General features: G+C 72.2%; 98 protein-coding genes, 2 tRNA genes and 2 pseudogenes (1 of these 102 running past the window's edge). 50 read left to right on the plus strand and 52 right to left on the minus strand.

All coding sequences use genetic code 11. From position 1 onward, the window contains the following. The 3 genes from ACFO3Q_RS11875 to ACFO3Q_RS11885 all read right to left on the minus strand — a co-directional run. Positions 1–22 carry the 5' end (the start) of an argininosuccinate synthase gene (locus ACFO3Q_RS11875; RefSeq protein WP_377004937.1) on the minus strand. 1184 nt of this gene lie to the left of the window's left edge, so only the first 22 of its 1206 coding nucleotides appear in the window; its start codon is at positions 20–22; its stop codon lies off the left edge, out of view. A gap of 166 nt (positions 23–188) precedes the next feature. Then, on the minus strand, positions 189–1205 hold the full coding sequence (locus tag ACFO3Q_RS11880) for an N-acetylornithine carbamoyltransferase (RefSeq protein ID WP_377004938.1): 1017 nt from the start codon (positions 1203–1205) through the stop codon (positions 189–191). Between the two features lie 317 nt (positions 1206–1522). Further along, positions 1523–2119 (minus strand): glycine zipper 2TM domain-containing protein, encoded by a 597-nt coding sequence (locus tag ACFO3Q_RS11885; RefSeq protein WP_377004939.1) that lies wholly within the window; start codon positions 2117–2119, stop codon positions 1523–1525. 177 nt (positions 2120–2296) lie between these two features. Here ACFO3Q_RS11885 and cysS point away from each other — a divergent pair, with 177 nt between their 5' ends. Genes cysS through ACFO3Q_RS11900 form a run of 3 tightly spaced genes read left to right on the plus strand, consistent with a single transcriptional unit; the run spans position 2297 to position 5239 of the window. After that, positions 2297–3676 carry a cysteine--tRNA ligase gene (gene cysS, locus ACFO3Q_RS11890; RefSeq protein ID WP_377004940.1) on the plus strand — a complete coding sequence of 460 codons (1380 nt, stop codon included), beginning with the start codon at positions 2297–2299 and terminating at the stop codon, positions 3674–3676. 4 nt (positions 3677–3680) lie between these two features. Further along, positions 3681–4118, plus strand: coding sequence for a SufE family protein (locus tag ACFO3Q_RS11895; protein WP_377004941.1), 438 nt, complete (start codon positions 3681–3683; stop codon positions 4116–4118). A 53-nt stretch (positions 4119–4171) separates the two neighbouring features. Next, positions 4172–5239: a phospholipase A gene (locus ACFO3Q_RS11900; RefSeq protein WP_377004942.1), complete on the plus strand. Its 1068-nt coding sequence runs from the start codon at positions 4172–4174 to the stop codon at positions 5237–5239. Between the two features lie 97 nt (positions 5240–5336). On the opposite strand, the gene dksA is transcribed toward ACFO3Q_RS11900, so the two are convergent. Continuing rightward, positions 5337–6209 carry an RNA polymerase-binding protein DksA gene (gene dksA / locus ACFO3Q_RS11905; protein WP_377004943.1) on the minus strand — a complete coding sequence of 291 codons (873 nt, stop codon included), beginning with the start codon at positions 6207–6209 and terminating at the stop codon, positions 5337–5339. A 157-nt stretch (positions 6210–6366) separates the two neighbouring features. Here dksA and yidD point away from each other — a divergent pair, with 157 nt between their 5' ends. From yidD to ACFO3Q_RS11920, 3 genes are read left to right on the plus strand one after another with little or no spacing between them, the layout of a single operon-like run. Beyond that, a complete protein-coding gene (yidD, locus tag ACFO3Q_RS11910) occupies positions 6367–6669 on the plus strand; it encodes a membrane protein insertion efficiency factor YidD (RefSeq protein WP_377004944.1) in 303 nt (100 codons plus the stop codon). After that, positions 6657–7988, plus strand: a complete 1332-nt coding sequence (locus ACFO3Q_RS11915; RefSeq protein ID WP_377004945.1) for a dihydroorotase — start codon at positions 6657–6659, stop codon at positions 7986–7988. The genes yidD and ACFO3Q_RS11915 overlap by 13 nt, the downstream gene beginning before the upstream one ends. Further along, positions 7985–8833, plus strand: a complete 849-nt coding sequence (locus tag ACFO3Q_RS11920) for a M23 family metallopeptidase (protein WP_377004946.1) — start codon at positions 7985–7987, stop codon at positions 8831–8833. The genes ACFO3Q_RS11915 and ACFO3Q_RS11920 overlap by 4 nt, the downstream gene beginning before the upstream one ends. 13 nt (positions 8834–8846) lie before the next feature. On the opposite strand, the gene ACFO3Q_RS11925 is transcribed toward ACFO3Q_RS11920, so the two are convergent. The 5 genes from ACFO3Q_RS11925 to efp all read right to left on the minus strand — a co-directional run bounded on the left by ACFO3Q_RS11925 (position 8847) and on the right by efp (position 13107). Next, positions 8847–9626, minus strand: coding sequence for an isoprenoid biosynthesis enzyme family protein (locus ACFO3Q_RS11925; protein ID WP_377004947.1), 780 nt, complete (start codon positions 9624–9626; stop codon positions 8847–8849). Beyond that, the gene (gene gph, locus ACFO3Q_RS11930; protein ID WP_377004948.1) at positions 9623–10300 is read right to left on the minus strand and encodes a phosphoglycolate phosphatase; all 678 of its coding nucleotides are present in this window, start codon (positions 10298–10300) and stop codon (positions 9623–9625) included. The genes ACFO3Q_RS11925 and gph overlap by 4 nt, the downstream gene beginning before the upstream one ends. Further along, positions 10297–11040: a bifunctional 2-polyprenyl-6-hydroxyphenol methylase/3-demethylubiquinol 3-O-methyltransferase UbiG gene (gene ubiG, locus ACFO3Q_RS11935; RefSeq protein WP_377005030.1), complete on the minus strand. Its 744-nt coding sequence runs from the start codon at positions 11038–11040 to the stop codon at positions 10297–10299. Before ubiG ends, gph begins: the two co-directional genes overlap by 4 nt. Further along, positions 11040–12404 carry a TRZ/ATZ family hydrolase gene (locus ACFO3Q_RS11940; protein ID WP_377004949.1) on the minus strand — a complete coding sequence of 455 codons (1365 nt, stop codon included), beginning with the start codon at positions 12402–12404 and terminating at the stop codon, positions 11040–11042. Before ACFO3Q_RS11940 ends, ubiG begins: the two co-directional genes overlap by 1 nt. Positions 12405–12540: 136 nt before the next feature. Next, on the minus strand, positions 12541–13107 hold the full coding sequence (efp, locus tag ACFO3Q_RS11945; protein ID WP_377004950.1) for an elongation factor P: 567 nt from the start codon (positions 13105–13107) through the stop codon (positions 12541–12543). An 82-nt stretch (positions 13108–13189) separates the two neighbouring features. Here efp and epmB point away from each other — a divergent pair, with 82 nt between their 5' ends. Continuing rightward, the gene (gene epmB, locus ACFO3Q_RS11950; protein ID WP_377004951.1) at positions 13190–14245 is read left to right on the plus strand and encodes an EF-P beta-lysylation protein EpmB; all 1056 of its coding nucleotides are present in this window, start codon (positions 13190–13192) and stop codon (positions 14243–14245) included. Between the two features lie 108 nt (positions 14246–14353). Next, a complete protein-coding gene (locus ACFO3Q_RS11955) occupies positions 14354–16429 on the plus strand; it encodes an EAL domain-containing response regulator (protein WP_377004952.1) in 2076 nt (691 codons plus the stop codon). Positions 16430–16521: 92 nt separating this feature from the next. Here the strand turns inward: ACFO3Q_RS11955 and htpX are convergent, their stop codons facing one another. Further along, a complete protein-coding gene (htpX, locus tag ACFO3Q_RS11960) occupies positions 16522–17436 on the minus strand; it encodes a protease HtpX (protein ID WP_377004953.1) in 915 nt (304 codons plus the stop codon). A 104-nt stretch (positions 17437–17540) separates the two neighbouring features. On the opposite strand from htpX, the gene gluQRS reads away from it, so the two are divergent. The 3 genes from gluQRS to phaR all read left to right on the plus strand — a co-directional run bounded on the left by gluQRS (position 17541) and on the right by phaR (position 19861). Then, positions 17541–18464, plus strand: a complete 924-nt coding sequence (gene gluQRS / locus ACFO3Q_RS11965) for a tRNA glutamyl-Q(34) synthetase GluQRS (protein WP_377004954.1) — start codon at positions 17541–17543, stop codon at positions 18462–18464. A 75-nt stretch (positions 18465–18539) separates the two neighbouring features. Then, positions 18540–19280: an acetoacetyl-CoA reductase gene (gene phbB, locus ACFO3Q_RS11970; RefSeq protein ID WP_377004955.1), complete on the plus strand. Its 741-nt coding sequence runs from the start codon at positions 18540–18542 to the stop codon at positions 19278–19280. Between the two features lie 86 nt (positions 19281–19366). Then, the gene (gene phaR / locus ACFO3Q_RS11975) at positions 19367–19861 is read left to right on the plus strand and encodes a polyhydroxyalkanoate synthesis repressor PhaR (protein WP_377004956.1); all 495 of its coding nucleotides are present in this window, start codon (positions 19367–19369) and stop codon (positions 19859–19861) included. Positions 19862–19961: 100 nt separating this feature from the next. Here the strand turns inward: phaR and ACFO3Q_RS11980 are convergent, their stop codons facing one another. Next, positions 19962–21812: an SUMF1/EgtB/PvdO family nonheme iron enzyme gene (locus ACFO3Q_RS11980; protein ID WP_377004957.1), complete on the minus strand. Its 1851-nt coding sequence runs from the start codon at positions 21810–21812 to the stop codon at positions 19962–19964. A 247-nt stretch (positions 21813–22059) separates the two neighbouring features. On the opposite strand from ACFO3Q_RS11980, the gene rnd reads away from it, so the two are divergent. Further along, positions 22060–23157, plus strand: coding sequence for a ribonuclease D (gene rnd / locus ACFO3Q_RS11985; protein ID WP_377004958.1), 1098 nt, complete (start codon positions 22060–22062; stop codon positions 23155–23157). A gap of 38 nt (positions 23158–23195) precedes the next feature. Further along, positions 23196–23271, plus strand: a tRNA-Ala gene (locus ACFO3Q_RS11990). Between the two features lie 180 nt (positions 23272–23451). Here ACFO3Q_RS11990 and ACFO3Q_RS11995 read toward each other — a convergent pair. Further along, on the minus strand, positions 23452–24741 hold the full coding sequence (locus ACFO3Q_RS11995; protein WP_377005034.1) for a hypothetical protein: 1290 nt from the start codon (positions 24739–24741) through the stop codon (positions 23452–23454). Between ACFO3Q_RS11995 and ACFO3Q_RS12000 the strand changes: the two are divergent. Continuing rightward, a pseudogene (locus ACFO3Q_RS12000) lies at positions 24623–25291 on the plus strand (autotransporter outer membrane beta-barrel domain-containing protein); the annotation flags it as partial. The gene ACFO3Q_RS11995 and the pseudogene ACFO3Q_RS12000 overlap by 119 nt on opposite strands. Positions 25292–25850: 559 nt before the next feature. After that, positions 25851–27068 carry an autotransporter family protein gene (locus ACFO3Q_RS12005; protein WP_377005031.1) on the plus strand — a complete coding sequence of 406 codons (1218 nt, stop codon included), beginning with the start codon at positions 25851–25853 and terminating at the stop codon, positions 27066–27068. A gap of 226 nt (positions 27069–27294) precedes the next feature. On the opposite strand, the gene wrbA is transcribed toward ACFO3Q_RS12005, so the two are convergent. Continuing rightward, positions 27295–27894: an NAD(P)H:quinone oxidoreductase gene (gene wrbA, locus ACFO3Q_RS12010; RefSeq protein ID WP_377004959.1), complete on the minus strand. Its 600-nt coding sequence runs from the start codon at positions 27892–27894 to the stop codon at positions 27295–27297. A 25-nt stretch (positions 27895–27919) separates the two neighbouring features. Next, on the minus strand, positions 27920–28618 hold the full coding sequence (locus tag ACFO3Q_RS12015; RefSeq protein ID WP_377004960.1) for a pirin family protein: 699 nt from the start codon (positions 28616–28618) through the stop codon (positions 27920–27922). 201 nt (positions 28619–28819) lie between these two features. Here ACFO3Q_RS12015 and ACFO3Q_RS12020 point away from each other — a divergent pair, with 201 nt between their 5' ends. From ACFO3Q_RS12020 to ACFO3Q_RS12035, 4 genes are all read left to right on the plus strand, one after another. After that, complete coding sequence (locus ACFO3Q_RS12020; RefSeq protein WP_377004961.1) at positions 28820–31177, plus strand: Tex family protein; 2358 nt, start codon at positions 28820–28822, stop codon at positions 31175–31177. Between the two features lie 80 nt (positions 31178–31257). After that, complete coding sequence (locus tag ACFO3Q_RS12025) at positions 31258–31746, plus strand: GreA/GreB family elongation factor (protein WP_377004962.1); 489 nt, start codon at positions 31258–31260, stop codon at positions 31744–31746. A 25-nt stretch (positions 31747–31771) separates the two neighbouring features. Next, positions 31772–32950, plus strand: coding sequence for a BaiN/RdsA family NAD(P)/FAD-dependent oxidoreductase (locus ACFO3Q_RS12030; protein WP_377004963.1), 1179 nt, complete (start codon positions 31772–31774; stop codon positions 32948–32950). A gap of 79 nt (positions 32951–33029) precedes the next feature. After that, entirely contained in the window at positions 33030–34376 is a 1347-nt protein-coding gene (locus tag ACFO3Q_RS12035) for an amidohydrolase family protein (RefSeq protein ID WP_377004964.1), read from the plus strand. A gap of 57 nt (positions 34377–34433) precedes the next feature. Here the strand turns inward: ACFO3Q_RS12035 and ACFO3Q_RS12040 are convergent, their stop codons facing one another. Then, the gene (locus ACFO3Q_RS12040) at positions 34434–34670 is read right to left on the minus strand and encodes a hypothetical protein (protein WP_377004965.1); all 237 of its coding nucleotides are present in this window, start codon (positions 34668–34670) and stop codon (positions 34434–34436) included. Between the two features lie 75 nt (positions 34671–34745). Next, a complete protein-coding gene (locus ACFO3Q_RS12045) occupies positions 34746–37712 on the minus strand; it encodes an EAL domain-containing protein (RefSeq protein ID WP_377004966.1) in 2967 nt (988 codons plus the stop codon). Positions 37713–38019: 307 nt separating this feature from the next. Here ACFO3Q_RS12045 and ACFO3Q_RS12050 point away from each other — a divergent pair, with 307 nt between their 5' ends. From ACFO3Q_RS12050 to ACFO3Q_RS12105, 12 genes and pseudogenes are all read left to right on the plus strand, one after another. Next, positions 38020–38568 (plus strand): RNA polymerase sigma factor, encoded by a 549-nt coding sequence (locus ACFO3Q_RS12050; protein ID WP_377004967.1) that lies wholly within the window; start codon positions 38020–38022, stop codon positions 38566–38568. Continuing rightward, positions 38565–39248, plus strand: a complete 684-nt coding sequence (locus tag ACFO3Q_RS12055; protein WP_377004968.1) for a hypothetical protein — start codon at positions 38565–38567, stop codon at positions 39246–39248. The genes ACFO3Q_RS12050 and ACFO3Q_RS12055 overlap by 4 nt, the downstream gene beginning before the upstream one ends. A 25-nt stretch (positions 39249–39273) precedes the next feature. Continuing rightward, the gene (locus ACFO3Q_RS12060) at positions 39274–39882 is read left to right on the plus strand and encodes an IMPACT family protein (RefSeq protein ID WP_377004969.1); all 609 of its coding nucleotides are present in this window, start codon (positions 39274–39276) and stop codon (positions 39880–39882) included. A 65-nt stretch (positions 39883–39947) separates the two neighbouring features. Beyond that, positions 39948–40024, plus strand: a tRNA-Arg gene (locus tag ACFO3Q_RS12065). 64 nt (positions 40025–40088) lie between these two features. After that, on the plus strand, positions 40089–41624 hold the full coding sequence (gene amaB, locus ACFO3Q_RS12070) for an L-piperidine-6-carboxylate dehydrogenase (RefSeq protein WP_377004970.1): 1536 nt from the start codon (positions 40089–40091) through the stop codon (positions 41622–41624). 10 nt (positions 41625–41634) lie between these two features. Continuing rightward, positions 41635–41790 carry a hypothetical protein gene (locus ACFO3Q_RS12075; RefSeq protein ID WP_377004971.1) on the plus strand — a complete coding sequence of 52 codons (156 nt, stop codon included), beginning with the start codon at positions 41635–41637 and terminating at the stop codon, positions 41788–41790. Continuing rightward, positions 41787–42551 (plus strand): annotated as a pseudogene (locus ACFO3Q_RS12080) (class I SAM-dependent methyltransferase); the annotation flags it as partial. The gene ACFO3Q_RS12075 and the pseudogene ACFO3Q_RS12080, both read left to right, overlap by 4 nt. A gap of 63 nt (positions 42552–42614) precedes the next feature. Then, positions 42615–42914: a DUF4190 domain-containing protein gene (locus tag ACFO3Q_RS12085; protein ID WP_377005032.1), complete on the plus strand. Its 300-nt coding sequence runs from the start codon at positions 42615–42617 to the stop codon at positions 42912–42914. After that, the gene (locus ACFO3Q_RS12090; protein ID WP_377004972.1) at positions 42915–43949 is read left to right on the plus strand and encodes a quinone-dependent dihydroorotate dehydrogenase; all 1035 of its coding nucleotides are present in this window, start codon (positions 42915–42917) and stop codon (positions 43947–43949) included. Beyond that, entirely contained in the window at positions 43946–45004 is a 1059-nt protein-coding gene (murB, locus tag ACFO3Q_RS12095; RefSeq protein WP_377004973.1) for a UDP-N-acetylmuramate dehydrogenase, read from the plus strand. The genes ACFO3Q_RS12090 and murB overlap by 4 nt, the downstream gene beginning before the upstream one ends. Positions 45005–45036: 32 nt before the next feature. Continuing rightward, positions 45037–45978, plus strand: coding sequence for a DMT family transporter (locus tag ACFO3Q_RS12100; RefSeq protein ID WP_377005033.1), 942 nt, complete (start codon positions 45037–45039; stop codon positions 45976–45978). A gap of 68 nt (positions 45979–46046) precedes the next feature. Then, positions 46047–46967, plus strand: a complete 921-nt coding sequence (locus ACFO3Q_RS12105) for a GGDEF domain-containing protein (RefSeq protein ID WP_377004974.1) — start codon at positions 46047–46049, stop codon at positions 46965–46967. Positions 46968–47054: 87 nt separating this feature from the next. On the opposite strand, the gene ACFO3Q_RS12110 is transcribed toward ACFO3Q_RS12105, so the two are convergent. The 3 genes from ACFO3Q_RS12110 to ispG form a co-directional block, all read right to left on the minus strand. After that, the gene (locus tag ACFO3Q_RS12110) at positions 47055–47714 is read right to left on the minus strand and encodes a phosphatase PAP2 family protein (protein ID WP_377004975.1); all 660 of its coding nucleotides are present in this window, start codon (positions 47712–47714) and stop codon (positions 47055–47057) included. 61 nt (positions 47715–47775) lie between these two features. Continuing rightward, on the minus strand, positions 47776–50553 hold the full coding sequence (locus tag ACFO3Q_RS12115; protein WP_377004976.1) for a serine/threonine-protein kinase: 2778 nt from the start codon (positions 50551–50553) through the stop codon (positions 47776–47778). 122 nt (positions 50554–50675) lie between these two features. Further along, positions 50676–51911 (minus strand): flavodoxin-dependent (E)-4-hydroxy-3-methylbut-2-enyl-diphosphate synthase, encoded by a 1236-nt coding sequence (gene ispG / locus ACFO3Q_RS12120; protein ID WP_377004977.1) that lies wholly within the window; start codon positions 51909–51911, stop codon positions 50676–50678. A 171-nt stretch (positions 51912–52082) separates the two neighbouring features. Between ispG and ACFO3Q_RS12125 the strand changes: the two genes are divergently transcribed. The 8 genes from ACFO3Q_RS12125 (at position 52083) to ACFO3Q_RS12160 (ending at position 63669) form a co-directional block, all read left to right on the plus strand. Next, positions 52083–52364, plus strand: coding sequence for a DUF2218 domain-containing protein (locus ACFO3Q_RS12125; protein WP_377004978.1), 282 nt, complete (start codon positions 52083–52085; stop codon positions 52362–52364). A 49-nt stretch (positions 52365–52413) separates the two neighbouring features. After that, positions 52414–53691, plus strand: a complete 1278-nt coding sequence (gene xseA, locus ACFO3Q_RS12130; RefSeq protein WP_377004979.1) for an exodeoxyribonuclease VII large subunit — start codon at positions 52414–52416, stop codon at positions 53689–53691. A 69-nt stretch (positions 53692–53760) separates the two neighbouring features. Continuing rightward, positions 53761–55188, plus strand: coding sequence for an aldehyde dehydrogenase family protein (locus ACFO3Q_RS12135; RefSeq protein WP_377004980.1), 1428 nt, complete (start codon positions 53761–53763; stop codon positions 55186–55188). Positions 55189–55325: 137 nt separating this feature from the next. Beyond that, positions 55326–56276, plus strand: coding sequence for an aldo/keto reductase (locus ACFO3Q_RS12140; protein ID WP_377004981.1), 951 nt, complete (start codon positions 55326–55328; stop codon positions 56274–56276). Between the two features lie 730 nt (positions 56277–57006). Then, positions 57007–59199 carry a M3 family metallopeptidase gene (locus ACFO3Q_RS12145; RefSeq protein WP_377004982.1) on the plus strand — a complete coding sequence of 731 codons (2193 nt, stop codon included), beginning with the start codon at positions 57007–57009 and terminating at the stop codon, positions 59197–59199. Between the two features lie 171 nt (positions 59200–59370). Continuing rightward, complete coding sequence (glgP, locus tag ACFO3Q_RS12150; RefSeq protein WP_377004983.1) at positions 59371–61887, plus strand: alpha-glucan family phosphorylase; 2517 nt, start codon at positions 59371–59373, stop codon at positions 61885–61887. A gap of 134 nt (positions 61888–62021) precedes the next feature. Beyond that, positions 62022–63281, plus strand: coding sequence for a DNA/RNA non-specific endonuclease (locus ACFO3Q_RS12155; protein ID WP_377004984.1), 1260 nt, complete (start codon positions 62022–62024; stop codon positions 63279–63281). A 13-nt stretch (positions 63282–63294) separates the two neighbouring features. Next, positions 63295–63669, plus strand: a complete 375-nt coding sequence (locus ACFO3Q_RS12160) for a hypothetical protein (protein ID WP_377004985.1) — start codon at positions 63295–63297, stop codon at positions 63667–63669. Between the two features lie 93 nt (positions 63670–63762). Here the strand turns inward: ACFO3Q_RS12160 and ACFO3Q_RS12165 are convergent, their stop codons facing one another. The 6 genes from ACFO3Q_RS12165 to ACFO3Q_RS12190 all read right to left on the minus strand — a co-directional run bounded on the left by ACFO3Q_RS12165 (position 63763) and on the right by ACFO3Q_RS12190 (position 70853). Next, positions 63763–65892: a M13 family metallopeptidase gene (locus tag ACFO3Q_RS12165; protein ID WP_377004986.1), complete on the minus strand. Its 2130-nt coding sequence runs from the start codon at positions 65890–65892 to the stop codon at positions 63763–63765. Between the two features lie 122 nt (positions 65893–66014). After that, entirely contained in the window at positions 66015–67163 is a 1149-nt protein-coding gene (locus tag ACFO3Q_RS12170) for an NAD-dependent epimerase/dehydratase family protein (protein ID WP_377004987.1), read from the minus strand. A 109-nt stretch (positions 67164–67272) separates the two neighbouring features. Continuing rightward, positions 67273–67440 carry a hypothetical protein gene (locus ACFO3Q_RS12175; protein WP_377004988.1) on the minus strand — a complete coding sequence of 56 codons (168 nt, stop codon included), beginning with the start codon at positions 67438–67440 and terminating at the stop codon, positions 67273–67275. Between the two features lie 32 nt (positions 67441–67472). Further along, the gene (locus ACFO3Q_RS12180; protein ID WP_377004989.1) at positions 67473–68339 is read right to left on the minus strand and encodes a D-hexose-6-phosphate mutarotase; all 867 of its coding nucleotides are present in this window, start codon (positions 68337–68339) and stop codon (positions 67473–67475) included. A gap of 43 nt (positions 68340–68382) precedes the next feature. After that, the gene (thpR, locus tag ACFO3Q_RS12185) at positions 68383–68973 is read right to left on the minus strand and encodes an RNA 2',3'-cyclic phosphodiesterase (protein ID WP_377004990.1); all 591 of its coding nucleotides are present in this window, start codon (positions 68971–68973) and stop codon (positions 68383–68385) included. Continuing rightward, the gene (locus ACFO3Q_RS12190; RefSeq protein ID WP_377004991.1) at positions 68970–70853 is read right to left on the minus strand and encodes an ATP-binding cassette domain-containing protein; all 1884 of its coding nucleotides are present in this window, start codon (positions 70851–70853) and stop codon (positions 68970–68972) included. The genes thpR and ACFO3Q_RS12190 overlap by 4 nt, the downstream gene beginning before the upstream one ends. A gap of 87 nt (positions 70854–70940) precedes the next feature. Between ACFO3Q_RS12190 and dbpA the strand changes: the two genes are divergently transcribed. The 3 genes from dbpA to ACFO3Q_RS12205 all read left to right on the plus strand — a co-directional run bounded on the left by dbpA (position 70941) and on the right by ACFO3Q_RS12205 (position 73853). Continuing rightward, positions 70941–72311 carry an ATP-dependent RNA helicase DbpA gene (gene dbpA / locus ACFO3Q_RS12195; RefSeq protein ID WP_377004992.1) on the plus strand — a complete coding sequence of 457 codons (1371 nt, stop codon included), beginning with the start codon at positions 70941–70943 and terminating at the stop codon, positions 72309–72311. Between the two features lie 194 nt (positions 72312–72505). Beyond that, on the plus strand, positions 72506–73084 hold the full coding sequence (locus ACFO3Q_RS12200; RefSeq protein WP_377004993.1) for a DUF1415 domain-containing protein: 579 nt from the start codon (positions 72506–72508) through the stop codon (positions 73082–73084). A 58-nt stretch (positions 73085–73142) separates the two neighbouring features. Further along, positions 73143–73853 (plus strand): pseudouridine synthase, encoded by a 711-nt coding sequence (locus tag ACFO3Q_RS12205; RefSeq protein ID WP_377004994.1) that lies wholly within the window; start codon positions 73143–73145, stop codon positions 73851–73853. A 15-nt stretch (positions 73854–73868) separates the two neighbouring features. On the opposite strand, the gene ACFO3Q_RS12210 is transcribed toward ACFO3Q_RS12205, so the two are convergent. The 4 genes from ACFO3Q_RS12210 to ACFO3Q_RS12225 form a co-directional block, all read right to left on the minus strand. Further along, on the minus strand, positions 73869–74957 hold the full coding sequence (locus ACFO3Q_RS12210) for an aminopeptidase (RefSeq protein WP_377004995.1): 1089 nt from the start codon (positions 74955–74957) through the stop codon (positions 73869–73871). Between the two features lie 4 nt (positions 74958–74961). Continuing rightward, positions 74962–75954 carry an NAD(P)H-quinone oxidoreductase gene (locus tag ACFO3Q_RS12215; RefSeq protein ID WP_377004996.1) on the minus strand — a complete coding sequence of 331 codons (993 nt, stop codon included), beginning with the start codon at positions 75952–75954 and terminating at the stop codon, positions 74962–74964. Positions 75955–76154: 200 nt separating this feature from the next. Beyond that, positions 76155–77714 (minus strand): protein adenylyltransferase SelO, encoded by a 1560-nt coding sequence (locus ACFO3Q_RS12220; RefSeq protein ID WP_377004997.1) that lies wholly within the window; start codon positions 77712–77714, stop codon positions 76155–76157. 104 nt (positions 77715–77818) lie between these two features. After that, positions 77819–79072 (minus strand): threonine synthase, encoded by a 1254-nt coding sequence (locus ACFO3Q_RS12225; protein ID WP_377004998.1) that lies wholly within the window; start codon positions 79070–79072, stop codon positions 77819–77821. Positions 79073–79203: 131 nt separating this feature from the next. On the opposite strand from ACFO3Q_RS12225, the gene ACFO3Q_RS12230 reads away from it, so the two are divergent. After that, positions 79204–80049: a formate/nitrite transporter family protein gene (locus tag ACFO3Q_RS12230; protein WP_377004999.1), complete on the plus strand. Its 846-nt coding sequence runs from the start codon at positions 79204–79206 to the stop codon at positions 80047–80049. A 132-nt stretch (positions 80050–80181) separates the two neighbouring features. Further along, positions 80182–81234, plus strand: coding sequence for an NAD(P)-dependent alcohol dehydrogenase (locus tag ACFO3Q_RS12235; protein ID WP_377005000.1), 1053 nt, complete (start codon positions 80182–80184; stop codon positions 81232–81234). A 12-nt stretch (positions 81235–81246) separates the two neighbouring features. On the opposite strand, the gene ACFO3Q_RS12240 is transcribed toward ACFO3Q_RS12235, so the two are convergent. Beyond that, entirely contained in the window at positions 81247–82266 is a 1020-nt protein-coding gene (locus tag ACFO3Q_RS12240) for an MBL fold metallo-hydrolase (protein ID WP_377005001.1), read from the minus strand. A gap of 94 nt (positions 82267–82360) precedes the next feature. Next, a complete protein-coding gene (locus tag ACFO3Q_RS12245) occupies positions 82361–83011 on the minus strand; it encodes a YceH family protein (RefSeq protein ID WP_377005002.1) in 651 nt (216 codons plus the stop codon). Between the two features lie 182 nt (positions 83012–83193). Between ACFO3Q_RS12245 and ACFO3Q_RS12250 the strand changes: the two genes are divergently transcribed. Further along, positions 83194–84198 (plus strand): LLM class flavin-dependent oxidoreductase, encoded by a 1005-nt coding sequence (locus ACFO3Q_RS12250; protein ID WP_377005003.1) that lies wholly within the window; start codon positions 83194–83196, stop codon positions 84196–84198. Positions 84199–84207: 9 nt separating this feature from the next. Here the strand turns inward: ACFO3Q_RS12250 and ACFO3Q_RS12255 are convergent, their stop codons facing one another. Next, a complete protein-coding gene (locus ACFO3Q_RS12255; RefSeq protein ID WP_377005004.1) occupies positions 84208–85191 on the minus strand; it encodes an MBL fold metallo-hydrolase in 984 nt (327 codons plus the stop codon). A 9-nt stretch (positions 85192–85200) separates the two neighbouring features. After that, positions 85201–86091: a pseudouridine synthase gene (locus ACFO3Q_RS12260; protein ID WP_377005005.1), complete on the minus strand. Its 891-nt coding sequence runs from the start codon at positions 86089–86091 to the stop codon at positions 85201–85203. A 309-nt stretch (positions 86092–86400) separates the two neighbouring features. Between ACFO3Q_RS12260 and acuI the strand changes: the two genes are divergently transcribed. The 3 genes from acuI (at position 86401) to ACFO3Q_RS12275 (ending at position 90284) form a co-directional block, all read left to right on the plus strand. After that, positions 86401–87393, plus strand: coding sequence for an acrylyl-CoA reductase (NADPH) (gene acuI, locus ACFO3Q_RS12265; RefSeq protein ID WP_377005006.1), 993 nt, complete (start codon positions 86401–86403; stop codon positions 87391–87393). A gap of 431 nt (positions 87394–87824) precedes the next feature. Beyond that, the gene (locus ACFO3Q_RS12270) at positions 87825–88373 is read left to right on the plus strand and encodes a YaeQ family protein (protein ID WP_377005007.1); all 549 of its coding nucleotides are present in this window, start codon (positions 87825–87827) and stop codon (positions 88371–88373) included. An 84-nt stretch (positions 88374–88457) separates the two neighbouring features. Beyond that, positions 88458–90284: a DUF885 domain-containing protein gene (locus ACFO3Q_RS12275; protein ID WP_377005008.1), complete on the plus strand. Its 1827-nt coding sequence runs from the start codon at positions 88458–88460 to the stop codon at positions 90282–90284. 91 nt (positions 90285–90375) lie between these two features. Here ACFO3Q_RS12275 and ACFO3Q_RS12280 read toward each other — a convergent pair whose 3' ends face one another. Further along, the gene (locus ACFO3Q_RS12280) at positions 90376–91110 is read right to left on the minus strand and encodes an SDR family oxidoreductase (protein ID WP_377005009.1); all 735 of its coding nucleotides are present in this window, start codon (positions 91108–91110) and stop codon (positions 90376–90378) included. 204 nt (positions 91111–91314) lie between these two features. Here ACFO3Q_RS12280 and chrA point away from each other — a divergent pair, with 204 nt between their 5' ends. After that, entirely contained in the window at positions 91315–92520 is a 1206-nt protein-coding gene (chrA, locus tag ACFO3Q_RS12285) for a chromate efflux transporter (protein WP_377005010.1), read from the plus strand. Positions 92521–93179: 659 nt separating this feature from the next. Then, complete coding sequence (locus tag ACFO3Q_RS12290; protein WP_377005011.1) at positions 93180–94802, plus strand: serine hydrolase; 1623 nt, start codon at positions 93180–93182, stop codon at positions 94800–94802. A 193-nt stretch (positions 94803–94995) separates the two neighbouring features. Here ACFO3Q_RS12290 and putP read toward each other — a convergent pair whose 3' ends face one another. From putP to ACFO3Q_RS12380, 18 genes are all read right to left on the minus strand, one after another. After that, positions 94996–96489, minus strand: coding sequence for a sodium/proline symporter PutP (gene putP / locus ACFO3Q_RS12295; protein ID WP_377005012.1), 1494 nt, complete (start codon positions 96487–96489; stop codon positions 94996–94998). A 1068-nt stretch (positions 96490–97557) separates the two neighbouring features. Further along, the gene (locus tag ACFO3Q_RS12300) at positions 97558–98052 is read right to left on the minus strand and encodes a TspO/MBR family protein (RefSeq protein WP_377005013.1); all 495 of its coding nucleotides are present in this window, start codon (positions 98050–98052) and stop codon (positions 97558–97560) included. Between the two features lie 115 nt (positions 98053–98167). Then, complete coding sequence (locus ACFO3Q_RS12305; protein ID WP_377005014.1) at positions 98168–98620, minus strand: GFA family protein; 453 nt, start codon at positions 98618–98620, stop codon at positions 98168–98170. Between the two features lie 34 nt (positions 98621–98654). Then, positions 98655–98888, minus strand: a complete 234-nt coding sequence (locus tag ACFO3Q_RS12310; RefSeq protein ID WP_377005015.1) for a DUF4287 domain-containing protein — start codon at positions 98886–98888, stop codon at positions 98655–98657. Continuing rightward, a complete protein-coding gene (locus ACFO3Q_RS12315) occupies positions 98881–99384 on the minus strand; it encodes an SRPBCC family protein (RefSeq protein WP_377005016.1) in 504 nt (167 codons plus the stop codon). The genes ACFO3Q_RS12310 and ACFO3Q_RS12315 overlap by 8 nt, the downstream gene beginning before the upstream one ends. A 27-nt stretch (positions 99385–99411) precedes the next feature. After that, positions 99412–99750 carry a hypothetical protein gene (locus tag ACFO3Q_RS12320; RefSeq protein ID WP_377005017.1) on the minus strand — a complete coding sequence of 113 codons (339 nt, stop codon included), beginning with the start codon at positions 99748–99750 and terminating at the stop codon, positions 99412–99414. 30 nt (positions 99751–99780) lie between these two features. Beyond that, positions 99781–100053, minus strand: coding sequence for a hypothetical protein (locus ACFO3Q_RS12325; protein ID WP_377005018.1), 273 nt, complete (start codon positions 100051–100053; stop codon positions 99781–99783). Positions 100054–100056: 3 nt separating this feature from the next. Then, entirely contained in the window at positions 100057–100482 is a 426-nt protein-coding gene (locus tag ACFO3Q_RS12330) for a PH domain-containing protein (protein ID WP_377005019.1), read from the minus strand. Between the two features lie 112 nt (positions 100483–100594). Further along, a complete protein-coding gene (locus ACFO3Q_RS12335) occupies positions 100595–101305 on the minus strand; it encodes a class I SAM-dependent methyltransferase (RefSeq protein WP_377005020.1) in 711 nt (236 codons plus the stop codon). Between the two features lie 53 nt (positions 101306–101358). Then, on the minus strand, positions 101359–101763 hold the full coding sequence (locus tag ACFO3Q_RS12340) for a DUF7079 family protein (RefSeq protein WP_377005021.1): 405 nt from the start codon (positions 101761–101763) through the stop codon (positions 101359–101361). Positions 101764–101783: 20 nt separating this feature from the next. Continuing rightward, positions 101784–102371, minus strand: a complete 588-nt coding sequence (locus ACFO3Q_RS12345; protein WP_377005022.1) for a hypothetical protein — start codon at positions 102369–102371, stop codon at positions 101784–101786. Positions 102372–102461: 90 nt separating this feature from the next. Next, positions 102462–102872: a hypothetical protein gene (locus tag ACFO3Q_RS12350; protein ID WP_377005023.1), complete on the minus strand. Its 411-nt coding sequence runs from the start codon at positions 102870–102872 to the stop codon at positions 102462–102464. A gap of 58 nt (positions 102873–102930) precedes the next feature. Beyond that, positions 102931–103398 (minus strand): DUF4262 domain-containing protein, encoded by a 468-nt coding sequence (locus ACFO3Q_RS12355; RefSeq protein ID WP_377005024.1) that lies wholly within the window; start codon positions 103396–103398, stop codon positions 102931–102933. A 109-nt stretch (positions 103399–103507) separates the two neighbouring features. Then, a complete protein-coding gene (locus ACFO3Q_RS12360; RefSeq protein ID WP_377005025.1) occupies positions 103508–103891 on the minus strand; it encodes a PH domain-containing protein in 384 nt (127 codons plus the stop codon). Positions 103892–104557: 666 nt separating this feature from the next. Further along, positions 104558–105061 carry a DUF6998 domain-containing protein gene (locus tag ACFO3Q_RS12365; protein WP_377005026.1) on the minus strand — a complete coding sequence of 168 codons (504 nt, stop codon included), beginning with the start codon at positions 105059–105061 and terminating at the stop codon, positions 104558–104560. Positions 105062–105119: 58 nt separating this feature from the next. Beyond that, entirely contained in the window at positions 105120–105482 is a 363-nt protein-coding gene (locus ACFO3Q_RS12370) for a DUF3775 domain-containing protein (RefSeq protein WP_377005027.1), read from the minus strand. 81 nt (positions 105483–105563) lie between these two features. After that, entirely contained in the window at positions 105564–106109 is a 546-nt protein-coding gene (locus ACFO3Q_RS12375) for a RipA family octameric membrane protein (RefSeq protein WP_377005028.1), read from the minus strand. Beyond that, positions 106109–106501, minus strand: coding sequence for a TIR domain-containing protein (locus ACFO3Q_RS12380; RefSeq protein WP_377005029.1), 393 nt, complete (start codon positions 106499–106501; stop codon positions 106109–106111). The genes ACFO3Q_RS12375 and ACFO3Q_RS12380 overlap by 1 nt, the downstream gene beginning before the upstream one ends. Between the last annotated feature and the right edge of the window lie 175 nt (positions 106502–106676).

Below are 106676 nucleotides of genomic sequence, written 5' to 3' on the forward strand. Positions count from 1 at the left end.
TGGAGTCGGTGGGCGTGGTCATGGTCTTGGAGGTGCGGGAGTGGGGTCGGGAATCGGGAATGGGGAATCGGGAACGGATCGGCCGCCGCGGTCGGGTGGCCACATGTTCTTCTGAAGCGCCTGGACAGGGGGAGCGGAACACGGAACGGCGGCCTCGCCCTCCCTCTTCCCGATTCCCCCTTCCCGCTTCACCTCATCAGCGCCGCCATCACCGCCTTCTGCACATGCAGGCGGTTCTCCGCCTCCTCCACGGCGATGCAGTTCGGGGAGTCCATGACGGCGTCGGTGGCCTTGACGTTGCGGCGCAGGGGGAGGCAGTGGCTGAAGACGCCGTCGTTGGTCAGGGCCATCTTCCGCTCGTCGACGATGAAGTGCCGGTACCGGTCGCGGATGGGCTTCTCCTCCTCCCAGCGGCCGAAGTACGGCAGCGCGCCCCAGCTCTTGGCGTAGACCACGTCGGCGCCGGCGTAGGCGGCGTCGGGATCGTGGCTGATCGCCAGGCTGCCGCCGGATTCCGCGACGTTGGCGCGCGCCCAGTCCATGTAGCGCTCGTCGAGGATGTAGTCCGGCGTCGGGCACAGCAGGGTCACGTCCATCCCCATGCGGGTGGCGATGGTCAGGGCCGAGTTCGCGACCGCGGTGTTGAGCGCCTTGGGGTGGTAGGTCCAGGTCAGGACGTACTTCCTGCCGCGCAGGTCGGTGGTGCCGAAGCGTTCCTGCAGGGCCAGCGCGTGAGCCAGCTCCTGGCAGGGATGGGTGATGGTCTCCATGTTGATGACCGGCACCGTGGCGTACTTCGCGAAACTGCGCAGGACGATGTCCTCGCGGTCGCGCGTCCAGTCCACGAACTTCGGGAACGCCCGCACGCCGATCATGTCCACGTAGCGCGACAGCACCCGCGCCACCTCCGCGATGTGCTCCTCGCTCTCCCCGTCCATCACCGTGCCGAGGTCGAACTCGATCGGCCAGGCGTCCTTGCCGGGCTGCAGCACCACCGCGTGGCCGCCGAGCTGGAAGGCGCCCAGCTCGAAGCTGGTCCGGGTCCGCATGGAGGGGTTGAAGAACACCAGCGCGATGGCCTTGCCCTTGAGCGCGTCGCCGAGCTTCTCGCGCTTGAAGCGGGCGGCGTCGGCCAGCACGGCATCGAGCTCGGCACGGGACCAGTCCTGCGTGTTGAGGAAATGGCGGATCGGAGTGGACGTCATCGCGGTTCCGGAAGTTGTGGGAGGTCGGTCGAGCGGAAACCAGAAACGGAAAAACCCAGCGCGAAAGCTGGGTTTTCCTTGTGCAACGGAAATGACGGTGCGCGCCGTCTACCCAGCGGGAGTGCGGGGAAACGGTCGGCGGGCACGCGAGGTCATCCCCGACGCCATGCGGGCGGAGGTGAGGATGTCGGCGTCGGCGCGGGGCGTCGTCATGCGCGGCGGATGATGGCAGTGCGTGCTGCGGCGCGCAAGCGCCCTGTGCGGGAAACGACGACGGCCGGGCGAGCCCGGCCGTCGCGGCGTGGAGGCGGTGCGGCTCAGTACGCCACGCCGTTGTCCTCGGCGGGGGCCACCGTGCTGCGCACGCGCAGGCGCTGGCCGGGGTCGTAGCTCATCCGCGAGCCGTAGACCTCGCCCTTGTAGCTGTACTCCACGTCGTAGGCGGCGATGCGGCGCTCGCTGTGCTCGACGTCCACCGTATAGCAGCCGCTCTCGTAGGTGGTCGTGGTCTGGTTGCGCTCGACCTGCCGGCCGATGGCGCCGCCGGCCACGGCGCCGGCGATGGTGGCGGCGTCGCGCCCGCGGCCGTCGCCCACCTGGCGGCCCGCGACAGCGCCGAGGATGGCGCCGATCGCGGTGCCGGCGTTGCCGCTGCGGTTCTCGATGCGCTGGTAGGGCTCGCTGTCGCAGCGCTGCTCCGGCGTGGTCCAGCGCACGTCCTCGTACACCGGGTTCACGCGCAGCACCTGGGCATAGCCGTAGTTGACGTTCTCCGTCGGCGGGGCCGGCGGGGACAGCGGCTGCGGGTACGCGGCCGGGGGCGGCGGAGGCAGATGGGAGGTCTGGGCGAGCACCGGGGCGGCCGCGAAGCCGGCGAGGACGAGCGTGGAAACAATGGAAGCGCGCAACTGCATCAGTGGTTTCTCCCGCGGAAATCGACTCGAAGCCCGGGCGCCATCATCTCCCCTGGCGCGTCGGTTCGCACGGCCATGATTCCAGCACCGGGCGCCTGAATCACTGCTTTAGATTCCGTTAAACGGCGCCGGTTGCTTGCTAGACTGCGCGGTCAGCCACGCGCCATTCATCCGCCCATGCAGCTACGCCTCCACAACAGCCTCTCGCGCCAGGTCGAGCCGTTCCGGCCCGCCGACCCCGACCGCGTGACGCTCTACGTGTGCGGCCCCACCGTCTACAACTACGTGCACATCGGCAACGCGCGCGGCCCGGTGGTGTTCGGCGTGCTGGTGGAGGCTCTCCGCCGGCGCTACCCGCGGGTGGTGTACGCCCGCAACATCACCGACGTGGACGACAAGATCAACCAGGCCGCGCAGGCCCAGGGCGTCCCGATCGGCGCGATCACCGAGCGCTTCGCCGCCGCCTACCGCGAGGACATGGCGGCGCTGGGCGTGGCGCCGCCCGACCTGGAGCCGACCGCGACCGGCAACATCGACGCCATCGTCGCGATGATCGGGCGCCTGGTCGAGGCCGGCCACGCCTACGCGGCCGAGGGCCACGTGCTGTTCTCGGTGGCGAGCTTCCCCGACTACGGCAGGCTCTCGGGGCGGGATCCCGAGGAGATGCTGGCCGGGGCCCGGGTCGAGGTGGCGCCCTACAAGCGCGACCCCGGCGACTTCGTGCTGTGGAAGCCGTCCGGCGACGGCCTGCCCGGGTGGGATTCGCCCTGGGGACGCGGGCGCCCGGGCTGGCACATCGAGTGCTCGGCCATGGCCGCCGCCCATCTCGGCGAGACCATCGACATCCACGCCGGCGGCGTGGACCTGCAGTTCCCGCACCACGAGAACGAGATCGCGCAGAGCACCTGCGCCCACGGCGGCCGCACCTTCGCCCGGTTCTGGCTGCACAACGGCATGCTGACCTTCGGCGGCGCCAAGATGTCCAAGTCGCTCGGCAACATCGAGCGGGTCCACGACCTGGTGCGCGCCCACCCGCCCGAAGCGCTGCGCTACGCCCTGCTCTCGGCCCACTACCGGCAGCCGCTCGACTGGTCGGACGCACTGATCGAGCAGTCGGTGCGCACGCTGGACCGGCTCTACGGCACGCTCCGCGACCTCGGGCTGGAGCCCGAGGCCGCGGCCGGCACCGCCATTCCCGAGACCATCGAGGCCGCCATCGCCGACGACCTCAACACCCCGAACGCCCTGGCCGAGATCGCGCAGATCGCGGCGGAGACGCGCCGCAGCGCCGACCCCGAGGCCGCCCGCGCACTCGGCGCACGGCTGGTGGCGGCGGGACGCGCCCTGGGCCTGCTGCAGCAGTCGCCCGCGGCCTGGTTCGCCCGCGGCGCCGACGCCGGCGACGAGGCGCGCATCCAGGCCCTGGTCGACGAGCGCGCGGCGGCCAAGAAGGCGCGGGATTTCGCCCGCGCCGACGCCATCCGCCGGCAGCTCGCCGACGAGGGCGTGCTGCTCGAGGACACGCCGCAGGGCGTGCGCTGGAAGCGGGCGGGGTGAGCCGATGACCGACTTCCCTACCGAACCCACCGCCGCCACCGCGCAGGCCGCCATCGCCGAGGAATTCGGCTTCTTCGGCGACTGGTCGGAGCGCTACCAGTACCTGATCGACCTCGGCCGCAAGCTGCCGCCCTTCCCGGAGGAGGCGCGCACCGAGGAGAACCGCCTGCACGGCTGCCAGTCGATGGTGTGGATCGTGGCCGAGGGCGACGCCGCGCGCATCGACTTCCGCGCGGTGAGCGACTCGGCCATCGTCTCCGGCCTGATCTACCTCGCCCTGCGGGTGTACTCGGGGCGCCCCGCGCAGGAGATCCTGGACACGGCGCCGCGCTTCGTCGCCGACATCGGCCTGGCGCGCCACCTGTCGCCGACCCGCAGCAACGGGCTCGGCGCCCTGCTCCAGCACATCCAGGACACGGCGCGCGCGCGCCTCGGACAGTGATCCGCGCCGCCGCCGCGGCTCCGCCCGCCCTTCACCGGAAGACGCTCATGCGCATGCCGCGCCGGCCCCTGCCCGTCGCCCTCCTCGCCCTGGCCCCGCTCGCGCACGCCCAGCAGCTGCCCGACCCGGAAACCCCGGAGGCCTGCACGGCCATCACCGTCGATGCCGACCGCCTCGCCTGCTACGACCAGGCGCTGGGCCGCCCCGACCCGCGCCTCCAGACCTCCCGCCGCAGCGCACCGCCGCTCGACCGCGACACCCTGTTCGCGGTGCGTCCCCGCGCCGAGGTCGCCGCCGCCGCCCGGGGCTCGCGCCTGGACAGCCGCTGGGAGCTCGAACCGGAGTCCAGGCTCGGCATCTTCAACTTCCGCGCCCACCGCCCGGTGTACCTGCTGCCGGTGTTCTGGAGCAGCGCCACCAATGCCGCGCCCGACAGCCCGAACCCGCGCAACCGGGTGATGGAGCCGATGGACCTCGACGCCCTGGAGACCAAGTTCCAGGTCAGCTTCAAGACCAAGGCCTGGCAGGGCGTGTTCGGCGGCGTGGGCGACCTCTGGCTGGCCTACACCCAGAGCTCCCGCTGGCAGGTCTTCAACACCGACGCCTCCCGCCCGTTCCGCGAGACGAACTACGAGCCGGAGGCGATCCTCGCCTTCCGCACCAGCTACAACCTGCTCGGCTGGCACGGGCAGATGCTGGGCCTGGGCATCAACCACCAGTCCAACGGGCGCAGCGACCCGTTCTCGCGCAGCTGGAACCGGGTGATCCTGCACGCCGGCTTCGAGCGCGGCGACTGGACGGTGACCCCGCGGCTGTGGAGCCGCGTCAGCGAGTCGAGCTTCGAGGACGACGACAACCCGGACATCGCCGACTACGTCGGCCGCGGCGAGCTGCAGATCGTCCGCCAGCTCGGCGACCAGGAACTGGCCCTGCTGCTGCGGCACACCCTCAAGGGCGGCGATGCGTCGCGTGGCGCGGTGCAGCTGGAGTGGACCTACCCGATCAGGGGCTCCCTCCACGGCTACCTGCAGGTCTTCCACGGCTACGGGGAAAGCCTGATCGACTACAACCACAAGGCGACCTACGTCGGCCTGGGCGTCTCCCTGCTCGAGTGGTACTGACGGGCGGCGGCGGAATCCGCCTGCGCGGGGGAGGCGCCGACACGAAGAAGCCCCGCAGGGCGGGGCTTCTCCAGGATCGCGCGGGCGGCGGGTTTCCTCAGTCGCCCATCTGGCGCTGGAGGTGTTCCCAGCGCTCCTGCGCGTCGATCGTGCGTTCCGCGGTCAGGCGCGCCTCGAGCCGCTCCAGGCCGATCTCCTCGCCGGTGTCCACGCAGTAGCCGTAGCTGCCGTCGTCGACGCGGCGCAGGGTGCTGTCGATCTTGTTGATCAGCTTGCGGTAGCGGTCGCGGGTGCGCAGCTCGAGCGAGTTCTCGGTCTCGCGCGTGGCCCGCTCGGCCTCGTCGCCGACGTCGCGCACTTCTTCCTTGAGGTTCTCGATGGTCTGCTTGGACTCCTCGACGAGGTCGTCGCGCCACTTGAGCAGACGCTGGCGGAAATACTCCAGCTGCATCGGATTCATGTACTCCTCGTCGGGCGACGGCCTGTAGCCCGGAGGAAGGGTCACGCGCTGGTTGTTCGCGGCCGCGGGACGGAGGGTCACCGGCTCGCGCTGCGAGGCGGGCGCTGCGGCGCGGGCGCGGGCGCCCTTGGCCTCGGCCTTCGCCGGGGCGGTCTTGGCGGGAGCGGCCTTCTTGCCGCTGTCCTTGGTCGTGCTTGCTGCGGTCTTGCTCACTGCGTTCTTCCCTGCGGCGGCCGGAGCCGCCGCCTTCTTGGCGGGCGCCTTCGCCGGCGTGGGAGCCGGTTTGGCGACCGTCTTGCCTGCGGCCTTCCTGGCGGGCGCCGCCTTCTTCGGGGCGGGCTTCTTCGCCGTCGTGGCCGCTGGCTTCGTGGATGTCTTTGCCGGTGCCGCGCTCTTCTTCGGCGTCGTCTTCGCGGCGGCTGGCTTGGCGGTTTTCGTTGCGCTCTTCTTGACGGCCACGTCGGGCGTTCCTCGGCTGTGTGGTGATCGACCCTCCGGCCCGCCCGACACGCATGTCGCGCGGCATGCAGCGGTTGCTGCGGCCGCGACGGTCCTTACTGTCGTACCCCGCGTCGCCTTGAGGCGCAGCGGCGGCGTGTTATAGCCTAGTGACTCCGCAGCGGCAACCGCTTTCCGCCGAGTCTTGCCCGCGCTTCCGCGTGTTCCCGTGAAGTCCCTCCTCGTCGTCTTCCTGCGCGGCTACAAACTGCTGATCAGTCCTCTGCTCGGCACCCGCTGCCGGTTCTATCCCAGCTGCTCCGACTACGCCCGCGAGGCGATCGAGACGCATGGTGCGGTACGCGGCGTCGCGCTCGCGGCAAGACGGCTGGCGCGCTGCCACCCGCTGCACCCGGGCGGCTTCGACCCGGTGCCGGGCACCGAATCCCGCTACCCCGACCTCGACACCCCCGGCGAACGCGACCGCGCCGCCCCCAGAGAAGAAAGAAGGAAGTGCGCATGCAGCGACTGATCGTCAACGCCCGGCTGGTCAACGAGGGGCGCGAGTTCGAGGGCGACCTGCGCATCCGCGACGGGCGCATCGAGGCCATCGGCAGCGGCCTGTCCGCGCGCGAGGGCGAGACCGTGACGGACGCGGCCGGCGCCTGGCTGCTGCCCGGCATGATCGACGACCAGGTGCACTTCCGCGAGCCGGGCCTCACCGCCAAGGGCGACATCGCCAGCGAGTCCGCGGCGGCCGTGGCCGGCGGCCTGACCAGCTTCATGGACATGCCGAACACGCGCCCGCCGACCCTCGACGCGCAGGCGCTGGCGGACAAGTACGCCATGGCGGCCGGCCGCGCCTGGGGCAACTACGGCTTCTACCTCGGCGCGAGCAACGACAACCTCGACGCGGTCCGCACGCTCGACCCGAAGACCGCGCCGGGCATCAAGGTGTTCATGGGCGCATCCACCGGCAACATGCTGGTGGACGACCCGGAGGTGCTCGACGGCATCTTCCGCGAGGCGCCGACCCCGATCATCACCCACTGCGAGGACACGCCGACCATCGACGCCCTGCAGGCGGAGTACGTGGCCCGCTACGGGGAGGACATCCCGCCCGAGTGCCATCCCGACATCCGTTCGCGCGAGGCCTGCCTGAAGTCGACGGAACTGGCCATCGCCCTGGCGCGCCGGCACGGCACCCGCCTGCACGTGCTGCACATCTCCACGGCGGACGAGCTGCGGCTGTTCGAGGCAGGGCCCATCGAGGGCAAGCGCATCACCGCCGAGACCTGCGTGCACTTCCTGCACTTCGCGCGGCCGGACTACGCGCGCCTGGGCCACCAGATCAAGTGCAACCCGGCGATCAAGGACGAGGCCGACCGCGAGGCGCTCATCCGCGCGGTGGCGGAGGACGTGATCGACGTGCTCGCCACCGACCACGCGCCGCACACCTGGGACGAGAAGCAGAACCCCTACACGCGCGCGCCGTCCGGGCTGCCGCTGGTGCAGTACGCCCTGGTCTCGGCGCTGGAGCACGTGCATGCCGGACGCTTCGACGTGGCGCGCGTGGTGCACAAGTTCGCGCATGCGCCGGCGCTCCTGTTCGACGTGGCCGAGCGCGGCTTCCTGCGCGAGGGCTACTGGGCCGACCTCGTGCTGGTGCGCCAGGACGACCCCTTCACCGTGCGCCGCGAGGACGTGCTCTCCAAGTGCGGCTGGTCGCCCTTCGAGGGCACCACCTTCCGCTCGCGCGTCGCCGCGACCTTCGTCAACGGCGAGCTGGCCTGGGACGGCAGCGGCCTGGTGGGGGCGCCGCGCGGGCAGCGGCTGACCTTCGCGCGATGAGCCGGCTGCTGCTGATCTGCGCGCTGGCCCTCGCCGGCACGGCCGCGGCGCCCGTGGCGCCCGCGCGGGCCGAGGCGGCGGCACGGACCGGGGCGGTCACCTTCCCCGCGACGGCCTCGCAGGGCGCGCTGGTGTTCGGCCGCGTGCCCCAGGGCAGCCGCGTCGAGCACGCCGGGCGGAGCCTCCGCGTCAGCCCCTGGGGCACGGTGGTGTTCGGGATCGGTCGCGACGCCAGCGGGCACGTGGAGGTCCGCGTGACGCCGCCCACAGGCACGAGCGAGACCGTGCGCATCGCCATCGCGCCCCGCGACTGGCCCGTGCAGCGGGTGGACGGCGTGCCGCCGGCGACGGTCGAGCCGCCGCCGGCCATCGCCGAGCGGATCCGCCGCGAGCAGGCACGCGTCGCCGCGGCGCGCACGCGCGACGACGACCGCACCGACTTCGCGCGGCCCTTCATCTGGCCGGTGGAAGGCCGGATCAGCGGGCGCTTCGGCAACCAGCGCGTCTACAACGGCAGGCCGGGCTCGCCGCACTCGGGAATGGACATCGCAGCGCCCACCGGCACCCCGGTGAAGGCGCCGGCGGCGGGCATCGTCACCTTCGCCGACCCCGACCTCTACCTCACCGGCGGCACCGTGGTCATCGACCACGGCTTCGGCGTGAGCTCCAACTTCCTGCACCTCTCGCGCATCGACGTCGCCATGGGCGACCGGGTCGAGCAGGGGCAGGTCTTCGGCGCGGTCGGCGCGACCGGGCGGGCCACCGGGCCGCACCTGCACTGGGGCATGAACTGGTTCGACGTGCGCGTCGATCCGCTGCTGGTCCTGGAGCGGACCGGGAACTGAGCCGCCGGCCGCCTCAGCGCGCCCCGGCGCGCGCGGCGCGCCAGCTGCGCAGCAGGGCCGCCAGCGGGTGCGCCGGCGCATCCGCGCGCCCGGCAGCCGCACGGCGCAGGCGGCCGCGATCCGCCGCGGCGCGCAGCCTGCGGTAGAGCGGCGCCTGCGGCAGGCGTGCAGGCAGGGCCTCGATCAGCTCTCCGGCCCAGTCGCGGCGCGCGGGCGCCCCGCCCTCCTCCGCCAGCTGCGCGCCGGTGAGGCCGTGGCGCGCCTGCAGATGCATCGGGATCCGCCCGCGGTCCTCGCTGCCGACGCCCACCAGCAGGCGCTGCGCCAGAAGGTGTGTGGCGACCGCATCGCGTGCGTCCGCGTCCGCGGCAGCGCCGCCGAACAGGACGGCCTCGGCATCCGCCAGCGCCGCGGCGAGCGCCTGCACGTCGGCGAACGCGGCCTCGCGCCCGGCAGGACGCGCATCGACCTGCACGGTCTCGATCAGCGCGCCGGCCAGCGGCGCCCACGGCACCCCGCCCGCCTCGGCCAGGGCCTGGGTGACCGGATGGCGTGGGCGCGCCTGCGCCAGCGCGAGCAGCTCCTCGGCCCACCAGCCGCTCTTGGCCATGGCGACGTTGGGGTCGCTGAGTTCGAAGACCGCCTCACGCAGTTCGTGCTGGAGCGCGCCCCAGGCGCGGAAGACGGTGCGCTGCGGCGGCGGGCAGAACACCTCGCCCACGCGCATCTCGGGCTCGCGCGCGTGCCACTTCGCCACGAAGCCCGCGAAGGCCTGCTCGCCTGCGGCGCTCACGCCGGCACCGCCGCCGCGAGCAGCGCGTCGTCGAGCGCGAACGGGTCCTGCGCGTAGCGGTCGGCCTGCCACAGGACCGGGTCCTCGTCGGCGTCGCGGTAGCCCCACAGCGCGGCCACCGAAGGCATGCCCGCGGCGCGTGCGGCCAGGACGTCGCGCGCGTCGTCGCCGACGTAGACGCAGTCGCCCGGCGCCGCGCCGGCGAGCCGCGCCGCATGCAGGAGCGGCGCAGGATCGGGCTTGCGCACCGGCAGCGTGTCGCCGCCGACCAGGACCGCGCAGCGGGCGCTCCAGCCGATGCGCGCGACGAGGGCGCGCGCCAGTCCCTCGGGCTTGTTGGTCACGATGCCCCAGCGACTGCCGGCCCTGTCGATGCGCGCCAGCGCCGCCTCCATGCCCGGATACGGCCGGGTGCCCGACGCGATGTCGGCGGCGTAGTGGGCCAGGAAGGGGGGAATCAGCGCGTCGCGCGCGGCCTCGTCCAGGTCCGGAAGCGCCGTCGCGAGCAGTGCGCGGCCGCCCTTGGAGACCCGCGGGCGCAGCAGCGACTCGGGCACCGCCGGTCGCCCCAGGTCGGCGAGCACCCGGTTCACCGCCGCGGCCAGGTCGGGCGCGGTGTCGAGCAGGGTGCCGTCGAGATCGAACAGCACCAGCGGTGCGATGCGCGGGCTCATGCCGGCCTGTGCGCGGCCGCCATGTAGTTGACCGCGGTCAGCGAGGACAGCGAGGCACGGCGACGCACCGGGTCGTAGAGCACGCCGGTAACGTCGTCGGCCTGCAGGCCCGCGGCGCGGATCCAGGCCGCCAGCTCGCTCGGGCGGACGAACTGCGCGTAGCGGTGGGTGCCGCGCGGCAGCAGCCGCGCGACGTACTCGGCGCCCACGATGGCGAGGGCGAAGGCCGCGGGCGTGCGGTTGATGGTGGACATCACCAGCGTCCCGCCCGGCCGCAGCAGGCGCGCGCAGGCGGCGACGACCGACCCGGGATCGGGCACGTGCTCGATCATCTCCATGCAGCAGACGACGTCGAAGGTGCCCGGGCGCTCCTCGGCCAGCTGTTCCACCGAGGTCAGCAGGTACTCGACCTGCAGGTCCGGCTGCGTCTGGCGCGCCTCCAGCAGGTGCAGGCGGGCGACGTCGATCAGTTCGGGGGCGAGGTCGAGCGCGGTGACGCGCGCACCGGCACGCGCCAGCGCCTCGGAGAGCAGGCCGCCGCCGCAACCGACGTCGAGCACCGCCCTGCCCTCGACCGGCGCCTGCGCGCGGATGTAGTCCAGCCGCAGCGGATTGAGCACGTGCAGCGGCTGCTGCGGCCCCTCGGGATCCCACCAGCGGCTGGCGAGTTCGGCGAAACGGTCGAGTTCGGCCTGGTCCGCGTTGCGCAGGGCCGGCAGGGGTGCCTGTCGGGTCTCCATCATGCCGTCTCCGTGCCGGCGCCGCGGCGGATGCCGGCGATGCGTGCGCCCCATTCCCACGCCGAGGCCAGCAGCGCCGCCGTGTCCATGTCGGTGAGGCGGCCGTCCTCGAGCCGGCGCCGGCCGTCCACCCACACGTCGCTGACCTGGTGGCGCCCGGTCGCGTAGACCAGCTGCGAGACGACGTTGTAGAGCGGCATGGTCTCGATGGTGTCCATGCGCACCAGGGCGAGGTCGGCGCGCTTGCCCGGCTCGATCGAGCCGATGCGGGCGTCCAGCCCCATCGCGCGCGCGCCGCCCAGGGTCGCCATGCGCAGGGTGGTCGCCGCGTCCAGCGCGGCCGCATCGCCCGCCACGGCCTTCGCCAGCAGGGCGGCGGTGCGCATCTCCCCGAACATGTCGAGGTCGTTGTTGCTCGCAGGGCCGTCGGTGCCGAGCGCCAGGTTCACCCCGGCGCGGCGCAGCGCCTCGACCGGGCAGAAGCCCGAGGCGAGCTTGAGGTTGGATTCCGGGCAGTGCACCACCGACACCCCGCGCTCGGCGGTGAGCGCGATCTCCGCGTCGGTGAGCTGGGTCATGTGCACGGCGATCAGGCGGTCGGTATAGACCCCGAGGCGGTCGAGCCGCGCGATCTCGCGGCTGCCGTGGCGGGCGAGCGCGTCGGCGACCTCGGTCGCGGTCTCGTGCACGTGCAGGTGGATCTGGATGTCGAGCTGGTCGGCCAGCACGCGGATCCGCTCGAAGGCCGAATCGGCGACGCTGTACGGCGCGTGCGGCACGAAGGCGGTATCGACCAGCGCGTCGGCGCGCACGTTGTCGTGCACCTCCAGCGCCTTGGCGAAGTACTCGTCCTGCGATGCGGCCCAGGCCGTGGGGAAGTCGATCACGGGCAGGCCGACGACCGCGCGGAAGCCGTGGCGCGCATAGGTCGCCGCGGCGACGTCGGGGAAGAAGTAGTTCTCGTTGCAGCAGGTGGTGCCGCCGCGCAGCATCTCGGCGATGGCGATCGCGATGCCGTCGCCGACGAACTCCGGCCCGATCACCTGCCCTTCCACCGGCCAGATGTGCTCCTTGAGCCACACCATCAGCGGCAGGTCGTCGGCGACCCCGCGCAGCAGGGTCATCGGATTGTGGACGTGGGCGTTGACCAGGCCAGGGACAAGCGCGGAGCCCGGCCGCGAGACCCGCTCGGCCGGCGCGTAGCGCTGCCTCGCCTCGGCGACGGGCAGCACCGCGAGTATGGCGCCGTCGCGCACGGCCACCGCGTGGTCTTCCAGCACGACGGCGTGCGGTTCGACCGGGACCACCCAGCCCGCCTCGATCAGCAGGTCGCAGGTCTCGGGCGGTGCGGCGGGGTGGCTCATCGTGTGCCTCGTCTGGTGGCTGGCTGCCGGTACGACCGCCGGGCGGCGGGCGCCGGCGCCGGACGGTGCTGCTGCGGCCTGCCGGCCGGCTCGGCCGGACAGGCGGCTCCGCGGACGGGGCCGCGGAGCGCGGGGATCACTTCACGCGGCTGACGTACTCGCCGCTGCGGGTATCGACCCGGATCACCTCGTCCTGGCCGACGAACAGGGGCACGCGCACGACGGCGCCGGTCTCGAGCTTGGCCGGCTTGCCGCCGCCGCCCGAGGTGTCGCCGCGGACGCCGGGGTCGGTCTCGACGATCTTGAGCTCGACGAAGTTCGGCGGCTGCACGGTGATCGGGGTGCCGTTCCAGAGGGTCACCACGCAGTCCTCCTCGCCCTTGAGCCACTTCTTCGCGTCGCCGACGCCGGCCTCGTCGGCCTGCACCTGCTCGAAGCTCTCGGGGTTCATGAAGTGCCAGAACTCGCCGTCCGAGTAGAGGAACTGCATGTCGGTGTCGACCACGTCGGCGGCCTCGAGCGAGTCGGTGGCCTTCATGGTCAGCTCGACCACGCGGCCGGACTTGATGTTGCGGTACTTGACGCGGGTGAAGGCTTGGCCCTTGCCCGGCTTCACGTACTCGGTATCGGTGATGACGCAGGGCTCGTTGTTGACCAGGATCTTCATCCCGTTCTTGACATCGTTCATGCCGTAACTGGCCATGCGTGACTCGCTCCGTAAGGTTGTGACCGCCCGCGGCGGATAGACTGTGCGGCTGCAGGACCAGCCGAAGAAAGAATTGCCCATGATAACCGCGAACCCCAGCGTCTGCCCTCCCGCTTCCGCGTCTGCGGACGGCGGCGGCGCGGTGCCGGCGCTGGCCCGGGGCGGCGGCTGGCAGGCGCTCTGGCGCGATGCGGTGCGCGACCCGCGCGAACTCCTCCGCCAGCTGGGGCTGGCCGCGCTCGCCGACCGGATCTCGGACGCCGCGGCGGCGCAGTTCCCGCTGCGCGTGCCGGCCGGCTTCGTCGCGCGGATGCGCCACGGCGACCCCGACGATCCGCTGCTGCGGCAGGTCCTCCCCGTGATCGACGAAGAACGCGTGGTGCCCGGCTTCGCCTTCGACGCCGTGGGCGATGCCGCCGCGCGCAGCGCCACCGGCGTGCTCCACAAGTACGCGGGACGCGCACTGCTGGTGGCCACCGGCAGCTGCGCCGTGCACTGCCGCTACTGCTTCCGGCGCCACTTCGACTACGCCAGCGACACGGCCGCGGCCGGCGGCTGGCGCGAGGCGATCGACTACATCGCCGCGGACCCGAGCATCGAGGAAGTGCTGCTCTCCGGCGGCGACCCGCTTTCGCTGGCGACGCACAAGCTGGCGGAGCTGACCGGGGCGCTGGCCGGCATCCCTCACCTGCGGCGCCTGCGCCTGCACACGCGCCTGCCGGTCGTGCTGCCGGAGCGCATCGACGAGGCGTTCTGCGCCTGGCTGGGCGCCCTGCCCTGGCCGACGGTCACGGTGCTGCACGCCAACCACGCCAACGAGATCGATGCCGGCGTCGCCGCCGCGGTCGCGCGGCTGCGGGAGGCCGGGAGCGTCGTGCTCAACCAGGCGGTCCTGCTGCGCGGGGTCAACGACGACGTCGACAGCCTCGCCGCGCTCTCCACCCGGGGCTTCGAGGCGGGGATCCTGCCCTACTACCTGCACCAGCTGGACCGCGTCGCCGGCGCCGCGCACTTCGAGGTCGAGGAGGCGCGCGCCCGCGCCCTGCACGGCGCGCTGGCCGCGCGGCTTCCCGGCTACCTGGTGCCGCGGCTGGTCCGCGAGGTCGCCGGCGACCCGGGCAAGCGACCGCTCTGACGCGCCCCGCTGGCCGCGCCCGGAACGATCGTGTAGAACGGCGACCCGCGATTCGAGCTTCCCCTCATCGCCGGCACGCCCGCCGGCAGCAGCCCAAATGGAACCGGCATGCCGCAGACAGACACCGTGATCCGCCTGCTCTTCGTCGAGGACAGGCTGGAGGATGCGGAACAGTTCATCAGCCTCCTGCGCAACGGCGGCATCGCCGTCCGCCCGATGCGTCCGGAGTCGGTCGAGGAGCTGGCGCGGCAACTCAACGAACTCCCCGTCGACCTCGTGCTCGCGTGCCGCGACGCGGTCCAGATCCCGTTCGCGAGCGTGGTCCAGGTGGTCAACGCCAGCGGCAAGGACGTGCCGGTGCTCGCGAGCGTGGACCGGCTGGACGAGACGGTCCTGATCGACGCCCTCGGGGCCGGCGCCCGCAGCGTGGCCCTGCGCGGCAACCCGGAGCAGTTGCTCCAGGTGGTGCGCCAGACCTTCGACGACCTCGTCCTGCGCCGCTCGGTGCGCCGGCTGGAGGCCGCGCTGCGCGAGAGCGAGCGCCGCTGCGATGCGCTGATCGCCTCCTCGCGCGACCCCATCGCCTACGTGCACGAGGGCATGCACATCCGCGCCAACGAGGCCTACCTCGAGATGTTCGGCTACGTCGACTTCGAGGAGATCGAGGGCCTGCCGCTGCTGGACGCGATCGCCCCCTCGCACGCCGAGGAATTCAAGCAGCTGCTCAAGCAGCTCTCGCGCGGCGAGACCCCGCCGCGCAGCGTCGAGCTGGTCGCGCAGCGGGCCGACGGCAGCAGCTTCGACGCGATCATCGAGTTCGCCCAGGCGACCTACGAGGGCGAGTCCTGCCTGCAGATCGTGTTCCGCCAGCAGACGGTGGACCCCGACGTGGCGCGCGAGCTCGATGCGCTGCGCCAGCGCGACCAGGTCACCGACCTGTTCAACCGCAGCCACTTCCTCTCCGTGCTCGAGGACGCCGTCGCGGCCGCGGCCGCGGGGCGCGGCGACCAGGCGCTGCTGCTGGTCGAGCCCGATCACTACGCCACCGCCCTGTCGGACATCGGCCTCGCCCACGCCGACACCCTGCTCGCGGCACTGGCCGAGCGGCTGCGCACGGTGCTGCGCGAGCAGGACGTGGCCGCCCGCTTCACCGACCACGGCTTCGCGGTGCTGTGCACGCGCTGCGACCACAGCGAGAGCGCACGGCTGGCGGAACTGGTCCGCAGCGCGTTCGAAGGCCACATCGTCGAGGCCGGCAACCGCTCGCTGACCCTCACCGTCAGCGTCGGCGGCGTCCAGATCAGCGAACGCATCGCGACCGTGCAGCAGGTGCTCGCCAAGGCCACCCAGTCCGTGCAGGGCGCCATGGCCGCCGGCGGCAACCGCGTCGAGATCTACGACCCGGGCGCGGTCGACCGCGCGGAGGAAGAGCGCGTGCGCGCCTGGGTGGAACGCCTCCGCAAGGCGCTGGTCGAGGAGGGCTTCGTCCTGCACTACCAGCCGATCATCAGCCTGACCGGCGAGCCGGGCGAGAACTACGAGGTGCTGCTGCGCCTGCTCTCGCACGGCAACGAGCTGATCCAGCCCGGCACCTTCCTCGGCATCGCGGAGGAGCACGGCCTGCTGGAGCAGATCGACCGCTGGGTGATCGAGCATGCGATCGCCGCCGCGGCCGAACTCAAGGGCCGCGACCGCAGGCCGACGCTGTTCGTGAAGGTCACGCAGGCGTCGATCCACGACCCGAAGCTGCCCGCCTTCATCGGCGAGACGCTCGCGCGGCACGGCGTGGAAGGCGGCCAGCTCGTCTTCGAGATCCCCGAGGCCAAGGCCTTCACCTCGCTGCGCGCGACCCAGGACTTCCAGGCCGGCCTGAAGGGGCTGGGCTGCGGGCTCGCCCTGGAGCAGTTCGGTGCGGGGCTGAACTCCTTCCACCTCCTCAACCACCTGGACCCGGGCTTCCTCAAGATCGACCGCAGCTTCGTGCAGGACCTGCCGAAGAACGCCGAGAACCAGGCCAAGCTCCGCGAGATCGCGGACCGCGCGCATGAGGCGGGCAAGCTTGCCGTGGCGGAGTTCGTCGAGGACGCGGCCTGCATGGCGGCGCTGTTCTCGACCGGCATCGACTACGTCGAAGGCCACTTCCTCGCACCGGCCGGGCCGGTGATGAACTACGACTTCGGCTGAGCGCGGGGCGACGGCCCGGGCGCAGCGCGGAAAAGAAGAAGGGGCGGCCCCGTGGAGCCGCCCCTTCCGCGTTCCGGCGTATGCCGCCGCCGTCAGCTGATCACGCCCTGGCGCACCGCATCGGTGTCCAGCGGCGCGTTCTTCAGCGCAGCGATGCGCTCCGCCAGCGGCGGGTGGCTCATCAGCAGGCGCTTCATGCCGTGGCTGACCGCGCCCGAGATGCCGAAGGCCTGGATCTGGTTCGGCAGCGTGCTCTGGCCGTGGTTCTGCGCCAGCCGCTCGAGGGCGGCGATCATCTTGTGGCGCCCGGCGAGCTGGGCCGCACCGGCATCGGCGCGGAACTCGCGGTGGCGGCTGAACCACATCGCGATCATCGAGGCGAACAGGCCGAAGATCATGTCCAGCACGAGCACGATGATGAAGTAGAAGAAGCTCGGGCCGCCGTCGCGGTTGCCGCTCAGCGCCGAGTCGATGACGCGGCCGACGATGCGCGCGAGGAAGATGACGAAGGTGTTGAGCACGCCCTGGATCAGCGCCATGGTCACCATGTCGCCGTTGGCGACGTGGCTGACCTCGTGCGCCATCACCGCCTCGGCCTCGTCGCGGCTCATCGAGCGCAGCAGCCCGGTGGAGACCGCGACCAGCGCGTTGTTGCGGTTCATGCCGGTGGCGAAGGCGTTGATCTCCGGTGCGTCGTAGATGGCGACCTCGGGCATGCCGATGCCGGCCATCTCGGCCTGGCGGCGGACCGTCTCCACCAGCCAGCGCTCGACCTCGGTGCGCGGCTCGGTGATGACCTGGGCGCCGGTGGCGCGCTTGGCCGACCACTTCGAGAGCGCCAGCGAGATGAAGGCGCCGCCGAAGCCGAACAGCGCGGCGAAGAGCAGCAGGCCGCTGTTGCCGGCGAAGCTGACACCGAACACGCCCTGCAGAACGGCCATGACGATGCTGAGCAAGGCCAGCACCGCCAGATTGGTCGCAAGGAAGAGAGCGATGCGTTTGAACATGACGATGACAACTCCTGAAGAAGCGTGATGCGGACAATCCTACGATTAGATTGGTGACCGTCCCAGGAATTCAAGATCATGTCGCGCATGATTCGGAGACCGGCATGAGCGCGAGCGCGGCACCCGGGCGGCGCTACCGCGGCCGCTTCGCGCCCTCCCCCACCGGACCGCTGCACTTCGGGTCGCTGGTGGCGGCGCTCGGCAGTTGGCTGCACGCGCGGCACCACGGCGGCACCTGGCTGGTCCGCATCGAGGACCTCGATCCGCCGCGGGAAGTTCCGGGCGCCGCGGCGCTCCAGCTGCGCACGCTCGCCGGCTTCGGCCTGGTTCCGGACGAGCCGGTGGTGCGGCAGAGCGAGCGCCATGCGCTCTACGCCGAGGCGCTCGCGCGGCTGCAGGCCCAGGGCGACGCCTTCGCCTGCGGCTGCAGTCGCAGCGCGGTCGCCGCCACCGGCGGGATCCACCGCGCCTGCGTGGCGGACGCCACGCGCGGGCGACGCGCGATCCGCCTGCGCGCCCCCGACGCGGAGATCGCCTTCGACGACGCCATCCAGGGCCGCGTCGCCCGCAACCTCCTGCGCGAGGACGGCGACGTGGTGCTGCTGCGCGCGGACGGCCACTGGGCCTACCAGCTGGCCGTCGTGGTCGACGACGGCGCCCAGGGCATCACCGACGTGGTGCGCGGCGCGGACCTGCTCGACTCGACGCCGCGCCAGATCCACCTGCAGCAGCGGCTCGGGCTGCCCGCGCCGCGCTACGCGCACCTGCCGCTGGCGGTGGACGCGGCAGGGCGCAAGCTCGGCAAGTCGCTGGCGGCGCTCCCGGTGGACGCCGCCGACCCGCTGCCCGCGCTGCGCGCCGCGTGGACCTTCCTCGGCCAGCCCCCGGCGGCCCTCGCCGGCGCGACGAGCGTCGCGCGCACCCTCGACGCGGCGCGTGCCGCCTTCGATCCGCGGCGCATCCCCGCGACCGCGGCAAGGGCGCCGGAAACGCCGACGCGGTCGCCCGGAGACGCCAAAGGCCGCTAGGATCGCAGGCCGCCGGCGACGCCGGCAGCGCAGAAACCGAGGGCCGGCCCGGACGGCCGCACAGGGAGGAACACCATGGAGTCACGCGTCGCACTCGTCACCGGCGGCACCGGCGGCATCGGCACCGCCATCTGCCGCAAGCTGGCCGGCATGGGCCACCGGGTGGTGAGCAACTACCGCGACCGTGCCCGCGCGGAAGCCTGGCAGGCCGCGCAGCGCGCCGCCGGCATCGAGGTGGAGCTGGTGCCGGGCGACGTGGCCGACCCCGCGTCGGCGGAGGCCATGGTGCGCGAGATCGAGGCGCGCGTCGGCCCGGTCGACATCCTCATCAACAACGCCGGCATCACCCGCGACACCACCTTCCACCGCATGACCGCGACGCAGTGGCGCGAGGTCATCGACACCAACCTCAATTCCTGCTTCAACGTCACCCGCCCCGTGATCGAGGGCATGCGCGCCCGCGGCTGGGGCAGGATCGTGCAGATCAGCTCGATCAACGGGCAGAAGGGCCAGTACGGGCAGGCCAACTACGCCGCGGCCAAGGCCGGCATGCACGGCTTCACCATCTCGCTGGCGCAGGAGAACGCGCGTTTCGGCATCACCGTCAACACGGTCTCCCCCGGCTACATCGCCACCGACATGGTGATGGCGGTACCGGAGGAGGTGCGGGCCAAGATCGTCGCCCAGATCCCGACCGGGCGCCTGGGCAACCCCGAGGAGATCGCCTACGCGGTGGCCTTCTTCGTACCGGACGAGGCCGGCTGGATCACCGGCACCAACCTCTCCGCAAACGGCGGACATTACATGGGTTGGTGAGGCGGCGCCTGCCCCAAGGGGCAGGTTGCGACGGGGGGAATGCTGCGCCATGCTGCGCAGCATCACCGCAACGCTGAGTCTGCCGCATGGCAACAAAGACCCGCATCATCAAGAAGTACCCCAACCGTCGCCTCTACGACACGGAGATCTCCAGCTACATCACGCTCGAGGACGTCCGCCAGCTCATCGTGGACAACGAGGAGTTCGAGGTCCGGGATGCGCGCTCGGGCGAGGACCTGACCCGCCCCGTCCTGCTGCAGATCATCGCCGAGCACGAGCAGGACGGCCAGCCGATGCTGAGCACCCAGGTGCTGAGCCAGATCATCCGCTTCTACGGGGATTCGCTGCAGGGCTTCATGGGCAGCTACCTGGAGCGCAGCATGCAGCTGTTCCTGGACCAGCAGCAGCAGTTCCGCTCGCAGCTCAACACCATGCTCGGGCAGACGCCGTGGAGCATGCTCAACCAGCTCACCGAGCGGAACATGGACATGTGGAAGAACTTCCAGCAGGGCCTGCTCGGGACGATGAACACGCCGCCGGGCACCAAGCCCCGCGACGAGACCAAGCCGCGCGGCCGCTGAGCGCCTGCCGCGGAACCGGAAAGGGGCCCTGCGGGGCCCTTTTTCGTGCCCCGCCGCCTGCCGCTGCCGCAGCGCGCAAGGTGTCGCGCCGCAGCGCGGCTCAGATCTCCCGGACCACCCGGAACCCGAGCCGGGCGTTGGTCGCCTCGGCCGGGGAAGCGATGCGATAGGCCGAGCGCGCCTCGTCCGGCGAGCTCGCCCAGGAGGTGCCGCGGACCACGCGCCGTGCGCAGCCCGGATTCACCCACGCGCTGCCGTCCCGCGGCGCCCGCCGGTAGCTGTCGTGCCAGCAGTCCTCGGTCCATTCCGAGACGTTGCCGACCATGTCGTAGAGCCCGAAGGCGTTGGCCTCGAAGCTGCGTACCGGCGCCAGCCCCCAGAAGCCGTCCGCGTAGTTCGGGAAGGCGTTGCCCCACCCGCGCCGGGTGGGGGATTCGTCGCCGTCGCCGGGCAGGTTGCCCACCACCCGCTCGGGCAGCGCGTCGCCCCAGGGATAACGCGTATCGGAACCCGCGCGGAGCATGTATTCGTACTCCGCCTCGCTGGGCAGCCGGTAGCGCTGGCCGGTCTGCTGCGACAGCCAGTCGGCGTAGGCCGAGGCGTCCAGCCAGGAGACGTGCACCACCGGCAGGTCCGGGTCGGCGCGCGCGCCCGCATGGTCGTGCCGGTAGTCGACGCCGCGCCGCTCGACCAGGCTGCCGCTGCGCTCGTTGTAGACCACCGAGGCGCCACGGGCCTGCGCCGTGCCGATGTAGCCGGTCGCCTCGCTGAAGCGCCGGAACTCGGCCACGGTGATGGGCGCGACCGACACGGCGAAGCCGCGCGCGAACTCGACCGTGTGCTGCGGCGCCTCGTTCGGGTCGTGGCCCGGCTCGTTGCGCGACGAGCCCATGCGGAAGCTGCCCCAGGGCACCACGACCAGCTCGGGCCCGCTGCCGCCGATCTGGAGCGGGTCGCGGACGCCCTGTCCGGCGTCGAAGTGGCCGTAGCGGCGCGCAGTCTCGATCCGCTCGCGCAGCCGGTTGACGCCCGCCGCGCGCGTGCTCGCCGCCGCATAGGCCTCGAGCAGTTCCTGCGCACGCTCCAGCTCCAGGGCCGCGAGCGCCGTCTCGATCTCCTCCGCCAGCACCACGGCGCGCCGCTGGCGCGCCTCGACGATGCGAACGCTCGCATCCTGCACGCGCTGCTGCCCGGGCAGCACGGCATCGGCCTCGCTGAGCCGGCGCTCGGCCAGGGCGTAGTCGCCTTCGGCCGCGGCAGCATCCGCCTCGGCGATCAGCGCATCCTGGATGCGGGCGACGCCGGCCAGGGCGCCGACATGCGCAGGCGCCTGCGCGAGCACGGCGCGGAAGACCGCCGCGGCGTTCTCGTCGGCCGGTTCGAGCACCCTGCCCTCCCGCCGCAATGCCTCGCCCCGGGCGACCTCGCCCGCCAGCACGTTGGCCTCGTCGAGCGCGTCGGCGTAGGCCTCGCGCTCGGCATCGGCGATGCCCGCCGGCAGCCCGCGCAGCAGGGCGGCGACATAGGCCGCGTCGGCCAGCCGTCCCGCGGCGATCGCTTCCCGTCCGCGCTCGACGATCCTGCCGGCCAGCGCCTCGACCGCCTCGCGCGCGGCGGCGTTCTCCGGATCCGCGCGGAGCACGGCCAGATAGAGATCCAGCGCGGGAAGCGCGGGTGCCTCCTCGGCCTCGGCCGGGGCGGCCCCGGCCTCCGCGGCGTCCGCCGCGGCCTCGACATCCGCATCCGCCGCATCCGCCGCATCCATGCCGGCATCCGCATCGGCAGGCGGCGCATCGCCTTCGACGAGCACCCCCGCCTCCTCGGCGGCACGGGCTCGCGCCAGCGTGGCTTCGATCTCCTCGGCGTCCAGCGCCAGCGCGCGGGGTTCCCAGGTGCGCTCCGGGGCGGGCGCCGAGGCGCGCTGCGCCGCCGCCACGGGGTCCGTGGGCACGGGGTCGTCGCGTTCCGCGGGCGTCGCCTGCCGCCCCGTCGCGGCCGTGGCGGGTTCCGTGGGCGCACGCGGTGCCTCCTCGCGCCCGCAGGCGGCGAGGAGCAGCACGAACGGCAGCCAGAGACGTTGGAAGCGAGCGTTGATAGGCGTCGGGGTCGTTGGGGGCGCGGCGTCGCGGGGCGTCCCGGTCCCGCGGCGGTGCGACGTTAGGCTAAGGTGCGCAGCCCCGCAACCGCACGAAGACCGCGTGAACCACTGGATCGACACCCCCCGCATGCTCGCCGACCGCCTCGCCGCCTGGCGCGGCGCCGGCCCGGTCGCCCTGGATACCGAGTTCGTCCGCGAGCGCACCTGGTATGCGCAACTGGCCCTGGTGCAGTTGGCCGTGCCGGGCGAGGTGCTGCTCGTCGATCCCCTGGTCGAGGGCATGACCGCCGTCCTGGGGCCGTGGCTGGCCGACCCGGGCGTGCTCAAGCTGATGCACAGCCCGAGCGAGGACCTGCACGTGCTCACCCACGTCTGCGGCGCGCCGCCCTCGCCGCTGTTCGACACCCAGACCGCCGCCGCCCTTGCCGGCCTCGGCGCAGGGCTCAGCTACCAGCGCCTGGTCGAGGCCGTGACCGGGACCGTCCTGGCCAAGGGCGAGACGCGCTCCGACTGGCTGCGCCGCCCGCTCAGCCCCGCCCAGCTCGACTACGCCGCGGACGATGTCCTCCACCTGCATGCCGTGCACGCCGCGCTGCGCGACCGCCTGGAGGCCCTGGGCCGCCTCGACTGGCTGGAGGCCGACTGCGCGCGCATGGTCGCCCAGGCGGTGCGCGACGAGCCGGAGCGCTGGCCGCACCTCGCCGTGCGCAGCGCGCAGATGCTGGACCCGGACGGCCAGCGCCGTCTCTACCGCCTGCTGCGATGGCGGGAGGCGCGCGCGCGCAGCCAGGACCGACCGAAGAACTGGATCCTCGACGGCGAGCTGGCGCTGACCCTGGCCCGGCGTCCGCCCGCCGACCTGCGCGCCTTCAACGCGGTGCTCGATGCGCATCCGAAGGCGCCGCGGCGCGACCGTGGGGCGCTGTTCGACCTCCTCCACCGCCCGGTGGATGCGGCGGAGGCGGACATCCCGTTGGCGCAGGCGCCCGCCGAGACCGACAAGGCGCGCCTGCGGGCACTGCAGGAGGCGGTGGCGACGCAGGCCCGGGCGCTGGACATCCCCGAGGGCCTGCTGGCCTCGCGGCGTCACCTCCAGGCCCTCATGGACGGGCACGGCTGGGGCGCCCTGGAGGGCTGGCGACGCGGGATCCTGGAGGCATCCCTCGCCCCTCTACTCGAAACGCCGCCCTCGGGCTAGGCGAGCGGAAATCCGTTGCGTATACTTCCGCGCCTCGTGGGGCGGTAGCTCAGCTGGGAGAGCGTCGCGTTCGCAATGCGAAGGTCGGGAGTTCGATCCTCCTCCGCTCCACCACTCATTCCAGACGTAAAGCGAAGGGCCGGGCGGCGAACGTCCGGCCCTTCGTCGTTCCTGGCCGACGAGTCCGCCGACCCGCAGCCGGTCGCGATCCCGCGCCGGCGCCTCCGGCACCCGCGGGGTTCTCGCTCCGATCACGCATCGCCTGCTCGACTTCGTCGCGGCGCGGTATCTGAATCATCGTCGGGGCGACGCGACCATCGGGCATGCGGCAGGAGGACGGCATCGCGCACGTCCTGCCGGCGCTCCCGGACCGGCGGACGACCGCCGGGACGGCCCGACCTGGCCACTCCTCCGACCAAGGCGGACACGGAGGCTGCTGGCCATGCGACACCCCGAGCACGATGGCGAGACTCCGGACGGGGCACCCGGATCCGGCGGGAAGCCGGCGCTCGGGCCGTACCTGCGCCAGACCCTGGCCGCATCGACCATACTCTGGCTGTTCCTGCCCGCCGAGCGCGCGCTCGCCGAGTGCGTGAGCACCGACCCCGGCACGGTGACCTGCACGGGCACCGACCAGGACGGGCTGCAGATCGTTCCCCCGCCTCCGCCCGGGCCGGACCTGCTGCTCACGGTGGAGCCCGGTGCGATGGTCAACGGCCCGATGACCATCGACGCACTGTCCTCTCTCACGTTCCACAACCACGGGCAGATCAACGGCAACATCACCGTCACCAACAACGGCGACTTCTCGTTCGACCAGAACGGCACGTTCGGCGGGACGACGCTCTCGGTCTCGGGATCGGGCGGGAACGACCTCCTCGTCCGGAGCGGGCGCTCGATCAACACCACGATCCTGTCGGGCGCACGGAACCGGGTCGACAACTTCGGCGTCCTCAACAACGCGGTGACGCTGACCGCCACCGAGTCGAACACCGTCGTCAACCGCACCGGGGCGGCGATCAACCAGCTCACCCTCGCCGGGACGTCGAACACCGTCGACAACGACGGGCTGTTCAACCAGGGCCTGTCCTTCGCCAACGGCCACGCCGCAAGCGGGCTCGACAATGTCGTCCACAACCGCGCCAACGGCGTCATCAACGGCATCAGCAGCACCGGCGGCTCGCACGACGAGATCGACAACAGCGGCATCATCAACGGCCCGGTCAATCTCGGCGCGGGCAACGACAACTTCGTCAACCGCGCCCAGACCAACGGCAGCGTCGACCTGGGCCCGGGCAACGACCTGTTCGCCATGGTCGGCGGGACCATGTGCTGCACCGTGAACCTGGGCGACGGCAACGACCTGGCCTTCATCTTCGGCGGCACGATCAGCTCCGACGTGCAGGCGGGCGCCGGCAACGACTTCCTCGCCTGGCAGGGCGGCCGGATCGTCAGCGGCGTCCGCATGGGCGAGGGCGACGACAACACGCTGCTGTCCGGGCTCGACGCGACCCAGCTCGCCCCGGGCCTGACCGTCGACGGCGGCACGGGCATCGACCGCCTGATCTGGAACAACAGCCGCAACGGGGCCACCGGCCTCGACGTGGCCCAGCTCACCTACTGGGAGAGCGTCGAGATCAACGCCCGCTCCGAGCTCACCTTCAAGAACTACAGCAGCCTGACGCTGGGCGACCCGGACACCGGGACCGGCACCCTCTCGGTGGACAGTTCCAGCACCGTGCTCGCCGGCGGCGGCACGCACGCCGTGCGGCCGTGGAACCCGGGCGCGCTCGCGAACGTCGCCAATGCGGGCACCATCGACCTCACCAACGGCCCGGCCGCAGCGACCGACCGTTTCGTGATCTACGGAAACTATGTCGGCCGGAACGGGCACCTCAACCTGCAGACGGTGCTCGGCGCCGACGATTCGCCTTCCGACCAGCTCGTGATCCAGCGGGCCTCCGCTGCGACCGACGTTCCGGTCGCGTCCGGACTGACGACGCTCAACGTGACCAACCTGAACGGCGCCGGCGCCATGACCACCGGCAACGGCATCCGCGTCGTGGATGCGATAGGCGCACTCACGACGGCCGAAGCGTTCGTGCTCGGCGAGCGGCTCGCCGCGGGGGTCTACGAGTACGCGCTGTTCCGCGGCGGCGTCGCACCCGACGAGGCCAACGACAACGACTGGTTCCTCCGGTCGAGCGTGCCCGATCCGACGCAGCCGCCGACGACGCTGCCGGCGCCCGTCCCGCCCCTGCCGCCCGTTCCTCCGGCCACCCTGCCCGCGCCGGCGCCCCCCATCGCGCCCGCGCCTCCCGAGCCCGCGCCCGCTCCGCCATCGCCGCCCTCCACCCTGCCGGCGCCCCTTCCTCCCCCGCCGGAGGTCGAGCCACCGCCCGCGCCCGAACCGCCGCCGCCGGAGCCGCCGCCGATCGATCCGCCCCCGCCGGTGCCGGAGCCGCCCGAACCGCCGCCGGGCGAGCCGGAGCCGCCCGAGCCACCTCCGCCGGGCGAGCCGGAGCCGCCCGAGCCGCCTCCGCCCGGCGAGCCGGAACCGCCCGAACCGCCTCCGCCGGGCGAGCCGGAACCGCCTGAGCCACCGCCGCCGGGCGAGCCGGAGCCGCCTGAGCCGCCCCCGCCCGGCGAGCCGGAGCCACCCGAGCCGCCTCCGCCCGGAGAGCCGGAACCGCCTGAGCCGCCTCCGCCCGGAGAGCCGGAACCGCCCGAGCCGCCTCCGCCCGGAGAGCCGGAACCGCCCGAGCCGCCTCCGCCGGGCGAGCCGGAACCGCCCGAGCCGCCTCCGCCCGGAGAGCCGGAACCGCCNACCGCCGCCGGGCGAGCCGGAGCCACCCGAGCCGCCTCCGCCCGGCGAGCCGGAGCCGCCTGGCCCACCGCCCCCCGGAGGCATCCCCCCAGGAGGCGCGCCGCCCGGCGAGATCCCGCTGATCCGTCCGGAGATCCCGGGCCACGTCCTGGGCCCCGTCGTGGCGCAGCAGATGGGGCTGGCCGCCGTCGGCACGTTCCACGAGCGCCGCGGCGACCAGTCGCTTCTGCATCAACCGACCGGGGGCGCCTGGGCGCGCGTGCTGGGCGACAGGTACGACCAGCGCTGGAGTTCGCGCGTTCCGGGCACCGGCCACGACCTCGGGCCCCGGCTGCGCAGCCACCTGTTCGGCATCCAGGCGGGCGCCGACGTGTACGCCCGCGACGAGGGCGACGGGCGACAGGACCGCGTCGGCGCGTTCTACGCCTACACCGAGACGCGCGGGACGGTCTACGGCAACACGCTGGCGGTCCGCGACAACCGCTCCGGCGACCTCGACCTGAAGGGAGACAGCGCCGGCCTCTACTGGACCCACGTCGCGCCCAGCCGCTGGTACGTGGACGCCGTCGCGATGTACACGCGGTTCAAGGGCGAGGCGATGTCGAGCATGGGCGTGCGCACCGAGACCCGCGGCCATGCCACGGCGGCCTCCGTCGAGACCGGCGTGCCCTTCCCCCTCAACGCGCGCTGGACGCTCGAGCCGCAGGGCCAGCTGATCTGGCAGCACATCGACTTCCGCGACGGCCGGGACCCCTACGCGTCCATCGAACACCGCCATTTCGACACCGTCACCGGGCGGCTCGGCGTGCGGCTGGAGCACGACGCGCTGGTGCGCGGGCAGCCCTGGCAGTCCTTCGTCGGCGCCGACGTGTGGCACACCTTCTCGAAGACGTCGGAGACGACCTTCGACCGGACGCGGATCGGCACGGCGCTCGGCGGCACCGCACTGGAGCTGCGCGGCGGCGTGACCATGAACTGGACGCCGGGCATCGCCGGCTACGTTGCCGTCGGCTACACCACCGATCTCGACGGAGAGAGACAGCACGGCTTCAACGGGACGATCGGCATCCGCGCCCGCTGGTGACGGGAGCGGCCGGTCCGCGGACGCCCGGTGGCGATGCCATCGGGCGCCGGCGGCCGGCGCCGAGGGCGTCACGATCTATCCACATGCCTGTGGACAACCGCTTGGACAACCTTGTGAGCACCTCGCACAAGGTGCTGACGCTCAAGCCTTTTCGTCATCCTGGTCGCGTTTTGACCATGTGGATGACGCACGGGAACGGGGCGCCGGAGCGCCCCGTTGTCAAGCCTCAACCGAACAGTTTCGCGGCGACCTCGGCCACGTGGCGGCCCTGGAAGCGCGCGCCTGCGAGCTCGTTCTCGCTGGGCTGGCGGCTGCCGTCCCCGGCCGCGATCGTGGTCGCGCCGTACGGGCTGCCGCCGGAGACCTCGTCGACGCCGAGCTGGCCCTGGAAGCTGTAGGGCAGGCCCACGGTCACCATGCCGAAGTGCAGCAGGTTGGTGATGATCGAGAACAGCGTCGTCTCCTGCCCGCCGTGCTGGCTCGCGGTCGAGGTGAAGGCCGCGCCGACCTTGCCGTTGAGCGCACCGCGCGCCCACAGGCCGCCGGTCTGGTCGAGGAAGTTCGCCATCTGCGAGGCCATGCGTCCATAGCGCGTGCCGGTGCCGATGATGATGGCGTCGTACTCCGGCAGCTCTTCGACCCGCGCGACCGGCGCCGCCTGGTCGAGCTTGTAGTGCGAGGCCCGCGCGACCTCCTCCGGCACGAGTTCGGGCACGCGCTTGACGTCGACGGTGGCGCCCGCCTCGCGCGCGCCTTCCGCGACGGCCTGCGCCATCGCCTCGATGTGCCCGTAGGCGGAGTAGTAGAGAACCAGAACCTTGGCCATTGCGGTGTTCCTTGTGGGTGGAGGGTCAGACGGAATCGACGAGGACGAGCTCGGCGTCCTCGATCGCGCGGATGCGCAGTTCGCCCTCGTCGCGGATCGCCGCGCCGTCGCGCTCGCCGATGCGGACGCCGTTGATCTCGACGCTGCCGCGCGCCGGCACGAGGTAGCCGTAACGGCCCGCGCCGAGGGTGTAGGTCGTGCTCTCGCCGGCGCCCAGCGTGGCGCCGAGGACGCGCGCATCGGTGCGGATGCGCAGGGCGTCGCCGTCGCCGTCGTGCCCGCTCGCCAGCGGCACGAAGCCGCCCGCGCGGTCGCTCTTCGGGAACGGACGGCTGCCCCAGGCCGGCGCGCCGCCGCGCTCGCTCGGGACGATCCAGATCTGGAAGATCCGGGTGGTCTCGCGCTCGAGGTTGTACTCGGCATGCCGGATGCCGCTGCCGGCGCTCATCACCTGCACGTCGCCGGCCTCGGTGCGGCCCTTGTTGCCGAGGTTGTCCTGGTGGGTGATGGCTCCCTCGCGGACGTAGGTGATGATCTCCATGTCCGCGTGCGGATGCGGCGGGAAACCGGTCTGCGGCGCGATCGTGTCGTCGTTCCACACCCGCAGCGCGCCCCAGTGCATGCGCGCCGGATCGTGGTACTCGGCGAAGGAGAAGTGGTGCTTGGCGTCGAGCCAGCCGTGGTTGGCGCCGCCGAGGCTCGAGAAGGGTCGTACGTCGATCATGGCCTGCTCCCGCAGCGTTGCATTTTCAGGTGCGCAAATGATGCGCGCTGATGTTTGATTTCAGTAGTGAAACGATGGGAACGATTCGTTGCGCGCCTGGACGCGTCGGCCGAGGGGCCGACCGGGATGCGCCGGTGCCGTGACATCCCCCGGCGACCTGTCGATACTGCGCGCCCCTCCGCCAACCCGCCGTGTTCGCGCATGACCCAGATCGAGACCCGCATCGCCCAGCAGATCGCAGAGGAGATCGCCGCCACGCCAGCCCAGGTGAAGGCCGCGGTCGCGCTGCTCGACGAGGGCGCGACGGTTCCCTTCATCGCGCGCTACCGAAAGGAGGTCACCGGCGGACTGGACGACACCCAGCTGCGCCTGCTCGAGGAGCGCCTGTCCTACCGCCGCGAACTGGAAGACCGCCGGGCGGCGATCCTTGCCAGCATCGAGGAGCAGGGAAAGCTCACCGACGCGCTGCGCGCCGACATCGCGGACGCGGACACCAAGGCGAGGCTGGAAGACCTCTACCTGCCCTACAAGCCCAAGCGCCGCACCAAGGCGCAGATCGCCCGCGAGGCGGGGCTCGAACCCCTCGCGCTCGGCCTGCGCGACGACCCGACCCAGGATCCGGAGCAGCTCGCCGCGGGCTTCGTCGACACCGAGAAGGGCGTGGCCGACGTCAAGGCCGCGCTCGACGGCGCGCGCGCCATCCTGATCGAGGCCATCGCCGAGAACGCGAGCCTCGTGGGCGAACTGCGCGACTGGCTGTGGAGCCGCGGCGAGGTGCAGGCGCGGGTGTTCGACGACAAGCGCGCCGAGGGCGCCAAGTACGCTGACTACTTCGACCACCACGAGCCCATCGCCGGGATTCCCTCGCACCGCCTGCTGGCCCTGTTCCGCGCGCGCAACGAGGGCATCGTGGCGCTCGAGCTGCTGCCGGTGGCCAGGATGCAGGGCACCGGCGAGGAGGCGCGCGCGGAGGCCGTGCGGGCGGGCCACCTCGAAGCCGAGCAGCGCGTGGCGCTGGCCTCGGGCATCGCCGACCGGGGGCGTCCGGCCGATGCCTGGCTGCGCGAGACGGTGCGCCAGGCCTGGCACTACAAGCTCCACCTCGGCCTCAGCCTCGACCTGTTCCTCAAGGCCCGCGAGGCCGCCGAGGAAGAGGCCATCCGCGTCTTCGGCGACAACCTCAAGGACCTGCTGCTGGCTGCGCCCGCCGGCGCGAAGGCGGTGATGGGCCTCGACCCGGGTCTGCGCACCGGCGTCAAGGTCGCCGTGGTCGATCCCACCGGCAAGCTGGTCGATACGGCCACCATCTATCCGCACGCGCCGCGCAACGACTGGGAGGGCGCGATCGCCGCGCTCGCGAGGCTGGCGCAGAAGCACGCGGTGCAGTTGATCGCGATCGGCAACGGCACGGCCTCGCGCGAGACCGACCGGCTCGCGGCAGACCTGATCAAGCGCCACCCGGCGCTCAAGCTCACCAAGATCGTGGTCAGCGAGGCCGGCGCCTCCGTCTATTCCGCATCCGAGCTCGCGGCCAGGGAATTCCCGACCCTCGACGTCAGCCTGCGCGGCGCCGTCTCCATCGCCCGCCGGCTGCAGGACCCGCTCGCCGAGCTGGTCAAGATCGAGCCCAAGGCCATCGGCGTCGGCCAGTACCAGCACGACGTCAACCAGTCGCGCCTGGCGCGCGCGCTGGATGCGCGGGTCGAGGACTGCGTGAACGCGGTCGGCGTCGAGGTCAACACCGCCTCCGCCGCCCTGCTCGCCCGCGTGGCGGGCCTGTCGTCCACGGTGGCGGAGAACATCGTGCGCCTGCGCGACGAGCGCGGCGCCTTCCGCAGCCGCAGGGCCCTGCTCGAGGTGCCGCGCCTGGGCGAGAAGACCTTCGAGCAGTGCGCGGGCTTCCTGCGCATCAACGAGGGCGAGAACCCGCTCGACGCCTCGGCCGTGCATCCCGAGGCCTACCCCGTGGTCGAGCGCATCCTCGCCCGCTGCGGCCGGCAGGTGCGCGAGGTGATCGGCGACAGCGCCTTCCTGCGCAGCCTGGATCCCGCGGAGTTCACCGACGAGCGCTTCGGCCTGCCGACGGTGCGCGACATCCTGAAGGAGCTCGAGAAGCCCGGCCGCGACCCGCGCCCGGAGTTCAAGGCGGCGCGGTTCGCCGAGGGCGTGGAGGACATCAGGGACCTCAAGCCGGGCATGGTGCTCGAGGGCGTGGTCTCCAACGTGGCCGCGTTCGGCGCCTTCGTCGACCTGGGCGTCCACCAGGACGGCCTGGTCCACGTCTCGGCGCTGTCGACGAAGTTCGTCAAGGACCCGCGCGAGGTCGTGAAGGCCGGCGACATCGTCAAGGTCAAGGTGCTGGAGGTGGACATCCCGCGCAAGCGCATCGCGCTGACCATGCGCCTGGACGACCCGATCGGCGCCGACGCGCCGCGCGCCCGCGACGGCGGCCGCCGCGAGGAGGGCCGTCGCGGCGCCGACCCGCGGCGCGGCGCACCGTCCGCACCGCCGGTGAACAACGCGTTCGCGCAGGCCTTCGCGAACGCGAAGCGGCGCTGACGTGGCCGTGGCGCCCACGACGGCATCCTGCGGGCCATGGCCGCGCACCCGCGCGGCCCGCCGAGCCGGGAGGAGCCACCATGAGCCGCGCCTTCGTCAAGGAGAACGACACCGGGCCTGCCGCCGACCTGCCGGAGCTGCCGCTGAGCCCGCATCCCAACTACGTGACCGCACGCGGCCTGGCGCAGCTCCGCGCCCGGCTGGCGGCGGCGGAGGCGCGTGCGCGCGGGGAACTCGACCCCGCCGAGCGCGCCCATGTCGAGCGCGAGATGCGCTGGCTGGCCGCGCGCGTCGAGTCCGCGATGGTGCTGACGCCCGGCGGCGGACCGCTGGACGAGGTCGGCTTCGGCATGTGGGTGGAACTGGCGGACGCCGACGACCGGCGCCATCGCTACCGCATCGTGGGGGAGGACGAAGCCGATCCCGAGCGCGGGCTCATCAGCCACGTCTCGCCGCTGGCGCGGGCGCTGCGCGGCGCCCGCGTGGGCGAGACGCGGGTGTGGCCGCGGCCTGCGGGCGATCTCGAAGTCGAGGTGCTGGCCATCGGCGCGGACGCGCCGCCCGGCTGAACGCACGGCCCGGGAGCGGGCGCGCATGAGCGCGGTCGACGTGCTGGTGCTGGGCGGCGGGGCGGCCGGGCTGATGTGCGCCCTCGTGGCCGGCCGCCGCGGCCGCCGCGTCGTGGTGGTCGAGCACGCCGAGCGGGTCGGCAAGAAGATCCTCATGTCCGGCGGCGGGCGCTGCAACTTCACCAACCTGCACACCGCGCCGGCCAACTTCCTCTCCGCGAACCCGCACTTCTGCAAGTCCGCCCTCGCCCGCTACACGCCGGCCGACTTCGTCGCCATGGTCGAGGCGCACGGCATCGCCTACCACGAGAAGGAGCTCGGCCAGCTCTTCTGCGACGTCTCGTCCAAGCTCATCGTGCGCATGCTGGTCGACGAATGCCGTGCCGCCGGCGTGGAGATCCGCACCGGCACCGCGATCCGCGCCGTGCATGCGGACGCGCCCGGATTCCGCGTCGAGACCGACGCCGGCACCCTCGCGGCCGGGAGCCTCGTCGTCGCCACCGGCGGCCTGTCGATCCCGCGCATGGGCGCCACCGGGTTCGGTTTCGACCTGGCGCGCCGCTTCGGCCACCGCGTCCTGCCGCTGCGCGCCGGCCTGGTGCCCCTGACCCTGAGCGGCGCGCCGCTGGAGCGCAACGCGGAGCTCGCCGGCGTCGCCACGCCGGTGGAGATCGCCCACGGCGGCGCGCGCTTCCGCAACGCGATGCTGTTCACCCACCGCGGCCTGTCCGGCCCCGCGATCCTGCAGATCTCCTCGTACTGGCAGCCCGGCGAGACGCTGCACGTGGACCTGCTCCCGGAGCGCGACGCCGCGGAGTGGCTGGCCGCCGCCCGTCGCGCGCATCCGGACGCCGAGCTGCGCACGCAGCTGGCGGAGGTGCTGCCGAAGCGGCTCGCTCAGCGCCTCTGCGACCACGACCTCGGCCATCGCCGCATGCGCCAGCTGCAGCCGCCCGACCTCGCGCGCATCGCCGGCCTGCTGCACGCCTGGCCGGTGCTGCCGAGCGGGACCGAGGGGTACCGCACCGCCGAGGTCACCCTGGGCGGCGTGGACACCGACACGCTGGACTCGCGCACGATGATGTCGCGCACGGTGCCGGGGCTGCACTTCGTGGGCGAGGTCGTGGACGTCACCGGCCACCTGGGCGGCTTCAACTTCCAGTGGGCCTGGGCCAGCGGCAACGCGGCGGGCCTCGTCGCCTGAGCGGCGCCCGGCGGCGGGTTCACCCTGCCGTGAAGGCGGCTTGCTACGCTTGGGCGCCGGCCACGACGCGAGTCGCAGCATGCACGCACGTCCTCTTTCCCGCCTCCTTGCCCTCCTCGCCGCGCTCGCCCTGCCCGCCGGCGCGGCCACCGTGATCGAGGGCGCCCGCGTCTTCGACGGCGAGCGCGACCTCGGCGAAGCGACCATCCTCGTCGAGGACGGGCGCATCGCCGCGATCGGCGCGCCCGGCACGGTGCAGGTGCCGGACGGCGCCGAACGCATCGACTACAGCGGCCGCCACATCGTTCCCGGCCTCGTCGCCAACCACGCGCACGTCGGCAACGTGTCCGGCACGGAGCACGGCTCGCGCTTCTACACCCGCGAGAACATCCTCGCCCAGCTCGCGCAGTACCAGGCCTTCGGGGTGACCACGGTGGTGGCGCTGGGGCTGAATCCGCCGCCCTTCGCGGAGATCCGCGACGCCGTGAACGCCGACCCGCGGCTCGGCGCCAGCCTGTTCGGCGCGGGGCGCGGCGTGGGCGCGCCCGACGGCGCGCCGCCGGCGGACCGCATGAACCTCGCGCCCGGTGCCGCCGCGCGGGCGCAGACCGCGGAGGACGCGCGCGAGGCCGTGCGCCAGGCGAAGGCCGAGGGCGCCGACATCGTCAAGCTGTGGGTCGACGACCTCGGCGGCAGCGCGCCGATGATGCAGGACGAGGTCTACCGCGCCGCCATCGCGGAGGCGCATGCGCAGGGCCTGAAGGTCGCCGCGCACATCCACGACCTCGAACCCGCGCGCGCGCTGGCCGAAGCTGGCGTGGACATCATCGCCCACGGCGTGCGCGACCAACCGGTCGATCCCGCCTTCGTCGCCCTGCTGCGCGAGCGCGGCATCGGCTACATCCCGACGGTCAACATCGACGAGGCCAACTACCTGTACGCGGAGCGCCCGGAGATGCTGGAGGACCCCTTCTTCCTGGCCGCGCTCTCGCCCGCGCTGCGCGCCCGGTTCGAGGACCCGGAGTGGCGCCGGACGACGCTCGAAGGCGCCGGCGTCGCCGACGCCCGTGCCGCGGTGCGGACCAACCTGCGCAACCTCGCCACCCTGCACGCCGGCGGCGTGACGCTCGGCTTCGGCACCGACTCCGGCGCCACCGCGGTGCGCATCCCCGGCTTCGCCGAGCACCGGGAACTGGAACTCATGACCCAGGCCGGGCTCACCCCCACGGAGGCGCTCCAGGTGGCGACCCGCAACGCCGCCGCGCTGATGGGCTTCGAGGACCGCGGCCTGCTCGCTCCGGGGCGGCGCGCGGACTTCGTCGTGCTGGGCGCGGACCCGGCCGCCGACATCCTCAACACCCGCCGCATCGAGGCGGTGTGGCAGCAGGGGCGACGGGTGGCCGGCCGGGTGGGCGACGAGGAGTGAGAAACGGCGAGGGGAGGCGCGTGACGCCTCCCCTCGCTTCTCGCTTCTCCTGGTTCCTCACTTCCCGCCAGTCGGGTCCTTCGGCGGCTTGGCGGGAATGAACGGCGCGACCGGGTCGCTGCCCGGGAAGGTCTCCTTCAGCGCCTCGTCGAGGTTCTCGCTCTCCTCCCGGCGCCGCTCCTCGGGGCTGCCGTTCTCCTTGCCGCGGACGTCCTCGTTGCCGCCCGGACGCGCCTTGTCCTCGTCCTGCCGGGAACCGCCGGTACCGGAATGCTTGGCGTCGTGTTCGCCCATGGTGTGTCCTCTTCAACGGGTGAATCGGGCGACCATTGCAGCGCCACGGGGATGAAACGCCCGTGAGACCGGCGCTCAGCCGGCCACGGCGGCGAGCGGGGCCGGCGCGGCGAACAGGAAGCCCTGCCCGCGCTCGCAGCCCAGCGCCGCGAGCCGGCGGCGCTGCTCGGGCGTCTCGATGCCCTCCCCGATGGTCTCCAGCCCGAGCGACTGCGCCAGGGCGAGAATGGCGCGCACCACCGCATGCCCGCCCTGCGAGCCGTTGCCGTCGAGCTCGGCGACGAAGCTGCGGTCGATCTTGATCGCCGCGATGGGATAGCGGTGCAGGTAGGACAGGGCGGAATAGCCGGTGCCGAAGTCGTCGAGCTGGGTACGCACGCCGGCGACGCGGAGGTCGTAGAGCGCCGCGCTGACGTTGTGCGCCTCGTCCAGCAGCGCGCCTTCGGTCAGCTCGATCCGGAGGCGCGAGGGATCGGCGCCGCAGGTCCGCAGCAGCCCGAGCAGGCGCTCGGCCATGCCCGGCACGTGGAAGTGCCGCGCCGACACGTTGATGCAGACGTACTCCCCGTCCGCGAGCAGGCGCCCCATGTCGCGGAACACGCGTTCGTAGATCAGCCAGTCGATCTGCTCGATGAGCCCACCCTCCTCCGCCACCGCGAGGAAGCTCTCCGGCGCGAGCACGCCGCGGCTGTCGTGGTTCCAGCGCAGCAGCGCCTCGTAGCCGACGCGGGCGCCGTCCTCCAGCGAGACGATGGGCTGGTAGTACGGCTCGAAGCGGCCCTCGATCAGCGCCCGCCGCAGGTCGTTCTCGAGGTCGAGCGTGCGCAGCGCCTCGTCGTGCAGCGCGCGGTCGAAGACCTCGCTGCGGTTCCGGCCCTTGGCCTTGGCGCGGTACATGGCGGTGTCCGCGTCGCGCAGGATCTCCTCGGCGCCGCGGTAGCGCGGACTGGCGAGGGCGATGCCCACGCTGGCCGAAGTGAACAGTTCCTTGTCGCCCACGGGCATGGGCGCGACCAGCGCGGCGATGATGCGCTCGGCCACGTCGCGCGCGTCGCGCTCGCCTTCGATGTCGGCGACCAGCACCGCGAACTCGTCGCCGCCCAGGCGCGCCACCACGTCCTGCTGCCGTACCGCCGAGGCGATGCGCCGCGCGGCGTGCTTGAGCACCTCGTCGCCCACGAGGTGCCCCACGCTGTCGTTGATCACCTTGAAGCGGTCGAGGTCCAGGAACAGCACCGCGAACAGCCGCTCCGGGTCGCGCCCGTAGACGCCCATCGCGGCCTGCATGCGGTCGAACAGGAAGGCGCGGTTGGGCAGCCCGGTCAGCGCGTCGTGCGAGGCCTGGTGGGTCAGCAGTTCCTCGGCGCGCAGGCGCTCCCCGATCTGGGCGCGCAGCTTGGCGTTGGCCTCGGCCAGCTCGCGCGTGCGCTCCTCCACGCGGCGCTCCAGCTCCGAATGCGCCGCGAGCAGGCGCTCCTGGGCGCGGCGGCGCTGCATGCCGTTGGCGATGTGCAGCGAGACGAAGGTCAGCAGTTCCTGGTCCCGCTGCGAGAACAGGATGTCCGGCGAATAGCTCTGCACCACCAGCACGCCGATGGTGCGCTGTCCGTCGCGCAGCGGCACGCCCAGCCAGTGCACCGCGGGCGTGCCGAAGGTGCGGGCCTCCCCGGCGGCGGCCAGCTCCGCCACCTTGCGCCGGTCCGCCAGCAGCGGCTGGCCGGTGCGCAGCACGTATTCGGTCAGGCCGCGCCCGAGCGCGCGACGGGGACGCGCGGTGTCGCGCTCGTCCACCGAGTACGGGAACTCCAGCCCGCTGCCGTCTTCTAGCAGGCGCGCGATGAAGAAGTTGCGCGCGTACAGCAGCTCGCCGACGACGCCGTGCACCGCCGCGTAGAACGCCTCCAGCGATTCCGAGGCGGTGGACAGCTGCGCGATGCGGAACAGCGCCGCCTGCAGGCGCTCGCCGTTCTGGCGCTCGACGATCTCGGACTTCAGTTCCTCGTTCGCCAGGGCGAGTTCCCAGGTACGCACCACCACGTGGCGCTCCAGCTCGGCCTGGTGCTGCTTGCGCTCCAGGGCGGTGAGGATGTGCCGCGCCACATAGGACAGCAGGGCGCGGTCCTCGTCGGTATAGACGAAACGCGGGTCGTAGCTCTGCACCACGATCGCGCCGCAGACCTCCTCGCCGTTGACCAGCGGAACGCCCAGCCAGTAGGCGGCGTCCGGGCCCTGGCTGGAGTCGGGCGGCATGCCGAGCGCGCGGCGCACCTCCACCGACGGCCCGCGCAGCGCCTGGCCGTGGCGGATCAGGCGCATGGTCAGGCTGTTGACGAGGTCGGCCTCGTCGAGCTCCTGCTCCGGATCGGGGACGAAGGCGTCCTGGGTGTCGGCGAAATAGGGAAAGCGCAGGGTCCGTCGCGCCGGGTCGTACAGCGCGATGAAGAAGTTCTCGGCGTACATCAGGCCGCCGACGATGCGGTGCAGCCCGCGCAGCATCTCCGGCATGTCCAGCCGCGCGCTGGCCATGTCGGCGATGGCGTACAGCGCGCGGTGCAGGCGCTCCGCGTTCTCCAGCCTCGCGACGCTGCGCCGCAGCTCGCGGCGCTCGACCAGCCCGCGGGCGAAGGCGCGGGTCCAGCGCAGCACGTCGAGCCAGTCGGACACCGGCGTCGCGGCCTGCACCGCGAGCGCGAGCCACAGGCCCCGGTGGACCTCGCGCCACACCGCCACGAAGCCGCCGTCGCCCGCGCGCGGAGCGCCGTCGGGACCCGGCGCCGCGAGTTCCGCCGCCAGCAGGGCCCGCAGGCCGGGCGCGGCGAGCGCGCCGCTGCTCTCCTGGACGGTCTCGCCGCAGCCGACCGCCACGCACACCCCACCGAAGCCGGGGCGCGCACGCAGCAGCCGCTCGAGCGCCGCGGCGAAGGCCGGCAGGTCGTCGGCTTCCGCCAGCGCCGTCCACGCCGACGCGTCCGCGCCCGGCGCGGCGACCATCGCGACTGCCTCCGGGCCGTCCGCCCGTGCCTGTGCTGTGTCCTTGGCCACGACTCCCCCCAGGCGGCCGAGTCTTTGGCCACGACTCCCCCCAGGCGGCCGAGTCTAGAGCGTGTTGTGCCCTTTGAGGTGAGTGCGAAGCGGTCCGGGTGCGCCGAGACACGGCGCGCGCCGCAGCGCAGGCCGGGCGCCCGGGCAAGGCGCGCAACGCCGTATCGGCGTGCCCCAGGCCGCTTCCCTCCGGGACGGATCTCATCTCGAAGTGCACGACACGCGCCAGGGCCCGCCCGCCGACGCACGCCACGGCGACGAACGGAAACGCTGTCGCGCCCGCCACGATGGCTTAGGCTGCGCGGCCATGACGAACGCACCGGACGACGAGACGCTGATGCTGGCCTATGCCCAGGGCCGGGTCGCCGCCTTCGACGCGCTCTACCAGCGCCATCGCGGTGGGCTGTACCGCTTCCTCCAGCGCAACCTGCGGAACCCCGCCCTGGCCGACGAGGTCTTCCAGGACGTCTGGCAGCGCGTGATCGCGGCCAGGACCCGTTATCGTCCCGATGCGCGTTTCACCACCTGGCTGTACCAGATCGCGCACAACCGCCTCCGCGACCACTGGCGCGCCGCGGAGCACCGGCCGGATCCGCCCGCCGACGCCGATGCGCGCCTGGCGGCGGTGGTCGACCCGGGCACGCCAGACGGCGCCGTGTCGCGCTTCGAGGAGCGACGGCGCCTGCAGCGCGCGCTCGACGCGCTGCCGGACGAACAACGCGAGGCGCTGCTGCTGCGTCTCGAACAGGAACTGTCCCTGGAGGAGATCGCCGCGATCACCGGCGTCGGGCGCGAGACGGTCAAGTCGCGCCTGCGCTACGCCACCGACAAGCTGCGCACGAGCCTGCTGCCATGACCGCGAGCCGCGACCACCACGATCCGCACGCCCCGCTCGACGCCGAGGAGCGGGCGCTGGCCGAGCGCCTGTCCGGCCTGCCGCGCACGGAGCCGCCCGCCGCGCTGGACGCCGCCATCCGCGCGCACGCCGCACGCGCCGTCGGGCGGCGGCCGGCGCCGGCGCTGTGGGGGCTCGGTACCGCCGCGGCGGCCGTGCTGGCGCTGGCGGTGTTCTGGGAGGTCGCCCCGGACACCGGCACCCGCGACGAGACCGCGCTCGCGCCGCCGCTGCAGGAGACCCGGCGGGCCGCACCCACCGGCCAGCCGGAGATCGCGGCGATGCGGGCCGAGGTCGCGCCCGCGGAGGAGGCGCCCGCCGCCACCCTGCAGGCGCAGCGGGCCGCCGACGTCGCGGCCCTGCGCCTGCCCTCGGAGGACGCGCCGAGCGTCGATCCCGCCGAGGTCGCCGCCACGCCGGTCGCCCCGCCCGCCGAGGCTCCGGTCCCCGAGCCCGCGCCGGTCGAGGCCCTGCCGCCGGTACGCCTGGACGTCGCACTGGGGCCGGGCGCGTGGATCGAGCGCATCCGCGCACGCGAAGCCGCCGGCGACCGCAGCGGCGCCGTGGAGAGCCTGCGCCTGTTCCGCGCGCGGCATCCCGAGATCGCGGTTCCCGACGATCTCGAGCCCCTGCTGCGGTGAGCGCCCGCACGCGGACGTGCCGCCGATGAGCCGGGAGACGCTCGCGGCGCCGGCGGAGCACGCGGTGGAGATCAGGAAGAGCCGCTTCCTCGCCCGCGCCGCACCGGTCGCCTCCCCCGGCGAGGCGGCCGCGTTCGTCGAGGCCGTCGCCGACCCCGGCGCCACCCACAACTGCTGGGCGTGGCGGATCGGCGGGCAGTACCGGTCGAGCGACGACGGCGAGCCCGCGGGCACCGCCGGGCGCCCCATCCTCGCGGCGATCGACGGGCAGGACTGCGACCGCGTGGCGGTCGTGGTGACGCGCTGGTACGGCGGCGTGAAGCTCGGCGCCGGCGGCCTCGTCCGCGCCTATGGCGGCTGCGCGGCGGAATGCCTGCGCCGCGCGGACCGGCTTCCGCTCCTCGACACCGTCGCGCTGCGCCTCGACTGCGCCTACCCGGAACTCGCCACCCTGCGCGCGCGGCTGGGCGAGCAGGCCGCCGCCGTGGAGGACGAAGCCTTCGGCGCCGAGCGCGTCGTGCTGCACGTCCGCGCCCTCGCGGAGCGCGTCGAGACGCTGCGTGCCCTGCACCGCGACCTGACGCGCGGCAGCGGCGCCTTCGTCCTGCTGGACCCCGCGTCGGACCGCGCCTGAGCGTACGATCGGCCGCGGCGCATGCAGGGCGACCTCGCTTCGTGCGAAAATCCGCCGCCTTCCGCGTCCCCGTAGCTCAGCTGGATAGAGCGGCCCCCTCCTAAGGGGCAGGTCGTACGTTCGAATCGTATCGGGGACGCCATCTTCCTCCGCCCGCCCGGCCCGCTCCGCGCGCCGGGCGGGCCGGCACATCGAAAGGAGCCTCCATGACCCACCCGGTCCTCAGCGCGCTCGGCATCGAGTCCACCGTCTCCGGCACCTACCTCGGTCAGGGCGAGTGGTCCGCCACCACGGACGCGGGCAGCATCGCGCGTCCGGCACCGGCGACCGGCGAGGTCCTGGCGACCGTGTACGGCGCCGGCAAGGCCGACTACGAGACCATCGTGGCGCGCGCCCAGGCGGCCTTCGAGGTCTGGCGCACGACGCCGGCGCCGCGCCGCGGCGAGGCCGTCCGCCTGTGCGCCGAGGCGCTGCGCCGGAACAAGGACGCGCTGGGCAGCCTGGTCTCGCTGGAGATGGGCAAGATCAAGGCCGAGGGCGACGGCGAGGTGCAGGAGATGATCGACATCGCCGACTTCGCGGTCGGCCTGTCGCGCCAGCTCTACGGCCTGACGATGCACTCCGAGCGTCCGGGCCACCGCATGTACGAGCAGTGGCACCCGCTCGGCCTGGTCGGCATCGTCAGCGCCTTCAACTTCCCGGTCGCGGTGTGGAGCTGGAACGCCTTCGTCGCGGCCGTCTGCGGCGACATCTGCATCTGGAAGCCGAGCCCGAAGACGCCGCTGACCGCGATCGCGACGATGCGGATCTGCAACGAGGCGCTCAAGGACGCGGGCTTCCCCGACCTGTTCTTCCTGTTCAACGACGCCGGCCAGGGCCTCGACAGGACGCTGGTGGCCGACACCCGCATCCCGCTCATCAGCTTCACCGGCTCCACCGCGGTCGGCCGCATCGTCGGCGCCGAGGTGGCCAAGCGCATGGGCCGCTCGCTGCTCGAACTCGGCGGCAACAACGCGATGATCGTCGACGAGACGGCGGACCTGAAGCTCGCCATCCCCGCCATCGTCTTCGGCGCCGTCGGCACCGCCGGCCAGCGCTGCACCTCCACGCGCCGTCTGTTCGTGCACGAGAGCATCCACGACCGCGTGCTGGAGACCCTCGTGTCGGCCTACCGGCAGGTCGAGGGCAAGATCGGGGACCCGACCGACCCGGCCACCCTCATGGGCCCGCTGATCGACCAGGACGCGGTACGTGGCTACCTCGACGCCATCGCCAGGGCCCAGGCCGCCGGCGGCACCGTGGCGACCGGCGGCCGGGCGCTGGACGACCGCCCCGGCAACTTCGTGCTGCCCACCATCGTCACCGGGCTCTCGCCCGACGCGGAGATCGTGCAGGCCGAGACCTTCGCCCCCATCCTCTACGTGATGCCGTTCAGGACGCTGGACGAGGCCATCGCCATGCAGAACGGCGTGCCGCAGGGCCTGTCGTCGGCGATCTTCACCCAGAACCTGAAGGCCGCCGAGCGCTTCCTCTCCGCGAGCGGCTCCGACTGCGGCATCGCCAACGTCAACATCGGCACTTCCGGCGCCGAGATCGGCGGCGCCTTCGGCGGCGAGAAGGACACCGGCGGCGGCCGCGAGTCCGGCTCGGACGCCTGGAAGGTCTACATGCGCCGGCAGACCAACACCATCAACTACTCCGACGCGCTGCCGCTGGCCCAGGGCATCAAGTTCGAGTTCTGAGCGGACGCCGATGGACGCCCGGGCCCGCCCGACCAGCACGCTCGCAGCGATCGCCCTGGCGACCGGCGGGCCGATCCCGCGCGGGATCGCGGCCGCGATCGGCCTGCCGGTCGTGGCCCTCGTCCTGACGGGTGCCGGCGTCGGGTTTCCGGGCCGCAGCGCATGAACCTGCCGGGCGACACCGTCAGCCGCTTCGACGACCGCGTCGAGGACTACGTCCGCCACCGCCCCGACTATCCGAGCGCGCTCGCCGACTGGCTGCGCGACCAGGGCGCGCTGCGCCCGGGCCTGCGCGTGGCCGACGTGGGCGCTGGAACGGGCATCTCCACCGCCATGCTGCTGGACGCCCAGCCGGGCATCGAGGCGATCGCGGTCGAGCCGAACGCGCGCATGCGCGAAGCCTGCGCGCACCACCTCGCGGGGCGCGACGGCTGGCGCATCGTCGGCGGGCGCGCCGACGCCCTCGGGCTCGATGCGCGGTCGGTGGACCTGGTCGTCGCGGCGCAGGCCTTCCACTGGTTCGACCGCGCGGCCTTCCGCGCCGAGTGCGCCCGCGTGCTGCGCCCGGGCGGCCACGTCGCGGTGTTCTGGAACACGCGCCGGACCGGCGGCACGCCCTTCCTCGACGGCTACGAGGCGCTGCTGCGCGAGCACACCGACTACGCGCAGGTGGCCGAGCGCTACGACGGCGACGACGACATGCGCGCCTGGCTCGGCGACGCCTTCGTGGCGAGCGCGCGCTTCCCGCACGCGCAGCGCCTGGACCGCGAGGGCCTGCGCGGACGCTTCCTGTCCTCGTCGTACGCGCCCAGGGCCGGTCATCCGCGTCACGAGGCGGCGATGCGGGCGCTCGACGCCCTGTTCGACGCCACCGCCGTGGACGGCGCCGTCTCCCTCGACTACGACACGCGCGTCTTCCTCGGCCGCGCACCCGTCGCGTCCACGGCCACGGCGGCCTCGGAGGGCGCGACGCCTGGCTTGCCGCCTGCCTTGCCGCCTGTCCCCGCGACGCCGGCCCCGACGCACTCCGGTGCCGTCGTCTCGCTCGTCTTCGGCGTGCTGAGCTGGCTGCTGATTCCCTTCATCGGCGCCCTGGTCGCGGTCGTGGCCGGGCATCTGGCACGGCGCGACATCCGAGCCGCGGGGGGCCGCCTGCAGGGCGACGGCCTCGCGCTGGGCGGTCTCGTGCTCGGCTGGGTGCAGCTCGTCTCGCTCTTCCTCGGCGCGCTGCTGATCGGCGGGCTGCTCCTGCTGGGCGGCACCGCGCTCCTGCTCGGATTCCTCCTCTAGATGTACGGCCTCGCTCGCCCCCTGCTCTTCGCCTTCGATGCGGAGACCGCCCACGGTCTTGCCCTCAGGGCCATCGAGACCGCCTACCGCACCGGCACCCGGGGCGCGCTGTCGCGGCGCCCCGCGCCCCTGCCGACGCAGGCCTTCGGGCTGGGGTTCGACAACCCGGTCGGGCTGGCCGCGGGCATGGACAAGAACGGCGCGTACGTGGATGCGCTGTTCGCGCTGGGCTTCGGCTTCGTCGAGGTCGGCACGGTCACGCCGCGCCCGCAGCCCGGCAATCCCAGGCCGCGCATGTTCCGCCTGCCGGGCCGGCAGGCCGTCATCAACCGGCTGGGCTTCAACAACCAGGGCGTCGAGGCGCTGCTGCGCAACCTGGACCGCGCGAAGCGACCGGGCATCGTCGGGATCAACATCGGCAAGAACAAGGACACGCCCAACGAGGCCGCGGGCGACGACTACCGCCACTGCCTGGAGCGCGTGCACGCGGTCGCCGACTACGTGACCGTCAACATCTCCTCGCCCAACACCGCCGGCCTGCGCGACCTGCAGCAGGAGGACACCCTGCGGCGCCTGCTCGGCGACCTGCGCGAGACCCGCGACCGCCTGGGCGCGGGTTCCGCCCGGCGCGTGCCGCTGCTGGTCAAGATCGCGCCCGACCTCGACGAGGCGGGCCTCGACGGCATCGCCGGCGCGGTGGCCGCTGCCGGCATCGACGGCGTCATCGCGACCAACACCACGCTCGACCGCAGCGGCGTCGCCGGCGAGGCCCACGCCGACGAGGCGGGCGGCCTGTCCGGGCGGCCGCTGATGGCGCGCGCGACCGAGGTGCTGCGCGCCCTCGCCGCGCGCCTGCCCGGCCACATCGGGCTGGTCGGCGTGGGCGGCATCCTCGACGGTGGCGACGCGGTCGCCAAGCGCGAGGCCGGCGCGACGCTGGTGCAGTGCTACAGCGGCCTGGTCTATCGCGGCCCCGCCCTGGTCGGCGAGTGCGTCGATGCCCTGCGCGTCCACGCTCAGCGGGCGACGGCGTGAACGAAGCGACCACCGGGGCCGGCTACCGGCTGCACCACGACGCCCCGCTGAAGGACCTCAACACGCTCGGCGTCCGCAGCCGCGCACGCGTGCTGGTCGACCTCGACACGCTCGATGCCCTGCCCGCGGCGCTGGCCGACCCCGCGCTGCACGGGCAGGTGCCGGTCGTGCTCGGCGCCGGCAGCAACGTCCTCATCGCCGGCGACGTCGATGCGGTGCTGCGCATCCGCGCGGACGCGGTGCGCACCGTCGCCCGCGAGGCCGCGGGCATCCGCGTGCGCGCCGAGGCGGGACTGGCCTGGGACGCCCTGGTGCGCTGGACGCTGGCGCAGGGCCTGCCGGGTCTGGAGAACATGGCCCTGATCCCGGGCACCGTCGGCGCCGCACCGATCCAGAACATCGGCGCCTACGGCGCGGAGATGGGCGATTTCGCCGACGTCGTCGAGGCCTACGACCTCCACGAACGGCGCGTGCTGCGCCTCGGCCGGGCCGAATGCGCCTTCGGCTACCGCGACAGCCTGTTCAAGCGCCAGCCCGGGCGCTGGATCGTGCTCGCGGTCGAGTTCCTGCTGCCCCACGACCCGCCGCTGCGCCTGGACTACGCCGGCCTGCGCGAGGAGCTCGCCGCCATGGGCGTGGGCGCGCCGACCGCGGGCGACGTGGCCGAGGCCGTCACCCGCGTGCGCACGCGCAAGCTGCCGGACTGGCGCGTCCTGCCCAACGCGGGCAGCTTCTTCAAGAACCCCATGGTGCCCGTGGCGCAGGCGCAGGCCCTGGCCGAGACGCATCCGGGCATGCCGAGCTGGCCGGGCGAGGACGCAGGGACCCGCAAGCTCTCCGCCGCCTGGCTGATCGAGGCCTGTGGCTGGAAGGGCGAGCGCCGCGGCGATGCGGGCATCTACGCGGGCCATGCGCTGGTGCTGGTCAACCACGGGCAGGCGAGCGGCGCGGACCTGCTTGCGCTGGCGCGGGCGGTCACCGACGCGGTGGCCGCGCGCTTCGGCGTCCGCCTCGAACCCGAACCCCGCATTCTCGGCGAGCCGCCCGCACCGTGAACGCCGCCGCCGACCATCCCGACCGGGTGATCCTGCGTGCGGTCGCCTTCATGGTCGGCAGCGCCACGATGTTCGCCTGCATGGCCGCGGTGATCCGGCTGGCCTCGGAACAGCTCCACCCGTTCGAGATCGCGTTCTTCCGCAACCTGTTCGGCATGGCGTTCGCCCTGCCCCTGCTGTTCCGCCACGGCTGGGGCCTGCTGCGCACCGACAAGCTGCACCTCTACGCCACCCGCTGCGTGATCGGCATGCTGGGCATGCTGTGCGGCTTCTCGGCCATCGTCTACCTGCCGCTGGCGCAGGCGGTCACGCTCTCCTACTCGACCCCGCTGTTCGTCACCATCGGCGCGGTGCTGGTGCTCGGCGAGGTGGTGCGCGCGCGGCGCTGGACGGCGGTGGCGGTCGGCTTCCTCGGCGTGCTGCTGATCGTGCGCCCCGGCACCGAGGGCTTCAGCGCCATGAGCCTGGTCGCCGTGGTCGCGGCGGTGCTGTCGGCGGCCGTGGCGATCAGCATCAAGATGCTCTCGCGGACCGAGAAGCCCGACGCCATCGTCCTCTACACCACGCTGTTCTGGGTGCCGATGTCCCTGGTGCCGGCGCTCTTCGTCTGGGTGTGGCCGACCGGCTGGACCTGGCTGTGGATCGTCGGCGCCGGCTTCTTCGGCACCATGGGCCACATGTTCTGGACGCGCGCGCTCAAGATGGGCGAGGCCTCGCTGCTGACCCCGATCAGCTTCGTGCAGGTGCCCATCGTGGCCTTCATCGGCTGGGCCCTGTTCGACGAGACGGTGGGCCTGTGGACGGGACTCGGCGCGGCGGTCATCTTTGCCTCGAACGCCTACATCGCCCACCGCGAGGCCCAGCTCGCCCGCCGCACCACCACCGACCCGGACATGCCGCCAGCCGCCGGCGGCGCCACCGCGGAACAGCCGGCCCTGCCGGAATCGCCGCCGCGGCCGCCCGCGCGCAGCTGAACCGGCGAGACGGACGGTCGGGTGGCGCCGGGCGCGGGGGTGCAGACTCGCGCCCGGACGGGGGAGCGATGGCCGAGCACAGCGAACACGGGGACACCACGCGGTTGACCGTACCCGGCGTGGCGCCGCGCCCTCCGGCGCCCAGCCGAGCCTGCCTGGTGGTCATCGCCGGGGAAGCCATCGGCACCCGGGTGGACGTGGGCGAGCATCCGCTGCGGGTGGGCCGCGGGCACGACTGCGACCTGGTCCTGGCGCATCCCAGCGTGTCGCGCCGGCACTGCGAGGTCTGGTGCGCCCCCGACGGCTGCCACGTGCGCGACCTCGGCGCGACCAACCCGGTGCGCATCAACGACCGCCTGCTCGCGCACGGACCGTCGGCCCCGCTCGTGGATGGCGACCTCGTCGTCGTCGGCAACTGCATCCTCAAGTTCATCGGCGCCGGCAGCGTCGAGGCGCGCTATCACGAGGAGGCCTACGAGGTGGCGACCCGCGACACGCTGACGGGCCTGCACAACCGCCGCCACTTCCTCGACGTGCTGGACCGCGCCATCGTCGCCGCGCGCCGCGGCCGCAGGCCGCTGTCCCTCGCCATCCTCGACGTCGATCACTTCAAGCGCATCAACGACAGCCTCGGCCACCTGGCCGGCGATGCGGTCCTGCGCAGGCTCGCCGCCCTGCTGCGTGCGCAGGTGCGCGGCGACGAGGCCATCGGCCGCATCGGCGGCGAGGAGTTCGCGGTGCTGCTGCCCGGCGCCGACCTCGCTGCCGGCGCCGAGGCCGGCGAGCGCCTGCGCGCGGCGGTGGCGGCGGCGGAGGTCCGCGCGGCCGAGGGCGCCGGCGCCACGACCATCAGCGTGGGCGTCGCCACCCTCGGGACCTGCACCGAGCGGAGCGGCCTGCTGCGCGCGGCCGACGTCGCGCTCTACGCCGCCAAGGACGCGGGACGCGACTGCGTGCGGACGAGCGGCCCGTCTCCGGCCGGGCCCTAGCCTCCGCGGCGCCGTCGCCCTCGCCCGCGCGCCCCGCGACGTCACCGCCGGCCACCGCTTTCCCGCACGTCCGCGGGAGAGCGGCCGTCACCGCGCCCTGCGCGGCGCCACCACGTGCATCAGCAGGTGCACCCCGATCACCCACGCCACGGCGACGATCCAGCCGGCCAGCACGTCCGACGGGAAGTGCACGCCGAGGTAGACGCGGGACACGCCGACGAGCAGCACGAAGAGCCCCAGCCCGAGCAGCATCGGCCAGCGCCAGCGGGTCCGCCAGCTCAGCACCACGAGGCAGGCCGACATCGCCATCGAGCCCATCGCATGTCCGCTGGGGAAGCTGAAGGTGGCCTCCGGCGCGATGGACTCCCACAGCGTCGGGCGCTCCCGCTGGAAGAAGGCCTTGGCGCTCATGTTGAGCAGCGCCGAACCGCCGACCCCGAGCACGAAGAACACCGCGTCGCGCAGCCGTCGCAGCCACAGCAGGACCAGCGGGATGGCGATGTCGAGCGGGATCACGCCCCAGGCGTAGCCCAGCGCCGAGACGACCACGAAGAAGCGGTCCAGCGCGGGACCGTGCCAGGTCTGGGCCCAGGCCAGCAGCGGCTCGTCGAAGTCGAAGCCCTCCCCCTCGCGCACCTCCTCGGCGAGTTCCGCGAAGCCCAGCAGCAGGGCGAGCAGCGCCAGGAACAGCACGCCGACGCGGAGACCCACGCGACGGACGAGCCAGTTCGGGAAGTCGGGACGCATCGTCGCTCCGGTCGGCATGTCCGCACATGGCAGCCGCGGCGGCGTGACGGCGGGATGCAGGTCAGCCGCGGGCGGCGCTCGCCGGCGCCTCCGCCGTCGCCCTGTCCTCCAGCAGCAGGGCGCGCATGTTCTTCTGCGCCTCGCTCAGTCCGGCCTCCGGAAGCTCGAGGAAAGGCGCGACGTAGCGCGCTTCCAGCTGCCCCGCCTCGTCGTCGCGGCCCGCCGTGCGCAGCGCGTCGCGGAGCGCACGTACCGATTCCAGGGTGAAGACTGCGGAAGGCCCCTGGTCGCGCAGGCGCAGGCCGAGCAGTTCGCGATAGCTGCCGATCGCCAATGCGGAGTCGTTCCTGTCCAGCGCCACGAGGCCCTGGACGAAGAGCCCCATCTGGTACTGCGGATGCCCGTCGCCGAGCACCCGGCGGGCGACCGGGAGCGCCTCGTCGAACAGGCGCTGGGCGTCGCCCAGACGTGCCGCGCGATAGGTCGTCGCCGCATGGTTGATCAGGACGGACAACGTGTCCGGGTGCTCGGGACCGAGGATCCGGCGACGACTCTCGAGCACCTCCGCCTCGAGCTGCAGTGCGCGCGCGACGTCCTCGTTGCGCGCGTAGTACGTGGCGAGGTTGAGCTTGGCGCGGAGCGTGAGCGGAGCCTCCGCACCCAGCACCCGTACACGCGCCTCGTGGACCTCGAGCAGCGCGCCGTGCGCTTCCTCGTTGCGGTCCAGCTCGAGCAGGAAGTTGGCCAGGTTGCCCTGTGCCACCAGCGACAACGGATGCTCCGCACCGAGGCGGCGCCGCTGGACCTCCACCAGCCTGGTCTGCAGCGCAAGCGCCTGGTCGAAGTCCTTGCCCATCGCGTGGAGGAGTGCGAGGGAGCTCAAGGCGTCGAGCGTGCGCGGATCTTCGGGACCGTCGCGCCGCGTGTGGCGCTCGAGCAGGTCGCCGATGATGCCGCGCGCCGCGAGCAGGTCGCCGGTGCGCATCAGCATCGCGCCGTGCGTGCTCAGGGCCGCCAGCACGGTCTCGTCGTCGCCGTCGAGGTGGGCCTCGGCATCCCGTCGCGCCCCCTCGGCCATCTCCACGGCCTGCACCGGCTCCCCCGTGTGCAGCAGCGCGGTCGCGAGCTGGAGGCGCGCGAGGATGTGCTGCCTGTGCGTCCGGGGCAGCGCCGATGCGGCCAGCGCCGCCTCCAGCACCTCGCGCGCGACACCCGGGTTCGGCCCGCCGCTCTGGTTCCATGCCGTCGCTTCGCCGGTTCGCGCCCTGAGGATGGCCTCGTCCCCGGCACCGAGCGTCTCGCGCTGCCGGGCGATGCGCGCATAGCGGGTGGCCGCCTCGGGATACAGCCCCAGCGCGAGCTGCACCTGGGCCAGCGCTTCCTCCAGGTCGGCGGCGAGCTGCGGACTGTCGCCGAAACCGCCGGCGATCGCGCCGTCGGCACGGGCGAGGATCTGCCTGTCGATCAGCCGGCGGGCGATGTCGACCGGCTCCAGCCGCGCCAGCGGATCGCCCTGCCCCGCCTCGGTACCCTGGACCGGCAGTTGGGCGCGCACCTCGGCCAGCAGGTCGGCGCCCATTCCCTCGAGGTCGATGTCTTCGAGCATGGCGCGCTGGAAGGCGGTCACCCGCTCCAGCTCGGCCTGGCGCAGCTCGAGCGCCGCCTGGTGGCGGCGCGACTCGCCCAGCGCATGCAGCGAGACCAGCAGGCCGACGACGACCGCGGTGCCGGTCACGCCCGCGGCGACGATCTGCCAGCGATTGCGCCGCGCGTGCAGCCCCCAGCGGTACAGCGCCCCGCCCCCGCGGGCCGCGACCGGGCGCAGGTCGAGGTGGCGCTGGACGTCGTCGCGCAGGGCGTCGACGGTCGCGTAGCGGGCGGCCGGGTCCAGTGCGCAGGCGCGACGGCAGATGGCGTCGATGTCGCCGCGCAGGACGCGGGCGCGCGCCGGGTCGGCGGCGTGCGCGCTGGGCGCCGGGGGCGGCGTCGTGCGGCTGGCGAGGCTGCGCTGCAACGGCAGCCCGACCGCCAGCTCGATCAGGAGGATGCCGAGGCTGAAGACGTCGCTGGCCAGCCCGGGGCGCGCGCCCGCCAGTTGCTCGGGACTCGCGTAGCCCGGGGTGCCGTAGCCGCTGGCGGGATCGGCGTCGCCCTGGAGGCGGGCGATGCCGAAGTCGAGCAGGACCGGCTCGCCGTCCTCGCGGACCAGGATGTTGCTCGGCTTGAGGTCGCAGTGGACCACCAGGCGCGCATGCGCGGCCTGCACCGCCTGGCAGATGCGCACGAACAGCCGCAGGCGCTCGCGCAGGTCGGGCGCGTTGCGGGCGCACCAGCGGTCGAGCGGCAGCCCCTGCACGTACTCCATGACCAGGTAGGGATGCCCCGCCGGCGTGGTGCCGCCGTCGAACAGGCGCGCGATGTTCGGGTGCTGGAGGTCGGCGAGGATCTGGCGCTCGGCCGCCAGGCGCTCGCGCGCCTCCGGCCCGGGGACGCCCCGCAACAGCTTGATCGCCACCCGCTGCCGGTACAGGTGGTCGTCGCGCTCGGCGACGAACACCGTGCCCATGCCGCCCGTGCCGAGCTGCTCGCTCAGGCGCCACACGCCGAGGCGGTCGCCGACGCGCAGCTCGGCGGCCGGCAGCGAGGCGATGAGCTGGCCCAGCGGCGCGACGGCACGTTCGAGGGCGACGGTCTGCGCGTCGAGCAGGGCGAGCACGTTCTCGACCGTCTCCGCATCGCCGCACAGGGCGGCCAGGCGCGGGCGCCAGCTGGTCGGCGGCAGGTCGCAGACCGCATCGAACAGTTCGCGCACGGTCGGCGCGGTGACGTCGCCGTTCATCGCATCCCCCGTGACGGCTGCCGCCGTCCGCCCGTCAAGCCCCGCATGCGCCGCCTCCCCCAAGGCCGTGGAGGCCGGAGTCTAGCGCAGCGGCGTCCCGCCGCCGGCGAGGCGCGCCGTCCTCAGCGGGCGACGCCGTAGCGGGTCGCGACGTAGTCGTCGATCAGGGCGACGAACTCCTGCGCGATGCGCTCGCCGCGCAGGGTGACGGCCTTCTCGCCGTCGATGAACACCGGCGCCGCCGGCGCCTCGCCGGTCCCGGGCAGCGAGATGCCGATGTTCGCGTGGCGCGACTCGCCCGGCCCGTTGACCACGCAGCCCATGACCGCGAGGGTCAGGTTCTCCGCGCCGGGGTTGGTGATCTTCCACTCGGGCATCTTCGCGCGCACGTGGTCCTGCACGGTCTGCGCGAGTTCCTGGAAGAAGGTGCTGGTGGTCCGGCCGCAGCCCGGGCAGGCCGTCACCATCGGCGTGAACGCGCGCAGGCCCATGGTCTGCAGCAGCTCCTGGGCCACCACGACCTCGGCCGTGCGCGACTGCCCCGGCTCCGGGGTCAGGGAGATGCGGATGGTGTCGCCGATGCCTTCCTGCAGCAGCACCGCCAGCGCCGCGGACGAGGCGACGATGCCCTTGGAGCCCATGCCGGCCTCGGTCAGCCCCAGGTGCAGCGCGTAGTCGCCGCGCGAAGCCATGTCGCGGTAGACGGCGATGAGCTCCTGCACACCGCTGACCTTGGCGCTGAGCACGATGCGGTCCGCGCCGAGGCCCAGCTCGACCGCGCGGGCGGCGGAATCGAGGGCGGAGCGGATCATCGCCTCCCGCAGCACGCGCTGCGCCTCCCAGGGCTCGGCGCGACGGGCGTTCTCGTCCATCAGGGCCGCGGCCAGCGACTGGTCGAGCGAGCCCCAGTTCACGCCGATGCGCACCGGCCTGTCGTACTCGATGGCGAAGCCGATCAGCTCGGCGAACTGGGTGTCGCGCTTCTTGCCGAAGCCGACGTTGCCGGGGTTGATGCGGTACTTGGCCAGCGCGCGCGCCGCCGCCGGCTCCTTCGCCAGGAGCTGGTGGCCGTTGTAGTGGAAGTCGCCGATCAGCGGCACGTCCACGCCCATGAGGTCGAGCTTCTCTCGGATGCGCGGCACCGCGGCCGCGGCCTCGTGCGTGTTGACGGTGATGCGCACCAGCTCGGAGCCGGCGCGGGCCAGCTCGGCCACCTGCTTCACCGTGGACGCGACGTCCGCGGTGTCGGTGTTGGTCATCGACTGCACCACGACCGGCGCGTCGCCGCCCACGGTGACGTGGCCGATGCGCACGGCACGGGTCGTGCGGCGCGGTTGCGGTGCTGCGGTGGCGGTCATCGTGGCGGGCTGGCTGGAGGAAACCCCGCGATTTTAGCCCAGTGCGGCAGGCGCGACCGCGCCGCAGGCACGGCGATTCAGCCCACGCCGGACGCTGCGTTCCGCCTCCCGGCATCTTGTGCCGGCCACCGCCGTGCCCCATGCCTCCCGCGGATCCCCGAGGAGCACACCATGCCGCACGCCACTGCCCGCATCGCCACCGTCGAGGGCGCCCGCCTGATCAAGCGCCTCTGCACCCACTGGGCCCACAAGCTGGAGGTCGCGCATGAGCCCGGCCACGGCCGGGTCGTCTTCGGCCCGGGGGCCACGCTGACCCTGGACGCGACCGAGACCGAACTGCACGCGGTGCTCGACACGCCGGACGCCGACGCGGACGCACGCCTGCGCGAGGTGGTGGCCGAACACCTCCAGCGCATGGCGCGCGAGGGCGAACTGGTCGTCGACTGGCGCTGACGCGGCGGCGGCGACCTGCGACACTGGCCCGCCGTCCGCACGCCCCGCCTTGCCCCCCCATCCGCCAGACCTGCTGACCCCCGCCCAGCTCAACGCGCTCGCGCGCGACATCCTCGAAGGCAGCTTTCCCGCCGTCACCGTCGAGGGCGAGATCTGCAACTTCTCGCGCCCGGCCTCGGGTCACGTCTACTTCTCGCTCAAGGACGCGCGCGCCCAGGTGCGCTGTGCGCTGTTCCGTCCCAAGAGCCAGTGGCTGCGCTTCGCGCCCGCGAACGGCATGCAGGTGGTCGTGCGCGGCCGCCTGACCCTCTACGAGGCGCGCGGCGACTACCAGTTGATCCTCGACTCGGTCGAGGAGGCCGGGGAAGGCGCCCTGCGCCGCGCCTACGAGGAACTGAAGGCGCGGCTCGCCGCGGAAGGCCTCTTCGATACCGGCCGCAAACGGCCGGTGCCATCGTGGATCCGCCGACTGGCGGTGGTCACCTCGCCCACCGGCGCGGCGGTGCGCGACGTGATGAGCGTGCTCGCCCGGCGCTGTCCCCTGCTGGAGGTCGAGGTGCTCCCGGTGCTCGTGCAGGGCGCCACCGCCCCGGCGGACATCGTGGCCATGCTGGAGCGCGCCTACGCCAGCGGCCGCTACGACGCCCTGCTGCTGACCCGCGGCGGCGGCTCGCTGGAGGACCTGATGGCCTTCAACGACGAGCGCGTGGTGCGCACCCTGGCGGCCGCGCCGATGCCGACGGTCTGCGCGGTGGGCCACGAGATCGACGTCAGCCTCGCCGACTTCGCCGCCGACCTCCGCGCGGCCACGCCCTCGGCCGCGGCCGAGCTGCTGGTGCCCGACCGCCAGGCGCTGCGCGCCGGCCTGGACCGCGGCGCACAGCGGATGCGCGCCGCCCTGCGGCGCCGCCTGGTCGCCCTCGCCCAGCAGGCCGACCACGCCTGGCTGCGCCTGCGCGCGCAGCGGCCGCATGCGCGCCTGGCCCGGGGCCGCGAGCGCCTGGACGCGCTGGCGCGCCGGCTCCACGCACTGCGCGACGCGCCCCTTGCCCGCCGGGGGCAGCGCCTCGCCCAGCTCGATGCCCGCCTCCACGGCGCCATGCAGCGGCAGCTCGAACGCCGCGGCCTGCGCCTGGCCGGTCTCGCGCGTGCGCTGGAGGCGATGAGCCCGCTGGCGGTGCTCGGCCGCGGCTACGCCATCGTCAGCGAAGCCGGCACCGGCGCGGTGGTCGGGCGCGCGGCCGAGGTGCGCGCCGGCCAGGGCCTCGACCTGCGCTTCGCCGACGGCACGGTGCCGGTCACCGTGGATCGCGTGCCGGAGCGCTGACCACGCTCACACGCTGCGTGAATCCTCCGCGGGTACACACTCGCGGGTCGCGCTACCTGGAGAGATCGCATGCTCGCCGACACCTATCCCTACTACCTCGCCAACCGGCCCGTGGCCGCCAACGCGGCGCTGGACGTGCTCGACAAGTACAGCGGCGAGGTCGCGGCCCGCTGCGCCATGGGCGACGCCGCTGCGGTCGAGGCCGCCATCGCCGCCGCCGCGCGGGCGGCGGGGCCGATGCGCGCGTTCCGGCCCTACCAGCGGCAGGCGGTGCTCGACCACTGCGTCGCCCGCTTCCGCCAGCGCGCCGAGGAGCTCGCGCTGGCGCTGTGCGTCGAGGCCGGCAAGCCGATCCGCGACGCCCGCGGCGAGGTCGCCCGCCTGATCGAGACCTTCCGCGTGGCGTCCGAGGAAGCCGTGCGCATCGGCGGCGAGACCATCAACCTGGAGATCTCGGCCCGGACCCGCGGCTACCGCGGCTTCTGGAAGCGCGTGCCGCTGGGGCCGTGCAGCTTCATCACCCCGTTCAACTTCCCGCTCAACCTCGTCGCGCACAAGGTGGCGCCGGCCATCGCCGCGGGCTGTCCCTTCGTGCTCAAGCCGGCGGCCAAGACGCCGCTGGGCGCGCTGATCGTCGGCGAGATCCTGGCGGAAACCGACCTGCCCGAAGGCGCGTTCTCGATCCTGCCGCTGTCGAACGAGGATGCCGCGCCGCTGATCGAGGACGAGCGCATCAGGCTGCTCTCCTTCACCGGGGGCCTGGTCGGCTGGGACTTCAAGGCCCGCGCCGGGAAGAAGAAGGTCACCCTCGAGCTCGGCGGCAACGCGGCCTGCATCGTGGACGGCGACCAGGCCGGGCGCCTCGACGCGGTGGTCGAGCGGCTGGTCTTCGGCGCCTTCTACCAGTCGGGGCAGAGCTGCATCAGCGTGCAGCGCATCCTCGCCCACGCCTCGCTGTACGGGACGCTCCGCGACCGCCTGGTCGAACGGGTCGCCGGTCTCGTCGCCGGCGATCCGCGGAACGAGGAGACCTTCATCGGCCCGATGATCGACGAGGCCGCCGCCGAGCGCCTGGAAGGCTGGATCCGCGCCGCGGTGCAGGGCGGCGCCCGCCTCCTCGCCGGCGGCGAGCGCCGCCGCAACATGCTGACGCCCGCGGTGCTGGAGGACGTTCCCGGCGACGCCGAGCTCGCCCGCCAGGAGGCCTTCGGGCCGGTGGTGGTGCTGGAGCGCTTCGACGACTTCGACGACGCGCTGGCGCGGGTGAACGCCTCCGACTTCGGCCTCCAGGCCGGCGTCTTCACCAACGACCTCGGCCGCAGCATGCGCGCCTGGGACGAACTGGAGGTCGGCGGCGTGGTGATCAACGACGTGCCGAGCTTCCGCGTGGACAACATGCCCTACGGCGGCGTGAAGGACTCCGGCCTCGGCCGCGAGGGCGTCCGCTACGCCATCGAGGACATGAGCGAGACGCGGCTGCTCGTCGTCCGCGACTGACGGCACGTCGCGCGCTCGGGAACGGATGCGCGTGGGAGCGGCTTCAGCCGCGACTGACCCCGACCGCCGCACGTCCCGCCTCACCGCTCGCGGCTGAAGCCGCTCCCACATCCACCACCACCGACGGAGACGATCCCATGCCCGCATTCCGCCCCCTCGGCCGCTCCGGCCTCTCGGTCGCGCCGCTCGCCTTCGGCGGCAACGTGTTCGGCTGGACCGCCGACGCCGCAACCTCCTTCCGCCTGCTCGACGCCTTCGTCGACGCCGGCTACAACCTCGTCGATACCGCCGACGTCTACTCGCACTGGGCGCCGGGCAACAGCGGCGGCGAGTCCGAGACCGTGCTCGGCGAGTGGTTCGCGCGCAGCGGCCGCCGCGACGCGGTGGTGCTCGCGACCAAGCTCGGCAAGCCGATGGGCGAAGGCCGGCGCGGCCTGTCGCGCACCTACATGCGCCAGGCCGTCGAGGCCTCGCTGCGCCGGCTGCGCACCGACCGCATCGACCTGTACCAGGCGCACGAGGACGACGCGGACACGCCACTGGAGGAAACCCTCGACGCCTTCGCCGAGCTGATCCGCGAGGGCAAGGTGCGCGCGATCGGGGCGTCGAACTACAGCGCCCCGCGCCTGCGCGAGGCGCTGGAGACCAGCGCCCGCCTGGGCCTGCCGCGCTACGAGGCGCTGCAGCCCGGCTACAACCTCGTCGAGCGCCGCGACTACGAGGCGGAACTCGAGGGCGTCGCCCGGGAGCACGGCCTCGGCGTCATCCCCTACTTCGCCCTGGCCGCGGGCTTCCTGTCCGGCAAGTACCGCAGCCAGGCCGACCTCGCAGGCCGCGCCCGCGGCGGCATGGTCGAGAAGCACCTGAACCCGCGCGGGCTGCGCATCCTGGATGCGCTCGACGCCATCGCCGCCGCCCACGCCGCCACCCCCGCCCAGGTCGCCCTCGCCTGGCTCCTCGCCCGCCCCGGCATCACCGCCCCCATCGTCAGCGCCACCAGCATCGAGCAGCTCCAGGAACTCCTGAAGGCTCCGGACCTCGTGCTGGCGGCGGAGGAGGTGGAGAGGCTGGAGGGGGTGAGTGGGTGAGATGGGTGAAGCGGGAATGGGGAGTCGGGAATCGGGAACTGGAGAGTGGAGCGGGCTTGGGGGTGTTCTTCGATTGAGGTGGAACGGGAAGAGGAGGCTGCTTCCGCCCTGAGCGTGCCGACGGACTCCCTCTCCCGCGCAACTGGGGAGGGTTGGGGGCGCGCGCGCTTCCCCACGGCGTGCGTCTCGCCGCCGACCGGTGCCCCTGCCGTTCCCCTGCCCCGACCAGCGGCCCCCTCTCCAGCCATCCCGAGACCCCGATTCCCGGTTCCCGCCTCACCCTTCCCCATTCCCGCCCCATCCCACCGCAGCTGGGGAGGGTTGGGGGCGGGCGCGCTTTCCCCACGGCGTGCGTCTCGCCGCCGACCGTGGCCCTGCCGTTCCCCTGCCCCGACCAGTGGCTCCCTCTCCAGCCATCCCGAGACCCCAATTCCCGATTCCCGCCTCACCCTTCCCCATTCCCGCTCCATCCCACCGCAGCTGGGGAGGGTTGGGGGCGGGCGCGCTTTCCCCACGGCGTGCGTCTCGCCGCCGACCGGTGACCCTGCCGTTCCCCTGCCCCGACCAGTGGCTCCCTCTCCAGCCATCCCGAGACCCCGATTCCCGATTCCCGCCTCACCCTTCCCCATTCCCGCTCCATCCCACCCACCATGCCTTTCGTCATGCGTGCCCTCCTGCCGATCCGCGTTACCCTCGGGCGTTGAACCGTCCATCAAGGAACCGCTTCACGATGACCAACCGTCTCGCTCTCGCCCTGGCCGTGGCCTCGGCCCTTTCCATTCCGCTCGCCGGCTGCAGCACCGAGGCGCAGGAGGGCGGTACCACGACGGCATCCGCCCCGGGCGCGACCGCGGGCAGCGGCGACCAGGAGGCGGCGCGCGCCGAGAACCCGTTCTTCGCGCCGAGCCCGCTGCAGTACCAGTACCCGCAGTTCGACCGGATCCGCGACGAGCACTTCGCGCCGGCCTTCGAGCGCGGCATGGCCGACAACCTCGCCGAGGTCCAGGCGATCGCCGGCAACAGCGAGCCGCCGACCTTCGAGAACACCATCGTCGCGCTGGAGCGCGCCGGCGAGATCCTGGGTCGCGTCTCGACCGTGTTCTTCGCCCTGAACGGCACCGACACCAACGACACCCTGCGCGCGCTGCAGACCGAGATCGCGCCCAAGCTCGCGGCCCACCGCGACAGCATCCTGCTCGACCCGGCGCTGTTCGCGCGCATCGAGACGCTCCACGAGCAGCGCGACAGCCTCGGCCTCGACGCCGAGTCCAGGCGCCTGCTGGAGCGCTACTACACCGACTTCGTCCGCGCCGGCGCCAAGCTCTCCGAGGCCGACAAGGAGACCCTGCGCGGCATCAACGGCGAACTCGCCGCGCTGCAGACCCGCTTCACCCAGAACGTGCTGCACGAGGTGAACGCCTCGGGCGTCCTGGTCGACACCCGCGAGGAGCTCGCCGGCCTGTCCGAGGCCGCCATCGGCGCGGCCGCCGACGCCGCCACCGCGCGCGGCGAGGAAGGCAAGTACCTCATCACCCTGCAGAACACCACCGGCCAGCCGCCGCTCGCCTCGCTCGAGAACCGCGCGCTGCGCCAGCGCATCTTCGAGGCGTCGATCAACCGCAACAGCCGCGGCGGCGACTACGACAACCGCGAGACCATCTCGCGCATCGCCAAGCTCCGCGCCGAGCGCGCCGCCCTCCTCGGCTACCCGAACCACGCGGCCTACCAGCTCGAGGAGGCCACCGCCGGCACCGTCGATGCGGTCAACACCCGCATGAACGAGCTGGCGCCGGCCGCCGTGCGCAACGCCCGCGCCGAGGCCGCCGACCTGCAGAAGATGATCGCGGCCGAGGGCGGCGACTTCGAGCTGCAGCCCTGGGACTGGGCCTACTACGCCGAGAAGGTCCGCGCCGAGCGCTACGCCATCGACGACGCGCAGCTGCGCCCGTACTTCGAGCTCACCAACGTGCTCGAGAACGGCGTGTTCTTCGCCGCCGAGAAGCTCTACGGCCTGACCTTCAAGCGCCGCACCGACCTGCCGGTCTACAACCCGGACGTGCTGGTCTACGAGGTGTTCGACGCCAACGGCGAGTCCATGGCGCTGTTCACCGGCGACTTCTACGCGCGTCCGTCCAAGCGCGGCGGTGCCTGGATGAACGCGTGGGTCGGGCAGTCGCACCTGCGCGGCACCCGCCCGGTGATCTCCAACAACCAGAACATCCCGAAGCCGCCGGCCGGCCAGCCGACGCTGATGACCTTCGACGAGGTCACCACGATGTTCCACGAGTTCGGCCATGCACTGCACGGCATGTTCTCCGACGTGACCTACCCGCGCTTCGCCGGCACCGCGGTGCCGCGCGACTTCGTCGAGTACCCGTCGCAGGTCAACGAGATGTGGGCGACCTGGCCCGAGGTGCTGGCCAACTACGCCAAGCACCACGAGACCGGCGAGCCGATCCCGCAGGAGCTGCTGGACAAGGTGATCGCCTCCGAGCAGTTCAACCAGGGCTACGCCACCACCGAGTACCTCGCCTCGGCGATGCTCGACCAGGCCTGGCACCAGAAGACCGCGGCGGAGCTGCCCGACGCCGACGGCGTGCTCGGCTTCGAGGCCGACGCGCTGCGCGCCGCCGGCATCGACTTCGCGCCGGTGCCGCCGCGCTACCGCACGCCCTACTTCTCGCACACCTGGGGCGGCGGCTACTCAGCCGGCTACTACTCCTACATCTGGTCGGAGGTGCTCGACGCCGACGCCGTGGAGTGGTTCAAGGAGAACGGCGGCCTGACCCGCGAGAACGGCGACCACTTCCGCGCCACCCTGCTGTCGCGCGGCGGCAGCAAGGACGCGATGGAGCTGTTCCGCGACTTCCGCGGCCGCGACGCGGAGATCGCTCCGCTGCTGAAGCGCCGCGGTCTCGACTGACCCGCGACGCCACCGGCAACGCACGACGCCGCCTCCGGGCGGCGTCGTCGTTTCCGGCGCTGCGTTCACGCCGCTGAACGGGCAGGCGGCGCTCACGCGGCCTGCGTCGACAGGCACGGCGCGCATCCGTAACGTCGTCGGTCCTGCCGACGACGGGAAGGACACACGCGCATGCCGGTCTTCGACGACTCCGCCACCCCCGACACCAGCGCGCTCGGCGCGCTGCGCGACCTCGCCATGGACCTGTCGATCCGCTGGGACGCGGACAACGATGCCATCTGGCGCGCCATCGACGAGGAGCTGTGGACGCTCACCGGCAATCCCTGCCTCGTGCTCCACGCGGCCAGCCGGCAGCGCCTGGAGGCCACGCTGGCGACCGCGCCGTTCCGCCGCCGGCTGGAGGCGCTGGACGCCGAGCGCCGCGCGCGCTCCGCCGCGCCCACCTGGTTCGGCGAGACGCTGCACGGCGGGCCGCTGCGGCACATCGCCTACTTCTGCATGGAGTACATGCTCAGCGAGACGCTGCCGATCTACTCCGGCGGCCTGGGCAACGTCGCCGGCGACCAGTTGCGCGCGGCCGATGACCTCGGCGTGCCCGTGACGGCCGTGGGGCTGCTCTGGCAGCACGGCTACTTCCGCCAGGAGATCAACGCCGCCGGCGAGCAGCAGGCGCTGTACCCGGTCAACGACACCCACCACATGCCGGTGCGGCCGCTGTACCGCGCCGACGGCAGCCTGGTCCGCCTGCGCATCGTGCTGCCGGGCATCACCCTCTGGATCCGCGCCTGGGAGGCGCGCATCGGCCGCAACCGGCTGCTGCTCCTCGACACCAACGACCCGGCCAATCCGCCGCAGATCCGGCTCATCACCAGCGAACTCTACGGCGGCGGCAGCGAGATGCGCCTGCGCCAGGAGATCGTGCTGGGCATCGGCGGCTGGCGCCTGCTGCGCGAGATCGGCATCGAACCGGACGTGCTCCACCTCAACGAGGGCCACGCCGCCTTCGCCGTGCTGGAGCGCGCGCGCCACTACATGCACGCCCACGCGGTGCCCTTCGAGGTGGCGATGGCGGTCACCCGCGCGGGCAACGTGTTCACCACCCACACCCCGGTGGAGGCCGGCTTCGACCGCTTCCCGCCCGAGCTCGCCGCCAAGTACCTGCGCCGGTACGCGGAACAGGAGCTGCACCTGCCCATGCAGGCCCTGCTCGCGCTCGGCCGAAGGCACGCCGACGACCCGGACGAGCCGCTCAACATGGCCTTCCTGGCCACCCGCTGCAGCGGGGGCGTCAATGCCGTCAGCGCCCTGCACGGCGAGACGAGCCGGCGCATCTTCACCGAGCTGTTCCCGCGCTGGCCGGAACGCGAGGTGCCCATCGGCCACGTCACCAACGGCATCCACGTCCCCACCTGGATCGCGCGCGAGGCCCGCCCGCTGTGGGAGAAGGCCGCGGGCGCCGGGGCCTGGAGCGGCGACTCCAGCGCGGGACACGACGACCTCGCGGCCGTGGACGACGCCGCGCTGTGGGCGCTGCGCCAGGCCACACGCCGCTGCCTTGTGGAATTCACCCGCGAGCACGTGGCGCGCAGCATCGCCATCCGCGGCGCCAGCGTCGAGCAGATGGAGATCGCGCGCAGCCTGTTCGACCCGGCCGCGCTCACCCTGGGCTTCGCGCGGCGCTTCGCCACCTACAAGCGCCCCAACCTGCTGCTGGCCGACCCCGACCGGCTGCTGCGCATCCTCAACGATCCCCAGCGCCCGGTGCAGTTGCTGATCGCGGGCAAGGCGCACCCGGCGGACACCAAGGGCCAGGCCATGGTCCGCGAGTGGGCGGAGTTCTCGCGGCTGCCCGAGGCCCGTGGGCGCATCGCCTTCCTGGCCGACTACGACATGCGCGTCGCGCGCCACCTGGTGCAGGGCGTGGACGTGTGGGTGAACACGCCGCGGCGCCCCTGGGAGGCCAGCGGCACCAGCGGCATGAAGGTCCTCGCCAACGGCGGCCTCAACCTGTCGCAGCTCGACGGCTGGTGGGCGGAAGCGCATACGCCCGAGCTCGGCTGGGGCATCGGCGACGGCGAGGAACACGACGCGCGCTGGGACCGTGCCGACGCCATGCAGCTCTACGACCTGCTGGAGAACGAGGTGGTGCCGGAGTTCTACGAGCGCGACGACGACGGGCTGCCCCGGGCCTGGCTGGCGCGCATCCGAGCGAGCATGGCCCAGCTCACGGCCCGCTTCTCCGCCGACCGCACGGTGCGCGAGTACGTGGAGCGCTACTACCTCCCGGCCGCGCGCCAGTACCGGGAGCGCGCCGGGGCGGACATCCTCGAGCTCACCGAACGCCTGCGCCGGCGCGAGGCGCTGGCCGCGCACTGGCACGACGTGCGCATCCTCGACTGGCGCGCCGAGACCGTCGACGGCCGCCACCGCTTCGCGGTCTCGGTGCATACCGGCGCGGTCGACCCCGCCCTGCTGCGGATCGAGCTCTACGCCGACGCGGTCGGCGACGCGCCCGCCGAAGCGGTTCCGCTGGCGCGGCAGACCGGCCAGCGCGAAGGCCGCCACCTGCGCTTCGTCGGCGAGGTGCCGGCGCGGCGCCCGGCCGCGCACTACACCGCCCGCGTGATCGGCGCCCTGCCCGGGCAGCAGGTGCCTCTGGAGGTCCCGCAGATCGCCTGGGCCTCCTGACGCCGCGGGGCGGTCGCGCCGGAGCGCGCCGCCCCGGCCCGGACCGGATACCTCGGGTCAGCCCGGATATGGCCGCGGGCGCGGCCCGGCTAGGCTGCGCGCGACGATGCCCGCGTCGCCATCCTGCCCCCGACATGACCCTCGACGTTTCCCGCCCCACCCTCCCGATCGGCGATTGGCTCAACGGCGCCCTGCAGCGGCTGGGCTCCCTGTCCTCCCGCGAGACGGGCTTCGACCCCGTCCTCACCGCCGGGGAAGGCCGCGACGTCCGCTTCGAGCACGACCCCGCCACCACCCGCGTCGCGGACGAGTCCAGCTTCCGCCAGCGCACGACCTACAGCGCCAGCACCGAGGTGACGGTGACGACGCCGGGGCACCAGGCGGGCCCCATCCTCGTCGACTACCACGCCAACCTCCCGCGGAACGCGGCGACGCCCGCGGCCATGCAGGCGCTCAACCCGATGGACCCCGACACCTGGCCGCCCGGCACCACGGTGGAACTGCGCGGGGGCGACTTCGCCGGCACGCCCTTCGAGGAGACCTTCCGCACGCTGGCCGAGATCAACGACGTCGGCAGCCTGGAGGACACGCGGCTGGTCATCAACAAGAGCACGGTGACCCAGTCCCGGCCCGTCAGCGAGCTGCGGGTGATGTCCGGCCCGGCGAGCGTCTTCGACGCCCCGTTCGAGCACGGCCCCGGTTCCGCCGTGCTGGACCGGCAGGACTTCTCCATCCACACGCTGGTGCAGCGCGACCCCACGGCTCCCGACCAGCGCGCCGCCCTCAACCACCTCCTGCTCACGGGCACCCAGCCCGACGGCAGCGTGGGCCTGAGCGAGACCGTGTCGGCCGACAGCATCCACGCCCTGGTCACCGAGGTGGGCAGCGGCGAGGTCAACGACGTGGTGTGGACGTTCGACGAAGACGGCCGTCCGCTGCAGGCCGAGGCCACGCTGACCTGGCTGCCGGGCAGCGGCAGCCACCGCGCCGGCGACACCGTCGAGAACACCGCGCAGGCGGACTTCCGCGTGGAGCACGGTCTCGACAGCAGCGAGCACACCGGCCACATCCTGGCCTACCGCTTCGTGCACGGCCACGGGCCGGTCAACATGTTCCCGCAGAACGGCAACTTCAACACCGGCGCCTACGCGCGCCTGGAGAACGAGTGGGCCGACTGGCTGGATGCCGGGATGAACATCGACCTGCGCGTGGCGCTGGACCCGCCCGGCGCGGAGCGCCCCGACCAGGTCGTGGTCGAGTACACCGTGACCGAACCGGAGAGCGGCGCCGTCGTCTACCAGCCGCAGGTGACCGTGTTCGACAACGCCGCGGGCCAGGTGTACGACCGCATCGCGCGCGGCGACATGCCGGGCATGATCGCCGAAGCGAACTGATACCCTCCGCGCCATGGACAAGAACGCCCTCATCATGGAGATCGGCCGCCTCATCGCGACCGATCCCGCCGTCGCGGACCGCCCGTGGGACGGCTACGCGCTGGTCGCGAGCTACGCCGACGGCGCCCGCCGCCTGGCCGGCTTCCGCTACCGCGACGGCGCCGCCGCCGAACCCGCCACGCCGGGCGCGGGCGCGCTCGGCACCCGGCTGGACGCGCTGCGCGCGGCCACCCGCGTGCCCGGCAAGGACGACTGGAACGCCTGCGTGGTCAAGCTGCGCCGCGCCACCGGGAAGGTCACCGTCGACTTCGACTACGAGGCGCCGGAGCGCTGGGACGTCACCCCGCGCACGCTCGCCGACGTGGCGGAACGCGCGCGGCCGCAATAGCCGGTCCGCCGAGGGCCGGTGCGCCGCGGCGCCGGCGGGCGTGCGACGCCCGGATGCGACAGGGGCCGCTCGCGCGGCCCCTGTCGGTCTGCGTCACCAGATGCGGACGCGGTCTTCCGGCGCGATCCACAACGGGTCGTCGGCGGTCACGTTGAACGCCTCGTACCACGCATCGATGTTGCGCAGCGGCGCGAACGCGCGGATCTGGCCCGGCGAGTGCGGACCGTTGACGAGCTGCTGGCGCAGTGCATCGTCGCGCCACAGGATCCGCCACACCTGCGCCCAGCCCATGAAGAAGCGCTGCTCGCCGGTGAAGCCGTCGATCACCGGCGCCTCCTCGCCGCCCAGCGAGCGGCGGTAGGCCTCCAGCGCGATGGTCAGGCCGCCGAGGTCGCCGATGTTCTCGCCCATCGAGACCCGGCCGTTGATGTGCATGCCGGGCAGCTGCGGGAACACGTAGGACTCGTACTGCGCGCCGAGCTTGGCCGCCTGCGCCTCGAACTTGGCTGCGTCCTCGGCCGTCCACCAGTCGCGCAGCAGGCCCTTGCCGTCGGACTTGCGGCCCTGGTCGTCGAAGCCGTGGATGATCTCGTGGCCGATCACGCCACCGATGGCGCCGTAGTTCACGGCCGGATCGGCGTCGGGATCGAAGAACGGCGGCTGCAGGATGGCCGCCGGGAACACGATCTCGTTCTTCACCGGCGAGTAGTAGGCGTTGACGGTCTGCGGCGTCATGCCCCACTCGCCCTTGTCCACCGGCTGGCCGATGCGGTTGCGGCGGTAGTCCCACTCGAAGGCCATGGAGCGCAGCGCGTTGCCGAACAGGTCGCCGTTGACGACCTCCAGGCCGCTGTAGTCGCGCCAGGTGTCCGGGTGGCCGATCTTGAGGCCGAAGTTCTGCAGCTTGGCCATGGCCTCGGTCTTGGTCTCCGGGCTCATCCAGTCGAGCTGCTGCAGGCGCGCGCCCATCGCGGTCTTCACGTTCGCGACCAGCTCGTCCATCTTGGCCTTGGCGTCGGGCGGGAAGTACAGCGCGACGTAGTCGCGGCCGATGGCCTCGCCCATCGCGCCCTCGGCGAAGGACACGCCGCGCTTCCAGCGCTCGCGCTGCTCGGGCTGGCCGTTCAGGAACTTCTGGCGGAACTCGAACTGCGCGTCGACGAAGGCGCTGGACAGCAGCGGCGCCGCGTTGTCGGTGGTGTGGAAGGCCATCCACGCCTTGAGCGTGTCGAGCTCGGTCTCGGCGAAGATCTCCGCCATCTTCGGGAAGGCCGTGTCCTGGCGGACCACGGCCTTGTCGGCGTGCGCGATGCCCGCCGCCTCGAAGTAGCGCGTCCACGGGAAGCCCGGCGCGTCGCGCTCCAGCTCGGCGAGCGTGGTCGGGTTGTAGGTCTTGTCGCGGTCGCGGCTCTCGGCGCGGGTCCAGTGCGCCTGCGCGAGGCGCGTCTCCATGGCGACGATGGCCTCGGCGTGCGCCTGCGGGCGCTCCCAGCCGGCCAGCTCCAGCATCTGCGCGACGTAGGCCTGGTAGCGCTCGCGCTGCGGCGCGAACTTCTCGTCGAGGTACATCTCGCGGTCGCTCAGGCCCAGGCCGGACTGGCTCAGGTAGAGCACGTAGCGGTCCGGGTCGAGCTGGTCGTCGGACACGAAGGCACCGAAGTAGGTCCCGCCCAGACCGCCGCGGCTGCGGCCCATCAGGGTGGCGATGGCGTCCTTGTCGGCCGCTGCGCGGATCGCGTCGAGGTGGGGCGCCAGCGGCTGGGCGCCGAGCGCCTCGATGGTCGCCTCGTCCATGAAGCCCTGGTAGAGCGCCGCGATCTTGGCGGCGTCGCCGTCGGTGGCCGGATTGCCCAGCGGGTAGCTCTCGATGAGCTGGCGCACGCGCGCCTCGGAGAGGTCGCGCAGCATCATGAAGGCGCCGTAGCTGGAACGGTCCGCCGGGATCTCGGTGGTCTCGGCCCAGGTGCCGCTGACGTATGCGAAGAAGTCCTCGCCCGGGTTCACCTCGGGCTTCATGCCGGCGGTATCGATGCCCCAGCTGCCGTAGCGCGTGGCGGCGACGGTGTCCCCGCCTCCGGAGCCTCCGGCGGTGGCGTCGGTGGCGAACAGCGCCTGCAGCGCGCAGGCCTCGTCCAGGCAGGCGTGCCGCTCGTGCGCGCCTGCCGGGAGCGCGAGGGCCAGCGCGAGCGATGTCGCGGCGAACAGCGAGGTCTTCTTCAACATGGTCTCTCCGGGTCACGTACGGAAACGGCGCGCACGACGGCCACGCCAGCCCACCACCATACCGCGTGGGCCGCGCCCGGGCATGGGCCGAACGTCCCTCCCGCGCCGTCCGGCCCGCCGCGTCAGCCCGCGCGGGCGTGCCAGGCCCGCAGCAGCTCCGCCTCGCGCTCGCGCGGCATGCCCGCGCGCAGCTCCGCCTGGCGCTCGGAGGGCAGTCCGCGGTACCAGGCCAGCAGGTCGGCGACGGTGGTGGCGAAGGGGCGGAAGCTCAGTCCGGCGGCCAGGGCGCGCGCGTTGGAGACCTGCCCGTAGCCGCCGAACTCGTGCTCCTGCGGGAACCACACCGGCAGGTCGGCGCCGAAGCGCACGCCCTGCTCCGCCAGGAACGCCGCCGGGACGTGGGTGAAGCGCACCGGTCCGCCGGTGACCGCGTGGATGCCGTGGACCATGGCGTCCGTGCTCAGCCGGTAGTCCGGCCCGACCGCGTTGAAGGTGCCGGTGGTGCCGGCTTCGGCCAGCCGGATCATCCACTCGCCGAGATCGCGCCCGTCGATCATCTGCACCGGGTCGCGGCCGTCTCCCGGCACCAGTACCTCGCCGCCCTCGGCGATCCGCTTCGGCCAGTAGGTGAAGCGGTCGGTCTCGTCGCGCGGGCCGACGATGTAGCCGGGGCGCACGATCGTCACGCGCTCGCCGAACTGGTGCCGCGCCTCGGCCTCGCTGCGCGCCTTGAGCGGGCCGTAGAGGTTGCCGACGTCGGCGCGCAGACTCTCCTGGGTCTCCGCCATGGCGTCGGCGCCGCGGTACTGCGCCAGCGGGGCGTCCTCGTCGATGCCGGGCCGCGAGCCGTCCGCGTAGACCGAGATGGTCGAGATGAAGAGGTAGTGCCCCACCCGTCCCGCCAGCACGCGGCCGGCGTCGCGCACCCAGAACGGCAGCGTGGTCGGGTTGTCGATGCACACGTCCCACTCGCGCCCTTCGAGTGCGGCGAGGTCCCCGGTATTGCGGTCGCCGTGCAGCTGCTCGACCTCCCCCGGCCACTCCGGCGACGGGCGCGAGCCCCGGTTGAACAGCGTCACCCGGTGCCCGCGCGCGAGCGCGTAGGCGACCTGGAACGGCCCGGTGAAGCCGGTCCCGCCCAGGATCAGGATGCGCAGCGGCCGCGCGGCGCGCGGCACCGCGGGCGCCGGGGCAGCGGCGAAGGCAGGCAGGACGGTGGCCGCGGCGGCAAATGCGCCGAGCCTGAAGAGATCGCGACGTGAGGTGGACATGACGCACTGCTCCTCGAAGGCACCGGCCGCACGCTGCGCCCGGATCGCCGCGAGCATGCGGCGCCCCGTGCCCGCGCCACCCGTGGCGAAAGTGGGGGAACCGTCCGGCCTACCCATCCGGCGGCGGCGCGGCCGCCGCCTCCGGTACGCGGCCTAGGAGCTCCTCGATCACGAAGCCCATGACGTAGTAGCCGATGTGGAAGATGGCGTCCGCGGCGAACGCGATGTCGGCCCCGGCGTCCAGGCGGCGGCCGCAGGCCGGGCTCTCCCGCTGCATCCCTGAGCGTGCAGGCCGCAGGCGCGGCCCGGTCAGAGGTGCGCCACCTCCACGCGCTGTTCCAGCGCGTGACTGGCACCGGGGGCGAGTTCGACGCTGTCCGGCGCGGCGTTCGCGGCTTCGAGGCAGACGTACTCCAGCCAGCCCTCGCGCGGGATGTCGGCGAAGCCGCGCACGGCCTCCTCGCCCGGATTCCAGGCGACCAGGCTGCGGCTGCCCGCGGTGGACAGGAGGATCCTGCGCCGCGCGACCGGATCGACCAGCACGTAGCGGCCCGGCGCGTCGAGGTAGATGCGGTCGCTGCGCCCGGGGTCGCGCGCCTCGCGCAGGCTCCAGTCGCCCTGCTGGCGGTGCCGCGCGAAGCCGTCGAACTTGTCGAGGTAGTCGAGTCCGTCCAGGCCCTCGACGTGAACGCGGCGCGCGTCGCCCACGGCGAAGTAGGTATGCATGGCCTGGGTCAGCGTGCGCGCCGCTGTGCCGCGGTTGCGGGTGACCAGGCGCTGCACCAGCGCGCGGCCGATCTCGACCTCCATGCGCACCTCGAGATCGGGGTCGGCGTCGTCGAGCACGAAGTCGAGCCGCACCGCGCCCGCCTCGTCCCGGGCGCCTCCGACCAGCGACCAGGTGCGCGTGCGCGCGATGCCGTGCTGGGGCGCGTCGTCCGGCTGGCCCTGGCGTGCGAAGTACGGCCAGCACACCGGCACCCCGCCGCGGATCGGCTTCGGCGGCAGCATGCTGGTCGGCGACAGCCACAGCACGTCGGCGAAGCCGCGCGGCGTCCACGACAGCAGGTGCGCCCCGAACGGACTGACCGCGGCCGTGGCCTCGGCGGTCTCCACCAGGAGCGCGGGGACGCCCGCATGGCGGCCGGCACGCACGCCGGGAATGTCGATCGTCACCACATGCACCTCCTGGAGAAGGACGCCATCTTGCCGCAGCGGTTCAGGCCAGCGGCCACTCGCCCACGATCCGATACTGCGACCGCGGCCCGAGCACGCTGTGGATCAGCACGAAGCGGTCGACGCGCCAGGCCAGCGGCGCGACCGGGGCGTCCAGCGGCTCGGCCGCATCGCGCGCGACGGTCACGTGCGGCACAAGCCGGGTCGGCGGATGCAGGCGCACGCCGGCGCGGACCAGGGCGGAAGCCAGGGCGTCGTGCAGCGCGACCAGGCCGGGAGGCGTCGCGCTGCAGCCCAGCCACCACGGGATGCTGCGGTTGGCGAAGCTGCCCGCGCGGTCCAGGACCAGGTCGAAGCCGGACGGCGCGAGCGCCGCGGCCGCAGCCGAAGCGCGTTCCAGCACGGGCACGTCCAGCACCGGACGGTCGCCGAGGAAACAGAGAGTGAGGTGGTAGCGGTGCGCGCCGACCCAGCGCGCCCGCGCGGGGTGCCGGGCGCGCAGGTCCGCCGCACGCGCGGCCATGGCCGCGCGGACGTCCTCGTCCGGCCACAGGGCGAAGAACAGCCGGTGGACCTCGCCGCCGGCATCCTGCGCCGGATCGCCGAACAGCCCGCCCTGGACGGGGCCGCTCACTGCGGGTTCTCCAGCGCCTCCCATCGCGCATAGGCCGCGTCGAGGTCGGCCTGCAGCGCCGCGACCTCGGCGGCATGCGCGGTGATCGCGGCCGCCTCGCGCTGGTAGAAGGCCGGCTCGTTCATCTCGGCGGTGAGCGTCGCCATGCGCGCCTCCATCGCCTCGATGCGCGCGGGCAGCTTCTCCAGCTCCTGCGTCTCCTTGTAGCTCAGCCTGCGCACCGCCGGCCTGGGCGCCGCCGGGGCGGGCGTGGCCTTGGGCGCCGCAGGCCGCTCCGCCGCCGCGGGCGCCGGAGCCGGCTGCGGGCGTTGCCGCTGCCAGTCGCTGTAACCGCCGACGTACTCGCCGACGCGGCCGCCGCCCTCCATCACCAGGGTGGAGGTCACCACGTTGTCGAGGAAGTCGCGGTCGTGGCTGACCAGCAGCAGGGTGCCGGCGTACTCGCCCAGCAGTTCCTCGAGCAGCTCCAGGGTCTCGACGTCGAGGTCGTTGGTGGGCTCGTCCATCACCAGCAGGTTGGCCGGCTGGGCGAACAGCTTGGCCAGCAGCAGGCGGTTGCGCTCGCCGCCCGAGAGCCTCGTGATCGGCGCCCGCGCGCGCTCCGGGGTGAACAGGAAGTCCTGCAGGTAGCCCAGCACGTGCTTGCGGCGCCCGCCGACCTCGACGAACTCCTTGCCCTCGGACACGTTGTCCAGCGCGTTCCAGTCCTCGCGCAGGGTGGCGCGGTACTGGTCGAAATAGGCGACCTGCAGGTTGCTGCCCTGCAGGATCTCGCCGGACACCGGCGCAAGCTCGCCCAGCAGGCCCTTGAGCAGGGTGGTCTTGCCGCTGCCGTTGGGGCCGATCAGGCCGATGCGGTCGCCGCGCATGATCCGCGTGGAGAAGTCGCGCACCAGCACGCGGTCGCCGTAGGCCAGGGTCGCGTCCTTCGCCTCGATCACCTTCCTGCCCGACGACTCCGCCTGCGCGAGGTCCATGCGCACGTTGCCGGTCTGCTCGCGGCGCTGGCGGCGCTCCACGCGCATCGCCTCCAGCCGGCGGACGCGTCCCTCGTCGCGGGTGCGGCGCGCCTTGATGCCCTGGCGGATCCACACCTCCTCCTGCGCCAGCAGCTTGTCGAAGCGCGCGTTCTCCTGCGCTTCCGCGTTCAGGCGCTCCTCGCGGCGACGCTCGTAGTTGGCCCAGTCGCCCGGCCAGCTGGTCAGGCTGCCACGGTCGATCTCGACGATGCGCGTGGCCAGCGCGCGCAGGAAGCGGCGGTCGTGGGTGATGAAGACCAGGCTGCCCTGCCAGCTCTTGAGGAAGCCCTCGAGCCAGTCGATGGCCTCGATGTCGAGGTGGTTGGTCGGCTCGTCGAGCAGCAGCACGTCGGGCGCCGAGACCAGCGCGCGCGCCAGCAGCACGCGGCGCTTCATGCCGCCCGACAGCCGCCCGAACACCGCGTCGCCGTCCAGGCCGAGGCGCTCCAGCGTCTCGGCGACGCGCTGGTCGGCGGTCCAGCCCTGTGCGCCCTCGATCTTCGCCTGCACGGCCGACATCGCCTCGGCATCGAACTCCGCGGCATGGCTCAGGCGATGGAACTCGGCCAGCCAGGCGCCCAGCTCGCCGAGCCCGCCGGCGACCACGTCGAACACGCTGCCCTCGGCGCCGGCAGGGACTTCCTGCTCCAGCCGGGCGATGCGCACGCCGCCGGCCACGCGCACCTCGCCGTCGTCGGGCTTCAGCTCGCCGACCATGAGCCGCATGAGGGTGGACTTGCCGGCGCCGTTGCGGCCGATGAGCGCGATCCGCTCGTTGGCCTCCACGGTCATGGAGACGCCGTCGAGCAGGAGGGGGCCGCCGATGCTGTAGTCGACGTCGAGCAGGGAGATCAGGGACATCCGGGCATTCTACGGGGCCCGGCGCCTCGGCACCGCGCCCGCGCTCCCGTCCGGTGGGCGCAGGGCCAAACCTGCGATCATGCGCGCATGGACTCCTTCTCCGACCTGCCCCTCGCGGCGCCGCTGCGACAGGGCATCGAAGCCGCCGGCTTCACGACCCCCACCCCGATCCAGGCGCGCACGCTGCCGGTCATCCTCGACGGCCGCGACCTCGTCGCCCAGGCCCCGACCGGCAGCGGCAAGACCGCCGCCTTCGCGCTGGGCCTGCTGCAGCGGCTCGATCCGGCGACCGTGCGCGTGCAGGCCCTGGTGCTCTGCCCGACGCGCGAGCTCGCCGACCAGGTGGCCAAGGAGGTGCGGCGCCTGGCCAGCGGCATCCCCAACGTCAAGCTGACCCTGCTCACCGGCGGCATCCCGCTGGGCCCGCAGCTCGCCTCGCTCACCCACGACCCGCACATCGTGGTCGGCACCCCGGGGCGCGTGCAGGAACTGATGCGCAAGGGCGCCCTGCACCTCGGCGGCGTGCGCACCCTGGTGCTGGACGAGGCCGACCGCATGCTCGACATGGGCTTCGAGGAGGCGATCCGCGACATCGTCAGGCGCCTGCCGGGCGACCGCCAGAGCCTGCTGTTCTCGGCCACCTGGCCGGACGCGATCCGCGAGATGGCGAAGGTCTCGCTGCGCGAGCCGGTCGAGGTGACGGTCGAGGGCGAGAGCCGGCCGGCCGTCGAGGCCTTCTTCCACGAGGTCGACCTGTCGATGAAGCCGGCCGCCCTCGCCGGCCTGCTGCTCGAACACCGCCCCGAATCCGCCGTGGTGTTCTGCAACACCAAGCGCGACGTGGACGAGGTGGTCGCGGCGCTGCAGCGGCTCGGCTTCGCCGCGGACGCCCTGCACGGCGACCTCGAGCAGCGCGACCGCGACGAGGTGCTGGTGCGCTTCGCCAACCGCAGCCTCACGGTGCTGGTCGCCAGCGACGTCGCCGCGCGCGGGCTCGACGTGAAGGACCTCGCCTGCGTGGTCAACTACGAACTGCCGAGCGACCCCGACGTCTACCTGCACCGCATCGGCCGCACCGCGCGCGCGGGCAGGACCGGGCTCGCGCTCAGCCTGGTGACGCCGCGCGAGATCCAGCGCGCGCACACGCTGGAAGACCGCTACGGCGTGACCCTCCGCTGGGCACGGGCCACGCCCGCCGGCAGCAGCCCGCGCGACGTGCCGCGCGCGCCGATGGCGACCCTGCGCATCGACGCCGGCCGCACCGACAAGCTGCGCCCCGGCGACGTCCTCGGCGCCCTCACCGGCGCGGCCGGGCTGAAGGCGGAGGCCATCGGCAAGATCGACATCTTCCCCACCCGCTCCTACGTCGCCGTCCACCGCGGCAAGGCCGACGCCGCCGCCGCGGCGCTCATGGCCGGGAAGATCAAGGGCCGCAGCTTCCGGGTGCGGCGGATCTGATCCTGGAGCAGGAACGAGTGAGGAGGAGTGGGAAACGAGGGTGGGCAGCCGCGCCTTCTGGCGCTTCTCACTCCTGATGTCTCACTCCTCGCCGTGAACGGGTGAGGCCGCGCAGCGGCCGCTTTCCGCCCACCATCGAACAGCCTCCCCATCGCACGACTCCCCCCGGCAACCCGCCCCACACGACGTCACGCATGACCGCGCTGCCCAACGACGCTCCCGACGACGCCGCCGTCCTCGCCGCCACCCGCGACTGGGTCGAGCGCGCGGTGGTCGGGCTCAACCTCTGTCCGTTCGCGCGGGCGCCGCTGGTCCGGGGTCGCCTGCGCATGCGGGTCAGCCATGCCCGCGACGAGGACGCGCTGCTGGGCGATCTCGATGCCGAGCTCGGCCTGCTGGCCGAGTCCGACCCGCAGGAGATCGAGACCACCCTGCTCGTCCACCCCGGGGTGCTGCAGGCGTTCGACGCCTACAACGCCTTCCTGGACATCGCCGACCTCGCGGTGCGCATGCGCGGGCTGGAGGGCGTGGTGCAGGTCGCGAGCTTCCATCCGCACTACCGTTTCGCCGACGCACCGGCCGACGCGATCGAGAACTTCACCAACCGCAGCCCCTACCCGATCCTGCACCTGCTGCGCGAAAGCAGCATCGATGCGGCCGTGGCCGCGGTCCCGGACACCGACGCGATCTACCAGCGCAACATCGAGACCCTGCGCCGCCTGGGCCGCAGCGGCTGGGACGCGCTCTGGCGGACGCCGGACGCGGACGCCTGAAGCGGCGCGCGGCCCCGCCTGCTCCTACACTGTGCGGCCCTCGCCAGCCTGCCGCCGGATGCGCCTCAACAAACACATCGCCGAAACCGGCTTCTGTTCGCGCCGCGAGGCCGACCGCCTGATCGCCGCGCGCCGGGTCACCGTGAACGGCGTGCCCGGCACCATCGGCACCGAGGTCGCCGACGGGGACGAGGTGCTGCTCGACGGCCGCCCCCTGCCGCTGCGCGCGAAGCGCGCCGGGCGGCGCCACGTCTACATCGCCCTGAACAAGCCGGTGGGCATCACCTGCACCACGGAATCCACGGTCAAGGGCAACATCGTGGACTTCGTCGGCCACGAGCAGCGCATCTTCCCGATCGGCCGCCTCGACAAGGACTCCGAGGGGCTGATCCTGCTGACGAGCAACGGCGACATCGTCAACGAGATCCTGCGCGCCGAGAACCGGCACGAGAAGGAGTACCTGGTGGGGGTCAACAGGCCGGTCACCCCGGAGTTCCTCACGGGCATGGCGCGCGGCGTGCGCATCCACAACCAGACGACCCTGCCCTGCCGCACCGCGCGCATCGCCAAGTTCGGCTTCCGCATCGTGCTGACCCAGGGTCTCAACCGGCAGATCCGGCTGATGTCGGCCGCCTTCGGCTACCGGGTGACCCAGCTGCGCCGGGTGCGCATCGACAACATCCGCCTGGGGGTGCTCAAGCCGGGCCAGTGGCGCAACCTCACCGACGCGGAGCTGCGCGGCCTGCTGCCGGGACGCACCGACTGGTAGCCGCCGTCGCCGGCCTCAGCGCAGGACGGCATCGCGCGGCGGGCCTTCCATCGCGGCCGCCCAGGCATCGAGATAGTCGCTTCGCACCGCCGGCGGCATCCGCGCGACCTGCTCCACGGCGGCGCGGAAGCGCCCCCAGTCCTGTCCAACCGCCTCGAACACGCCCTCGAACGCCGGCACCCAGCGGTCGTACAGCCCGAAAGGCGCGAGCGCGGCATTGTCGATGGGGGCGTTGGCCCAGGCGTCGAAGCGCCGCTCGTCGCGCCATGGCCCGGCCCGCTGCGCCGCGTACCAGGCGCGGAAGTCCGCGATGTGCGCGGCCTTGAGGATGCGCATCGTCGCCGGATCCAGTGGGCGCGCGTAGAGCGCCGCGAGGTCCTCGCGCAGCGCCAGCACGCGCGTCACGAAGGCGCGCTCGCGCTCGGCCCGCGCCGGATCGGGCTCGGGCTCGCCGCGCGAGCGCCGCCACTCGACCAGGCCCTGGCGGCCGACGAAGCTCGCGAGCGACTCGTTGAACACCGTGTCGTCGCGCACGTAGAGCCACTGGTGGGCGAGCTCGTGGAAGACGATCTCGATCAGTTCGTCCTGGCCGCCGCGCAGCATGCTGCTGAACACCGGATCGGCGAACCAGCCGAGCGTCGAGTAGGCCGGCACGCCGCCGATCCAGGTCTCCAGCCCCCGGGCCCGCAGCCGCTGCGCCTCCGCCCGCGCCCGTTCGGGACTGAAGTAGCCGACGTAGGGCACGCAGCCGGCGACGGGGAAGCAGCGCAGCGCCGGCTGGGTCGAGAACTCGCGCGCGGCGTAGACCGCCCAGCTCACCCACGGCCGGTCGAGGGCTACGTAGCGGGTGTAGCTCGCGTTGTCCGGCAGGCCCAGGTGCGAGACGGCGAAGGCGCGCGCCTCCAGCACCTCGGCCAGGCGCGCGCGCAGCACCGGGTCGGCCCGCGCGTCGTCGACCACGGCGGCGATGGGCACGCGCTGGCGCAGCAGGGCCGCCTGGCCACGGGCGAGATGGCCGTAGTAGCCCAGCGATGCGCAGCCCGTCACCGCCAGCAGCAGCACCGGGAGCGCGGTCGCCCGCAGGACGCGCAGGCCGCGGACCATGCGCTCAGGCGTCGCCGCCGCGCACGTCCAGGACGATCTTGCCGATGTGCCCGCTCGACTCCATCAGCCTGTGCGCCTCCGCGGCGCGTTCGAGCGGGAAGCGCGCGTGCACGATCGGCCGGATCGCGCCGGCCTCGATCTCCGGCCACACCCGCTCGCGCAGGCTGCGGGCGATGGCGGCCTTGGCCTCGTGCGACTGCGGTCGCAGGGTGGAGCCGGTGACGTGCAGGCGGCGGGTCATCAGCAGGCCCAGGTCGAGTTCCGCGCTGCGTCCGCGCAGGAAGGCGATCTGCACCAGGCGTCCGCCGACCGCGAGGCAGCGCAGGTTGCGGGGCGTGTAGTCGCCGCCGACCATGTCGAGGATCACGTCCACGCCGCGCCCGTCGGTCAGCCGCTTCACCTCCTCGACGAAGTCCTGCTCGCGGTAGTCGATCGCGGCACGCGCGCCCAGCGCCAGGCAGGCCCGCGCCTTGTCGGCGCCGCCGACGGTGACGATGCTGGCGGCGCCCAGCGCGCGCGCCATCTGGATGGCGGTCGTGCCGATGCCGCTCGATCCGCCGTGCACCAGCAGGGTCTCCCCGGCCTGCAGGCGGCCCCGGTCGAACACGTTGCTCCACACGGTGAAGCAGGTCTCCGGCAGGGCCGCCGCTTCGGCCAGCGACAGGCCGCGCGGCACCGGCAGGCAATGCGCGGCAGGCGTCACGCAGTACTCGGCGTAGCCGCCGCCGGGCGTCAGCGCGCACACCGGATCGCCGACGCGCCAGCCGTCCACGCCCTCCCCCAGCGCCTCGATGTGACCGGCGACCTCCAGCCCGAGCACCGGCGAGGCGTCGGCCGGCGGCGGGTAGACGCCCTTGCGCTGCTGCACGTCGGGGCGGTTGACGCCGGCATGGGCGACGCGGACGAGCACCTGGCCCGTGGCCGGCTGCGGCGCCGGCATCTCGGCCAGCGTCAGGACGCCGGCCTCGCCGCCATCGCCGTGGTCGATGTAACGCATGCGGGAGTCTCCGTTCGGATCGGGTGTCGCATTGTGGCGTGCACGGGGCCCGGGAACGAAGGCCGTGGTCGCAGGCACGCAGCAGCTGTAGGAGCGGCTTCAGCCGCGACCGGATCTTTACCGAACCAAGGTCTTCAGATCGCGGCTGAAGCCGCTCCTACGTCGCTCCTGCGCCGCTCCTGCGGGGACGCGGCGCAGGCTCAGGAGCTGCAGGACAGCTGCGAGCAGCCCGGCCGGTTGCGCGCCCAGTCGGGCCGGCGCGCGGCGATGGCCTCGCGCCCGGGCTGGTCGTCGTAGGGACGCCGCATCACGTCGAGCAGTGCCTCGATGCCGCCGAGGTCGCCCTCGGTGGCGCGGTCGATGGCCTGCTGGGCGAGGTAGTTGCGCAGCACGTAGCGCGGGTTCGCCAAGCGCATGCGCTCGCGGCGCGCCTCCGGAGACAGCGTGTCCTCGCGCAGGCGTGCCGCGTAGCGGGCCAGCCAGTCCTGCAGCGCGCCCTCGTGGTGCGCGCGCTTGGCGCCGTCGTAGAAGGCATCCTCGAGCGGCGCGAGCGTCGGCGCCTGCGGATCCACGTCCATCAGCCCGCGGAACCAGAGGGTCATGTCGACCTCGGCCGCGTGCATCAGGGCCTGCAGGTCCTTCATCAGCACGCCGTCGTCCTCACGGTACCCGGCCAGGCCGAGCTTGCGCGCCACCGTCTCGCGTTCGGCCTGCGAGAAGCGCTCGACGTAGCGGTCGAGACCGGCGTACAGCGGGTCGTGGCTGTCGAACACGGTGGCGAGGGCATTCGCGAGCTGGTGCAGGTTCCAGAACGCGACGTTGGCCTGCTGGCCGAACCTGTAGCGGCGCCGCCCGGCATCGGTGGTGTTGGGTGTCCAGTCCGGGTCGTAGTCGTCGATCCAGCCGTAGGGTCCGTAGTCGATGGTCTGCCCGAGGATGGACATGTTGTCGGTGTTCATCACGCCGTGGACGAAGCCCACGCGCATCCAGCCGTCGATCAGGATCGCGGTGCGCTCGCAGACCTCGACGAACCAGTCGCCCCACACGGCCTCGCCCTCCCCGCCCAGATGCGGGAAGTCGCGACGGATGCAGAAGCCGATCAGGGTCCGCAGCAGGTCCAGCTCCCCGCGCGAGGCGGGCAGCTCGAAGCTGCCGAAGCGGATGAAGGACGGCGCCACGCGGCAGACCACGGCGCCCGGCTCGGCCTGCGGATGGCCGTCGTAGAACATGTCGCGCACCACGCTCTCGCCGGTGGCGACGAGACTCAGCGCGCGCGTGGTCGGGATGCCGAGGTGGTGCATCGCCTCGCTGCAGAGGAACTCGCGGACCGACGAACGCAGCACCGCGCGCCCGTCGGCGGTGCGCGAGTACGGCGTCGGGCCTGCGCCCTTGAGCTGCAGCTCCCAGCGCCCGCCGTCGCGACCCAGCACCTCGCCCAGGGTGATCGCGCGACCGTCGCCGAGCTGGCCCGCCCAGCTTCCGAACTGGTGGCCGCCGTAGTTCGCCGCGAAGGGCCGCATGCCCTCGACCAGCGCATTGCCCCCGAACACGTCGGCGAAGGCCTTGCTGCGGACGGTGGCGACATCGATGCCCAGCGCCTGCGCCATCTCCGGCGACCAGGCCAGCAGCCGTGGCGCCGCGACCGGCGTCGGCGCCACCGGCGACCACATCGCCCCGGGGACCTGCCGACGGCGGTTCTCGGGATTCGTGTCGCCGGGCAGCTCCTCGACGAAGCGGTTGTCGAAGCGGAGATCGAGCATCGCGGTGCGGTTCCTGCGGCAGGACGGGAGAGCATCGCCCCCGGTACGTGAAACCAGGGCAACCGGCGGTGCGGCCCCCCGGCGCGTCGACGCCGGACGTGGGCCTAGCCCAGCAGGTGCCGGACCTTGGGCAGGTACTTCTCCAGCGAACCGGTGTTCACCGCCACCACGCGCTCGCCGTGTCGCAGGAGGCCGCGGTCCAACAGTTGCGGCAGCGCGGCGAGGCAGGCCGCGCCCTCGGGGCCGATCCACGTCCGCAGGGTGCGCCACAGGCGGGCGAGCTCGCGGGCGATGTCGTCCTCGTCGACGGCGACGGCGGCGCCGCCGCTCGCGCGGAGGATCTCCAGCACGCGGAAGTGGCCGACGCCGGCCGGCACGTTGAGGCCGACGGCCAGGGTGTCGCCCGGCTCCGCGGCGGTGGTGTCGTCGGCGCCGGACTCGAAGGCGCGCACCAGCGGCGTGGTGGCGCTGCTCTGCACGGACAGCATGCGCGGGCGACGGGCATCGATCAGGCCGAGCGCCTCGAGCTCGTCCCAGGCCTTCCACATGCCGAGCACACCGGTGCCGCCGCCGGTGGGATAGATCACCGCATCGGGCAGCGACCACGGCGCACCGGGCGCCGCCGGCTCGGCCAGCTCCAGCCCGAGCGACTTCTTGCCCTCGATGCGCCAGCCCGGCTCCTGGAAGGTCGCGACCGAGAACCAGCCCTCGGGCACGTAGCGCGCCTTCAGCAGCGCCCCCGCTTCGCGGATGGTGGGGCCGGCGAGTTCGAGGCGGACGCGCTCCGGATGGCGCTGCGCGGCCGCGGCCACGCCGCCCAGGATGGGCATGGGCGTGTCCTCGGGCATGGCCACCACCACCGACAGCCCTGCCGCCAGCGCGTAGTGCACCAGCGAGTCCCCCGCATTGCCCTGGGTCGGCACCGCCAGCCGCTCCAGGCCCAGCCTGCGCGCCTGCGCGACCACCATCGCCATGCCGCGGTCCTTGAAGCTCTGGGTCGGATTGGCGCCGAAGCCGGGGTGCGCCCGGCCCTCGTCCTTGAGCTGCAGGACCAGGCCCGCGGCGGCGGCGACCGGATGCGCGCTCCAGTCCAGCAGGGGCGTGCAGCCCTCGCCCAGCGGCACGATGTGGCGGGCGTCGGTGGGGTCGCCGACGTCGAGCGCCATCAGCCCGCCGAAGCGCCACATGTCGCGCCGCGTCGGGTCGTACCACGCGGCGGCCGGGCGCTCGGCCGCCAGGCGTTCGAGGTCCAGGACCATCTCGACCGGACGGCCGTCGGCGGGATCGAGGTTCATCGGCCGGTCCGCCGGATACTCGATGCCGGAGGACAGGCCGCGCAGGCAGCGGACGTAGGACATGCGCAGGCTCGATGAGGAAGGGGGCGGCACGGTAGCAGGGCGCGCCTGGCGGTGCAGGCGCCGGGCCGCGTTCACGCGCCGCGACACATGCGCCGGCGAGGCTTGCGCTCCGCATGCGACGGAGGCAGGAGATGTCGAAGCCGGACGCGGTGACGGTGACGGACGCGGGACCCGCCGACACCGCCCGCAACACGCTGGAATACCTCTCGGGCAAGGTGCGGCGCGCCTCGGGCGAGGTCCTGGTCCTGGCCCTGCTCGCGGGCGCCTATATCGCCTTCGGGGCCATCGCCTTCCTCGTCACCGGCGCCGGCGGCGACGGCTTCGCCGGCACGCGGGTGCTGGCGGGCGGCCTGGCCTTCTCGGTCGGCCTGATCCTGGTGGTGGTGGCCGGCGCCGAGCTCTTCACCGGCGACACGCTCCTGGTGGTCAAGCGCCTACGCGGCAGCCTCGACCGCGGGACGATGTGGCGCTTCTGGGCGCTGGTGTACGCCGGCAACCTGGTCGGTGCGCTCGCCGTCGCGCTGCTGTTCGTGGCCGCCGGCGGACACGCCGCGGGCGACGGCGCGGTGGGCCTCTACGCGCTGGAGGTGGGCCAGGACAAGACCACGAAGGGGCCCGGCGCCCTGTTCGCATCCGGCATCCTCGCCAACATGCTGGTGTGCCTGGCGGTCTGGGCGGCGCAGGCCGCCGGCAGCGTGCAGGGCAAGATCCTCGCCATCGTCGGACCGATCGGCGTGTTCGTCGCCGCAGGCCTCGAACATTCGGTCGCCAACATGTCGATCCTGCCGATCGCCCTGCTGGTGAAGGCGCTGGCCCCGCAGGACTTCTGGGCAACGGCCGGCGCCGCGCCCGCCGACTTCGCCGCCCTCACCGTCGGCGGCGCCCTGCTCAACCTCGGCCTCTCGACCCTCGGCAACATCGTCGGCGGCGCGGCCATCGGGCTGGCGTACTGGTATGCCTACCTGCGCGGACGCTGAGGAGGATCGTGCAAGCCGCGGGCGGATCGGACTACCGCCCGCCCCCGCCCGTACCGCATCTTCCGCACCGCCGCGGTGCCCAGTGCCGCCGTTGGCGCTCGCTTTCCCGCTTCCCGTTCGTGAGGTCCTCCCATGCTCGACACCCCCGCCTATGCCGCCCAGTCCGCCGACGCTCCGCTGGCGCCCTTCCGCATCGCCCGCCGGGCGCCGCGCGCGAACGAGGTCCTGATCGACATCCTCTACTGCGGCGTCTGCCACTCCGACCTGCACCAGGTCCGCGACGAGTGGGGCGGCTCGATCTTCCCGATGGTGCCCGGCCACGAGATCGTCGGCCGCGTCGCCGAGGTCGGCAGCGCCGTCACCCGCTACAAGGTGGGCGACAGCGTGGGCGTCGGCTGCTTCGTCGATTCCTGCCGCGCGTGCCCGCAGTGCCGCGCGGGCGAGGAGCAGTACTGCGAACAGGGCATGACCGCCACCTACAACAGCCGCGAGCGCGACAGCGGCGAACCCACCTACGGCGGCTACTCGACCCGCATCACGGTGGACGAGGCCTACGTGCTGCGCGTGCCGGACGGGATCCCGCTGGAACGCGCCGCGCCCCTGCTCTGCGCCGGCATCACCACCTATTCGCCGTTGCGCCACTTCGGGGTGAAGGCGGGCGACCGCGTGGCCGTGGTCGGCCTGGGCGGGCTCGGGCACATGGCGGTCAAGCTGGCCACGGCGATGGGCGCCGAGGTGACCGTGCTCAGCACCTCGGAGTCCAAGCGCCAGGACGCCCTCGCCCTCGGCGCGAAGGACTTCGCCGCCACCCGCGACGGCGAGGTCTTCAGGACCCATCGCGGCCGCTTCGACTTCATCATCGACACCGTCTCGGCGCAGCACGACTACAACGCCTACCTCGGCCTCCTCAAGGTGGACGGCACCATGGTGCTGCTAGGCATCCCCGATCCCACGCCGCTCTCGGCCTTCCCGCTGGTCGGCGGGCGCAGGCGCCTCGCCGGCTCGATGATCGGCGGCATCCGCGAGACCCAGGAGATGCTGGACTTCTGCGCCGAGCACGGCGTCGCCTCGGACATCGAGCTCATCGACATCCGCGACATCAACACCGCCTACGAGCGCATGCTCAAGGGCGACGTGCGCTACCGCTTCGTGATCGACATCGAGAGCCTCAGGCGCGCCGCCTGAGGCCTGTTCCATTCAGTGATCGTGGGCGGCGGCCAGCACGCCGTCCACGTGGTCGTGGTCGTGACCGTGCACGGCGAGCAGGCGGTACTGCGCCTGCTCGGCTCCCGACAGCCGCGCCGCGGCACCGCGCGGGCGCTCCGGGCCGTCGACACGGTCGAGTTCGAGCACCGCACCCACCCCGGCATACAGATAGCGCTCGCCGAACGCCGCCAGCAGCGCGGCGAAGGTCGGCTCGCCGGTGCAGTGCCCGGGGGCGATGAAGGACACCTCCGCCGCGCGCAGCGCGTCCACCATGCCGGCGATGGCGGCATCGTCGGCAGTCACGAAATGGAAGCCGCCGACCACCAGATGGATGTCCGGGTCGATGCGCCGCGCCTCGGCGACGATGCTGCCGATGCCCGGATGCGAACAGCCGACCACCAGCACCAGACCCTGTTCCGTGCGGATCGCCAGCGAGACCTCGCGCAGCTCGCGGGTGCCCGGCGCGTCCGACACGCCGACGATGGCCCATACGCCCGGCGCGATCTCGGTGATCCCGGTCAACGGGCGGAAGTCCGCGCCCTGCCAGGCGCTGCCGAAGCGCAGCGTCTCCGGGGGCTCACCGTCGTAATAGCGCATGCGCGCCGGCAGTTCGGGCGCCTTGCGGTAGAAGTCCGCGGGCAGCGAGGAGCCGTAGATCCCGAAGCCCTCCTGCGGCGCGTAGACCGGGACGGTCGGATTCGCCGCCAGCACCACGCCCAGCCCCGCCATGTGGTCCGCGTGGCGGTGCGACATCACCACGAGGTCCAGGTCCCGCAGATCCACCCCCTTCGCGGCGACGTTGCGCGCGAAGATCCCGGCATCGTTGCCGGTGTCGAAGAGGATGCGGCGGCCGTCGACCTCGATCAGAGCGGCGAAGCCCCAGTCCTTGTGCATCGCCGGATCGTCGCCGAAGGCGTCGTAGAGCACGGTGATGCGCGGTGTGGCGCTCGCGGTGCCGGCACAGGCCAGCAGCAGGGCGAGCAGCCCGTGCAGCAGCGGGATCGTTCGCATCGCAGCCTCTCCCTCGCATTGAAGAGGCCGAGGATGCGCCGCGTCCGGCATCGCCGCAGCCGGCGCGGCGGATCGCTGCATTGCGCCGGTGGCGTCAGCCTTCCAGCCGCGCGAGCAGGCCGGCGAGCGTCTCGCGCAGTTCCGCGACCTCGGCCTCCAGCCCGTCGACCCGCTGCTCCAGCGCCGCGCGGCCGCCGGCTGCCGGCGCCTCGCGCGCGGCCGCCAGCAGCGAGGTGTCCACCGGACCGCCCAGCAGGTGCATCCAGCGGTCCTCGCGCTGCCCGGCGCCACGCCCGAGATTGACCGCGTAGGCCGGCGCGTGCGCCGCGAGCCGCTCCAGCGCGTGGCGGAGTTCCTCGGCATCGGCGAAGCGCGCCAGACGCTCGGTGCGGCTGGTCAGCTCCGACACGGTCTGCGGTCCGCGCAGCGCCAGCACCGCGAGGAGCGCCTGCTGCGCGCGGGTGAGCGAATAGTGCTGGGCGAAGCGGTGCTCCCAGCGCTGCGCACGCGCGCCGTGCACGCTGCGCACCAGGCCGCGGTCCTCGAGCGTCCGCAGCGCGTGGCCGACCTGGCCCGGCGTGAGGTTCATCACCGGGTCGCGGCCCGTCTTCTGGTTGCAGGCCAGCACCAGCGCGTTCTCGGTGAGCGGATAGGCCTCGGGCGTGGTGCCCTCCTTCTCCACCAGGCAGGCCAGCACGCGCAACTGGACGGGGTCGAGCGCGTCGAGGGTCTCGGGGTCGGTCATGGCGATGCTCCTGCGGGCGAGCCGGCCATGATGCCCGAACACAGCGGTGCATCCGTGACAGCCGCCCGCGCTTGCATCGCCCCCCGTCGCCACCACATGACCGGGAACCCCGACGGCGACGCCCGCCGACCCGCGGCACGGGCCGCTGCCGGACGGGCGGCCCTCCACTTCCAGGCTCCAGGATGACCAGCGCGACGCTCCCCTTCTCGGCCCTCGACCTCGCCCCGATCGTGGAGGGCGGCACCGCGGCCGATGCCTTCCGCAACACCCTCGACCTCGCGCAGCACGCCGAGCGCTGGGGCTACCGCCGCTACTGGCTGGCCGAGCACCACAACATCCCGGGCATCGCCAGCGCCGCGACCGCGGTGGTGATCGCCCACGTCGCGGGCGGCACCTCCACCATCCGCGTCGGCGCCGGCGGGATCATGCTTCCCAACCATTCGCCGCTGGTGATCGCCGAGCAGTTCGGCACGCTCGAATCGCTGTTCCCGGGACGCATCGATCTCGGCCTCGGCCGCGCCCCCGGCAGCGACCGCGCCACCGCGCACGCGCTGCGCCGCGATCTCGCCTCCAGCGCCGAGCAGTTCCCGCAGGACGTGGTCGAGCTGCGCCAGTACTTCCGCGCGCCCCGCCCCGGCGGCATCAACGCGGTGCCGGGCGCGGGACTGGACGTGCCGCTGTGGATCCTCGGCTCCAGCCTGTTCGGCGCGCAGCTCGCCGCGGCGCTCGGCCTGCCCTATGCCTTCGCCTCGCACTTCGCGCCCGATGCGCTCGACCAGGCGCTGGCCGTGTACCGTTCGCGCTTCCAGCCCTCCGAGCAGCTGGAACGGCCCTGGGCCATGGCCTGCGTGAACGTGGTCGCCGCCGACAGCGACGCCGAGGCGCGACGCCTGTTCACCTCGATGCAGCAGTCCTTCGTCAACCTGCGCCGCAACGTGCCGGGACCGCTGCCGCCGCCCGTCGAGAGCATGGACGGGCTGTGGTCGCCGATGGAGCAGGCCGGCGTCGAGCATGCCCTGGCCGAATCCTTCGTCGGGACCGTGGACACGGTGACCGACGGCCTGCGCCGCTTCGTCGAGCGCACGCGCGTGGACGAGCTGATGATCAACGGGCAGATCTACGACCACGCGGCGCGGCTGCGCTCGTTCGAGCTCGCGGCGCAGGTGCGGGAGCGCCTCGCCGGCTGAGCCCCGTCGTCAGAGGTCGATGCGGCTGCCGATGCGCACCGCCGCGAAGGCCTCCTCCCCCAGCCCGGCCGCGACGCGCGCGGCCGCCAGCTCGCGCGGCGGCTCGTCGAGGGCGTCGTCGGCCAGCTCGAAGGCGCCCCAGTGGATGCCGATGCTGCGGCGCGCGCCGACCGCCCGGTGCAGGCGCACCGCCTCGGCGGCGTCGATGTGCTGCGCCTGCATGAACCAGCGCGGCGAATAGGCGCCGATGGGGATGGCCGCGAGATCGAAGGGGCCGAGCCGCCCGATCTCGGCCAGCCTGTCCGCCCACCCCGTGTCGCCGGCGAAGTAGACGCGATGCGCCGCGCTGCGCAGGGTCCAGCCGCACCACAGCGAGCGGTTCGCGTCCCACGGCGTGCGCGCGCTCCAGTGCCGCGCCGGCACGCAGTCGAAGCGGACGCCGCCGATCTCCACGGTGTCCCACCAGTCGAGCTCGTCCACCCGCCGCACGCCGCGGCGACGCAGCCAGGAGCCGAGGCCCAGCGGCGCGAGGAAGCGTGCCTCGGGAAAGCGCCGCGCCAGGCGCCAGATGCTGTCGTAGTCGAGGTGGTCGTAGTGGCTGTGCGAGAGCAGCACCACGTCGATCGGCGGCAGTTCCGCGACGGTCGCCGCAGGCGGCGTGCGGCGACGCGGGCCGACCCAGCGCAGTGGCGAAGCGCGGTCCGACAGCATCGGATCGGTGATCGCGGTGATGCCGCCCATGCGCAACAGCAGGCTGGCGTGGCCCAGCCACCACGCCGCGTCGCCGGTGCCGCCGAAGTCCGGCGCCTGCCAGTGCGCCTCGACGAAAGCGACATAGCCCGCCTCCGGCGGGCGCGGCAGGCCCTGCGCGCGGCGCTCCCGGCGCCACCGCTGCAGGTCGCCGGGGCGGCGCGTGTCGGGCTCGGGATTGCGGAAGCCGGTCGGTGTGTGGTGCGGCTTGGACGGGTCGTAGTGCGGATTGCGCCAGGGCATGGGAAATCGTCAGGAGGTGGTGTCGGGCCAGTCGAGCCGGCGTGCGCTCTCGAAGCGGCGCGGCCGGCCGTCGAGCGGGTCGTCGAACGCGAGCGCGCGGGCGAGCAGGCGCATTGGATGCGCGAAGTCCTGCGGATCGCGTGAGTGCGGCTCGGGATACAGCGGATCGCCCAGGATCGGCACGCCCAGCGCCGCCATGTGCACGCGCAGCTGGTGCTTGCGCCCGGTGACCGGCTCCAGCGCGTAGCGCGCGAGCTCGCCGCGGACCTCGACGACCGCGATGCGGCTCTCGCTGTCCGCGGGCCCGTCGGTCTCGCGCATGCGGAAGAAGGGCTCGCCGCGGATCAGCCGCGAACGGCGCACGTGCACCTCGCCCTCGCCGAGCGCCGGCAGCGCGGGTGCAATGGCTTCGTACGTCTTGCGGATGCGCCTGGTGCGGAACAGCGCCGCATAGGCGTCGCGCGTCGCCGGCCGCGCCGAGAACAGCACCAGGCCGGCGGTCTCGCGGTCGATGCGGTGCAGCGGCACCAGGTCGCGGTTGCCGAGGCGCGCCTGCAGCCGGGTGAGCAGGGTTTCGCGGACGTGCCGACCCACCGGCGCCACCGGCAGGAAGTGCGGCTTGTCGGCGACCACCAGGTCCGCGTCGGCATGCAGCACGGCCTCGGCGAAGGGAATCGCGGGCTCGTCCTCGACCTCGCGGAAGTAGCGCACGCACAGCCCCGGCGCATGCGGATGCGACGGCGACAGCGGCGTACCGGCCGCATCCAGCACCCGGCCACGTGCGAACCGATCAACCCACACCGCCCGCGGGATGCGCGGGAAGTGCGCGCACAGGCAGTCCAGCACCGTCGGCCAGTCGCCGGGCGGGAGATGGACTGTGCTGGCGGGTGTTGGAGGCATTGGGTTGGGCTTGGGGCTTGGGGCTTGGGCTTGGGGTTTGGGGCTCGGGTTGGGCTCTGGGCTCTGGGCTCTGGGCTCTGGGCTCGGGCTGGCGCCGCGCCCCGCGCCCCGCGCCCCGTGCCCCGTGCCCCGTGCCCCGGGCCCCGGGCCCCGGGCCCTCTGCCCCAAGCCCCAGGCCACTAGGCCCCAGGCCCAGCCCTCCCAACCAGTGTGCCCCGCCCCCGACCGGCCGGCGATCGTTCGACCATCGTTTGATATGGGCTTGCCGCGGGGCACGGCATGCTGGGCCGCCGTGGCGAGGAGACCTCCATGTCCCGCTTCAAGGCGATCCTCATCGAGCGCGACGCGTCCGGCTGCACGCAGGCGCGCGTCGGGACGCTCGGACGCGACGACCTGCCCGAGGGCGACGTGCACGTGCGCGTGGGCTGGTCCACGGTCAACTACAAGGACGCGCTCGCGCTCACCGGGCGCCTCCCGTCGATGCGCAGCTTCCCGATGGTGCCGGGCATCGACCTTGCCGGCGAGGTGATCGACAGCGCGCATCCCGACTACGCCGCCGGCGACCGCGTCCTCCTGAACGGCTGGGGCGTGGGCGAGCGCCACTTCGGCGGCCTGGCGCAGCAGGCGCGCGTGCGCGGCGACTGGCTGGTGCCCCTGCCGGACGCCTTCGACGCACGCACGGCGATGGCCATCGGCACCGCCGGCTACACCGCCATGCTCTGCGTGCAGGCGCTGGAGCACCAGGGCGTGGACCCGGAGGACGGCGAGATCCTGGTGACCGGCGCCAGCGGGGGCGTCGGCAGCGTCGCCACCGCCCTCCTCGCCCGGCGCGGCTACCGCGTCGTGGCCGTGACCGGCAAGCGCGACGAACACGGCTACCTGAAGGCGCTGGGCGCGACCGAGGTGCTGGAGCGCACGGCGTTCTCCGAGCCCGGCAGGCCGCTCGCGAGCGAGCGCTGGGCCGGCGCCGTCGACAGCGTCGGCAGCCACACGCTCGCCAACGTGCTCGCCGCCACGCGCTACGGCGGCGTGGTCGCCGCCTGCGGCCTGGCGCAGGGCATGGACCTGCCGATGACGGTCGCGCCCTTCATCCTCCGCGGCGTGACCCTGGTCGGCATCGACAGCGTGATGTGCCCGGCCACCCGCCGCCTCGCCGCCTGGGCCGCGCTGGCGGCCGAGTTCGACACCCGCTGGCTGGACGCCATGGCCACCGACATCGGCCTGGGCGACGCCATCGACGTCGCGCCGCAGGTCCTCGCCGGGCGCGTCCGCGGGCGACTGGTGGTGGATGTGAACCGCTGAGCCGGCCGCGGCGTCCCGGCGAGAAGTGAGTGGAGAGACGTGAGCAACGAGGAGAGGCGCCGCGCCTTCTCTCTTTTCTTACTCCTCATGCCCCCACTCCTCGACGTCAAACTCCTTCCCCCGCCCTGGCCGGGATGGGGTGAGCGCGCGCGGCGTGCTGCTTCGAGGAATGCATGGAGCGGAGCGAAGCGAGGCCAGACAGCCACCTCTCCTCTCTTCTCGTGCCTCATGTCTCACTTCCCGCAGCAGAAGCGCCCCCCTCCCCAACCCTCCCCCGCTGTCCGCGGGGGAGGGGGCTGTGGGCTTGAGGCGAGTGGGGAGGAGTGAAGCGAGGCCAGACAGCCACTCTCCTCCTTTCTCGTTCCTCATGTCTCACTCCCGCGCCGCCCCACCCACGTACACTGCGCGGCCCTTGCGAACCAGGACGCGCCATGGCGCTGAAGTCCACCGTGGTGAAGTGCGAGCTGCAGGTCAGCGACATGGACCGGCACCACTACGCCACCTATCCGCTGACGCTGGCCCAGCACCCCTCCGAGACCGATGCGCGGCTGATGGTGCGCATCGCCGCGTTCGCGCTGTACGCCGACGAGCGCCTCCAGTTCGGCAAGGGCCTGTCGAGCGACGACGAGCCCGACCTGTGGGCGCACGACCTGACCGGCGAGGTCGCCCTGTGGATCGACCTCGGCCAGCCGGACGAGGCGCGCATCCGCCGCGCCTGCGGCCGGGCGCGCGAGGTGGTGGTGGTCAACTACGGCGGCCGCGGCGCCGACGTGTGGTGGGAGAAGAACGCCAGCGCGCTCGCGCGGCCGCGCAACCTGCGCGTCATCGACATCGCCCACGAGAGCGTGGAAGCCCTCGCCGCCCTGCATGCCCGCAGCATGCGCCTGCAGTTCATGGTGCAGGACGGCGCCGCGCAGTTGATGGACGACACCGGCAGCGTCGAGCTCGCCCTGCGCCTGCGCCGGGACGTCGCGGCGTAGCCGGCCCGGCATGACCTCCGGCCCTTGCGGGGTGGAAATCCGCGGCGGAGGCTCGCGGGCTCCACCCGTCAGCCACCGGACGCCATGACCCGCACCACGCTCGCCCTCGCGCTTGCCGCCGCCCTCGCCCTCGCCGCCTGCGACCGCGGGCCGGCCAACGGCGCTCCCGCCGCCGCGCCGACCGCGGGCGCGCCGCAGGCGCAGGCCGGCCAGGACGCCGCCGCCGAACTCGACGCGCTCTACGCCGAGTTCTGGGAGGAATCGCTCCGCCTGAACCCGCTGTCGGCGACCTACATCGGCGACAGCCGCTACAACGACCAGCTCCCGGACACCTTCAGCGCCGAGTTCCGCCAGCGGCAGCTCGATTTCGCGCAGCGCTGGCTGGAGCGCGTGCGCGGCTACGACGTGGAGCAGCTCGAAGGCCAGGCCCGGCTGTCGTACGAGATCTTCGTCTCCAGCCTCGAGGAGCAGATCGAGGGCGAGCGCTTCCCCGGCTGGCAGCAGCCGCTGAACCAGTTCTACAGCTTCCCCAGCTCGTTCGCGATGCTGGGTTCCGGCACGGGCGCGCAGCCGTTCAGGACGGTCGCCGACTACGACAACTGGCTCGCCCGCGCGTCCAACATCCCGACCCTGTTCGACAGCGCGATGGCGAACATGCGCGAGGGCATGGCCAACGGCGTGGTCCAGCCGCGCGTGCTGGTCGAGAAGACGCTTCCCCAGCTCGACGGCCTCATCAAGGACGACCCGGAGCAGACCCTGTTCTGGCGGCCCATCGCCGAGATGCCGGAGGACTTTCCCGAGGCCGAGCGCGATCGCCTGACCGAGGCCTACCGCAGCCTGATCGCCGACACGCTGATGCCGGCCTACCGCGCGCTGCGCCGCTTCACCGCCGAGGAGTACCTGCCGGCCGCACGCGACAGCCACGGCCTGGACGCCCTGCCCGACGGCGAGGCGTGGTACGCCTTCAACGTGCGCCGCATCACCACCACCGACCTCACCCCCGCGCAGATCCACGACATCGGCCTCGCCGAGGTCGAGCGCATCCACGGCGAGATGCGGCAGGTCATGCAGGAGGTCGGCTTCGAGGGCGACCTGCAGGCGTTCTTCGAGTACATGACCACCGACCCGGCGTTCACCTACGAGAGTGAGGAGGCCCTGCTGGCGGACTACCGCGCGTTCGAGGCGACGGTCGATGCGCGCGTCGGCGAGCTGTTCTCGCTGACCCCGAAGGCGGCCTTCGAGATCCGCCCGGTCGAGGCGTTCCGCGCGCAGTCGGCGGCAGGCGGCTCGTACATGCGCCCGAGCGAGGACGGCAGCCGCCCCGGCATCTTCTACGTCAACACCTACGACCTGCCCACGCGCAAGACCTGGGACCGCGACGCGCTCTACCTGCACGAGGCGATCCCGGGCCACCACTTCCAGATCGCCCTGCAGCAGGAACTGGAGGGCATCCCGACCTTCCGCCGCTTCGGGGGCCAGACCGCCTACATCGAGGGCTGGGGCCTCTACGCGGAGTCGCTGGGCCGGGAGCTGGGCGTCTATGCCGATCCCTACACCTACTTCGGCCGTCTCCAGGCGGAGCTGTGGCGCGCCATCCGCCTCGTGGTGGACACCGGCCTGCACAGCAAGGGCTGGATCCGCGAGCAGGTCATCCAGTACATGAAGGACAACTCGGCGACCAGCGACACCGAGGCGGTCTCCGAGACCGAGCGCTACATGGCCATTCCCGGCCAGGCGCTGGCCTACAAGGTCGGCGAGCTCAAGATCAAGGAGCTGCGGGCGCGGGCCGAGGCCGCGCTCGGCGAGGCCTTCGACCCGCGCGCCTTCCACGCCGAGGTCCTGGGCGACGGCTCGCTGCCGCTCGACGTGCTCGAAGCCAAGATCGACCGCTGGATCGCCGCGCAGTCCTGAGGCAGGGCACGCCGCTCCCACGGCGAGCGCCGTGGGAGCACTTTTCGACCGCGACAAGGTTCGATGCCGCAGTCCCGCACGCCGCGAGCGGCTAGTACGGGCTGGCGGTCGGCCGCACGATCAGCTCGCTGACATCCACGTCGTCGGGCTGGGCGATGGCGTAGCCGATGGCGCGCGCGATGGCCTCGGGCGGGATGGCGACGCTGCGGAAGTCCTTCATCATCGCCCGCGCCTCGGGATCGCTGATGCTCTCGGCCAGCTCGGAGGTCACCACGCCCGGCGAGACCACCGTGACGCGGATGCGGTCGGTCTCCTGGCGCAGGCCGTCGGAAATCGCCCGCACCGCGAACTTGGTCGCGCAGTAGACCGCGGCCGTCGGCGACACCGCATGCGCGCCGATCGAGGCGACGTTGACCACATGCCCGGAGCGCCGCTCCCGCATCGACGGCAGCACGGCCGCGATGCCGTGCAGCACGCCGCGGATGTTGACGTCGATCATCCGGTTCCACTCCTCGACCTTGAGCGCCTCCAGCCGCGAGAGCGGCATGACGCCCGCGTTGTTGACGATCACGTCGATGCGGCCGTGCGCCTCCAGCGCCGCATCGGCGAAGGCGCGCATGCTCGCGAGGTCGACCACGTCCAGCGTGTGCGCGGTGGCGCGCCCGCCCGCGGCGGCGATCTCCTCCGCCAGTCGCTGCAGGCGGTCGACCCTGCGCGCGCCGAGCAGCACGATCGCGCCCGCGTCGGCCAGGTGGCGCGCGACCGCATGTCCGATGCCGCTGCTCGCGCCGGTCACCAGGACCACCTTGTCTCGGATTCCGCTCATGTCCTCAGTTCTCCGTTCCGGCGGGATGCCGGGTGGCGCCTACTGTCGCCAGCGGCGCGGCCGGGGCCGTAGATCACGCATGGCGGGTTCTTGCACGATCCGCGCAGGCGCGGCCGCAGGCGACCGCGCGCACCTGCCAGAATCCGGCCACCGCAGCGCGAAGCACGCCATGTCCTCCGCCGTCCGCCCCCTCCGTCCGCCGGCATGAGCAGCGCCGCCCCTCCCCGCACCCCGGGCACGGCGGGCGAAGTCTTCCGCGCCTTCCTGCTGCTGGGCCTGAGCGCCTTCGGCGGGCCGGTCGCGCACGTCGGGTACTTCCGCGCCGCCTTCGTGGCGCGCCGCGGCTGGCTGGACGACGCCCAGTTCGCGCAGCTGCTCGCGATCTGCCAGGTGCTTCCCGGCCCGGCGAGCAGCCAGCTCGGCTTCGGCATCGGCCTGCTGCGCGCGGGCTGGGCCGGCGCCGCGGCTGCCTTCGTCGCCTTCACCCTGCCGTCCGCGCTGCTGATGCTCGCCCTCGTGTGGCTGGCGCCGGCAGGCGACGCGCCCGTCGGTGCGGCCGTGGTGCGCGGCCTCAAGCTCGTGGCGGTCGCGGTGGTCGCGCACGGCCTGATCGCGATGGCGCGCCAGCTCGCGCCGGACGCGCGCCGCGCGGCCATCGCGGTGTCCGCCGCCCTGCTGGTGCTCGCGTCGGGGGCGGCGTGGGCGCAGCTCGGCGCCATTGTCGTGGGCGCCGCCCTCGGCATCCTCCTGTGCCGCCACGTCCCGCTGCCGCCGGCGGCGCCCCTGCCGGCACGGGTGTCGGCGGGCGCGGCCACGGCCGCGGCGGTGGCCTTCGCGGCGCTGCTGGCGCTCGCCCTGGCATGGACGCCACAGGCCCCGACACCCGGCGCCCTCGCCGCCGTGTTCTATCGGGCAGGCGCCCTTGTCTTCGGCGGCGGACACGTCGTGCTGCCCCTGCTGGAAGCGGGGGTGGTCGCGCCCGGCTGGCTGGACGCCGAACGTTTCCTCGCCGGCTACGGTGCGGCGCAGGCGATGCCCGGGCCCATGTTCACGCTGGCTGCCTACCTCGGCGGAGCGACGCTGCCGGGGCAGCCGCTGCCTGCCGCCCTCGCGGCACTGGCCGGCATCTTCCTGCCCGGCTTCCTGCTGCTGGTCGCGGCCCTGCCCGCGTGGAGCGCCCTGGCGCGGCGGCCCGGTGCGGTGGCGACGCTGGCGGGGATCAACGCAGCGGTGATCGGCCTGCTCGCAGCGGCGCTCTACGATCCCGTGCTGAGCCAGGGCATCGGCGGTTCTGCCGATGCCGCCATCGCCGCGGTCGGCCTGCTGCTGCTCGTCCTGTTCCGGCTCAACGCGCTGTGGGTGGTGGCGTGGTGCGTGGGCGCGAGCCTGCTCGCCACGGCCGTCGCCTGAGGGGCTCGCGTGCTCGGAGGAGTGAGCGGAGAGGAGTGAGCGGAGAGGAGTGAGAAGCGAGTGCGGGCAGCTGGCCTTTCCTCGTTTTCTCCTCATGCGTCGCTTCCCATTCGAAAGCGCCCCCACCCCAACCCTCCCCCGCTGCGCGGGGGAGGGAGCGGGTTGCGCTTCGTCGGGAGCGGCAGACCCCTTCTGGATGGCCCGCATGACGCGAGAACCTGCACGCCCTCGCGCTCGCGCCCGCTCCTTTCCTCGCCTGCGGGGGAAGGCCGGGATGGGGGTGAGCGCGCGCTTGAGGAGTGAGCGGAGAGGAGCGAGGAGCGCGTACGGGCAGCTGGCCTTCCCTCGTTTCTCCTCATGCCTCGCCTTTCCTCGCAGGCGGCGACGGCGCTGGCTACCTGCGCGCCGATGTGCTCGATCCGCCCGATGCCCGCGTCATGAGGCGCTTCGGTGCTTTGCGGCACCTCCCGCCAAGCCTCACACGCTCCCTCCCCTGCGCAGCGGGGGAGGGTTGGGGAGGGGGCGCTTTCGAACGAGAAGCGAGGTCGAGGGATGAACGCGCAGCGCGCACTGCCGCCGGCCTGCACGCCCTGCCCACTCCTCTTCACCCGCCCCTCACTGCGGTATCGTCGGCCGCTGTCCCGTCCCCAGGTCCGCCGATGCACCTTCGCCCGCTCGCCTTCGCCCTCGCCGCCCTCCTCGCCACGGCAGCGCCCGCCGTCCCCGCGCAGGCGCCCGCGCCGACGGCGGCGGCGACGCGGGACGCCGCCGCGGTCTTCGCCGATCTCGACGCCTACGTCGCCGAGGTGCAGGCGCGCTTCGACGTGCCCGGCGTCGTGGTCGCCATCGTGCAGGACGGCGAGGTGGTGCTGGCGCGCGGCTGGGGCGTGCGCGAACTGGGCCGGCCGGAGCCGGTCGACGCGCACACCCTGTTCGCCATCGCCTCGAACACCAAGGCGTTCACCGCCGCGGCGCTGTCGATCCTCGCCGACGACGGCAGGCTCTCGCTGGACGACCGCGTCATCCAGCACCTGCCGTGGTTCCGCATGTCCGACGCCTACGTCACCGGCGAGATGCGCCTGCGCGACCTGCTGACCCACCGCAGCGGGCTGGGCCTGGGCGCGGGCGACCTGCTGTTCTGGCCTGCGACGACCTACAGCAACCGCGAGGTCGTCGAGCGTCTCGCGCACGTGCCGCTGGCCGGCGGCTTCCGCGAGAAGTACGCCTACGACAACATCCTCTACGGCGTGGCGCAGCAGGTCGTCGAGACGGTGAGCGGGCAGTCTTTCGCCGAGTTCCTGCAGGCCCGCATCTTCGACCGGCTCGACATGCGCGAGACGCGCTTCAACGCCGACCACCTGCGGCCGGACGACGCCGCGGCCACCGGCCACGCCAAGGCCGACTTCACCGAACTCGCGCCCGTCGCGCCGCTGACCTGGGCGAACGTGGCCGGTGCGGGCGGCCTCTACTCCAGCGCGCACGACATGGCCAAGTGGATGCGCGTGCAGCTCGCGGGCGGCGTGATCCGCGGCGAGGGCGAGGACGCCGAACGCCTGTTCAGCGCCGCGCGACACAGGGCGATGTGGTCGCTGGTGACCCCGCAGACCATCCCCGAGCCGCGCGTGCCCGAGCTGCGCCGCGCCACGCCCAACTTCGCCGGCTATGGCGAGGGCTGGAGCCTCTCCGACTACCGCGGCGAGAAGCTGGTGTGGCACACCGGCGGCTGGCCCGGCATGGTCTCGCGCCTCACCCTCGTGCCCGGCCGCAACGCCGGCGTGGTGGTGCTGACCAATGCCGAGGCCGGCGCCGCCTTCCAGGCGATCACCATGCGCGTGCTCGACCGCCTGCTCGACGCGCCGGACCACGACTGGCCCGGCGCCTACGCCGCGGCGCTCGGCCGCCAGCACGACGAGGCCGCGGAGGACTGGGCGAGGCACGAGGCCGCCCGCGACCGCCGCTCGACGCCGTCACTGCCGCTGGCAGGCTATGCCGCCACCTACCGCGATCCCTGGTACGGCGACATCCACGTCGTGCAGGAGGGCCGCGGCCTGGTGATGCGCTTCGCCCGCACACCGCAGCTGGTGGGCGACCTGGAGCACTGGCAGCACGACACCTTCATCGTGCGCTGGCGCGACCGCCAGTTGAACGCCGACGCCTTCCTCGGCTTCGCGCTGACGCCGGACGGCGCGGTCCGCGAGGCACGCATGGAAGCGATCTCGCCGCTCACCGACTTCAGCTTCGACTTCCACGACCTTCGACTGACGCCGGTGGCAGAGGACTGACCGGCGCCACCGCGCCGAGGACCGCCACCGCCCGCGCTCCGGCCGGAGGAGCCTTCCCGCGCTGCCGGCGGCAGGAGGAACGGCGGCATTCATGCCCACGGCAACCGGCACCTTCCCCCGCCTGCCGGGGAAGGCCGGGATGGGAGTGAGCGCGCAGCGCGAGGAGCTGGGAGGCGCGAGACGCGAGTGGCGGTCAGCCCCGCCCGCCGTTCGCGACCTCCGCCTGGACCTCGTCGAAGGTGCGCCGCACGCTCTCCTGGGGCGGGCGGCCGAGCAGGCTCACCGCCACGATCGCCAGCGACGCGCACAGCGCACCGGGGATGATCTCGTACAGCCCGAACCACTTCTGGCTGCCCCACACCAGCGCGACCACGCCGCCGACCAGCATGCCGGCCAATGCGCCGTCGCGGGTCATCCGCTTCCACATGAGCGAGATCAGCACCACCGGCCCGAAGGCGCTGCCGAAGCCGGCCCAGGCGTAGGAGACCAGGTCGAGCACCCTCGCCTCCGGGTCGCGCGCCATCCAGATCGCCAGCAGCGAGACCAGCAGCAGGGTGATGCGGCCGACCCAGAGCAGCTCGCGCTGCCCGGCATCGCGACGCAGGAAGGCGCGATAGAAATCCTCGGTCAGCGCGCTCGAGCACACCAGCAGCTGGCTGTTGAGGGTGGACATGATGGCCGCCAGCATCGCGGCGAGCACGAAGCCGCCCACCCAGGGGTTGAGGATCAGCCCCGTGAGGGTGATGAACACCGTCTCCTCGTTGGCGAGGACCGGGCCGGCAAGCTCCGGGTTGCGCGCGAACCAGCCGATGCCGAAGAAGCCGACGCAGAGCGAACCCAGCAGGCAGAGGATCATCCAGCTCATGCCGATCCGGCGCGCCCTCGGCACCGACGCCAGCGAATCCAGCGCCATGAAGCGCACGAGGATGTGCGGCTGCCCGAAGTAGCCCAGGCCCCAGGCCAGGCCCGACACCACCGCGATCCAGCCGCCCGCGCCGATCCACTGCAGGCGCTGCGGATCGACCTGCTCCACCAGCGCCGCCGACTCCGCGAAGCCGCCGTTGGCGAAGGCCGCGACGGCCGGCAGGATCAGCAGGGCCAGCAGGACCAGGAGACCCTGCAGCGCGTCGGTCCAGCTCACCGCGAGGAAGCCGCCGACCAGGGTGTAGGCGATGGTGACGCCGGCGCCGATCCACACCGCGTAGGCGTAGTCGATGCCGAACACGCCCTGGATCAGGACGCCGCCGGCGACCACGCCCGAGGCGACGTACAGCGAGAAGAACACCAGGATCACCAGTGCCGAGAGGATCCGCAGCAGCCTGCTGCGGTCCTCGAAGCGATGGGTGAAGTAGTCCGGCAGGGTCAGCGCATTGCGCGCGCGCTCGGTGTAGACGCGCAGCCGCCCCGCGACGAGCAGCCAGTTGACCCAGGCGCCCGCGACCAGGCCGACGCCGATCCACGATTCCGACAGGCCGGTCGCGAAGATCGCGCCGGGCAGGCCCATCATCACCCAGCCGCTCATGTCCGACGCACCGGCCGAGAGCGCGGTGACGCCGGGCCCGAGCTTTCGCCCGCCGAGGATGTAGTCGTCGAAGTCGGTGGTGCGGCGCCAGGCGATGAAGCCGATTACGCACAGCGCGAGCATGTAGAGGGCGAAGGAGACGTTGGTCGGAGTCGCGATGTTCATGCCTGTCCAAGTACGGACCGCGGACGGACGGCGTCGGCGGGTCGATGGAGTCTCGATGCACCGCGACACCAGGCCGCGGGCCACGGCGAAGCGGCAAGCCTATCGGAATCGCCACGCCAACCCCGCGGCCGGAGGTCATGCATGTGCTTGAGGAGTGAGTGGGTAGGAGTGAGAAGTGAGTGGGGGCAGTTGGCCTTCCCTCGTTTCTCACGCCTCATGCCTCGTTTCTCGCTCGAAAGCGCCCCCTCCCCAGCCCTCCCCCGCTGTCGCGGGGGAGGGAGCGGACTGCGCTTCGCCGGGAACGCACACCCTTGCTGGACCGGCATGACACGAAAACCTGCATGCCCTCGCGACCTGCTCCCGAGGAGTGAGGCATGAGGAGTGAGAAACACCCGCTACTTCCCCCGCTTGCGAGGGAAGGCTCCTGCTGGACCGGCATTGGCACGAGAACCCACGCGCCCTTCGCGACCCGCTCCTTCCCCCGCCTGCGGGGGAAGGCTGGGATGGGGGTGAGCGCGCAGCGCGCTTCTTGAGGAGCGAGTGGAAGGGGTGAGAAGCGAGTACGGACAGCTGGCCTTCCCTCGTTTCTCACGCCTCATGCCTCGTTTCTGGTTCGAAAGCGCCCCCTCCCCAGCCCTCCCCCGCTGTCCGCGGGGGAGGGAGCGGACTGCGCTTCGTCGGGAGCGGCGCCCCTTCTGGACAGCCGGCATGACACGAGAACCTGCATGCCCTCGCGACCTGCTCCCGAGGAGTGAGGCATGAAGAGTGAGAAACGCCCGCTACTTCCCTCGCTTGCGAGGGAAGGCTCCTGCTGGACCGGCATGGCACGAGAGCCTGTACGCCCTTCGCGACCCACTCCTTCCCCCGCCTGCGGGGGAAGGCTGGGATGGGGGTGAGCGCGCAGCGCGCTCCTCGAGGCGCGAGTGGAAGAGTGTGAGAAGCGAGTACAGGCAGCTGGCCCTCCCTCGTTTCTCACTCCTCATGCCTCGCTTCTTGCCGGGAGGGCGAGTGCGCGGAGGCGACGGCATCCCGCAGACGGGCCAGGCGCGAGGAGCCACCCGCCCCCCCTCAGAGCACGCCGGGATTCGCCCGCCAGACGGTGAAGGTGAGCGCCGTGGCGAAGCCGACCCAAGCCAGGTACGGCACCAGCAGCGCGCCGGCGAGCGGCCGGATGCGCCAGAACAGCAGGCAGGTCGCGAGGACCAGCACCCACAGCACGACGATCTCCGCGAAGGCGGCGGCGCCGACGCGCCAGGCGAAGAACAGCCACGTCCACAGGGCGTTGAGCGCCAGTTGCAGCACGAACAGCGAAAGCGCCGTCCGCGCACCGTCCCAGCCCCGCGCGCGCCAGACCAGCCAGGCGGCGATCGCCATCATCAGGTAGAGCACCGTCCACACCGGCGCGAACAGCCAGGAGGGCGGCGCCCAGCCGGGGCGGTCCAGCGACAGGTAGAAGCCCGTGGATCCCGACGACGCGACGCTGCCGATCGCCGCTGCCAGGAACACCAGCGCCAACCACCCCGCCAGCCCCGACCCCGCCCTTCGCCCGCGCTTCGCCGTCATCGTCGCCGTTCGGTTGCCGTTTCCCGCACGAATACGCAGGCCCGCGTGGGGACGATGCGAGGGCGAGGATCGCAGCGACGTCGGGGCCTCCGCGGTGCGGAACACCCAGGTCCGCCTATCCCATCGGCAGGCGGACGATCCGCACGTCGTGCATCCACAGCGTGCGCCAGCGCGCCTGCCGCTCCGCCGGCGCCAGTTGCCGGGGAGAGACGACCACGGGCTCACCGAAGGCCGCTCCATCGCGCAGGCAGCGCGCATTGGCGGCCGCATGGCGCGTGTCGCCATCCGCGAACACCACCGCGACGAGATCGCCGCAGCGCGCACAGGCCTGGAAGCCCGCGCTCCCTGAGCCCTGCCTCGCCGCGACCAGTGCGCCCGGCTGCGCCTCCTCGATCGTCAGCCGTCCCGCCGGGTCCGACAGCCATGCGGCGCCGTGCCGCGTGCAGAACCCGCAGTCGCAGGCGCGCGGCGCCGGCAGGGCGATCCCGCTGGGCAGCGCGAGGTCCACCCGCAGCGCGCCGCAACGGCAGCCGCCCGCGAAGTGCTGCAGGAAGGAGGTCGTGGTCATGCAGGCGGCATGATGCCCGCTGCGCGGCCGCGCTTCAGCCCTGGACGGACCGGCTGCGGTGCCACGCGACCAGTGCGTTCGCGTAGCCATGGCCGAGGCCGTGCTCCGACTTCAGCCAGGCGACCAGGGCCATGTGCGGACGCGCGCCTTGCCCGTCGAGCAATGCGAGCCAGTGCGCGACGGGGCGGCCGTAGGTCTTCTCGATGGAGGGAAAGTAGGAGGCCGGCCCCTTCGCCTTTCCCTGCGCGGATGCGTCGCGCTCAGGCATCGGGAATCTCCGGCTCGACCAGTCTCGCGAGCTGCGCCAGCGATTCCTGCCAGCCGAGATGGCAGGCCTCCGCGGGAATCGCATCCGGCACGCCCTCCTGCACCAGCGCCATGTCGGTGCCGACGGCGACCGCCTTCAGCAGCACCGTGACCTGCATGGTGCCGGGCAGGCCCGCGTCGTCGAAGCGGTCCGCGTAGCGGATGCGCGCGTTCGGCACCAGCTCCAGGTACTCGCCGCCGAAGGCGTGCCGCGTGCCGGTGCCGAAGTTGGTGAACGCCATCCGGTAGGTCCCGCCGACGCGCACGTCCGCGTGCTCGACATGGTCGGTGAACCCGTATGGCGGCAACCACTTGGTCATGGCCTCGGGTTCCAGGAAGGCGCGGTAGACGCGCTCCGGCGGCGCCCTGAAGACGCGGTGGAGGTGGATGGTGCTGGGCATGGCAGGGCTCCTTCCGGCAGGTTGGGATGCCTGCTGGTCGAACGTCGGGGACCGCATTCGACAGACCGACGGTCGTCCCGGCGGCTACCCGCCATGCGGTGCACAGCCCGCGACGAGCCCGTCGAGCTTCGCGAGCAGCACCGGATCCAGTGCGGCGCGGGGCAACAGCCCCTGCGCGATGCCGCGGGCCACGAGTTCCGGCTCCTTCAGCCCGCGATACAGCGACCCCAGCTCGTGCGCCTGGTTCTGCTGGAAATCCTCGATGGCGGCGAGCAGCTCCGAGGCGGGCAGCTCGCCCACCCGCCAGCGCGCGAACTCGGCATCGAGTTCCTCCAGCAGTTGGCCCAGCTCCGTCTCGTACACCTCACCAGCCAGCTCGCGGAGGCGGCTGCGTTCGTCCTTGGAGAACGCGGAACCGGACATGTGCCGGACCTCCAGGATGATGGCGAGCCGTCAGGCGCCGCCGGCCGCTGCATGCTGCCGATACCGGCGCTCGGCGATCCACCACATGATGCCTCCCCAGGCGAGCCCACCCACCGGGAACAACAGGACGGCGAACGGCAGGAGCCTGCGCATGTCCACGTCGGCGACGAGCCACATGAACCCGCAGTACAGCGCCGCGGTGCCCAGTCCCCAGGCCAGGGCACCCCACAGGAGGACGAACCGCCAGGCGCCCTGCCTGCGGATCTCCCTCCACCGCGAGAACGGATCGATCTTCCCGGTCATGCTTCAGCTCTCCATGCGACCTGCGCCGGCGCGCAGCCTCTCCAGGTCCTCGACGAAGCGCGCCCTGTCGCGCGGCGACACCATGATCGACCTGCCGACGCCGTAGTCGATGCGCAGCCGATCCAGCGACAGCGCCGGGCTGGACAGCGGATTGCGCGTCGGATGCATCCCCGTGACCTCGGCCAGCGGAACCCGCCACGCGAATGGCCCGCAGCGAACGGTCAACAGCCCCAGCTGCAGCACGTAGCGCGTGCCCAGCAGCAGCCACGCGGGCAGGACCGCCCCGGGCGCGACCAACGGCAACGCCACCCACGCCGCCGCCGATCCGTCGGCGAGCAGCACGGCGCTCGCGAACAGGGGCACGACGACGACCAGGACGAGCACGACCAGCAGCCAGGCATCGACCTTGGAGCGGTGGACGATCGACATGCGGTGCACCTCGGCTATGGACGGTCGGATCGCGCTCCCGGCCGCACCGTCACTCCCAGCGCGCAGCGTGGCGCTCGCGACGCCATCGCCCGGCGACGGTGCGGGCGGCCGGTCACGCGGAACGCTCCCTGGCGCGGCGCGACAGCCAGCCGTGGATCAGCCCCGCCTGGAAGAACTGTACCGGCGCATCGAAGCCGCCTGCCGCGATGATCGAGGCGATCCGGCCCGGGGGAAGCACGCCGACATCGGTCGCGTAGGCCCTGCGGATGCGTTCCATCGCCTCGGGCGCGACGTCCGCCGCCGACATCATGTTCATCCATGCGCGCAGCAGCACGTCGTAGTCCTGCGACCCGATGTCCGAGGCCAGGTCGGAGCTCGCAAGAACGCCGCCCGGCTTGAGCCTGCGCGCGATCTCCCGGAAGAACCCGGACCGCGCCTCCTGGTCGAGGATGAACTGGGACACGAGGAAGCAGGTCGCGGCATCGAAGGCCGCCCCAGGCGGAAGCGAGTCGAGGTAGCCCTCGTGGAAATCGCAGCGCGCCGCGAAGCCCTCCTCCTCCGCTCGCGCCCGGCAGACGTCGAGCATGCGCGCCGACGGCTCCAGCGCGGTGAAGCGCCAGCCCGGGTTGCGCCGGGCGAGCCAGGCCAGCTCCACGCCCGTCCCCACGCCCACGCAGAGCACCCGCGCATCCGCCGGCAGCGCCGCGAACGCCGCGTCGACCAGCAGGTGCAGGCAGTCCCGGATCGGCGCCGTCTTCGCCCACTGCGCGTCGTAGCCCGCGGCCTGCTGGTCGAACAGCGCGGTGATCTCGTCCTGCTCCATCCTCTTCCCCTACAGCCTGCTTCCAAATGTTCCGTCGGCCGCAGCCTGCCGCCTCACCCGGCCGCCGCTCCCGACTCCCGACGCGCCGCGACGACCAGCGGCGCCAGTTCCCGCCAAGGGTAGCGTCGCGCCTCGAACCACGACATCCGCAGCAACGGGCGTCGCCGCGCGACGATGGACGCCACCAGCCACGCCTCGTCGAAACCATCCCACACGCCGGTTACGGCATGGATGTTCCACCGCAGCACCGGGTGGACCTCGTCGAAGAGGATGCGCTGCAACTGCGAAAGCCCGAAGGGCGACGCCGCACACACCGCCGCCACACGCCGCCAGCCCGGCTCCGTATCGAGATAGAGCTCGCTGAGCGCGACCCAGACCGGGCGGCGGAGCTCCAGTTCGGCAGGCGAAAAGCGCATCGCCCGGGTACGGGATCGAAGGGCCATCATGGACGGATGCATGGGCGAACCATCAGGGGCACCTACTTCGATATTGAAATGGCGACGACGACAACCGGAACGGCAGCCAGAAGAAGGACGCCGTCGGCTGCAACCGTGAGGGGCGAAAGCAGAAGGAGCGCCCAGCTCCGAGGTGCCGTCACTGGCACTGTATAGGACTTGTTCAACCTGTACGAATCGAGCAGCTCGATGTCCGGATTCTTCCTGTAGCGCTTCCCGACAAGCCTGATTCCCCGGGAAAGGCGGCCGTCCATTGACCTCTGGAAGCCGAGCGAAATGGCTTCCGCCTCGACGTCCTCGTCCTCCTCAGAAAGCCAAAGCGTGACCGATCCGTACACGGCATTGTCCCGATCCACATCGAACATGGAGACGTTCGCCGTCACCCTGCTGTGTATGCTGCTCCCTATGACTGCGGCCAAATCATGCGCGTCCGCGAAGACATAGTCGTAGTCGGAGCCGACGAACGCGATCTTCTCCATGTCGGAAGACATCAGCACGGCATCCACGCGCTCCTGCCAACGGGACTCGCGAAGCGCGTACGTCAGGCAACCGGAGAGCTCGACCGTCGCCGCACCGACCAGCATCGCAGCGAGCAGATCACGTCTTTTCACTGACTCTCCTACGAGAAAAACGGAACAGGACGAAGCGCGCCAGGGAGAGCCCGTCTACCCGGCCACGCATGGCGACAGCGGAGTCGGCGCTCAGCCCGCCCCGTCCCCAGGAACCGCCCCTCTGCGGACCTTCGTGCGACGCCCGCCCTGGAAGGCGCGCACTCCCGGACTGAAGAACAGGTACGCCGAAAACGCCGCCAACAAGCCCGCAATGATGCCGAACTGTGCCGCGGCACCCGGACTCACCGGGAACACCGCGATGATGTCAGCCAGAATAATCAGCGCACTGAGTCCACACAGGACCGCCAGGATATTGCCCGCCACCCTGCTTCCCCGAAGCACGAAGAAGAACAGCAGGCCCGAGAGCGCGAAGCGCCCCAGAACGACGGGAGCGAAATTGACCATGAGCAGCCATGCGAGGTACGCCATGTAGGCCACTGCGGCTACGACAAGAATGAGCGGCGGCTTGTCTTCCAACTCCAGCTTCCCGATAACAACCATGCGCGCTGAGCGCCCGAGTTGAGCCGACCCGCAGACCGGGTTCGGCTTGAATCACCTGTCAGGGCGCGTCACCGGATGCCACGCCCGCGAGAAGCGGTTGACTGCGGCGGAACGCGTCATCAGCCTCCGGGTCCCATGGCCAAACGCCCGATGTGCTGGGCCAGATGAGCTGCAACGCCTCGAAGTCTGTCCCTCCGTGCAGCCAATGGGCGGAGCGCATGTACTCCTTGCGGTGATGACGATCGACCGGGCCGAACTGTACCGCAAAGCCCTCCAGGAACCCGGAATACGGAACTCCTTGAGAAAAGCGGTCACCCGCCTGAACCCGTCGGTTGTACTCATTCACGAGCCAGTGGCTGATCTTCGAGCCCAACCCGACAACGATCAACTCGGGAGCACCGGCAGATCTGACGATGCCGATGGAGTAGGAGAACGGCGGGCCCTCACCGTCCGGATCAAAGACAGAGGTAACACTACAGCCGTACTCGTCGATATGAGCGAGTATGTTGCGCTCGTAATCGTTCATCAGCACCCCAAGCACCTGAATTGAGCCGGCCCGCAAAACAGCTTCAGCTTGAACGAGCCATCAGCCACGCCCCATTTCATCCACACCTCAAGGTTCCACATGAGCGTCGCTAGGCCGGCTTCGCCTGGAGTACTGCATCCGCAATGAGTTTGTCGAGACGGCGGACGTCTATGCCTTTGTTGAGGTTGACCTTTATATGACCCGCCTTGGTCCAAAGCTCAATCTCCGAGTTAAAGTTGAACATGCCATGCCCGTTTTCGGACGACCACATGAAGATCGACGAATAGGGTAGCGAATAGATCTCTACTTTTTTTCCAGTGAAACCTTGAGCATCCCTGACGATAAGGCGCTTGTTTGTAAAGACGGCCGCATCCCGGAACGTCTTGTACGCCGCAATGGCCGTTTCGCCAGCGACCAGGATATCATTTACGTCATTTGGGATCGGACATTCCGACACTAAGGCCCAGGCCAGAATTCCAGCGGTCTCTGCCATATCTTGCTCCCCCTTGAGTGGCCGGATTGTTAGCGCCGGCCTGACGCCTGATTTAAGCCGACCCGCGAAGAGGCATCGGCTTTGACGAATCGTTAGGCCCCATGCCCGACAGCCACGTAGTGGCTTTCAGTGAACTCCGAGTCATGCGAGATGCCTGTTACATGCAGGTCGTAGGGGAAGCGCGACGTTGCCACAAAAAGTTCACGCCCTTCGCATCACGAAGCCGGACGCCGCCCAGGTAGCGGCAGGTTGCACTAGCAGATTCCGAAGCTGAGCCTGGCACCCCTACGCATTGCACTACAGGATCCGAGCCGAGCGTTGGCCCTGTGGCACCGCCGGGTCCAACCAATCCTCCGTGAGTAGAGGGGTGACCTCCACCGGCGCAATGAGGATCAGATCGTGGCGTTCCGTTGGGTTCATGCGCTCTGCTGGCCGCACATGCAAAGTGAAAACCTCAAACTTGAACTCCAAATCCTCCCCCCCGGACTGCCAGCTCAACCCAACGACCGTCTGCACATTGCAGGAACAGCTGCGTGCACTTAGCAAAGGGCGGAAATACGCGATATGAAGCAGCTGACACTACGCCATTTTCGAGCCATTTGAGCGTCGTTAGAGTCTCTGAGTCGGGCGGGAGGTTATAGCTGTTCATGGCGCCTAACACCTGAGTTAAGCCGCGCCGCGAAGCGGCGTCGGTTTGAATGAACTGTTAGGTCCACACTCCGGTAGGCGTAAGGCCTCGGGCACCTGCGCCATGAGCATACGGAGCTTTGACAGCGACACCGGCCGCTGCCCATTGCGCTGCATCGCGCCAGCAGCAGACCAAACCAGAGCGCCGGGACCGTTATAGACCTCCGAGGCCTCGCCCTGCTTGGAGAGGTGCAGAACGATCAGGTGGTTTGGCTGTTCGCGAAGCGCCACGGAGCTACCCTGCGTGGCTTTGATCTCCACCAGCGCGCCAGAAGGCGCGCGCGCATCATGGCCCCGAGCCGAATGTGGAAGTAGTGCCAAGCCGTAGCGGTGCGCAGCAATAACCTCGCCAATGCTTCCGACCAAGTGGCCGTCCGGGGTAAACCGCCGACCAGGGAAAAGCGCCTCTAGCTGCGCAACAAGTGCGTAGAGCTGACCTACTAAGCTAGGCACCTTTTCTACGGGGTGAAGAGGATCGGCCATGTGCGCCTGATGCCTGAGTTAAGCCGTGCCGCGAAGCGGCATCGGCTTGAATGAATTGTTAGATTGCAACGCCGAGTTTGCGCGCGCCATCTGATAAATAGGTATGCAGCGGAGTCTTGGCCGCCAGGTATCTGCAATCTCCCGCGTCACTCGAGCGGATGGCATGGGCCACCAGCGCTGCGAAGTCGTCGCCCGAGTCGCCCCGGCCGAGCCACGCCAAAGCGGTGAGCTCCGCCTTTGCCAGGCTGGAAAGGGAATCTATACGGGCTGCTAGGTTTGCTGAGGCAGCTCTCCAGGCGTCCCAAGCAGGACTAGGAGTTTCACCAAGCTGGTACTCCTCCGGTCTGTCGATCTGTGCTCTGACACTCGCAATGCCAGCGATCTCTTTGATATCATTGGCTGTTAGCTCTTTGAGTAGCACGGAAGCCTCCATTGCAATCTAACGCCTGAGTTAAGTGGAGCCGCGAAGCGGCTTCCACTTGAAGAATTGTTAGGCCCTTGCCTAGGATGCCGCGCAGTCATAGAGCCGTTGGACCATACTAGCGATTCCGCCCCACGGGAAAGTGCGGAAGAAGACAATCAGGTGCAGAAGAAGAAAAACCCAAGGAACCCAGCTCTCGATGTGTGAAATGGGGCGGTAGAGCTTTGGGTTGATACCCCTCTGCACTGTATCCCATTCGGCGTCATAGGGACTGATTGGCAGGCGCTTTTCAATGTCTTGCACCACCTGCCACTTAGCCGAATTTAGATTCCGATAAGAAATGATGATGTTGTACCAAAACAACGTGAGCATGCAGCCAGCAAGCGCCAGTAGCCACATGTACTCCGGACTTGACTCAGTTGTTAGGTAGCCAACGAACGCGAGAATTGCGGAATTGACGCTTAGAAAATATGTGTTTGCCGTGGTGCGTCTCTGGCTGATGCGATCAGCCATCTCGACGTACAGTTTGTACTGATCTAATAGATGGGAGTGCCACTTGTCGTTTGCGGGGTAGGTGGCCCCCTCCTGGATATCATTCCAAAGTTTGTTTTTCGGCACGTCAACCATCAGCGCCCTCCGTGGATAAGCGTCTTGAGGTTGTCCCACGTCCATTTGTAGAGTTTGTCGCTCGCTGTGGCGCTAGCTGGTTTAGTGCAGCTCTTGTCCGCGTATGCGGCTAGCAAAAAGTATGGCTTGGATTTTGACTTGGCAATTTCAAGCTCAGCCGAAACGCCTGATGCAGTGTGCGTTTTCTCTCCGCAAAGGACGACTACAACATCGACGTTGTCCATGCGTCGACGGACCTTCTCTTTCCAGTCTCCGGTCAGGTGCTCTTTGACCGAAGAGTCTTTGAACTCAAATGGGCTGTCAGGCAGCTTTGCTTGACCGGCCAGCATGATCTTTGCTCCCTCATCATGGTCATAGTCAAAGCTAATGAACGCACGTTGCTTTGTCGTCATTTGACCCCCCAAAGTTATCGAGAAACAGGCCGCAAGAGCCTAACGCCTGAATTAAGCCGACGGGCGAAACCCGTTCGGGTTGAATGAATAGTTAGACGTTGCGCCGACAAGGTAACAGCTTAGGCTCAAGCTCCAAGTGCAACGCCCCCATGTACGGGTGTTGCCATGTCCAAGA

The sequence above is a fragment of the Coralloluteibacterium thermophilum genome, assembly GCF_042654365.1.
In the GTDB taxonomy this organism is placed as follows: domain Bacteria; phylum Pseudomonadota; class Gammaproteobacteria; order Xanthomonadales; family Xanthomonadaceae; genus Coralloluteibacterium; species Coralloluteibacterium thermophilum.

What these genes read in the sequence shown, in the direction of transcription:
- ACFO3Q_RS12355 (WP_377005024.1), bottom strand. Translation starts at nt 103,398, where the DNA reads ATGAACGATTACGAGCGCAACATACTCGCTCATATCGACGAGTACGGC.
- ACFO3Q_RS12380 (WP_377005029.1), bottom strand. Translation starts at nt 106,501, where the DNA reads ATGACGACAAAGCAACGTGCGTTCATTAGCTTTGACTATGACCATGAT.
- epmB (WP_377004951.1), top strand. Translation starts at nt 13,190, where the DNA reads ATGATAACCGCGAACCCCAGCGTCTGCCCTCCCGCTTCCGCGTCTGCG.
- ubiG (WP_377005030.1), bottom strand. Translation starts at nt 11,040, where the DNA reads ATGGAGACCCGACAGGCACCCCTGCCGGCCCTGCGCAACGCGGACCAG.
- ACFO3Q_RS11885 (WP_377004939.1), bottom strand. Translation starts at nt 2,119, where the DNA reads ATGCAGTTGCGCGCTTCCATTGTTTCCACGCTCGTCCTCGCCGGCTTC.
- ACFO3Q_RS12040 (WP_377004965.1), bottom strand. Translation starts at nt 34,670, where the DNA reads ATGGGCGAACACGACGCCAAGCATTCCGGTACCGGCGGTTCCCGGCAG.
- glgP (WP_377004983.1), top strand. Translation starts at nt 59,371, where the DNA reads ATGCCGGTCTTCGACGACTCCGCCACCCCCGACACCAGCGCGCTCGGC.
- ACFO3Q_RS12260 (WP_377005005.1), bottom strand. Translation starts at nt 86,091, where the DNA reads ATGCCTCCAACACCCGCCAGCACAGTCCATCTCCCGCCCGGCGACTGG.
- ACFO3Q_RS12290 (WP_377005011.1), top strand. Translation starts at nt 93,180, where the DNA reads ATGCACCTTCGCCCGCTCGCCTTCGCCCTCGCCGCCCTCCTCGCCACG.
- ACFO3Q_RS12225 (WP_377004998.1), bottom strand. Translation starts at nt 79,072, where the DNA reads ATGTCCTACGTCCGCTGCCTGCGCGGCCTGTCCTCCGGCATCGAGTAT.
- ACFO3Q_RS12075 (WP_377004971.1), top strand. Translation starts at nt 41,635, where the DNA reads ATGGACGCCCGGGCCCGCCCGACCAGCACGCTCGCAGCGATCGCCCTG.
- acuI (WP_377005006.1), top strand. Translation starts at nt 86,401, where the DNA reads ATGTCCCGCTTCAAGGCGATCCTCATCGAGCGCGACGCGTCCGGCTGC.
- wrbA (WP_377004959.1), bottom strand. Translation starts at nt 27,894, where the DNA reads ATGGCCAAGGTTCTGGTTCTCTACTACTCCGCCTACGGGCACATCGAG.
- ACFO3Q_RS11955 (WP_377004952.1), top strand. Translation starts at nt 14,354, where the DNA reads ATGCCGCAGACAGACACCGTGATCCGCCTGCTCTTCGTCGAGGACAGG.
- ACFO3Q_RS12320 (WP_377005017.1), bottom strand. Translation starts at nt 99,750, where the DNA reads ATGTCCGGTTCCGCGTTCTCCAAGGACGAACGCAGCCGCCTCCGCGAG.
- gph (WP_377004948.1), bottom strand. Translation starts at nt 10,300, where the DNA reads ATGAGCCCGCGCATCGCACCGCTGGTGCTGTTCGATCTCGACGGCACC.
- ACFO3Q_RS12165 (WP_377004986.1), bottom strand. Translation starts at nt 65,892, where the DNA reads ATGTTGAAGAAGACCTCGCTGTTCGCCGCGACATCGCTCGCGCTGGCC.
- efp (WP_377004950.1), bottom strand. Translation starts at nt 13,107, where the DNA reads ATGGCCAGTTACGGCATGAACGATGTCAAGAACGGGATGAAGATCCTG.
- ACFO3Q_RS12155 (WP_377004984.1), top strand. Translation starts at nt 62,022, where the DNA reads ATGACCCTCGACGTTTCCCGCCCCACCCTCCCGATCGGCGATTGGCTC.
- amaB (WP_377004970.1), top strand. Translation starts at nt 40,089, where the DNA reads ATGACCCACCCGGTCCTCAGCGCGCTCGGCATCGAGTCCACCGTCTCC.
- ACFO3Q_RS12300 (WP_377005013.1), bottom strand. Translation starts at nt 98,052, where the DNA reads ATGACGGCGAAGCGCGGGCGAAGGGCGGGGTCGGGGCTGGCGGGGTGG.
- ACFO3Q_RS12145 (WP_377004982.1), top strand. Translation starts at nt 57,007, where the DNA reads ATGACCAACCGTCTCGCTCTCGCCCTGGCCGTGGCCTCGGCCCTTTCC.
- ACFO3Q_RS12325 (WP_377005018.1), bottom strand. Translation starts at nt 100,053, where the DNA reads ATGACCGGGAAGATCGATCCGTTCTCGCGGTGGAGGGAGATCCGCAGG.
- htpX (WP_377004953.1), bottom strand. Translation starts at nt 17,436, where the DNA reads ATGTTCAAACGCATCGCTCTCTTCCTTGCGACCAATCTGGCGGTGCTG.
- ACFO3Q_RS11895 (WP_377004941.1), top strand. Translation starts at nt 3,681, where the DNA reads ATGACCGACTTCCCTACCGAACCCACCGCCGCCACCGCGCAGGCCGCC.
- ACFO3Q_RS12115 (WP_377004976.1), bottom strand. Translation starts at nt 50,553, where the DNA reads ATGAACGGCGACGTCACCGCGCCGACCGTGCGCGAACTGTTCGATGCG.
- ACFO3Q_RS12140 (WP_377004981.1), top strand. Translation starts at nt 55,326, where the DNA reads ATGCCCGCATTCCGCCCCCTCGGCCGCTCCGGCCTCTCGGTCGCGCCG.
- ACFO3Q_RS12030 (WP_377004963.1), top strand. Translation starts at nt 31,772, where the DNA reads ATGAGCGCGGTCGACGTGCTGGTGCTGGGCGGCGGGGCGGCCGGGCTG.
- ACFO3Q_RS12205 (WP_377004994.1), top strand. Translation starts at nt 73,143, where the DNA reads ATGCGCCTCAACAAACACATCGCCGAAACCGGCTTCTGTTCGCGCCGC.
- ACFO3Q_RS12015 (WP_377004960.1), bottom strand. Translation starts at nt 28,618, where the DNA reads ATGATCGACGTACGACCCTTCTCGAGCCTCGGCGGCGCCAACCACGGC.
- ACFO3Q_RS12230 (WP_377004999.1), top strand. Translation starts at nt 79,204, where the DNA reads ATGTCGAAGCCGGACGCGGTGACGGTGACGGACGCGGGACCCGCCGAC.
- ACFO3Q_RS12375 (WP_377005028.1), bottom strand. Translation starts at nt 106,109, where the DNA reads ATGGTTGACGTGCCGAAAAACAAACTTTGGAATGATATCCAGGAGGGG.
- ACFO3Q_RS12190 (WP_377004991.1), bottom strand. Translation starts at nt 70,853, where the DNA reads ATGTCCCTGATCTCCCTGCTCGACGTCGACTACAGCATCGGCGGCCCC.
- phbB (WP_377004955.1), top strand. Translation starts at nt 18,540, where the DNA reads ATGGAGTCACGCGTCGCACTCGTCACCGGCGGCACCGGCGGCATCGGC.
- ACFO3Q_RS12270 (WP_377005007.1), top strand. Translation starts at nt 87,825, where the DNA reads ATGGCGCTGAAGTCCACCGTGGTGAAGTGCGAGCTGCAGGTCAGCGAC.
- ACFO3Q_RS12210 (WP_377004995.1), bottom strand. Translation starts at nt 74,957, where the DNA reads ATGGTCCGCGGCCTGCGCGTCCTGCGGGCGACCGCGCTCCCGGTGCTG.
- ACFO3Q_RS12235 (WP_377005000.1), top strand. Translation starts at nt 80,182, where the DNA reads ATGCTCGACACCCCCGCCTATGCCGCCCAGTCCGCCGACGCTCCGCTG.
- ACFO3Q_RS11915 (WP_377004945.1), top strand. Translation starts at nt 6,657, where the DNA reads ATGCAGCGACTGATCGTCAACGCCCGGCTGGTCAACGAGGGGCGCGAG.
- ACFO3Q_RS12250 (WP_377005003.1), top strand. Translation starts at nt 83,194, where the DNA reads ATGACCAGCGCGACGCTCCCCTTCTCGGCCCTCGACCTCGCCCCGATC.
- ACFO3Q_RS12105 (WP_377004974.1), top strand. Translation starts at nt 46,047, where the DNA reads ATGGCCGAGCACAGCGAACACGGGGACACCACGCGGTTGACCGTACCC.
- ACFO3Q_RS12020 (WP_377004961.1), top strand. Translation starts at nt 28,820, where the DNA reads ATGACCCAGATCGAGACCCGCATCGCCCAGCAGATCGCAGAGGAGATC.
- chrA (WP_377005010.1), top strand. Translation starts at nt 91,315, where the DNA reads ATGAGCAGCGCCGCCCCTCCCCGCACCCCGGGCACGGCGGGCGAAGTC.
- ACFO3Q_RS12245 (WP_377005002.1), bottom strand. Translation starts at nt 83,011, where the DNA reads ATGACCGACCCCGAGACCCTCGACGCGCTCGACCCCGTCCAGTTGCGC.
- ACFO3Q_RS12055 (WP_377004968.1), top strand. Translation starts at nt 38,565, where the DNA reads ATGACCGCGAGCCGCGACCACCACGATCCGCACGCCCCGCTCGACGCC.
- ACFO3Q_RS12025 (WP_377004962.1), top strand. Translation starts at nt 31,258, where the DNA reads ATGAGCCGCGCCTTCGTCAAGGAGAACGACACCGGGCCTGCCGCCGAC.
- ACFO3Q_RS11920 (WP_377004946.1), top strand. Translation starts at nt 7,985, where the DNA reads ATGAGCCGGCTGCTGCTGATCTGCGCGCTGGCCCTCGCCGGCACGGCC.
- ACFO3Q_RS12220 (WP_377004997.1), bottom strand. Translation starts at nt 77,714, where the DNA reads ATGCTCGATCTCCGCTTCGACAACCGCTTCGTCGAGGAGCTGCCCGGC.
- ACFO3Q_RS12310 (WP_377005015.1), bottom strand. Translation starts at nt 98,888, where the DNA reads ATGCCTGAGCGCGACGCATCCGCGCAGGGAAAGGCGAAGGGGCCGGCC.
- ACFO3Q_RS12060 (WP_377004969.1), top strand. Translation starts at nt 39,274, where the DNA reads ATGAGCCGGGAGACGCTCGCGGCGCCGGCGGAGCACGCGGTGGAGATC.
- ACFO3Q_RS12335 (WP_377005020.1), bottom strand. Translation starts at nt 101,305, where the DNA reads ATGGAGCAGGACGAGATCACCGCGCTGTTCGACCAGCAGGCCGCGGGC.
- ACFO3Q_RS12255 (WP_377005004.1), bottom strand. Translation starts at nt 85,191, where the DNA reads ATGCCCTGGCGCAATCCGCACTACGACCCGTCCAAGCCGCACCACACA.
- ACFO3Q_RS12350 (WP_377005023.1), bottom strand. Translation starts at nt 102,872, where the DNA reads ATGGTTGTTATCGGGAAGCTGGAGTTGGAAGACAAGCCGCCGCTCATT.
- ACFO3Q_RS12315 (WP_377005016.1), bottom strand. Translation starts at nt 99,384, where the DNA reads ATGCGGTCCCCGACGTTCGACCAGCAGGCATCCCAACCTGCCGGAAGG.
- ACFO3Q_RS12365 (WP_377005026.1), bottom strand. Translation starts at nt 105,061, where the DNA reads ATGGCCGATCCTCTTCACCCCGTAGAAAAGGTGCCTAGCTTAGTAGGT.
- phaR (WP_377004956.1), top strand. Translation starts at nt 19,367, where the DNA reads ATGGCAACAAAGACCCGCATCATCAAGAAGTACCCCAACCGTCGCCTC.
- ACFO3Q_RS12135 (WP_377004980.1), top strand. Translation starts at nt 53,761, where the DNA reads ATGCTCGCCGACACCTATCCCTACTACCTCGCCAACCGGCCCGTGGCC.
- ACFO3Q_RS12090 (WP_377004972.1), top strand. Translation starts at nt 42,915, where the DNA reads ATGTACGGCCTCGCTCGCCCCCTGCTCTTCGCCTTCGATGCGGAGACC.
- ACFO3Q_RS12280 (WP_377005009.1), bottom strand. Translation starts at nt 91,110, where the DNA reads ATGAGCGGAATCCGAGACAAGGTGGTCCTGGTGACCGGCGCGAGCAGC.
- ACFO3Q_RS12050 (WP_377004967.1), top strand. Translation starts at nt 38,020, where the DNA reads ATGACGAACGCACCGGACGACGAGACGCTGATGCTGGCCTATGCCCAG.
- ACFO3Q_RS12330 (WP_377005019.1), bottom strand. Translation starts at nt 100,482, where the DNA reads ATGTCGATCGTCCACCGCTCCAAGGTCGATGCCTGGCTGCTGGTCGTG.
- ACFO3Q_RS12035 (WP_377004964.1), top strand. Translation starts at nt 33,030, where the DNA reads ATGCACGCACGTCCTCTTTCCCGCCTCCTTGCCCTCCTCGCCGCGCTC.
- ACFO3Q_RS12170 (WP_377004987.1), bottom strand. Translation starts at nt 67,163, where the DNA reads ATGTCCACCTCACGTCGCGATCTCTTCAGGCTCGGCGCATTTGCCGCC.
- ACFO3Q_RS12275 (WP_377005008.1), top strand. Translation starts at nt 88,458, where the DNA reads ATGACCCGCACCACGCTCGCCCTCGCGCTTGCCGCCGCCCTCGCCCTC.
- ACFO3Q_RS12305 (WP_377005014.1), bottom strand. Translation starts at nt 98,620, where the DNA reads ATGACCACGACCTCCTTCCTGCAGCACTTCGCGGGCGGCTGCCGTTGC.
- ACFO3Q_RS12125 (WP_377004978.1), top strand. Translation starts at nt 52,083, where the DNA reads ATGCCGCACGCCACTGCCCGCATCGCCACCGTCGAGGGCGCCCGCCTG.
- putP (WP_377005012.1), bottom strand. Translation starts at nt 96,489, where the DNA reads ATGAACATCGCGACTCCGACCAACGTCTCCTTCGCCCTCTACATGCTC.
- ACFO3Q_RS12175 (WP_377004988.1), bottom strand. Translation starts at nt 67,440, where the DNA reads ATGCAGCGGGAGAGCCCGGCCTGCGGCCGCCGCCTGGACGCCGGGGCC.
- ACFO3Q_RS11880 (WP_377004938.1), bottom strand. Translation starts at nt 1,205, where the DNA reads ATGACGTCCACTCCGATCCGCCATTTCCTCAACACGCAGGACTGGTCC.
- ACFO3Q_RS12200 (WP_377004993.1), top strand. Translation starts at nt 72,506, where the DNA reads ATGACCGCGCTGCCCAACGACGCTCCCGACGACGCCGCCGTCCTCGCC.
- ACFO3Q_RS12360 (WP_377005025.1), bottom strand. Translation starts at nt 103,891, where the DNA reads ATGGCAGAGACCGCTGGAATTCTGGCCTGGGCCTTAGTGTCGGAATGT.
- ACFO3Q_RS11900 (WP_377004942.1), top strand. Translation starts at nt 4,172, where the DNA reads ATGCCGCGCCGGCCCCTGCCCGTCGCCCTCCTCGCCCTGGCCCCGCTC.
- dbpA (WP_377004992.1), top strand. Translation starts at nt 70,941, where the DNA reads ATGGACTCCTTCTCCGACCTGCCCCTCGCGGCGCCGCTGCGACAGGGC.
- cysS (WP_377004940.1), top strand. Translation starts at nt 2,297, where the DNA reads ATGCAGCTACGCCTCCACAACAGCCTCTCGCGCCAGGTCGAGCCGTTC.
- ispG (WP_377004977.1), bottom strand. Translation starts at nt 51,911, where the DNA reads ATGACCGCCACCGCAGCACCGCAACCGCGCCGCACGACCCGTGCCGTG.
- gluQRS (WP_377004954.1), top strand. Translation starts at nt 17,541, where the DNA reads ATGAGCGCGAGCGCGGCACCCGGGCGGCGCTACCGCGGCCGCTTCGCG.
- ACFO3Q_RS12215 (WP_377004996.1), bottom strand. Translation starts at nt 75,954, where the DNA reads ATGCGTTACATCGACCACGGCGATGGCGGCGAGGCCGGCGTCCTGACG.
- ACFO3Q_RS11940 (WP_377004949.1), bottom strand. Translation starts at nt 12,404, where the DNA reads ATGAGCCACCCCGCCGCACCGCCCGAGACCTGCGACCTGCTGATCGAG.
- ACFO3Q_RS12340 (WP_377005021.1), bottom strand. Translation starts at nt 101,763, where the DNA reads ATGCATCCGTCCATGATGGCCCTTCGATCCCGTACCCGGGCGATGCGC.
- ACFO3Q_RS12110 (WP_377004975.1), bottom strand. Translation starts at nt 47,714, where the DNA reads ATGCGTCCCGACTTCCCGAACTGGCTCGTCCGTCGCGTGGGTCTCCGC.
- ACFO3Q_RS12160 (WP_377004985.1), top strand. Translation starts at nt 63,295, where the DNA reads ATGGACAAGAACGCCCTCATCATGGAGATCGGCCGCCTCATCGCGACC.
- ACFO3Q_RS12240 (WP_377005001.1), bottom strand. Translation starts at nt 82,266, where the DNA reads ATGCGAACGATCCCGCTGCTGCACGGGCTGCTCGCCCTGCTGCTGGCC.